The sequence below is a fragment of the Bordetella tumulicola genome, assembly GCF_054779135.1.
The window spans coordinates 1-112074 of sequence record NZ_BAAGYU010000004.1; the positions used below are offsets into that span (position 1 = coordinate 1).

The following is a 112074-nucleotide window of genomic DNA, read 5'->3' on the forward strand; positions in this document are numbered from 1 at the left end:
CCATCCGTGAAGGCGGCCGTACCGTCGGCGCTGGCGTCGTCGCAAAGATCATCGCTTAAGGCGACCCCCAACCAACGAAAGTGGTTGCGTCCCCTCCAACCGCTTTCGTTTTTCGTTCTTTAGGAAACACCATGAAAAACCAGAAGATCCGCATCCGCTTGAAAGCTTTTGACTACAAGCTGATCGATCAGTCTGCTGCCGAGATCGTCGATACCGCCAAGCGCACGGGCGCCGTGGTTCGTGGTCCGGTGCCGCTGCCTACCCGTATCCGCCGCTACGACGTTCTGCGTTCACCTCACGTGAACAAGACGTCGCGCGATCAGTTCGAGATTCGTACCCATCAGCGTTTGATGGACATCGTGGATCCCACCGACAAGACCGTTGACGCCCTGATGCGTCTGGACCTGCCGGCTGGTGTCGACGTCGAAATCGCGCTGCAGTAAGGTATGTCAAGCCCTTCGGGGCTTTGCCGGGCTTTCTGCTTGGCATGAAAAAACGCCACACGCTTCGGAATGTGGCGTTTTTCCATTGTGCACCTAACTACTTGTGCCATCAGGAAAAACTGTGCTAATATGCAAAGCTTGCCATTTTGTGGCAACAGCAACCTGATCGCATGCTAGTGAAAAGCAGTAGCGCCGTAGTAATAGGCGTAAGTAAAGCAAGCGGTTATGGTTACTTGGCCCTGTAGGGTGAAAGCCTTTACCTTTCGCCTGATTAGCCCCGACCAATCGTAGTCGGGAATGGAGAAAACAATGTCGAATTCGACGCCCACGCCCGCCGCTCACCGGCTGGGTCTGGTGGGTCGCAAGGTCGGCATGACCCGCATTTTTACCGAGGAAGGTGAATCCATCCCGGTGACCGTGCTGGACGTGTCGAACAACCGTGTGACCCAGATCAAGTCCCTGGAAGCTGACGGCTATGCTGCAGTCCAGGTGGCTTATGGCACTCGTCGTGCCTCGCGTGTGGCCCAGCCTCAAACTGGTCACTACGCCAAAGCCGGCACTGAAGCCGGCAGCATGCTGAAAGAGTTCCGTCTGGATCCGGCCCGTCTGGCCGAGTTCACGCCGGGCGCCGTCATCGCTGTTGAGTCGGTCTTCGAAGCCGGCCAACAAGTCGACGTGACGGGTACCACCATCGGTAAGGGTTTCGCCGGTACCATCAAGCGTCACCACTTCGGTTCGCAACGCGCGTCGCACGGTAACTCCCGTTCGCACCGCGTACCGGGCTCGATCGGTCAAGCACAAGATCCGGGTCGTATTTTTCCGGGTAAGCGCATGGCGGGTCACCTGGGTGACGTTACCCGTACCGTTCAAAACCTCGACGTCGTGCGTGTGGACGCAGAGCGCGGTCTGCTGTTGGTCAAGGGCGCTGTCCCCGGCCACGCAGGCGGCGATATCGTCGTGCGTCCGGCCATCAAGGCGCCGGCCAAGAAGGGGGCGTAAGCAACATGGATCTCAAGCTCCTGAACGATCAAGGTGAGGCCGCGACTTTTAGCGCGCCCGACACCATTTTCGGTCGTGATTTCAACGAAGCGCTGGTTCACCAAGTCGTCGTGGCCTTTCAGGCCAACGCGCGTAGCGGTGACCGTGCCCAGAAAGATCGTGCCGAAGTCAAGCACAGCACCAAGAAACCCTGGCGCCAAAAGGGTACCGGTCGCGCACGCGCTGGTATGACCTCGTCGCCGTTGTGGCGTGGGGGTGGTCGTGCTTTCCCGAATTCGCCTGAAGAAAACTTCAGCCAAAAGGTCAACAAGAAAATGTATCGCGCGGGTATCCGTTCGATTCTGTCGCAGTTGGCTCGCGAAGACCGCATTGCTGTTGTCGATACGTTCGATCTCGAATCTCCCAAGACCAAGCTGGCAGTTTCCAAGCTAAAGAGTCTGGGCCTGGATTCGGTGTTGATCATTACCGACACCCTCGATGAAAATGTTTACCTCGCCACCCGCAACTTGCCGCATGTTGCCGTGGTCGAGCCCCGTTATGCCGATCCGTTGTCGCTGATCCACTACAAGAAAGTGCTGATCACCAAGCCGGCCATCGCTCAACTCGAGGAGATGCTGGGATGAACGCCGAACGCTTGATGCAAGTCATTCTGGCGCCGGTGGTGACCGAAAAGGCCACCTTCGTCGCCGAGAAAAATCAGCAAGTCGCTTTCCGTGTCGTGGCTGACGCTACCAAACCGGAAATCAAGGCTGCCGTCGAACTGCTGTTCAAGGTGCAGGTCGAGTCCGTGCAGGTCCTCAACCGTAAGGGCAAAGTCAAGCGCTTTGGCCGTTTCATGGGCCGCCGCCGCACTGAGCGCAAGGCTTATGTTGCGCTCAAAGACGGCCAGGAAATCGACTTTGCGGAGGTGAAGTAAATGGCCCTCGTCAAAGTAAAACCGACCTCGGCTGGCCGCCGTGGCATGGTGAAGGTAGTTAGCCCGAACCTGCACAAAGGTGCGCCGCACGCTGCCCTGCTCGAAAAGAAGATCCGTGGTTCTGGCCGTAACAACAACGGTCACATCACGATTCGTCATCGTGGTGGTGGTCACAAGCAGCACTATCGTATCGTCGACTTCCGTCGCAACAAAGATGGCATTCCGGCCACGGTCGAACGCCTCGAGTACGACCCCAACCGTACGGCGCACATTGCTTTGTTGTGCTACGCCGACGGTGAGCGTCGCTACATCATTGCGCCGCGCGGTCTGGCAGTGGGCGCCACGCTGATCTCGGGTATCGAAGCCCCGATTCGCGCTGGTAACACGCTGCCTATCCGTAACATTCCGGTGGGTACCACGATCCACTGCATCGAAATGCTGCCTGGCAAGGGCGCCCAAATGGCGCGTTCGGCTGGTGCATCCGCGGTGCTGCTGGCTCGAGAAGGTACGTACGCTCAGGTGCGTCTGCGTTCGGGCGAAGTCCGTCGCGTTCACATTGAGTGCCGTGCCACCATCGGTGAAGTCGGTAACGAAGAACACAGCCTGCGCCAAATCGGCAAGGCCGGTGCAATGCGTTGGCGCGGTGTGCGTCCGACGGTTCGTGGTGTTGCCATGAACCCGGTGGATCACCCGCACGGTGGCGGCGAAGGCCGTACTGGCGAAGCACGCGAACCGGTCAGCCCGTGGGGCACGCCCTCGAAGGGTTTCAAAACCCGTCGCAACAAGCGGACGAACAATATGATCGTCCAACGGCGCAAGCGCAAGTAAGAGGCGAACACTATGTCACGTTCGATCAAGAAAGGTCCGTTTGTCGACGCCCACCTTATCAACAAGGTGGACGCGGCCGTCGCGGGCAAAGACAAGAAGCCGATCAAAACCTGGTCGCGCCGTTCCACGATCCTGCCCGAGTTTATCGGTCTGACGATCGCTGTGCACAACGGCCGTCAGCATGTTCCCGTGTATATCAACGAGAACATGGTCGGTCACAAGCTCGGCGAGTTTGCACTGACCCGTACGTACAAGGGTCACGCTGCGGACAAGAAGGCGAAGAGGTAAGCGATGGAAACTACTGCCATTATCCGTGGGGTTCACATCTCGGCCCAAAAGACCCGTTTGGTTGCGGATTTGATCCGCGGCAAGTCGGTGTCTCAGGCGCTGAATATCCTCACCTTTTCCCCCAAGAAGGCTGCCGGCATCCTGAAAAAGGCTGTCGAGTCCGCCATCGCGAATGCCGAACACAACGACGGTGCCGATATCGACGAATTGAAAGTCACTACGATTTTCGTCGACAAGGCCCAATCGATGAAGCGTTTCTCGGCTCGTGCCAAGGGCCGCGGTAACCGCATTGAGAAGCAGACCTGCCATATCACGGTCAAGGTCGGAGGCTAAGGAGTCACGATGGGTCAGAAAATTCACCCCACTGGGTTCCGTCTCGCGGTCACCCGTAATTGGTCTTCGCGTTGGTTCGCTGATGACAAAGCTTTCGGCACGATGTTGGCCGAAGACATCCGCGTTCGCGAATACCTCAAGAAAAAGCTCAAGAGCGCTTCTGTTGGCCGCGTCATTATCGAGCGTCCCGCCAAGAACGCACGCATCACCGTTTACTCGGCTCGCCCGGGTGTGGTGATCGGTAAACGCGGCGAAGACATCGAAAACCTGAAGGCTGATCTGCAGCGTCTGATGGGCGTGCCTGTGCACGTCAACATCGAGGAAATCCGCAAGCCGGAAACCGACGCTCAACTGATCGCTGATTCGATTTCGCAGCAGCTCGAAAAGCGCATCATGTTCCGCCGTGCAATGAAGCGTGCTATGCAGAACGCCATGCGTCTGGGTGCTCAAGGCATCAAGATCATGAGCGCAGGCCGTCTGAACGGTATCGAAATCGCACGTACCGAATGGTACCGCGAGGGTCGCGTACCGCTGCACACGCTGAAGGCCAATATCGACTACGGTACTTCCGAAGCCCACACCACCTACGGTGTGATTGGCATCAAGGTCTGGGTCTATAAGGGCGACATGTTGGCCAACGGCGAATTGCCGCCGGAAACCGCTGCTCCGCGTGAAGAAGAGCGTCGTCCGCGTCGCGCACCGCGTGGCGATCGTCCTGGTGGTGATCGTCCGGGTCGTCCGGGTGGTCGTGGTCGTGGTCCCCGCAAGGCGGACGCGGCCCCGGCTCCTGAAGGAGAATAACCATGCTGCAACCCTCTCGCAGAAAGTATCGCAAAGAGCAAAAGGGCCGCAACACCGGTCTCGCGACGCGCGGCACGAACGTGTCGTTCGGCGAGTTCGGCCTGAAGGCCACCGGCCGCGGCCGTCTGACGGCTCGTCAGATCGAAGCTGCTCGTCGCGCCATCAACCGTCACATCAAGCGTGGCGGCCGTATCTGGATTCGCATTTTCCCGGATAAGCCGATCTCGCAAAAGCCAGCCGAAGTCCGGATGGGTAACGGTAAAGGTAACCCGGAGTACTGGGTCGCCGAAATCCAACCCGGCAAGGTGCTCTACGAAATGGAAGGGGTTAGCGAAGAGCTGGCGCGCGAGGCTTTCCGCCTGGCCGCCGCCAAGTTGCCGATCTCGACCACGTTCGTCGCGCGTCATATCGGTGCTTAAGGAGTACACAATGAAAGCTACCGAACTCCGTTCGAAAGACGCCGCCGAGCTCGGCCAAGAGCTCGAGAGCCTGCTGAAGGCACAATTCGGTCTGCGTATGCAGAAGGCCACGCAGCAGCTTGCCAACACCAGCCAGCTGCGCAACGTCCGTCGCGATATCGCGCGTGTGCGTACCTTGCTGACCGAAAAGGCAGGGAAATAAAAATGAGCGAAACTCAAAACACCCAAGTCGCCAAGCGCCAGCGTACGCTGGTTGGCAAAGTTGTTAGCAACAAGATGGACAAGACGATCGTCGTTCTGGTTGAACGTCGCGTCAAGCACCCCATCTATGGCAAGATCATCATGCGCTCCGCAAAGTACAAAGCGCATGACGAGACGAACCAATACAACGAAGGCGATACCGTTGAAATCGCTGAAGGTCGTCCGATCTCGCGCTCGAAGTCCTGGAGCGTGGTTCGTTTGATCGAAGCGGTCCGCATCATCTAATTGATGCGAACCAGATCGACTGGCAATTAACACTTTGTTAAGAGCCGGTCGGTTTGAGGAACGGCGAGGATCCATATCCTTGCCGTTTTCTATTGGCAGGCCTCGTTGACAGCCTTATGGGCGAACCTATTGGTTCAGCCTATATTTGGTAAACCTGCTTGGTAAGATTGATGCGGCCATACCTTTTGTAGTGATACTGCACATTTTTCACACAAAGGGCTTGCGTTCGCATATTAGGTACGCTAGAATTACACGCTTTCCCGAGTTGCCTGTATTGGTTATGTGTTGCAGCCTGATGGCTGCGGTTGGCCGACAAGGGTATCGGGGAAAGTATCCGCAGGATTTCAACCCAGGGTCGTTGTTTTGTTTTGAAGATTGTCTTCGAAATGGGCGGCGGACCTGACGGGACCAAAACTGGCAGGAAATGCGACATCCCCTGGTCGGGAAATCGTAATTCCAGTTAAGTTGGAACAGGAAAAATCATGATCCAAATGCAGACCACGCTGGACGTGGCCGACAACACCGGTGCGCGTGCTGTTATGTGCATCAAGGTGCTCGGTGGCTCCAAGCGCCGTTATGCCGGTATCGGCGACATCATCAAGGTGAGCGTCAAAGATGCGGCTCCGCGCGGGCGCGTCAAAAAAGGCGAAATTTACAACGCCGTGGTGGTTCGTACCGCCAAGGGTGTGCGCCGTAAAGACGGTTCGCTGATCCGCTTCGGTGGCAATGCCGCCGTGTTGCTCAATGCCAAGCTGGAGCCCATCGGCACCCGCATCTTCGGACCCGTTACGCGTGAACTGCGTACCGAGCGTTTCATGAAGATCGTGTCGTTGGCCCCTGAAGTGCTGTAAGGAGCTCACGATGAACAACATTCGTAAAGGCGACGAAGTCGTCGTCCTGACCGGCCGCGACAAAAAGCGTCGTGGCACCGTGCTGGCTCGCGTTGATGCCGATCACGTTCTGGTCGAAGGCGTTAACGTCGTTAAAAAGCACGTCAAGGCCAATCCTATGGCCAACAACCCTGGCGGCATCATCGAAAAGACTTTGCCGATCCACATTTCCAATGTGGCGCTGTTTAACCCGGCCACCGGTAAGGGCGATCGCGTCGGCGTGCAAGAAGTCGATGGCCGCAAGGTCCGCGTGTTCCGTTCCAATGGTGCCGTTGTCGGCGCCAAGGCGTAAGGGGCGACAGACATGTCTCGTTTGCAAGAACTCTACAAGAGCAAAGTTGCTCCTGACCTGAAGGAAAAATTTGGCTACAAGAGCCAAATGGAAGTGCCGCGCATCACCAAGATCACCCTGAACATGGGTGTCTCGGAAGCCGTCGCTGACAAAAAGGTCATCGAGCACGCTGTTTCTGATCTCACCAAGATCGCTGGCCAAAAGCCCGTCATCACCAAGACCCGTAAGGCTATCGCCGGTTTCAAGATCCGCGAAAACTACCCGATCGGTTGCATGGTGACGTTGCGTGGTCAACGTATGTACGAATTCCTGGATCGCCTGGTGGCGGTTGCGTTGCCTCGTGTGCGCGACTTCCGTGGTATTTCCGGTCGTGCATTCGACGGTCGTGGTAACTACAACATCGGGGTGAAAGAGCAGATCATTTTCCCCGAAATCGAATACGACAAGATCGACGCGTTGCGTGGGCTGAACATCAGCATCACTACCACCGCGAAGACCGACGATGAAGCCAAGGCGCTGTTAACGGCCTTCAGCTTCCCGTTCCGTAACTAAGGGGCTGATGACGTGGCTAAACTTTCCCTCATCAATCGCGATATCAAGCGCGCCAAGCTGGCTAACAAGTTCGCGGCTCGCCGTGCTGAACTGAAAGCGATCGTCGACGATCAATCCAAGACCGACGAAGAGCGTTATCAAGCTCGGCTGAAGCTGCAACAACTGCCGCGCAATGCTAACCCGACTCGCCAGCGTAACCGCTGCGTCGTCACGGGTCGTGCGCGCGGTGTCTTCCGCAAGTTTGGGCTGACTCGCCACAAACTGCGTGAAATGGCGATGAAGGGGGAAATCCCCGGCATCACCAAGGCCAGCTGGTAGGAGAAAAAACATGAGCATGAGCGATCCCATCGCCGATATGCTGACTCGCATTCGCAATGCGCAGCAAGTTGACAAAGTTACGGTGAGCATGCCCTCCTCGAAGCTGAAGGCGGCAATTGCCGCTGTGCTCCAGGACGAAGGCTACATCGACAGCTTTGAAGTCAAAGGCACGCAGGCTAAGCCTGAGTTGGAAATCACCCTGAAGTACTACGCTGGCCGTCCGGTTATCGAGCGCATTGAACGCGTTTCGCGCCCTGGCTTGCGTATTTACAAGGGCCGTACCAGCATTCCTCAGGTCATGAACGGCCTGGGCGTGGCTATCGTTTCCACCTCGCGTGGCGTCATGACTGATCGCAAGGCCCGTGCAAGCGGTGTCGGCGGCGAAGTCCTGTGCTACGTGGCCTAAGGAGTAACGATAATGTCACGTATTGCTAAATATCCGGTCGATTTGCCCAAGGGTGTTGAAGCCAACATCCAACAGGACCAAATCACCGTCAAAGGCCCGATGGGCACTTTGAGCCAAGAACTGACGGGTCACGTCAAGGTCGCACTCGACGATGGCAAACTGACGTTTGTTGCTGTTGACGACTCGCGCCATGCTGGCGCTATGTCGGGCACCGTGCGTGCGCTGGTCGCCAACATGGTGACTGGTGTGAGCAAGGGCTTCGAGCGCAAGCTGAACCTGGTGGGTGTGGGTTATCGTGCCCAAATCCAAGGTGATGCCATCAAGCTGCAGTTGGGTTTCTCGCACGATGTTGTGCACAAGCTGCCTGCTGGTATCAAAGCCGAATGCCCGACCCAGACGGAAATCGTCATTAAGGGCTCCAATAAGCAAGTCGTCGGTCAAGTGGCCGCTGAAATCCGCGCCTATCGCGAACCCGAACCCTACAAGGGCAAGGGCGTGCGTTATGCGGACGAACGCGTCGTCATTAAAGAAACCAAGAAGAAATAACGGCGCACGCAAGGACGAATCATGGACAAAAAAGTTTCCCGTTTGCGTCGTGCAGTTACGACCCGTCGGAAGATCTCCGAGTTGCGCGTACACCGCCTCTCGATCTTCCGCTCGAATCTGCACATTTACGCCAACATCATTTCGCCGGAAGGCGATCGCGTGCTGGTCAGCGCTTCGACGCTGGAACCCGAAGTGCGTGCGCAACTGGCCGGTCAAACCGGTCAGGGCGGCAATACTGCCGCTGCCACGCTGGTGGGCAAGCGCGTGGCCGAAAAGGCCAAGGCTGCCGGTATCGAATTGGTCGCTTTCGATCGCTCGGGCTTTCGTTACCATGGCCGCGTGAAAGCGCTGGCCGATGCCGCGCGTGAAGCCGGCCTGAAGTTCTAAGCGAGGATTTGTCAAATGGCTAAAGTACAAGGCAAAGGCGCCGCGGAAAAAGAGAACGACGACGGCTTGCGCGAAAAAATGATCGCGGTAAATCGCGTCAGCAAAGTGGTCAAAGGTGGTCGCACCATGAGCTTCGCCGCGCTGACCGTTGTAGGTGATGGCGATGGCCGTATCGGCATGGGCAAGGGCAAGGCGCGTGAAGTGCCGGTGTCGGTCCAGAAAGCAATGGAACAAGCCCGCCGCGGCATGTTCAAGGTTGCGCTGAAGAACGGCACGTTGCATCACACAGTCGTGGGCAAGCACGGTGCTTCCACCGTCTTGATCTCGCCGGCTGCTGAAGGTACTGGCGTGATTGCCGGTGGCCCGATGCGCGCTATCTTCGACGTGATGGGTGTGCGTAACGTTGTTGCCAAGAGTCTCGGCTCGAGCAATCCCTACAACTTGGTCCGTGCTACGCTGAACGGCCTGCGTGCTTCCCTGACTCCGTCAGAAGTCGCTGCCAAGCGCGGCAAGACCGTCGAAGAGATCCTGGGGTAAATCATGTCTCAGAAGCAGATCAAAGTTACCCTCGTGCGCTCGACGATCGGTACAAAGCAATCCCACCGCGACACCGTCCGCGGTCTGGGTCTGCGCCGTATCAACAGCAGCCGAGTTCTGGTCGACACGCCCGAGGTGCGCGGGATGATCCGTAAAGTGGATTATCTTGTCTCCGTCTCGGAAGCCTAAGGAATTACGATGTCGGATATTCAACTCAATTCGCTGAAGCCCGCTGAGGGTGCCAAGCACGCCAAGCGCCGCGTCGGCCGTGGTATCGGTTCGGGTCTGGGTAAAACCGCCGGTCGTGGCCACAAGGGTCAAAAATCGCGTTCGGGTGGCTTTCACAAAGTCGGCTTCGAAGGCGGTCAAATGCCGCTGCAGCGTCGCCTGCCCAAGCGTGGTTTCACGCCCATGGGTCGACACTTGCATGCCGAGGTTCGCCTGTCGGAACTGCAAGCGCTGCCCATCGACGAGATCGATGTGCAAGCGTTGAAGGCCGCCGGCGTGATCGGTCAACAGGTTCGCTACGCCAAGGTCATCAAGTCCGGTGAACTCTCGCGCAAAGTGACGCTCCAGGGCATCACTGCGACGGCCGGCGCTCGCGCCGCCATCGAAGCCGCGGGCGGCTCGCTTGCTTGATTGCGGGGTAATACGTGGCTAACGCACAGGCACTGGGCAAGACCGGACCGAAGTACGGCGACTTAAAGCGCCGTCTCGTGTTCCTGGTGCTCGCCTTGGTGGTTTACCGGCTGGGTACGCACATTCCCGTACCGGGCATCAATCCGGACGCACTGGCGGACCTGTTCCGTCAAAACCAGGGCGGTATCCTGGGCCTGTTCAACATGTTTTCGGGCGGCGCGTTGTCGCGCTTTTCGATCTTCGCCTTGGGGATCATGCCGTACATCTCTGCATCCATCATTATGCAGTTGATGTCCGTTGTGGTTCCGTCGCTGGAAGCCCTCAAAAAAGAGGGCGAGGCCGGTCGCCGCAAGATCACCCAATACACCCGTTACGGCACTGTGGTGCTGGCGCTGGTGCAGGCGGTGGGTATTTCGGTAGCACTGGAGTCCCAGCCGGGGTTGGTGATTGACCCTGGCATGTTGTTCCGCTTTACGACGGTCGTGACGTTGCTGACCGGCACCATGTTTATCATGTGGCTGGGTGAGCAGATCACCGAGCGTGGTCTGGGTAACGGTATCTCGATTTTGATTTTCGCGGGTATTGTTGCCGGACTGCCTTCGGCGCTGGCTGGATTGCTGGATCTGGTTCGTACCAATGCGATGTCGGTGGTTTCGGCCCTGTTCATCGTGGCGTTGGTGGTGTTGGTCACTGCTTTTGTGGTGTTCGTGGAACGCGGACAGCGCAAGATCACGGTGAACTATGCCAAGCGCCAAGTGGGTAACAAGATCTACGGTGGTCAAAGCTCGCACTTGCCGCTAAAGCTGAACATGGCTGGCGTGATTCCGCCGATCTTTGCGTCGTCGATCATTTTGTTTCCGGCTACGATTACCAGCTGGTTTTCGACGGGTAACAGCATGTTGTGGTTGCGTGACCTGGCAGCGGCTCTTGAGCCTCGTCAGCCGCTCTACATCACGTTGTATTCGGCCGCGATCATTTTCTTCTGCTTCTTCTACACGGCGTTGGTATTCAACAGCCGCGAAACGGCAGATAACCTGAAGAAAAGTGGTGCGTTCGTTCCTGGCATCCGCCCGGGCGAGCAAACAGCGCGCTACATCGACAAGATTCTGATGCGTTTGACGCTGGTGGGTGCGTTGTATATCACCCTGGTGTGTCTACTGCCAGAGTTCTTGGTGATGCGTTGGAATGTACCGTTTTATTTTGGTGGCACGTCCTTGTTGATTATCGTAGTGGTGACGATGGATTTCATGTCCCAGGTTCAGGCCTACATGATGTCGCACCAGTATGATTCGCTACTAAAGAAGGCGAACTTCAAGGGTTCCTCAGGTTTGCCGATGCGGTAGCGAAGAAGAATGTCCAAGGACGACGTCATTCAGATGCAAGGTGAGGTTGTTGAAAATCTCCCCAACGCGACTTTTCGCGTCAAGCTCGAAAACGGCCACGTGGTGTTAGGCCATATTTCCGGCAAGATGCGTATGCATTACATCCGGATTCTGCCGGGCGACAAGGTCACTGTGGAGCTCACGCCCTATGACCTGACAAGGGCAAGAATTGTGTTTCGCTCAAAATGAGTAGATCTGGATTACGGAAAATTAGGAGTCAACCATGAAAGTAATGGCATCGGTTAAGCGGATTTGCCGCCACTGCAAAGTTATTAAACGTCACGGCGTGGTGCGCGTTATCTGCACCGACCCGCGTCACAAGCAGCGTCAAGGCTAACCCCGGTTAGCGACACGCAACGGATTTATTCAAGGAACAGTCATGGCCCGTATTGCTGGCATTAACATTCCGCCGCAACAGCACGCCGAGATCGGCCTGACCGCCATTTTTGGCATCGGTCGTACGCGCGCCCGCAAGATTTGCGAAGCAGCAAATGTACCCCTTTCCAAAAAGGTCAAGGATCTGACCGACGCGGAACTGGAGCGTATTCGCGAACACGTTGGTGTGTTCACGGTCGAGGGTGACCTGCGTCGCGAAGTCCAATTGTCGATCAAGCGTTTGATCGATTTGGGCACTTATCGTGGTATGCGTCACAAGCGCGGTTTGCCCGTGCGCGGCCAGCGCACTCGAACCAACGCCCGCACCCGCAAGGGACCGCGTCGTGCTGCTGCGTCCCTGAAGAAATAATCGAGGAATTAGATTATGGCGAAAGCTTCCACCAGCGGCGCTTCGCGCGTACGCAAAAAGGTCAAGAAGAACGTCTCGGACGGCATTGCGCACGTTCACGCGTCGTTCAACAACACGATCATCACCATTACCGACCGCCAGGGCAATGCTCTGTCGTGGGCGACTTCGGGTGGCGCGGGCTTCAAGGGCTCGCGCAAATCGACGCCGTTCGCCGCTCAGGTGGCTGCCGAAACGGCCGGCCGCGTGGCGCTCGAATATGGCATCAAAACTCTCGAAGTGCGTATCAAGGGCCCTGGTCCTGGTCGCGAATCGTCCGTGCGTGCGCTGAATGCGCTGGGCATCAAGATCTCGAGCATTGCCGATATCACGCCCGTACCGCATAACGGCTGCCGTCCGCCGAAGCGTCGTCGTATCTAAGGGGAATCCACATGGCTCGTTATACTGGACCCAAATGCAAACTCTCGCGCCGCGAGGGTACCGATCTCTTCCTGAAGAGCGCCCGCCGCTCGCTGGATTCCAAGTGCAAGCTGGATTCCAAGCCTGGTCAGCATGGCCGCACTTCGGGATCCCGCACCTCCGACTACGGTCTGCAACTGCGTGAAAAGCAAAAGCTCAAGCGTATGTACGGCGTGCTGGAGAAGCAATTCCGCAAGTACTTCGCTGAAGCCGAGCGTCGCCGTGGCAACACGGGCGAAACACTGATTCAGTTGCTGGAATCGCGCCTGGACAACGTGGTGTACCGCATGGGCTTCGGCTCGACGCGTGCTGAAGCCCGCCAACTGGTTAGCCACCGCGCTGTCGAGTTGAATGGTCACACCGCAGACATCGCTTCGATGATCGTCAAGGCTGGAGACGTGATCACCATCCGCGAAAAGGCCAAGAAGCAAGGTCGTATCCGCGAATCGCTGGATTTGGCCTCGAGCATCGGCATCCCCCAATGGGTGGAGGTCGATACGAACAAAATGGCCGGTACGTTCAAGGCAGCTCCCGATCGTGCTGATGTCGCTCGCGATATCAACGAATCGATGGTCGTCGAACTGTACTCGCGTTAATCGTAGCCAGTGCGATCTTGATGATCGCACTGCTTGCTTCGTTTTTTCGATTGCAAGTCCCGCAGCAACCCGCTTCCGCGATTTCCGCGCAAGCGGGTTTTGCGGTCATAGTGAGCAGCACTTTTTGCTGCGTTTCTTTTGTTTCCATCAGCCTTATCGGTGTAACGAGCCGAGGGTATTGAAAAGGAATACTGTACATGTCCACTCAAGGTTTTCTGAAGCCGCGTTCCATTGATGTTCAACCGGTCGGCACTCACCATGCCAAGATCGTGATGGAACCCTTCGAGCGTGGTTACGGCCACACGCTGGGCAACGCCCTGCGCCGTATTTTGCTGTCTTCGATGACGGGCTACGCGCCCACCGAAGTGCAACTGACCGGCGTCGTGCACGAATACTCGACCATTCCCGGTGTGCGCGAAGATGTCGTCGACATCCTGCTGAACCTGAAGGGCGTGGTTTTCAAGCTGCACAATCGTGACGAAGTCACGCTGGTGCTGCGCAAGAATGGCGTGGGCGCCGTGTTGGCCAGCGATATCGAGCTGCCGCATGACGTCGAGATCATCAATCCCGATCACCTCATCTGCAACCTGACCGACGCCGGCAAGGTGGAAATGCAGATCAAGGTCGAAAAGGGTCGCGGCTATGTGCCGGGTAACGTGCGTGCCCTGTCCGAAGACCGTACCCACACGATTGGTCGTATCGTGCTGGACGCTTCGTTCAGCCCCGTGCGCCGCGTCAGCTACGCTGTTGAAAGCGCTCGCGTTGAGCAGCGTACCGACCTGGACAAGCTGGTTCTGGATATCGAAACCAACGGCGTTATCTCGCCTGAGGAAGCCGTTCGTCAGTCGGCTCGCATTCTGATGGATCAGATTTCGGTGTTTGCGGCCCTGGAAGGCGCAGGCGATTCGTACGAAGCGCCGGTGCGTGGCACGCCGCAAATCGATCCGGTGCTGCTGCGTCCGGTGGACGATCTGGAGTTGACGGTGCGTTCGGCCAACTGCCTGAAGGCCGAAAACATTTACTACATCGGCGACCTGATCCAGCGTACTGAAAACGAGTTGCTCAAGACCCCGAACCTGGGTCGTAAGTCGCTCAACGAAATCAAGGAAGTTCTGGCTGCACGTGGCTTGACCTTGGGCATGAAGCTCGAGAACTGGCCGCCTCTGGGTCTGGAACGCCCCTGATTCGTCCATTAAATTACCCATTTTCTACCGGACCGCAGTCTGGCAACAGGCTGATAGAAGATCCGGATAACCTGGTGGTGCAAGCGCCGCCTTTAGATTCAAAAGGAACTTATCATGCGTCACGGTAATGGTTTGCGTAAACTCAATCGTACTAGCAGCCACCGTCTTGCCATGTTTCGCAACATGGCCGTTTCGTTGTTGACCCACGAAGCGATCAAGACCACGCTGCCCAAGGCGAAAGAACTGCGCCGCGTCGTTGAACCCCTGATTACTCTGGGCAAGGAACCCACTCTGGCGAACAAGCGTCTGGCTTTTGCCCGTCTGCGTGATCGCGATGCTGTGGTGAAGCTGTTTGCCGAAATCGGTCCCCGCTATGCGGCCCGTAACGGCGGCTATACCCGCATTCTGAAGATGGGTTTCCGTCAAGGCGATAACGCTCCCATGGCTTTCATGGAATTGGTGGATCGTCCTGAAGTCGAGGAAACCGAGGCCGACAACGCTGCCGAATAATCCGGTCAGTGAATAAGCGCAAAGGCGAGCTCTCGGGCTCGCCTTTGTTTTAAGGGCCTGCGTTCATTTTCTTAAGGACGGGTTTTTAAGGCTTCCTGCAACTGAGCGGCCGTCGCCGCCAATTGCTCGGCGGGCGGCTGCGGAGGCGTGATGAATTCCAGATCCTGCTGGGCAATGTATTGAGTGGACGTCACGTCTTGCAGCGTGTGCATGGGGATGAGATGCGCGTGTGCATGAGCCACGTGGATGCCGGTAAAGACGAATCCGACGCGTTCGACCTGATATAGGGCCTTCATGGCCTGAGCCAGCGATTGGCCGAGTGCCAGAATCTGATTGGCCCGTCGCTGCGGCAGATCTTCGAAGTACGGGTAGTGCTGCTTGGGAATAATCAGCACATGCCCTGGCCGGACAGGTTGAATGTCCAGAAAGGCCAGTATGTCCTCGTCTTCGTGCACGATGTGCGCGGGAATCTGGCCTTGTGCGATACGGCAGAACAAGCAGGAGTCTGACATGGCGATAGGGTCTCTGTGACGATACACAAAGTAAGATACCGTATAGACACTGCGGTGCAAACCGTTTGCAGGAGCTCTCATGTCGCGCGACGACGATATCGTGCTGGTTATCAGTAACGCCCCAGACCTATTGTTGGCTAAACGTATTGCCCATGTGTTGGTAGAGGATGGTCTGGCAGCCTGCGTGAACCTCGGTGCCCCCATTTTGTCCATTTATCACTGGGAAGGCCAAATCGAAGGGGCAGACGAGGTACCGATGTGGATCAAGACGACCGCTGGCCATCAGCATGCCCTTGTCCAGGCCTTGGCTAAACTGCATCCGTACGAGGTGCCTGAAATCATCGTCGTCCCGGTGATAGGCGGCAGTGCGGCTTATCTGGATTGGGTGCGTAATCAAGCAACGGGCAAGCCCATTGACTAAGAGAATTTGATGCATCAGTTCATGGTTCGTAAACCGTCGCGATGGCGGTATGGCTGGATCGCGCTGACCGCTATCGCGATCTGGCTCATGTTGGCCTGGCGTCCAGTGGCCGCGCTGTCAGAGGATGATTTTTTGCCGCCGGAGCAGGCTTTCGTGTTCAGTGCAACGATGGCCGCGCCCGGCACCGTCGAGCTGCAATATCGCATCGCCCCGGGGTACTACATGTATCGCGAGCGGTTTCAGTTGCAAGCCGATCCAGAGGGCGCAGTGACGTTGGGGCAGCCCGTTTATCCACAGGGTGACGTCAAATACGACCCTACCTTCGAAAAGAATATGGAGGTCTATCACCGTCAGGTGACGATCACGGTACCGGTTGCGGGAACGCAGCCGTTCGTCCTGAAAGTGACCAGTCAAGGCTGTGCCGATGCTGGGCTGTGCTACCCACCTGCAGATCACACGATCAAGCTGACCCCTATTGCTGGGGGGTATGGGTTGGACAGCGCCGATGCGAGCCGCTCAGTGACGGGCTTGGTGGTCGGTGGCTCGGGCGTGGCGAATTCATCTACCAGTTCGGCTTCCACGGGCGGACTGACTTCGCTGTTGTCTGCCGGCGATATGGGGCTGGCCGATGCAATCAGCGGTTTGGGTTGGCTCAAGACCGCAGGTGTGTTCTGGGTATTGGGCCTGTTGTTGGCGTTAACACCATGCGTGTTGCCGATGATTCCCATTTTGTCTTCCATCGTTGTCGGCGGAACACGGGATGTGCGTCCGGGGCGTTGGCGTGGCCTGGGCTTGGCAGCGGCCTATGTATTGGGTATGTCGGTGGTCTACACGGCATTGGGCGTGGCGGCCGGCCTGAGCGGCGCGGGTCTGGCGGCATGGTTACAGACGCCGTGGATTTTGGCCGTATTTGCTGGCGTATTGGTCATACTGGCCGTTGCAACGTTTGGCGCTTTTGATTTTCAGGTCCCGGGCGCCGTGCAGAGCTGGTTGACAGCACGTTCGACGCGCATCCCCGGAGGGCGCGTAACAGGTGCTTTGGCAATGGGCGCGATATCGGCGTTGATCGTGGGCCCCTGCGTCGCGGCCCCGTTGGCCGGCGCCTTGTTGTACATATCCCAGACCGGCGACGTGGTACTGGGCGCTGCAGCGCTGTTTGCGCTGGCTTGGGGCATGGGCGTGCCTTTGCTGATTGTGGGCGCGTCGTCCGGTGCGCTACTGCCTAAAGCTGGGCCGTGGATGGATGGCGTCAAGCGATTGTTCGGCATGCTGTTGCTCGCCACAGCGTGGTGGATGCTCATCCCCATTACACCGACGTGGTTGCAGATGACAGGCTGGGCATTTTTGGCCATCGTGGGTGCCGTGATGTTGCGCGCCTTTGATGGATTGCCCGATTCGGCAGGGGCTCCCCGTATGTTCGCAAAAGGCATCGGATTGCTGCTGGCCTTAGCAGCCGCAGCGTGGTTGGTGGGTGCGGCTAGCGGGGGGCGTGACGTTTTGCAGCCACTGTCGCATTTGGTGCAGCGAGGTGGTGGCAACGAGACGATTGCAGCCACGGGGCATGTGGAATTTACACGCGTGCGCAATACCGCCGAGTTGGATGCTTTGCTGGCGCAGAGCACCCGACCCGTGATGTTGGATTTCTATGCGGATTGGTGTGTATCGTGCCGCGAAATGGAGCGCTTTACGTTTTCTGATCCTGTCGTCGCGAGCAAACTGTCGCGCATGTTGCTGGTACAAGCCGACGTGACACAGAATAATGCGGACGATCGAGAGCTGCTGAAGCGATTTCGATTATTTGGGCCGCCCGGCATTCTATTTTTTGAGCCGGGTGGTACACCTATCGCTGACGCTCGCGTCGTTGGGTTTCAGGATGCGGCCCGTTTCGCGAGTGTATTAGACCGAGTGTTGCGTTAGGAATAAGAAAAGAGGGCCCTCTATGCGGCCCAGGGCGACGCAACTGCGGTATTACCGCTGTTTAAGTAGCTTGGCCGCCTCGATAGCAAAGTACGTCAGGATGCCGTCGGCGCCTGCTCGCTTAAAGCCCAGCAGGGCTTCCATCATGACCTTGTCGTGATCGAGCCAGCCGTTGGCGGCCGCGGCCTTGATCATGGCGTATTCCCCACTGACCTGATAGGCAAAAGTCGGGACACGGAAGGTGTCTTTGACGCGGCGTAGTACGTCCAGATAGGGCATCCCGGGTTTGACCATGACCATGTCGGCGCCTTCTTGAAGATCGGCGGCGACTTCGCGCAGCGCTTCGTCGATATTGCCCGGGTCCATCTGGTAGGCCATTTTGTCGGATTTGCCGAGGTTGCTGGCCGAGCCTACGGCGTCACGGAAGGGGCCGTAGAACGCGCTGGCGTATTTGGCGGAGTACGCCATGATCCGGGTATGGATGTGCTGCTTGGACTCAAGGGCGGCGCGTATGGCGCCGATGCGACCGTCCATCATGTCGCTGGGGGCGACGATGTCGACGCCGGCTTCTGCCTGGACCAGGGCCTGTCGGATCAGAATTTCGACGGTGGGCTCGTTGATCACGTAGCCATGGTCATCGATGATGCCGTCCTGACCATGGCTGGTGTAGGGGTCCAGGGCAACGTCGGTGAGAATGCCCAGTTGTGGGAAACGCTGTTTCAGCGCGGTGACCACACGCGGGATCAGGCCGTCGGGGTTGGCGGCCTCGATGCCGTCTGGCGTCTTGAGCGCCGGGTCGATGGCCGGGAACAGGGACAGGACCGGGATGCCGAGCGCGACACATTCCTCGGCGACGGTCAGCAGTGTGTCGGGCGAATAGCGGACGACGCCGGGTAACGATGGCACGGGCTCGCGCAGACCATTGCCTTCGGCGACGAAAACCGGATAGATCAGATCGTTGACCGTCAACGTGCTTTCGCGAACCAGACGACGGGTAAAGTCGTCGCGGCGCAGGCGGCGTGGGCGCGAGGTCGGAAATGCGGGAGCGATGAGGGTGGGCTTCATGGCACGACCTTTGGGGATATCCAGTTTTCGATGTATTGCGTTGCTTCGGGCAGGCCGATGCGTTCGGTGGCCGAGAACGGTACGGTGTAGAGCGCACCGATGTCAGCAAGTTGTTTGCGCACGGCAAAGACGGCGCGCTGGCGTTGGCCATACGGCAGCTTGTCGGCTTTGGTCAAGAGCGCCAGCACAGGGCGGCCCGTGGGCGCGATGAAATCGGCCAGGCGGCGATCCAGCTCGGTGACGCCGCGGCGAATGTCGATCAGCAAGACGATGCCTGCCAAAGACGGCCGGTCGCGGAGGTAGCCGCCAAGGATGTCAGACCATTTTTCTTTTTCCTTGTAGGCGACGGAGGCATAGCCGTAGCCTGGCAAATCGACCAGAAAACCCAGCGGCTGTTCGGGCTCCAACGGGTCGGGCAGGCCAAACAAGTTAATCAGTCGTGTGCGGCCGGGCGTCTTGCTGGAAAAGGCCAGCCGACGCTGATTACACAGCACGTTGATGGCGGAGGATTTGCCCGCGTTGGAGCGGCCAACAAAGCAGACTTCGGGCGCGCCGGGGTCTGGCAGTTGGTCGAGTTGGGCCGCCGAAATATAGAAGGAGGCGCGATGGAGGAGGGACACGTGGGAAGTCCGATACAGGTGGTTGTGAACCCTATTGTATAATCGTGCGTTTGCAGCAGTGGTACCCCTGCGTTGGCCGGGTCTTTCCGCTTCTTAAAAAGAGGGGAACTCCGGGGCGGATATATGTTCGGTCCGGCATGGCATGGGGCAGGCATGGGGCGCTTTTTGCGCCTTGATCGAGGTCCGGTCGTCGAGGTATTCAATGATGCGTGTGCTGTCCCAGATGTTGGTAGCCAGCGGGCTGATGCTCGGTGTGTCTGTTATGTCTTCAAGTTTTGCCGCCGAAAGCGCAGCAGGGCCTACTAAGCCCGATGCGACGAAAGGCGCGCAACTTTATGATCAGGGTGACGCTTCTCGAGGCATTGTCGCCTGTGCGTCCTGTCACGGCCCAGGGGGCAATAGCAGTATTCCTGCTAATCCCAACCTAGCCGCGCATCCCCACGAGTATTTGGCCAAACAACTGGCCGACTTCCAAACCAAAGAAGGCGCCGAGAAGCCCCTGCGCAACGGTGCGGGTGGCAATCCCACGCCGATGACCGCCATGGCGCAAAGTCTGACGCCGCAAGACATGCAAAACGTGGCGCTGTATCTGGCGCAGCAGCCGCTTGCGCAGCCAGCGACTGCGGGCTACGAAGATCTGGTCGAGCACGGGCGCAAGATCTGGCGTGGCGGTTTGCCGGAGCGCAATGTGCCGGCCTGTGCGTCGTGCCATTCCGCGAACGGCGCTGGCCTGCCCGGTCAGTATCCCCGGTTGGCAGGACAGTTCCCTTCGTATATCGAAGAGCAGTTGAAGCTGTTCCGCAGTAAAGACCGTGCCAACAACGCCGTGATGAATGACATCGCCGACCGTATGTCGGATGCCGATATCAAGGCAGTGTCTGATTACGCAGCGGGACTGCGCTAAAGTAAGCACTAGCCCCATTGCGTGGCTGGTTCGCACAACATGTCTGTATTTCTGGGGGTCGACTCCAGGGATGCTGCCCATAAGGGGGGAGCCGGTCGCGCGACCCCCTTTTTTTCATGAATTCAAGACTCTCCTCACCTCCTCGCTTTCCTCTGCGCAGTCTGCCGCGCGATGTCTTCGAATTAATCGGTTCGATGCGTTTTGCCGTCAGTTTGCTGATGTTTATCTGCGTGGCCAGTGTGCTGGGTACCGTACTGGCACAAAATCGCTCATCGAACGCATATATCGATCAATTTGGGCCTTTCTGGTTCGAAGTATTCGACAAATTTTCGATTTGGCACGTCTATAACAGTTGGTGGTTTCTGGCCATCATGGGTTTTCTGGTCGTCTCTACGTCGATCTGCTTGATCCGCAATACACCGAAGATGCTGCACGAAGCGCGATCGTTCCGCGAACATGTGCGGGCCAGCAGCTTGCGAGCATTTCCGCATCGGGTCGAAATCCACGATGCCGCGCCGGTAGATGGCGCGGTGAGCGGCGTGAAAGGGTTGCTCACTCAGCAAGGTTACGCCATACGCGAGCGTCGCGACGGCGACGGTGTCATGCTGGCCGCCAAAAAAGGCAGTGCCAATCGACTGGGCTATATTTGCGCTCACGCCGCCATGGTCATCATCTGCGTAGGTGGATTGCTGGACAGTGAGTTAGGGGTGCGTTTGCAGGTGTTGATGGCCGGTAAGCAGCCGATTGTGGACAACATGCTGATTTCGCAGGTGCCTGCCAGCGGGCGGCTTTCGGTGGACAATCCCAGCTTTCGGGCGAGCGTGCTGATCCCGGAAGGGGATCAGGTCAGTACGGCGGTGGTGATGGTGGGCGACGGGGCGCTGGTGCAGCCTTTGCCCTTTACCCTGAAACTCAAAAAATTCATCGTGGACTATTACTCGACGGGCATGCCCAGCCGGTTTGCCAGCGATGTCGTGGTTACGGATCCCGATACCGGCAAGACCTTTGAATCCACGATCGAGGTCAACGAGCCCTTGCGCTTCAAGGGTGTGACGGTTTATCAGTCCAGTTTCGATGATGGCGGCAGTACGGTCAGCCTCAAGGGCTATCCGCTGGTCGGTACGAGTACTACGCCGTTTGACGTTTCGGGCACGGTCGGCAAGTCCGCCGAGATCACGGCGCGCGGCAATGACGGCAGCGCCCGGGACATGCAAGTGGATATCACGGCATTGCGCCCGATCAATGTCGAGGATCTGAGCAGCGGTGCACCGCAAGGTGATAACAAGACGCTGGGCGAGCACGTTGCATCGGTGTCCGGAAGTGCGGCGGGCAAAAAGAACGAGCATCTGCGCAATGTAGGCCCGAGTGTTGAGTATCGTTTGCTTGACCAGGCCGGGCAGGCGCATGAGTTCATGAACTATATGCTGCCCGTTGAGTTGGACGGCATAGGGGTATTTTTGGCTGGGGTACGTAATAACCCGTCGGAAAATTACCGCTACTTGCGTATTCCGGCAGATGCCGACAGCTCGTTGACCGAGTTCATGCAACTGCGGGCAGCGTTGGCTGATCCGGCCGCCCGGAGTGAGGCGGCGCGTCGCTTTGCCGAGCGCAATAGCCCTTCGGCCGCCGAGCAAAAATCGTTACAGGGGGCTGCCGAGCGCGGTCTGGAAACCTTCGCAACAGGGGGGTTGCAGGCGATTGCGGGCTTTTTGCAGGCGAACACCCCTCAGGCAGACCTGGAGCGTGCGGCCGACGTGGTGATTCGCCTGATCGGTGCCTCTGTGGCTGAACTCCGTGGGGTGGCTCGTGAACGGGCAGGGTTGCCGGCATTGCCCGAGACAGGGCCCGAGGCCGAGCGCGCCGTACAATGGTCGAGTCTGGCCGTGGCCGCGTTGTCGGATCTGAATATCTATCCCGCACCGGTTTTCCTGACGCTGAGCGACTTTAAACACGTTCAGGCTAGTGTGTTTCAAGTCAGCCGTACCCCTGGCAAAAACGCGGTTTATATTGGTTGCCTGCTGTTGGTGCTGGGAGTTTTCTCGATGTTTTATATCCGTGACCGGCGCGTGTGGGTCTGGGTCAAACCCGCCGCCGATGGCGCGGGTAGCGACGTCCATGCTGCGATGACATCGCAGAAGCGTACACTTGATTTCAACCACGAGTTTGATCGCTTCAAACAGGCGTTGTTGCGCCGGAACAGGCCTTGAGGTTTTTCATGTCCGCCAGTACTACTACCCAGTCAGTTAATGCCTTGTGGCAGCCGGCACTATCGGCTACCGGTGACGCGCGCGCGCAGCGTGGCAAGCCGGGCTGGACTGACGTTGTGTTCTTTTTGTTGCTGGCCGTGGGCGCGGGTTATGCGCTGATGACATACAGCAGCGCCATGGACTATTACGAAAAAATCATCCTGTGCGCGGCGGTGTTCGTCCTCACCTGGCTGGGATGGCTGTGGCGCCCGCTGCGCAGCTTGATGATCGCCTGTGCACTCGCGGCGGGATTTGCGCTGCTGCTGTATGAACAGGACTTGGCGCGTGCCGAGCAGGTATTCTTCCTGAAATACCTGTTTTCATCCCAATCGGCCATCCTATGGATGAGCGCACTGTTTATCCTGGCCACGATCTGCTACTGGATCGGCATTTTCAGCCCCACGGCAGCCTGGTTGGGGACGGCATTGACCTGGGGGGCGGTGTTTGCGGGCGTGACGGGTTTGTTGGTGCGTTGGCGCGAGGGGCATTTGATGGGCCCCGACCTGGGCCATATTCCGGTCAGTAACCTGTACGAAGTCTTCGTACTGTTTTCGCTGATTACGGCCTTGTTTTACCTGTATTACGAACGCAAATACGCCACGCGTGCGCTGGGCGGTTTCGTGTTGCTGGTGATCTCGTCTGCGACCATATTCTTGCTGTGGTATGCGTTTACGCGTGACGCGGGCCAGATACAGCCGCTTGTGCCCGCGTTGAAAAGCTGGTGGATGAAGCTGCATGTGCCGGCCAACTTTATTGGGTACGGGACATTTTCTCTCGCGGCGATGGTGGGCTTTGCCTATTTGATCAAGCAGCATGGCACGACGACGTCGTGGGTCAAGTTGGCGCCGCTGTTTGTCTTGGGTGTGTTGCTGTGTGTGGAGCCCCTGGTGTTTCGTACCGATGGGCTGTCGGCGACCTGGATGATTTATTTTGGCGTCGGGGTCGTGATTGTCGGTGGGATTCTGTTGGGACGGCGTCGCATCGCGCAGGCGCTACCCTCGCTCGAGGTGCTCGACGACATCATGTATCGGGCCATTGCGATCGGCTTTGCGTTCTTTACGGTCGCGACCATTCTGGGCGCATTGTGGGCCGCTGACGCATGGGGAGCCTATTGGCAATGGGATCCGAAAGAAACCTGGGCGTTGATTGTCTGGTTGAACTACGCGGCGTGGCTGCACATGCGCTTGATGAAAGGCCTGCGCGGGCATTTCGCGGCGTACTGGGCGCTGGTTGGGTTGCTGATTACGGGATTCGCCTTTTTAGGGGTGAACATGTTCCTGTCGGGGCTGCACTCCTACGGAGAGCTGTAACCGACGGATCGTGCACCGTGCCGGAATGCAACGTCTGCCCGCCGCCGCCTGAAATCAGCCGGCGACGGGCAAAAGACCTTTAGGGCAGCGTGGATTCGCCACGCAGCAGGTCATCCAGGGTTTCACGTTGGCGCACGATGTAGTGCTGGTCGCCATCGACCATGACTTCTGCGGCCCGGGCCCGGGTGTTGTAGTTGCTGGCCATCACCATGGCATAGGCGCCGGCGGATTCCAGAGCGAGGACGTCGCCAGCCTGCAGGGCGAGAGGCCGTTGGCGGGCGAGCCAGTCAGCGCTTTCACAAACCGGTCCGACGATATCGTATTGCGTGGTGTCGCCGTCGTGGGGCGATACCGGCTGAACCCCATGGTACGCGTCATACAGGGCCGGACGCAGCAGGTCGTTCATGGCGGCATCGACAATCGCGAAATTGCGTGCAGGTGCGTGTTTCAGGTATTGAACCGTGGTCAGCAGCACGCCGGCATTGCCCACTAGCGAACGGCCAGGCTCCAGCACGAGATGCAAGTGCCCCAGGCCGCGCGCTTGCAAGCGTTCGAATACTTGATCCAGCAGCGCCTTGGGCGAGGGCGGGACTTCGTCGGTATAGCGGATCCCCAGACCACCACCGAGATCCAGATGCTGGACCGTGATGCCGACCGTGGCTAGCTGCTGGATTAGATCCAGCAGTTTTTCCAGTGCATCAAAGTACGGGCTGATATCTGTGAGCTGCGAGCCGATATGGCAGTCCACGCCCACGATATCGAGTCCTGGTAGCGACGCCGCCGTGCGATAGGCATCAAGGGCCGATTCGATGGCAATACCAAACTTGTTTTCTTTCAGGCCGGTAGAAATATACGGATGGGTCTGCGCATCCACGTCGGGGTTGACGCGCAGCGATACCGAAGCCCGTTGCCCCATGGATTGCGCAACCTCGGACAAGCGATGCAGTTCAGCCTCGGATTCGACGTTGAAGCATTTGACGCCAGCCTCGAGGGCAGCGCGCATTTCCCAGGCCTGTTTGCCCACACCCGAAAAAACGACCTTGGCAGGATCGCCGCCGGCGGCCAATACGCGCTTGAGCTCTCCGCCCGACACGATGTCGAAACCCGAACCCAATCGGGCGAACTCTTTCAGGACAGCGAGATTGGAGTTGGCCTTCATGCCATAGCAGATCAGGACCGGACGGTCGCCGATCGCGTCGCGATACGACTGCCAGGCTTGGGCCAGCGCGGCACGCGAATAGACATACAGTGGCGTCCCCAACTGGTTGGCCAAACTGTCTAACGCGACCCCTTCGGCGTGCAAAACACCGTTTTTGTAGTGAAAATGTGGGTGCCCGATCAAGCTGGGCTGTGCGGAATGGGAAGTCATGGAATCGGTTCAACAGGGGGGATATTAAGCGGCTCGGGCGGTTTGGGGTCGGGTTGTCCCGGCGCCGGCGGCAGATAAAGCGGACCCTTAAAGCCACAGGCCGCAATCAGGCTGACTGCGGCGAGCGTGGCTACAATGCGTAAGACCATACGGCCATGTGCCATGTGGGACACTAGAAACTCCGTAATTCTTGCAGGCTCAATTATGACTGAAACCGAATTCCTTGCGTTGGTTGACCAAGTACTGACCAGTATCGAAAGCCAGGCGGACGATTGGGCTGCCTCACAGGATGTCGATATCGAGACCAGTCGTAGCGGTAATGTGCTGACGCTGGTCTTCGAAGATGGCACCCATGTTGTTGTGAATAGCCAGGCAGCTATGCAGGAAATCTGGGTGGCTGCTCGTAGTGGTGGGTTTCATTATCGCTACGAAGACGCACAATGGAACAATACGCGAGGTGGGCCCCAGTTGCCCGATGCCTTGTCGCAGATCTGCTCAGAGGCAGCGGGGGTGCCGGTGGCGGTGCGCTTGTAGCGCGTACCGCACCCGTTTTGCCCCCGCTGCCTTGGCCCTGGCGTTTGCCTGGGGTCAGAACGGAATCTGTTGTGCCCAGTCAGGCGTTTGTTGGCCGGAGTTCAGGTTGGGAGAGACACGAATGGCGTCGTTGTTGCCATTGCCACTCCCTCCATTCCCGCGGCCTACCAAATCATTCAGGAAATCGCCCAATTGATCGGTCTCCACGCGGGTGGGCTCAGACAGGCCGAGGCGCGCCACGGACTCGCCGGGCGGAAATTCCGAGAAATAAAACTCGCCGCGTTCGACAATCAGCCCATCAGGACGGGGACGCTCTTTCTGCTCGGGCACGCCCTTGAGCATTTCGCCCATGTATTCGAGCCAGATGGGCATCGCGATGCCGCCACCCGTTTCGCGCGAACCCAGTGATTTGGGCTGGTCAAAGCCCATCCAGGCGGTCGCGACCAACGTCGGTGTGTAACCCGAGAACCAGGCATCGACCGATTCGTTGGTCGTGCCGGTCTTGCCAGCCACATCCGAGCGTTTGAGCGTGGCACGCGCGCGTGCAGCCGTACCGCTGGTGGCGACGCCGCGCAGCATGTTGTCCATGACGTAGGCCGTACGCGGGTCAATCGCCCGGGCGGCTTCGTCGCCAGCAATGATAGGTTTGGACTGCATAAGCACCTTGCCGCTGCTATCCGTTACGCGTTCGATCAAATAGGGGGCGATGCGGTAGCCGCCATTGGCGAATACCGCGAAGGCGCCCGCCAGTTGCAGCGGAGTGACCGAGCCTGCGCCCAGCGCCAACGGCAGCACGGCGGGTTGGCGGGCCTTATCAAAGCCAAAGCGCGTCAGGTACTCTTGTGCGTACTGGGGGCCGATCGCCTGCAGAATACGAATAGAGACCATGTTCTTGGACTTGTACAGGCCCTGTCGCATGGTCAGCATGGGTTCGTATACATTGCCGTAGTTTTTGGGCGTCCACGGCTTGGAACCGGTTTTCGCAGCGCTCAGATGGAACGGCTGATCAGAAATCTGCGTGGCGGGCGTCAAGCCGCGCTCTAGCGAGGCTGCGTAAATGAACGGCTTGATGTTCGACCCCGGCTGGCGCCAGGCCTGGGTGACACGGTTGAACTTGCCCCGATAGAAATCAAAACCGCCGACCATGGCGCGGATCGCGCCGTCCTGCGGAGCCAGGGCTACGAAAGCGGCTTGTACGGCAGGCATGTTGATGACTTCCCAGCCATCGCCAAATTTATGGATATACACCACCGATCCGCGTTTGAGGCGCTTGGATTCTGCCGCTTTGCTGCTCAGCGAGCGGGCCACGACATTCAGGACCTTTTTGTCGGTAATCGAGATGATCTCGCTGGCGCTGCGCATGACCTTGATTTCGGTCGGACTGGCCGACAGCACCACCGCAGTCAGCAGATCACCGCTGTCCGGGTATTTTTCGAAAGCGACATCCAGGAACTCGTCCAGCGTTTCAGCGTCCTTTTCGATGCCCTCAGGCATGTCGAGCTGCTCTTCGGGGCCCGGGTAGACGGCTCGGCGCGTGTATTGCAGGATGCCATCACGCACCGCGTTGTAGGCCGTTTCCTGGTCTTTTGAGCTGACGGTCGTGTAGATATTGATGCCGCGCGAATAAAGCTCGTCTTTGTAGATGCCGTAAAGCAATTGGCGCGCCAGTTCGGCGACATACTCGCCATGGATGGCATAGCCGCCCGCCGGTGTGCCCTGGGCGGCCTTCATCACGATGGGTTGCGCTTTGGCTTGCTGGTATTCCGCGTCAGTCAGGTAACCCAGCGAATGCATGCGGCCCAAAACGTAGTTCTGTCGGATGGTGGCGCGCGGCAGGTTGGCGATGGGGTTAAAACGCGACGGGGCTTTGGGAATCCCCGCGAGCATGGCTGCCTCGGCCGCCGTGACCTCGGACAATACCTTGCCAAAATACGCACGAGACGCCGCAGCAAAACCGTAGGCCCGATGACCCAGGTAGATTTGGTTCATGTAGAGCTCAAGGATTTGGTCCTTGGTGAGCTCGGATTCGATCTTGAACGTCAGCAGCAGCTCGTAAAACTTGCGCGAATACGTTTTTTCGGACGACAGATAGAAGTTACGCGCCACCTGCATGGTGATGGTACTGGCACCCTGCGATTTGGACATATTGACCAGATTGGTCAGGCCTGCGCGGATAACGCCCATCCAGTCGATACCGCCATGCTGATAAAAGCGATCGTCTTCCGCGGCCAGCACGGCCGATTTCATGACATCCGGGATTTCGTTGAAACGCAGCACGTTGCGGCGTTCTTCGCCGAATTCGCCGATCAGTACGTGGTCGCTGGTGTAAACACGTAGCGGTACGCGTGGCCGATAGTCGGTCATGGCATGCAGATCGGGCAGATTTGGCCATGCCAATGCCAGCGCCATCCCGCCCAGCAGGATGCCGCACAGCACCATGCCGCCACAGAAAATGCCCATCTTCACGAAAAACCGCAATATGGGAGATCCGCTTTTTTGGGGGGAGGTTTTTTTGGAGGAGTTTTGCGACTTGCTCATCGCGGCGATTTTACGGGTAACTGTAGATCCGCTTGAGAGCCATTTTCGAGTTTCTGTAACAAATTCGTTCAGTGTCGTAAGCGGGCAACTGGCTGGCAATGGGATAATGCCACCATGAACGTCCATGCCAATATAGCATCCGCAGCCCCGGCGGATCCCACAGAGAGTGTCGATATCGCCACAGAGGCGGGCACGCACGCGAGCCTGCCGCATGATTTGCCCATTTTTTTAGTGGGCATGATGGGGGCGGGAAAGACAACCATCGGGCGCGGTTTGGCCCGTGCGCTGGGACGCGAATTTATTGATCTGGATCACGAGCTTGAGGCGCGTTGCGGTGTACGGGTACCGATTATTTTCGAGATCGAAGGCGAAACCGGCTTTCGCAAGCGCGAAGCCGCCGCATTGGATCACTGTACGAGCCGCCGCGGCATCGTGTTGGCGACTGGCGGTGGCGCAGTGTTGTCCGCTGAAAACCGACAGATGCTGCGCGAGCGCGGCATTGTGTTGTATTTGCGCGCCAGCTTGGATGAGTTATTTCGGCGGACCAGCCGCGACCGCAACCGCCCTTTGCTCGCCAATCCCGATCCGCGCGGTACGCTGCGCGACTTGATGACAAAACGCGCGCCGCTCTACGAAGAAGTGGCTGATCTGGTGGTCGAGACTGGCACGACGCCGGTGTCTCATCTGGTGCGATCATTGCTGCCTCTGTTGCAGGCTTACGAGAAGACCTTATGACCGTCATTGACGTCGACACCCCCGGGGGGCGTTACCCTATCCATATCGGTCCAGGCCGGCTGGACGTGCTGGATCAGTCTATTCCTGCCGATGCCACGACAATCGCCGTCGTGACGAACCCTACAGTGGCTCGCCTGTATGGCGAACGCGTCGAGGCAGCGCTGGCGCGCACCGGTCGCCGCGTGTTGCGCATCGAGTTACCCGACGGCGAGGCTCACAAAGACTGGCAAACGCTGAACCTGATTTTTGATGCATTGTTGACGCATCGTCTGGATCGCCGTGCGGTATTGGTGGCCCTGGGGGGTGGTGTGATCGGCGACATGACCGGCTTTGCGGCCGCCGTCTATATGCGCGGTATCCGGTTCGTTCAGGTCCCCACGACGTTGTTGGCGCAGGTGGATTCCTCGGTGGGGGGCAAGACCGCTGTCAATCATCCACTGGGTAAAAACATGGTCGGCGCGTTTTATCAGCCGATCGCGGTCGAAATCGATACCGACGTGCTGAATACACTGCCGCCGCGCGAAGTCTCGGCGGGTTTGGCCGAGGTCGTCAAATATGGATTGATTCTGGATGCGGACTTTTGGGGCTGGTGCGAAGACAACGCGGCGGCATTGCGCGCGCTCGACCCGGCCGCGTTGGCTTATGCCATTCGCCGTTCTTGCGAGCTGAAGGCGCAAGTCGTGGGAAAAGACGAGCGCGAGTCCGGCCTGCGCGCTATCCTGAACCTGGGTCATACCTTTGGCCATGCAATCGAATCCGGCCTGGGCTATGGCGAATGGCTGCACGGCGAGGCCGTGGGCTGTGGCATGGTGCAGGCCGCTGAGTTGTCCGCCGAGGTCGCGGGCTTCCCCAAGGCAGACGTGTCCCGCGTGCGTGATCTGGTGCAGGCGATTGGTTGCCCCATTGTGGCCCCGGATCTAGGGGCCGACCAGTGGCTGGCGCTGATGCAGGTCGACAAAAAAACCGAGGGTGGCGAGATTCGATTCGTGTTGATGCCACGCATAGGCGAAGCGATCACACAGACCGCGCCGCTTGATGCCATCCACCGCGTACTGGCCCGTACGGTAGCGTAATCAAGCAGGGACGATGCTCATCATGACGGAATTGGCCCGCTACGCATCTGATCCCCAGGCAACCCGCGGTCGGCGACACGCTGAGTCGCCACCGCAAAACCGCACCGAGTTCCAGCGCGATCGCGACCGCATCATTCATTGCACCGCTTTTCGCCGCCTGGAATACAAGACACAGGTTTTCGTCAACCACGAAGGCGACCTGTTTCGTACTCGCCTGACACATAGCCTGGAGGTCGCGCAGATTGCGCGCACACTCGCCCGCAGCCTGCGTCTATCCGAAGACCTGACCGAAGCGATCGCCTTGGCGCACGATTTGGGGCACACGCCGTTTGGGCATGCCGGGCAAGACGAACTGAATGCCTGCATGCGAGAACTCACGCCGGAGGCTGGCGGCTTTGAACACAATCTGCAAAGCCTGCGCGTCGTGGACGAACTCGAAGAACGTTACGCCGAGTTCAGCGGGCTGAACCTGTGTTTCGAAACGCGCGAAGGGATTCTGAAGCATTGTTCAGTCGTGCATGCCCGTCAATTGGGCGACGTGGGCGAGCGCTTTCTGAGCCGGACCCAGCCGTCGCTTGAGGCACAGCTGGCGAACCTGGCTGATGAGATTGCCTACAACAATCACGATATCGACGACGGCTTGCGCTCGGGGTTGATTACCCTGGACCAAATGCAAGACGTGATGCTCTTTGCGCGCCACTATCGGGAGGTCGTGCAACGCTACCCGCAGTTGGCCGAGCGGCGTGCCATTGCCGAGACCGTGCGTCGCATGATCAACTCGTTGATTGTCGACCTGACCGAGACCTCGTCGGCGCGTATTGCCGATGCGAACCCCGTCGACAGCATCGCGGTTCGTCATGCTCCGCCGCTGGCTGGATTTTCAGACGGCGTGCGTCGCGAGGCCGACGAACTCAAGCGCTTTTTGTTCGAGAATCTGTATCGACACTATCGCGTGTTGCGCATGACCTCGAAAGCGCGCCGTATTGTTCGCGAACTGTTCCAGGCATTTTTGTCCGACCCGCGTCTACTGCCGCCGGATCATCGCCGGGACGAGCCGCAACAACCGCGCGCCATTGCGGATTACATCGCCGGGATGACCGATCGCTATGCTATCCGCGAGCATCGGCGGTTGTTCGATATGGGTTAGTTTTTCCCGCGTTGCAGGACGCGCCCCAGATAGTGGCCAGTGTGGCTTTGCGTGTTTGCCGCAACATCTTCGGGTGTGCCCGTGGCGACGACAAAGCCGCCGCCATCGCCACCCTCGGGGCCCATATCGACCAGCCAGTCGGCGGTTTTTATTACATCCAGATTGTGCTCAATGATCAGTACGGTGTTGCCACTGTCGACGAGTTGATTGAGCACCTGCAGCAGCATTTCAATGTCGCGGAAATGCAGACCGGTGGTCGGCTCGTCCAGGATGTACAGCGTGCGCCCGGTACTGCGGCGTGACAGCTCTTGTGACAACTTAACCCGCTGGGCTTCACCGCCCGACAGGGTGGTTGCGCTTTGCCCCAACCGGATATACGACAGTCCGACATCGATCAGCGTGTGCAGTTTGCGGGCGATCGCGGGGACGGACTCAAAGTACTCGAGCGCTTGCGCGACCGTCAGGTCCAGGACCTCGCTGATATTGCGGCCACGATAGCGGATTTCGAGGGTCTCGCGGTTATAGCGTTTGCCGTGGCAGACGTCGCAGGGCACGTACATGTCTGGCAGAAAATGCATTTCGACCTTGACGACGCCGTCGCCCTGACAGGCTTCGCAACGCCCGCCCTTGACGTTAAAACTGAATCGCCCCGGGTCATAGCCACGTGTGCGAGACTCGGGGACACCCGCGAACAATTCGCGAATCGGGGTGAACAGCCCCGTGTAGGTAGCGGGATTGCTGCGCGGCGTGCGACCGATAGGGCTTTGGTCGACGCTGATGATCTTGTCGAAGTGTTCCAGTCCCGTGATGGAGGTATACGGAGCGGGTTCGCTTTGCGCGTGATGCAATTGGCGCGCAATCGCGACGGCCAGCGTGTCGTTGATCAGGGTGGATTTGCCCGAGCCGGACACTCCAGTCACGCACACGAGCCGTCCCGCGGGGACATGCAGGTCGACGTTCTTTAGATTGTTGCCGCTGGCGCCCTCGAGGACCAGCCAGGGCTGCTCATCGTTGATAGGACGTCGATCGGGGATCGCAATGGCGCGCGTGCCGCTCAGATACTGCCCGGTCAACGATGCAGGATCCGCCTGGACGGCCTCGGGCGTGCCCTGTGCCACGACCTGCCCGCCGTGTTCGCCCGCGCCCGGGCCCATGTCGACGACCCAGTCCGCCAGGCGGATCATGTCTTCGTCGTGTTCGACGACGATCACGCTATTACCGAGGTCGCGCAAGTGCTGCAGCGTGCTGATCAGGCGGTCGTTGTCGCGTTGGTGCAGACCGATCGAGGGCTCGTCCAGCACATACATAACCCCCGTCAGGCCGGAGCCGATCTGGCTAGCCAGACGGATACGCTGGGCTTCGCCGCCCGAGATGGTGTCGGCGCTGCGGTCCAGCGACAGATAATTCAGGCCGACGTTGTTCAGAAAACTCAGGCGCGCTTCGATTTCGCGCACGATACGTTGCGCGATCTCTTGCTTGGCGCCCGTTAGCGTCAGGGCTCGAAACCATGCCAGGCAGTCTGACAGCGGCATGGCCTCGACCTCGTAGATGGCCTGGCCACGACGCGCGCCTTCGCGCTGTTCGGTGCCGATCAGCACATGACGGGCTTCTGCCCGCAGACGCGATCCGCCGCAGTCCGGGCAGGTCTTGATATTGCGATACTTGCCCAATTCTTCGCGTACGGTGGTCGAGTCGGTGTCTCGCCAACGGCGTTCCAGGTTGGGGATGATGCCTTCGAACGCATGTCGCTTGACAGTGCTGCGGCCCTTCTCGTTCAGGTACAGAAACGCGATTTCTTCCTCGCCGGATCCGTATAGAACCTTGTGGCGCACGTCCTCCGGTAGTTCTTCGAAGGGTGTTTCAATATCAAACTCGTAGTGTGCGGCCAGACTGGTCAGCAGCGAGTGGGTAAAGGAATTGCGACGATCCCAGCCACGGATTGCGCCCGAGGCCAGACTGAGTTCGGGGAATGCCACCACGCGTCTGGGATCGAAAAAGCCGACTTGGCCAATGCCGTCACAAGCAGGGCAGGCGCCCATGGGGTTGTTGAAACTGAACAGGCGCGGCTCGAGTTCAGGCAAACTGTGACTGCAAACGGGACAGGCGTAGCGGCTGGAGAATACCTGTTCGCGGTCGGAATCCATGTCCAGCGCGACCGTGCGCCCATCGGCCAATTGCATGGCCGTCTCGAAGCTTTCCGCCAGGCGCTGTTTGCTTTCCGCCTTGATGCGCAATCGGTCGATCACGACATCGATGTCGTGCTTTTCGTTCTTCTTCAGTGGCGCCATCTCACTGATTTCCTGCATCTGCCCGTCGACGCGCAATCGCACATAGCCCTGGGCCTGCAGGCTGGCGCATTCGTCTTCAAAACCGCCTTTGCGCCCTCGGGCGATGGGGGCCAACACCGCCAGGCGTGTTTCAGTAGGCCAGGTCAGCACGGCATCGACCATTTGACTGACGCTTTGTGCCTGCAGTGGCTGGCCGTGGTCGGGGCAGTAGGGAGTGCCTACCCGGGCGTACAGCAACCGGAGGTAGTCATGAATCTCTGTGATGGTGCCCACGGTCGAGCGCGGATTGTGGCCCGCCGCCTTTTGTTCGATCGAAATGGCAGGGGACAACCCCTCGATGAGGTCGACATCAGGCTTGTCCATGAGCTGCAGAAACTGCCGTGCATAGGCCGACAGGCTCTCGACATAGCGTCGTTGCCCTTCGGCATACAAGGTGTCAAAGGCGAGCGACGATTTGCCAGAGCCAGACAGGCCCGTGACTACCACCAGCTTGTGGCGAGGCAAGTCCAGCGAGACGTTTTTGAGGTTGTGGGTGCGAGCACCCCGGATGCGTATCGCGTTCATCGGGTCTTTCAGCAGTTTCAAAGGGCAACTTGGTACTATAGCGCGCCGAGGCTTTTTCCATCCCTGTTGCATGCCGGTCGAACCGAAACTGAAGTTAACTCCGTCGGAAAGGCGCGCCAGTGTTGCGCTAGCGGGACTATTTGCCTGCCGGATGCTGGGTCTGTTCCTCCTGCTGCCCGTATTTGCGGTTGCTGCCCGTGGTTTACCCGGGGGGGATGATCCGTTTCGGGTCGGCCTCGCGCTGGGCATGTATGGCCTGACGCAGGCCGTCATGCAGATTCCTTTAGGGTTGGCGTCTGACCGCTGGGGACGTCGCCCGGTCGTTGTGGCCGGCCTCCTGCTGTTTATCGCCGGCAGTGTCGTGTGCGCTTTGGCGCAAGACGTGTTCTGGATCACCATCGGCCGGGCTATTCAGGGTGCGGGGGCGATTTCCGCTGCCATCACGGCCTGGCTGGCTGATGCGACCCGCGACGCCGTGCGCACGCGCGCCATGGCCATGGTGGGTGGATCAATCGGCCTGTCATTTGCCGTGTCGCTGGTGTTGGCGCCCGTATTGGTGGGCTGGTGGGGCTTGCCGGGGCTGTTCTGGACGATCGGCTGTCTGGGCGTAGCCAGTCTGGCTGTGGCCCGCTGGTTCGTGCCCGTGGTCCCCCGTACCGAGGCTCGCAGCATGAACAACGTCGGTCCGCGCCAAGTCCTGGCCCATGCCGATTTGCTGCGCCTGAATTTCGGTGTGTTCGTGCTGCACTGTATTCAGGTGGCGTTGTTTGTGGTGGTGCCGGCGTTATTGGCCAATGCCGGCGGTCTTCCCACGCAGGCGTTATGGAAGGTCTATCTGCCCATCATCCTGGTGTCGTTCGTCTTGATGGTGCCTGTGATTTTCGTGGCCGAACGTCGTCGTGCGCATCGGGGGGCGTTGCGGGCGGCTGTGGCGGGGCTGATCGTCGTGTGCGCGCTGTTACCCGGCGCCAGCGAGGGGTTTTATACCCTGGCGGTGGCGATGACGGCATTCTTTGTGGCCTTCAATATCCTGGAGGCCCTGCAGCCCTCGTTAGTGTCGCGAGTCGCGCCCGCCCAGTACAAGGGACTGGCGCTCGGGTTCTACAACACGGCGCAGGCCGCGGGGCTATTTTGTGGAGGCGCGCTCGGCGGCTGGCTCGCCGCCCAGGCGGGCACACATGCGGTGTTTTGGGCAGCAGCGGGCTTGTCGGCGATTTGGTTGGCCGTGACGTGGGCCTTAAAGCCCTTGTCCTGACGGCTGGCGTCGCCGACGCTCCTCTCGCACCACGATCCAGACGCCCACAAGCAGCATAATCGCCAGCGCATACCAGGTAATCGCATAGCTCAGGTGGCTGTTGGCAAAGGTCACGACCGTTAATCCGCCGACCGGTGCACGAACAGGATCCCGGTTGTTGGCACTGCTGGCCGCATCCGCATCAACGAAATAAGGGGCCACGTCGGTCAAGCCACGTGCCGCGGCGATGGCCTGCAGATCACGCGTATACCAGCGATTGGCACCGGGGTCGTTATTACGCAGAAAGGCTTCGCTGGGCTCGCCCATGCGTAGTAATCCCGTGACCTGCGCGACCAGCGGGGGCGGATTTTCGGCCGCTGCGTTCTTGCGCCATTCGGGCAAGACAAAGCCGCGATTCACCAGAATCGTACTGCCGTCGGCGAGCATCAGGGGCGTCATGACCCAATAGCCGCTACCAAAGTTCGTCACGGCCTGGACCAGTGTCTGGCGATCATATTGATAATGGCCAGAGACGGTGACATGGCGGTACTCGGCGTTGTCCCGGGTCAACGATGGCCATTCGGATCGCGGTGGGGCAGGCGCGGCAGGCAAGTGTATGCGGGCATCGATATTCGCGATGAGGGTTTCTTTCCAGGCCAGACGATGGACTTGCCAGGTGCCGAGCGCGCACAGCGCCACGAAAATGGCGAGCGCAATCACCCCCATAACTACCAGGGACAAGGTGCTGCGCGGACGGGAAGAGGGGGAATCGGGTTCTGCTTTTACTGCGGTCATCAGGGCATATTTCGCATGTCGTGAACGGACATGGGCATCATATTCGAATCCAAGTGATACATGATCCAGAGGGATCCGCTCAGCGTGATGACAACGAGCACCAGCGCAAAGATGAACGCCAGCATATTCCAGCCGCTTTCGGACTTGGTATCCAGGTGCAGAAAGTAGACGATATGCACCACTATCTGTACGGCCGCAAAGGCCAGCAGCACCAGCGCCGTGGTGCGAGAGGAGTCGAATACCTTGTCCATGACCAGCCAGAACGGGATGACGGTCAGAATGGCCGCTAGTACAAATCCGGTGAGGTAGCTCTTGAGTGTCCCGTGGCCAGCCTCGTCGTCTCCGTGGCCGTCATGACCATGATTCGATCCGAGCTCCAGGTTCGACAGATGATCGGTTTGCGTCGTCATGGCAGCACTCCCATCAGATAGACAAAGGTGAACACGCCGATCCAGATCAGATCCAGGAAGTGCCAGAACATCGACAGGCACATCAGGCGCCGACGGTTTTCAGGGATCAGGCCATGCTTGTGCACCTGCACCATCAGTGTTATCAGCCAGAGTGTCCCGAACGTCACGTGCAGGCCATGCGTGCCAACCAGGGTGAAGAACGACGACAGGAAAGCACTGCGCTGCGGCCCCGCACCCTCGGCGATCATATGCGTGAATTCATACACCTCCAGCGACAAGAAGCCAATGCCCAGGACGCCGGTGATGGCCAGCCACAACTGCACCATGCCGGTGCGTTTTTGACGCATCTCCAGCATGGCAAAGCCGTACGTGATGGAGGAGACCAGCAGTAGCGATGTACTTAGCGCCAAGAGCGGCAAGTCGAACAAATCCGCGCCGGATGGGCCCGCCGCATAGTTGCGGCCGAGCACGCCATAGGTGGCGAACAAGCAAGCGAAGATCAGGCAATCGCTCATCAAGTACAGCCAGAACCCAAGCAGTGTGCCGTTCTTGGCATGATGTTCGCCAGGAACGTAAAACACCGGCTCGGTGGGCGGCGTCGCGCTGCCAGGCAACGGGGGGGCCAAAGTATCAGACATGTTGTTCCAGCAACCGGGTGCGTGCAGCCTCTGTTTGCACGACTGTTTCAGCCGGCACGTAGTGGTCGCGCTTGTAGTTGAAGGTATGGGTAATTGCCACGATGATCAGCGCCGCGAAAGACAGCACGGCCAGTGGCCACATGTGCCAGATCAGTGCAAACCCCATGACCATGCTGATGCCCGCCAATACGATGCCCGCCCAAGTGTTTTTAGGCATGTGTATCGGGATAAAGCCGGTCTGCGGCCGCTGATAACCATGTTGCTTCATTTGCCACCACGCGTCCTGGTCATGCACGCGGGGGGTGAATGCAAAGTTGTATGGAGGCGGTGGCGATGACGTAGACCACTCCAGCGTGCGGCCATTCCAGGGGTCGCCAGTGACGTCACGCAGAGACTCGCGTCGACGGTAGCTCACGACCAGCTGAATCAGGAAACTGGCGATACCCAGCGCGATCAGCAGGGCGCCGAACGCGGCGACCTGGAACCAGATTTGCAGCGATGCGTCTTCGAAATGATTCACGCGGCGCGTGACCCCCATCAGCCCCAGCGCATACAGCGGCATAAAGGCGAAATAAAAGCCCACCAGCCAGAACCAGAATGAGCATTTGCCCCAGAAAGGATCGAGCTTGTAGCCGAAGGCCTTGGGAAACCAGTAGGTGATGCCGGCCATCAGGCCGAACAACACGCCGCCGATGATGACGTTATGGAAATGCGCAATCAGGAACAAGCTGTTGTGCAGAATGAAATCCGCTGGCGGCACTGCCAGCAGCACACCTGTCATGCCGCCAATCACAAAGGTCACCATGAAGCCCATGGTCCACAGCATCGGGACGTCAAAATGGATACGCCCACGGTACATCGTGAACAGCCAATTGAATATCTTGGCGCCGGTCGGGATCGATATGATCATCGTCGTGATCCCGAAAAATGAGTTCACGCTCGCGCCTGAACCCATCGTAAAGAAGTGATGTAGCCAGACCAGATACGACAGTACGGTGATCACGACCGTCGCATACACCATGGACGCATAGCCAAACAGGCGCTTGCGGCAGAACGTGGCGACGACCTCGGAGAAAATGCCAAACGCGGGCAGGATCAGGATGTAGACCTCGGGGTGTCCCCAGATCCAGATCAAATTCACGTACATCATCGCGTTGCCGCCGAAATCCGCCGTGAAGAAATTGGTGCCGACGTAGCGATCCATGGCCAGCAACCCCAGCACAGCCGTGAGGACGGGAAAGGCCGCGACGATCAGGACATTGGTGCATAGGGAGGTCCACGTGAAAATGGGCATGCGCATCAACGTCATGCCGGGCGCGCGCATCTTGATGATGGTCACCAGCAAATTCACGCCTGATAGCAGTGTCCCCACCCCTGCTATCTGCAACGCCCACAGGTAGTAATCCACCCCCACATCCGGACTGTGCGCGATCCCTGACAAGGGCGGATACGCCAGCCAGCCTGTCTTCGCAAATTCACCGACAAACAGTGACAGCATGACCAGTATGACGCCACTGACGGTCATCCAGAAGCTGAAGTTGTTGAGAAAGGGAAACGCCACATCGCGCGCACCGATCTGCAAGGGCACGATGTAGTTCATCAATCCCGTGACCAATGGCATGGCCACAAAGAAAATCATGATCACACCATGCGCGGTGAATATCTGATCATAGTGATGCGGTGGCAAATACCCGGTGGATTCTCCGAAAGCGATCGCCTGCTGCGATCGCATCATGATGGCATCCGAGAAGCCGCGCAGCAGCATGATGATGCCCAGAATCACATACATGACCCCGATCTTCTTGTGATCGATACTGGTGAACCATTCGCGCCAGAGGTAACCCCATTTGCCAAAGTAGGTAATGCCGCCCAGCACGAGCATCGCACCGATGGCGACGACGATAAAGGTGACGACCAGAATGGGCTCATGATATGGAATAGAGTCCAGGGTCAGGCGACCGAATATCAGCTTGGTCAGGTCGAATTGATCGGTCATCTCGGTCTCAGGGTAACGATCATAAGTGCGCGCCTGTCAGAGCAGTAATTCCGCCGTCGACGTGCACATGGAGCCTACATACTGGCGCGGGGGCGTTTGCGTCAGGCCAAGGCGCTCGCGTACGGCAGGGCTCAGGCTCGTCACGTTGTACGCGCCAGGGATACCCAGACCGCCCTGAGCATCAATGGCCATAACGTCCTTGATGCACATACGGTTAGGTTCCACGCAGCGGTTGACGATGGCGCTGAACAAGTCCGGCGCCACGCTGTTATAGCGCTGCACCGGATTGCGTTCACTGGGTTGCTCTAGTTGCAGGTATGCGGCGCGACTCAGCGTATCGCTAGAGGCACGCGCATCAGCGACCCACTTGTCGAAACCCGCCTGATCCACGCCGTGGAACGTGAAACGCATGCCGGAGAAGCCCGATCCGCTGTAATTGGCCGACAGGCCCTCGTATTCGCCGGGGTGATTAATGACGGCATGCAGAGTAGTTTGCATGCCCGGCATGGCGTAAATCTGGCCAGCCAGGGCCGGAATAAAAAAGGAGTTCATGACGGCCGACGAGGTGATCTTGAACTGAATCGGACGATCAACGGGAGCAGCCATTTCGTTGACGCTGGCGATGCCTTGCTCGGGATAGAGGAACAGCCACTTCCAGTCCAGCGCGACGACTTCTATGACGAGCGGCTTGGTGTTGGGGGGAACCTCGCGTCCCTCGGATAACCTGGTCAGCGGGCGATAGGGGTCTAGTTTGTGGGTACTGACCCAGGTCAATGCGCCCAGCGCAATGATGATGAGCAGCGGGGCGGCCCAGATCAGTAGCTCGAGCACGGTCGAATGATGCCAATCGGGGTCGTAGTTAGCCGTTTCGTTGCTTTCCCGGTAGCGCCAGGCGAACAGAAATGTCAGCAGGATGACCGGTACGATGATCAATAGCATCAGCCCGGTCGAGATGATGACCAGATCGCGTTGCTGCAGGGCGATATCGCCGGACGGCGATAGCAGAACTGCGTTGCACCCTGCCAGCAATGGCAAAAGGGCAAGTAGGATCAATCCGCGGAACCTTGGGAAAGACGGCATAGCCAAACCCCGAAACGTAACCGTGGGAAGTAAATGCAACACTACCTCGGAAGTTAAGAAAAATCTACCATTACGCGTGTATAAATCTGCATAAAGCGACGTTTTGTGCACAGATTGATGCCAAGATGCTTGCGGCATTCCTTGACATGCGCGTACCCTTCTACCCGTATGTTGCAAGATCGTAGACAAGGTGTATCCAGAACCTCCACTTGCGAGCTAACCCATGTCGAGCACTACGCAATATCCTGGCCATACTGCCCCCGTACCAGGGGCGGGCCTGTCAGGCGGACACGGTAGCCGTGCCAAGGTGGCTCCCGGCGAAATCGCCGTCGGCGTGGTGGTAGGGCGCGCCTCCGAGTATTTCGATTTCTTTGTATTCGGTATCGCCTGCGTATTGGTTTTCCCCAGGGTCTTTTTTCCCTTCGAGGCGCCGCTTGAAGGCACGCTCTGGTCATTCGTGATTTTTTCGTTTGCCTTCATCATGCGGCCCATCGGCACGGCGTTGTCGATGGCTGTGCAGCGCCATTGGGGGCGCGCCACAAAATTGACGGTGGCGTTGTTCCTGCTGGGAACGGCCACGGTGGGGATGGCATTCCTGCCCAGTTACGATGTTATTGGTGCCTATGCCATCGTGTTGCTGTCGATATTTCGGTGCATGCAGGGGCTGGCGTTTGGCGGATCGTGGGATGGGCTCCCGTCGTTGTTGGCGCTCAACGCACCGTCTAATCGTCGCGGTTGGTATTCGATGCTGGGGCAGTTGGGGGCACCCGTTGGCTTTATGGTCGCCAGTGCACTGTTTCTATTTCTGCACGTGACCCTCACCGAAGCCGATTTCCTGTCTTGGGGCTGGCGTTATCCCTTCTTTGTCGCGTTTGCCATCAACGTGGTGGCGCTCTTTGCGCGCTTGCGCCTGGTCGTCACCGAGGAATACACGCAACTCCTCGAAGAAGGCGAGCTCGAGCCCATCAGGGTCAGCGAGATGGTGCGTGAGCAAGGCTATAACCTGTTCATTGGCGCCTTTGCCGCGTTGGCCAGCTATGCCCTGTTCCATCTAGTGACGGTGTTTCCGCTGTCATGGATCGCGATTCGTGCCTCGCAGGAGATTCCCCAAGTCTTGATCGTGCAGATCATCGGGGCCGTGCTTTGCATTCTGGGCATTATTGCCTCGGGCATGTTGGCCGATCGTATCGGGCGCCGGACGACCTTGGGTGCGTTGGCGCTATTAATCGGCGTCTACGCCTTGTTTACGCCCTGGCTGCTGGGCGGCAGTCCAACCGCACAAAACGCTTTCATTCTGATTGGCTTTGTGTTGTTGGGTCTGTCTTACGGTCAAGCTTCTGGCACCGTGACGTCCAATTTCTCACGGCGTTATCGCTATACGGGCGCCGCACTGACGACAGACATGGCCTGGTTGGTCGGCGCGGCATTCGCACCCTTGGTGGCGTTAGGCTTGTCGGTACGTTTCGGCCTGGTGGCTGTCAGCATTTATCTGCTGTCCGGCACGGTGTGCACGCTATTGGCGCTGCGTATCAACAAGGTCCTGGAAACGCGGGATTGATATTTTTGCTGCGTTGACCGCAGTTTTATTTCTATTCTCTTTTTTACGAAAGTTTTCCTGTGCGATGGCGTCGCATAGGAGATCGCGCGTGGTCGCGATGGCGGCGAGAAGCCATTATTACAAATTCAATCTGCTCGCCCAAAAACGTTGACAAAAACGTCGGAATTCCAGCGCTTGCTGTAATCGTTCCGTCTTCGTCCCTCCATAGACTTCCCCGCTCTTCGACAGAAAAGAGCCATGCATAGTCATCGCTGAAAAGCCGTTGGCGTCGCGACTGTGCTTTCAATAATCCTCACGACATAACTCTCAAACTTATGAAGCCAGAATCGACTGAATGGGCGTTCGCCAGATGCGCGCGTCGCGCCCGAGTGTTGCTAGCGCTTATTGGATTCACGTGTGTTCTTGCAGGGTGTGGGAGCGGCGACGACGACTCCAATGACAGCGGTAATCCTGACAACACAGCGCCTGTGTCGCTGCGTTGTGCTCCTTAAGTATTTGATAAGCGTTGCAGACTCAGATGACTATCAATCAATCAAAACGAAATTTTCTGCGCACGGGTGTCGGCGCCACTTTTTCCACGGCGGCCCTCAGCCTGTTTCCGCCCAGCATTCGTCGCGCCCTGGCCATCGAGGCCAATAATGCGACGGGCACGATCAAGGACGTCGAACACGTCGTGATCTTGATGCAGGAGAACCGCTCGTTCGACAACTACTTTGGCACCCTATCGGGGGTCCGTGGATTTGGCGATCGATTCCCCATCCCGATGGCCGATGACCTGAGCGTCTGGCAACAGAAAAATGCCGACGGCGCGCTGGTGCTGCCTTATCACCTGGATCAAAACGCCGGTAATGCGCAGCGCGTGAGCGGTACGCCACACTCATGGGTGGATGCCCGTGATGCATGGGCTTGCGGCCGTATGAACGAATGGCCCAGGTACAAAAATCAGGAATCGATGGGCTACTTTACAAGCCAGGAGATACCGTTCCAGTTCGCGTTGGCCGACGCATTCACGCTGTGCGATTCGTATTTCTGCTCGTTGCATGGGGGTACCAACTCTAATCGCCTCTTTTCCATGACCGGTACGAACGGCGCTACCTCGGATGATGGGAAGGTCGTAGTAAACAACGTGTGGGATTCGCTGAATACGACTACGGATCTGAATACGACGGGCTTTAATTGGAAGACTTATCCCGAGCGCCTCGAGGAGGCGGGTGTCACGTGGATGGTCTACCAAAACATGCCAAGCAACTTTGGCGACAATTCGCTGGTCGGCTTCGATGCTTATCGCCAAGCCAATCTGGACTCTGGCAAACCGGTCTATCACGACGTCGAAAATAACCCCGTCTACGAGGAGAGCGACGACGCTGTGGCACCGCTGTACAAGGGCATTGCAAATACGATGCCCGATGGTGGTTTCCTCGAGACATTCAAGCAAGACGTGTTGAACAATAAGCTGCGCCAAGTGATCTGGATTGTGGCGCCTTCGACATACTCGGAGCATCCTGGGCCCTCAAGCCCCGCGCAAGGGGCTTGGTACACGCAAGAAGTCCTGGATGCGCTGACGGCGAATCCCGAGGTCTGGAGCAAGACGGTGTTGCTCGTGAACTTTGACGAGAACGACGGTTACTTCGATCACGTGCCTCCGCCTTGCGCGCCGTCGATGGATGAAACCGGCGCGAAAATGGGCAAGACGACGCTCAGTGACGAGGATCTTTCTTACGAGTACTACACGCATCCCATCGTCGATGGGGCCAGGATGCCACCGCAGGATGGCGATTGCTATGGTCCGGGTCCCCGCGTGCCGATGTATGTGATTTCACCGTGGAGCAAGGGCGGATGGGTGAACTCGCAGCAGTTCGACCATACCTCGGTCCTGCGCTTTTTGGAGGCGCGCTTTGGGATTGAAGAAACCAACATCAGTCCGTATCGCCGCGCCGTGTGTGGTGACCTGACCAGCGCGTTTAACTTCGCCACGCCGAACGAGGAAGTGCCGACGCTGTCCGGCCGAACGACGAAAGACGCCGCCGATGCGTTGATTTTGTCGCAAGAGGCCTTGGGCGCCGTACCGCTGCCCAACCCTCAGTCAGTGCCGGACCAGGATACCGGTACCCGTGCGTCGCGTGCTTTGCCGTATGAGTTGCACGTCAGCGCCCGCGCCGATGCGGGCGCAGCGACCGTGCAATTGATTTTTGCCAATTCGGGGAAGGAGGCTGCGGTTTTCCACGTCTATGATCGTCTGCATCTGGACCGCATTCCGCGTCGATACATGGTTCAGCCCGACAAGCAATTGGACGATGTGTGGGAAGCGGGTGGCGACAACGGTGAGTACGACTTGTGGGTCTTGGGTCCCAATGGATTTCACCGTGCGTTCACGGGCGATTTGGCCGTCCAGGCCGCACAGACGGCTGCCGCACCGGAGGTGCGTGTGTGCTACGACGTGGCCAATGGTAACGTCTACCTCACGATGATGAACGCCGGAAATGGCAACGCCGACCTGGTCGTGACGGCCAATGCCTACTTCAATGGCGAGACCTGGAGTGAGACGGTAGGGGCGGGGGCGTCGAAAGATCTCCACTGGGACCTCGGCGGCAGCTCACGCTGGTACGACTTCACGGTCACTTGCCCAGCCCTGGCAGGGTGGAGTCGCCGCTTTGCGGGGCGTGTCGAGACCGGTGAGGATGGCATCAGCGATCCCGCGATGGGGTTTGATGGCTTTTAAGGGTTAACACAATACTCTGCTCTTCTGCGTTCTTTGCGGTTTTTGGAGAGTGATGCAGGAGGAGGTGGTGGAGTGTATTGACTGATGTTCTGCGATTGGACCCAACCGGGAGCGCTGTTCCAGGTTGGGCCAAAACCTATATCTGTTTTATTAATCGCGGGATAGGCGTGAAACACCGCGTCTAGTCGCGAGGCCCAATCATTTAGAAAGCCAATGTTGTCCAAAAAGTAATTGATGATCGTCGCTAACGGATAAAAACTGCGGTCACCGCTCGCCCCGATCTGCTTACGTCGGTATTCCATCGGTACTACGTCAACGCGCATGCGCCACAGGCGGCCATGATGCGCAACCGTATTTCGCAGCACTGTGAGCGTGTGAAGCCACGAACCAAACACATTGATTGTGTCCACGTTGAAGAATTTCGCGATGTTTTCTTTGAGAGTCTTATCGGCGAGGAGGCTGAATGTCTTGGACCATGCGCCGAAGCTAAGGCATTCACAGGTAGTCCAGCTGGGTGGCACAGGAGGATAGGTGTACTGTTTCCGATAGTGCGCGACGTAAGCACGCTTATGCGCGCGGTCTACCTCTTTTTTTTTTGACGTTGGGGTAGACGGGATTGGGTGTTTGAGCAAAGAGACAATCCTCCATGAACCAATGTGGATTCACTGCCTCGCTTAAATAACTGGCTATGCGTGCGTGAACAGCAACCTCGATTTGGTCGAGCGATTGCCAAGTTATTAATCGCAAGGCGCGATCAAATTCGTATCTGGCGATCACATCATCAAACGTTGTTCCGGCAGGGAATGCTCCGTTTGAGTCTCTAAGATGAAACCAATAGCCTTTGAGGCGATAGCCGCCCACCATATGCATATACGGTAAGGCTGTTGAACGGTTAATGGCCATGCCCGCTGTCTCGAGCTTTGCGAGAAGTGCTTCAGCTGAGAGGTGCTGGGAGTTCAACCAGGCAATCGGTCGAATCAGACCAATCCTATAGCCTTTTGGCGGCGCCCCTTTCTGCCCCGGCATGAATGTCGGGTTTCCGGAACGCCCAATGAAAAACCCACCTTTTGCACTGCCTTTTTCAAGGCACGTGTGGTGGGTGCGTTACCGAAATTAAAGCACGGCTGTTAACCGAGGTCAACGTTGCGCGAACAGGCCGGAATGCAATTATTTTATATAAACGAGAAAAATTCTCATTTGTGTTTGTTGCAAGCGTGATGTGAGACGTTTCGGCGCGCAGCCTCGTAGAATCATGACAACGTGCGGTAAGCTTACGATATTGCCTCATTGGGGACAGCCGTACGTTCTGTACGACTGGATACGTTCATCCCCCGGCACTATAAGAACCAGAGCTTGAAACCATTTCAGGTTAGCTCTGGCAAGTTCGGAAAATTCTGCAAATTTATGTCCATTGGGCAACGTTAGTTGTTCGTGGGCACCAGAGGAAAATCGTCATGGCATCGGTTAATAAAGTCATTCTCGTCGGCAACCTGGGGCGCGACCCCGAAGTGCGTTACAGCCCGGATGGCGCGGCGATTTGCAACGTCTCCATCGCGACGACCTCGCAGTGGAAAGACAAGGCCAGCGGCGAGCGTCGCGAGGAAACCGAGTGGCACCGCGTCGTCATGTACAACCGCTTGGCTGAAATCGCGGGCGAATACCTGAAGAAAGGCCGCCCGGTCTACATTGAAGGTCGTCTGAAAACCCGTAAATGGCAAGATAAGGACACCGGCGCTGATCGCTACAGTACGGAAATCGTTGCTGATCAAATGCAAATGCTGGGTGGCCGTGAAGGCGGCGGCGAGGGCGGTTACGGTGGCGGTGGCTACGACGAAAGCGCACCGCGTCAGCAGCGCGCCCCGGCTCAACGCCCGCCCGCCCAGCGTCCGGCCTCGGCAGCTGCCGCGCCGGCGGCGGGCGCGGCGGCGAACCTCGCGGATATGGATGACGATATTCCGTTCTGAATCGCACCTCAGCGGTCCACGTAAAAGAACCCAGACAGGCAAATAACCTGTCTGGGTTTTTCTTTTAGAGCTTGAGTCATGCGCATGTAAAGTTGCGCCCCTAGATTCCTTGCATCGTTCCATTCGCGTCGCGGAACTCCATAACAAGGAAGGCACTCATGTTTGGTCGTCGATTAGTCCTGAGCAGCGGTTTACTGAGCTTGGCGCTGCTGGCAGCCTGCGGTAGCGATGGTGATGATGATGACAATCTGCCGCCGCAGGCCACCAACTACTCGTTGCAGATTTTGCACACCAACGACCATCACTCGCATCTGGACGGCAGCGCGTACGACCTGCAGTTGGGGAACGCCATGGCGCGCGTACAGATGGGCGGCTTTTCACGTTTGGCCGGCGTGATTGATCGCCTGCGTACGCCAGACACACTGGTACTGAACAGTGGCGAACTGAATGGCACGTTGTACTTCAGCCTGTTTAAGGGCGAACCCGACTTCAAACTGTTCAATGCGCTGGGGCTGGATGCTTACCAGTTGGGTAATCACGAATTTGACGAAGGCGAGGCCGTGCTGCGCGGCCTGGTCGACATAGCCACGTTCCCGATTCTCGGTGCCAACGTGAAACCGACATCGCGTAGCCCTCTGTATGGCGCGCCGATCAAGCCCTATGTCATTCGGGAAATGAACGGCCAGAAGGTAGGCGTGATCGGCATCTTGAAAGTGGAAAAAACCGTGAACTCATCGATGGTGACCGATGCGGTGGAATTCACGGAAGAGATCTCGACAGTGCGCGAGAACGTTGCCGAGCTGGCGGCGCAAGGGATTAACAAGATCGTTGTGCTCAGCCACCTGGGTTATGACGGCGATATCGCGCTGGGCCAGCAGGTGGACGATATCGACGTGGTCATTGGTGGTGATACGCATGAACTGCTGGATTCGACAGGTGAATTAGCGGCGATGGGGCTGGAAGTCGATGGTGCTTACCCGACCGTCGTGTCGGCGCCGGACGGCAAACCGGTCTATATCGCTCAGGCTTGGGAGATGGCGCATGGTCTGGGGGTGCTGAATGTCGAGTTCGACCCGCAGGGTAACGTGCTGGTCGCCGAGGGCAGCATCGTGCTGCCCCTGGACAAGCCGTTTCTCGAAGCCAATGCACAAGGCGAGTTTGTCGCCGTGAGCGCCGGGCGCGAAGCCGAGATCGCCGCATTGATCGACACGTCGCAAACGCTCACGCTGCAGGAGCCAGATCCCGCTGTTGAGGCTATTCTCGCCCCATACGCCAAGGAGCTCGAAGATTTCCGTCAGCAGACGCTGGGCTCGGTGGCGCAGACACTGCCGTTCGATCGCATTCCAGCGGCTTTCGCGGCCGGCAGTACGCCTACCGGCAGCTATGCCGCCTACTATGTGGCCGATGCGTTCCTGAAATATATGCCGCGCGCGGATATCGCGATCCAGAATGCTGGCGGGGTGCGTACGCAGTTCCTGCAAGGTCCATTTTCTGTGGCCGACGCATACACCATGCTGCCGTTCTCAAACACTGTGGCTACCGTCACCCTGCGCGGCGATGGTGTGATCGCAGTTCTGGAAGACGCCGCGCAATATGCGTTGACCTCGGGCTCGACGGGCGCATTCCCGTATGCGTCGCATCTGCGTTTCGACGTGTACAAGAGTCAGCCTCGGGGCAGCCGCATCCAGGGTGTGGAAGTCAAGGATCGCACTACGGGCACCTGGGGGCCCATTGATAAGAACGCCAACTATCGTGTCGTGACCAACTCGTTCACCGCCCTGGGCAAGGATGGCTACGACACGTTCGCCCAAGCTATCGCGGCAGATCCTGGCGTGCATGAAGACAGTTCGGTGGCCTATGCGGTACCACTGGTCGAATACTTTCAGAAGCACTTACCTGGCAATGAACTGCCGGTGTTAGATCCCGCCGAGTACAGTCTGAAATCGGTCGTTGACTGATCCCATGTAGGCACACAGGGCCGGCAAACATCCCAGAACTCGCCGCCGTCATCGGCAAAAAATTCATTGCACGCGCTGATTCAGCACGTGCACGGTCTTGAGCAGACCGGGCAGCATGCGGGCGGCGAATTTTTCAGGCTCCCATTCGTGTAGCGACGCGGCGATATGCACCGCTCCCGCCGGTCTGCCGTCTTCGTCTAGTACCGCGGCTCCCAGAGTGAGTTCGCCCACGATCGATTCCTGCACCGCCATCGCATAGCCGTCTTTCCTGGCTGCGGCGATCTTGGCCATGATCGCGTCCACATCCGTGATTGAGTGGGGGGTGAGGGGCGTACGCGTGCTAGCCAAGACGATCTGCAGTGCTTCCTCCTCGGGCAGTTTTGCCAGCATGGCGCGTCCACCCGCGCTGCAAAAAACGGGCATACGCCGACCTACGAGTGTGGTGTAAAACTTTTCTCGCTTGCTTTGCAGGCGAATGACATAGACCAGCGTTGTCCTGTCGAACAGGCTCAGATCGACGCGCTCTTCGCACTCGCGGCGTAACTCGATAAGGTGTGGGGTGGCCACTTCGACCAGCGGGTTGGTGCGCACATACTGGAACGAAAAATCCAGCAACTGGCGGCCCAGCGCATAGCGACGCGTGTCTGCACATTTTTCCAGATAGCCCAGTTGATGCATCGTATGAGACATGCGTTGGGCCGTGCTTTTGTCCAGTCCACTGCGCGTGGCGATTTCTGTGAGACTCAGGTAACGGCCCGCGCCTGTGAACGCCCGCAATACTTCCATGCCCTTAGCTAAAGCGTTTACAAACAACGGGTTATCCCTAGGGGGTGTAGCGGGGCTTTGCATTGACGGTTCTCTTTCTAGTGCCTAATATTATTGTATGAAAATACCAGGTATTGCATTGCAATACAATAACTGGCGCTACTAAGTAGTGCCTTACAAAGGGAATACTCATGGCAGCCGGTACCACATCCCCATCTATGCCTGATGTTTCGACGGCCCAGTCCCGTAAAGCCATCTATGCCGCCTCCATCGGCAATATGTTGGAGTGGTACGACTTTGGCGTCTACGCCTATCTGGCGACGATGATCGCTGCCAAGTTTTTTCCCGGCACTGATCCCACGGCATCGTTATTGGCTGCTTTTGCCGCCTACGGTGTCGGTTTTCTGGCCCGGCCGTTCGGCGGCATCGTCATCGGACGCATGGGTGATGTACGCGGCCGCAAGGTTGCCTTGGTGCTTACGATCTTCATGATGGCATTCGGCACTATCGGCATCGGGCTGCTGCCATCCTACGAAACGATCGGTATTTGGGCGCCTATCTTGCTAGTGGCCTTGCGTATCATCCAGGGCATCGCCGCGGGCGGCGAGTGGGGGACGTCCACCGCGTTCATCATCGAGTGGGCCCCCCCGGAGCGGCGTGGTTTCTTCGGCAGCTTTCAGCAAGTCAGCACGGCAGGCGGATCGTTGCTGGGTTCGGCTATTGCGGCCTTGATCACCACCGTTCTCACCAATGAACAAATGCTGGCCTGGGGTTGGCGTGTGCCGTTTATCCTGGGTGTGGTGCTGGTGATAGTTGGGGTTTACATTCGCCGCAACGTCGACGAGACGCCGTCGTTCCAGGCCACGCGTAAAGCCCCCGTCAATGAGCCGGTGGTCTCCGGTTTGGGACTTGGCGTGTTGGCATTCGGGTTCACGATATTCTGGACGGTCGCTTACTACGCACTGCTCGCGTGGATGCCCACGTTCACACAGCGGTACGCCGGCCTCACGCCTTCGCAGGCGTTATGGTGCAACACCGTCGGTCTCATTGCCATGGTCATCGCCATTCCCCTGTGGGGGGCGTTGTCCGATCGCGTGGGGCGTCGGCCGTTGTTGCTTGCCAGCGCGATTGGTATTGGCGTGCTGGCCTGGCCTCTGTTTTCGTTGATGGCCAACATCGGCGGCATCGCGGTGGTGATGCCGATCCAGATTCTGCTGGGTGTATTACTGGCGCTTTATTCCGGCCCCGGTCCTGCCGCCATCTCGGAAATTTTCCCGACACATCTGCGCTCGACGTGGATGTCTGCCGGCTACACGGTTGCGGCTGCTGTGTTCGGCGGCTTCGCACCCTTCATGGCGACATGGCTCATTGACGCAACGGGTTCACCGGTGGCACCCACCTATCTGTACCTCATGCCCGCCGCGCTCATCTCAGTGATCGTCGTGCTGCGCCTGAAAGAAACCAGCGGTCGCCCCTTGCGCTGATCGCTCACACGGAGAACGCTCATGTCTGAACACACGTCCCTCGAACCCTGGCAATGGCCCGATGCGCACTGGCAGAAGCTGGTGGATCGTGTACGCGCAGGACGTTCGCTGCATCCCACGCATTGGCCCGATGGCGCACGCTGTGCCGTCGCGCTCTCATTCGATTCCGATCACGATTCAAACGAATTGCGCGATGGCGGCAAGTCGATAGGTCGTCTGTCGTGGGGGCAGTATGGCTCTCGTGTGGCCGTGCCGCGCATTCAGAAGCTCCTTGCCCGCTTCGATGTGCGCGCCAGTTTTTATGTGCCGGCGGTCGTGGCTAAACTGTATCCGGACGAGCAGCGCAGCCTGACTGCCGATGGCCACGAAATCGGCATTCACGGCTGGATCCATGAACTCAACTCGGTCCTGCCGGCCAAGGACGAGCGCGACCTGATGATGCGTGCGGCCGATGTGTTGGAGGCCGTCACGGGCAAGCGACCCGTCGGCTTGCGCACGCCGTCATGGGACTTCAGCGACTCGACGCTGGCGATAGAAAAAGAGATGGAATTGTTGTATGACTCGTCTTTGATGGCCGACGAGAACTGCTATGAACTGATGCTCGAGGGCGAACCCTCGGGTGTGGTGGAAGTGCCGGTAGAGTGGGTGCGCGATGATGCCGTGTATTTCATGATGAACCGCTTTCAGTCGCTTAGGCCCTACACCGCGCCTACCGATGTACTGGATATTTTTGTGCGCGAGTTTGAAGCAGCCTATGAAGATGGTGGCTTGTTTCAGCTCACCATGCATCCGCACATCATCGGCTATCGTTCGCGTATCTGGATCCTCGAAGAAGTGATCCGGCGCGCTCAGGCCAAAGGCGATGTCTGGTTCGCGACGCATGCCGAGGTTGCTGCATGGTCGCTCAAACACGCCGCGCCATGACCCTGTCCGGCAAACGCATCATCGTCACCGGCGCGGCCTCCGGCATCGGGCTTGGAACGACCCAATACCTATTGGCGATTGGCGCGCGAGTCGGCTTGCTCGATCGCGATGAGGCCGGCTTGCAGCGCGTTGTGGCGCATTTCGAAGGGCGGGCGGCGCCCGTCATCGCGAGCGCCGACGTGGCAGACGTCTCGCAGGTCCGGCGCGGGGTCGATCAACTCGTCGCAGGGCTCGATGGCCTGGACGGCCTGGTGAACTGCGCGGGCGTCGATCTGCTGCGTGATTTCGAGCAGATGACGGCTGAAGATTGGCAACGGTTGCTGGGCGTGAACCTCATGGGGCCCGTCAACGTGTGCCATGCCGCGTTGCCGGCATTGAAACGCGGGGTCAATCCGGCCATTGTGAACGTGGCGTCGGCCGCGGGGTTGCGTCCGCTTGCGCAGCGCACCGCCTACTGCAGCAGCAAGGCCGCACTGGTGATGTTTGGAAAGGCGCTGGCGATGGATCTGGCCGCCGACGGCATTCGCGTCAATACCGTATGTCCGGGCATTGTCGATACGCCCATGCTGCAGGATTCGGTGCGCACCGCGGTTGATCCGGGGGCGGCGATGGCGGAGATTTCCGATCGCTACTTGATCAAGCGCGCGGGCACAGTTCAAGAGATCGCGACCGCCATTGGCTTCATGCTTGACGACGCCGCGGGCTATATCACCGGAACCTCGCTTGCCGTGGATGGTGGAAGAAGTTTTCACTAAGTCCGTTCGACATTCACTCATTTCACTTAGGCCATTATGAGTCTGGAACAACAGCTCGCCGCTTTACCCCTCGACACCGAATCCATGGTGACGCGCCTACGATCATGGATCGAGTGCGAAAGCCCCAGCTATGACGCGTCAGCGGTCAATCGCATGATGACGATCGCCGCCGAAGAGATGGTTGCCATGGGAGGGCGGGTCGAACGCATTCCTGGTATGGCGGGCATGGCCGATTGCATCCGGGCGACTTTCTCGCAGAGTGGGGAGCCGGGCATTCTGGCCATGGGGCATCTCGATACGGTGCACCCCGTGGACACGGTGCAGCAATTGCCATGGCGTCGCGAAGGCGGCCGGTGCTATGGGCCGGGTATTCTTGACATGAAGGGTGGCAACTTCATCGTGCTCGAAGCGCTGCGCCAACTGAAGGCGGCGGGTATTCCGACCGGACTGCCTGTGACCGTGCTTTTTACCAGCGACGAAGAAATTGGCAGCCCGTCTACGCGCGCCCTGATCGAGACCGAAGCCGCACGCCACAAATACGTGCTGATTCCGGAGCCGGCGCGCCCAAATGGGGGCGTGGTGACCGGTCGTTATGCCATTGCGCGCATGAGCCTGCGAGCGACTGGCACACCCAGTCACGCGGGTGGGCATCTGAGCCAGGGTCGATCTGCCATCCGTGTCATGGCGGAAAAATTGATCGAGCTCGAACAAATGACCTGTGAGGATTTCACGTTTAGCGTCGGCGTCATCAACGGCGGGAAATGGGTGAACTGCGTCGCCCGTGAATGTACGGGCGAGGCTTTGTCGATGGCCAAAACACAAGCCGATCTGGACATGGCGATCAGCCGCGCCAAAACGCTGGTATTTGAAAACGCGGGTGCGAGTTTCAGCGTCGAAGTCACTGCGACTCGCCCGATCTGGGATACGACCGACGGCACGATGCAGCTGTACGAGGTGGCAAAAGAAGAGGCGGGTCGCATTGGATTTTCACTGCCGCATCAGTTGTCCGGCGGTGGTTCAGACGGCAATTTTACGGGCGCGCTGGGCATGAATACGCTCGACGGTTTGGGCCTGCGAGGCGCGGGCATGCACACCTTGAATGAATACATTGAAGAAGACAGCCTGGTTGAGCGTGCTCGCCTGATGGCGGGTTTGCTGGCACGGCTGAATTAGGAGTAAGCGATGCGATTTTCCGGGAAAACGGCATTGGTGACGGGGGCGGCGCGCGGTATTGGCGCTGCGATCGCCGCGCGACTGGCAAGTGAAGGCGCCCATGTCGTGGGCCTGGATATGCGAGCATTCGACTCGGTAGAAAGCGCGGGTGGAGGAAAGATTGACGCCATACAGGCCGATCTGTCCGACCCCGCCGTGTCGCTTCGTATGGCCGAGCACTTTCAAGGCACGTCGCTGGACTTTCTGATCAACAACGCAGGTATCGGAAACGCCAAGCCGATCGATCAGACGAGCGATGCGGATTGGTCGCGTTATATGGACATCAATCTGAGCGCGTCTTTTCGGATGTGCCGCGATCTTCTGCCTGTGCTCACGCCGGGTGACGCAGTCATCATCAATATGACCTCGGTGTTCGGGTTAGTGGGATTTCCTGGCTCGCTACCTTACTCGGTGAGCAAGGCGGGGCTGGCTCAGATGACACGACAGCTCGCTGCCGACCTGGGACCGCGCGGCATTCGTGTCAATGGCATCGCCCCGGGAGTGATCGAGACCGACCTTACGCGAGAGCGCATCGAGCAGAATACGTGGTACCAGCGCATCATGTGCGACGCAACGGCCTTGCGTCGCAATGGCACACCGCAGGATGTGGCCGGCGCCGCCGCGTTTCTGTGTTCGCCGGATGCCTCGTTTATCACAGGACAGATTTTGGTTGTAGATGGGGGCTGGCTTGGGGCGCGTTACCTGGCGCCTGACTCGTAGCCCTCTTGGTGGGAGACGCCCGTCTGTTGTGTACAGATGGGTTTTCTTTACCCAGACTTTATGGGCTTGCTTTCGCTGTCGACCGCATTAATGTTGCTGTCGAATCCGTACTCTTGCATCAATTGCTTGAAGTGCTGAAGATCATGCACTGCGACGGGGCCTAGCTTCTGTGCCAAACGCACCATCAAAATCTCAATGATAATGAGATGGGCGAGGTGCGTTTCGGTCCCCACAGGGCGAAGCGGATCCTGAGGCCCTGAGATGGCGAGCACCAAATCCGCCACCTCGGCCAAAGGACTGCCGGACTGCGTCAAGGCGATGACGGTTGCACCGTGAGTACGTGCATAACGCGCTGCGTCGAGCGTGTACGGCATGCGACCGACATGCGAGATAATGAATGCAATTCCTCTGGGGCCGAGCGTGCTGGCCGAGACCAGTTGTTGGTGAGCATCAAAAATCGCGTTGGACTGCACGCGCAATCGAAAGAGTCGACTTTGTAATTCGTTGGCGATGAAAGTCGAGGCTGCGCCGACGCAATAGCAGTCGATACGTTCTGCGATAGCCATACGATCAGTGATATCGTCGATCACTTTCGCGTCGATACTCTGAATCAATTCTCGAAATGACGAAATTGCGCCGTGAATCACTTTGCTAGCGACATCCGCAGTGCTATCGGTTGCGAGTACGCTGCGATGCAAATGCGATCCATTGGCGGCATAGCTTTGCGCAAGGGCAACCATAAAATCGCGCACGGAAATATAGCCAAAACTTCGGCAGGTCCGGACGATCGTGGGCATGGATACTCCTGCCCTTTTGGCCAGCTCTTCGACAGTGGCGACGGCCGCCGCCTGCGGGTCAGAAAGGATCACTCGGGCCACCAGGCCCTGCGACGGAGACAGGCTCGGCAAGCGTTCCTGAAGCTCTTGGAGTAGATTGTTCGCGCTGATAGGCATTATGAATGGGCGCCGGCCATACCTGCCTCATTTAGTTCGGCTGGGGTAGTCAGGTACTCCAGCCTCCGCGCATGCGGCATGGCGTAAATGCCCAACTATAGCAGGCACATCGTTGTTGATTTGGCCATTATCGCCACGTCCTAAAACACATTAATCAAGTTTTGGAATTTTGGCGGATTCAATGAGATTTCGATATTTTATCTGCTCGCTATTGATGAGTGTACGGAAGTCCTCAGGCGATCCGGGAACGGCAACAGCCCCAAGCTTGCTCATGGGATCCTGCACGGCATTCGTACGCAGTGCCTTATTCATTGAGGTATTGAGTTTATCGACAATACTTTGCGGGGTCCCCTTGGGTACGACGATCCCTCCCCAGGACACATTCTCATAACCCTTGATGCCGGATTCATCGAAGGTGGGCAGATCCGGGTATAGCGGAACCCGCTTCAGAGAGGTTATTGCCAGCGCCCTCAGCTTGCCACTATCAACTAACGGCATCACGACCGATGAGTTGCTGATGCTGTATTCGATCCGGCCTCCGATCAGATCCTGTAAAGATTGGGGATCGCCCTGGTAAGGCACAAATTGCACATCGAGGTTTGCCATGCTTCGGAGCAATTCTCCACCAATGTGACCACTGGTGCCGATACCCGAGGCACCGTAAGAGAGTTTCCCAGGATTTTCTTTCGCGTAGCTAAATAAATCCGGTGCTGTTTTTGCCGGATGATCGGCGCGCACGGCCAGTACGTTGTAAAGATTGAACATCAGGCCGACAGGCTCGAAATCTTTATTGGCGTCATATGGCAGGTGCTTGAACAGTGATGGATTCACGCTCAACGTATTGACGTTCGCATAGCCTAATGTGTAGCCGTCCGGCTTTTGGCGTTTGATGGCTGACATGGCAATAGTTCCACCCGCGCCTGGCCGATTCTCGATCACAAATGAAGTATTCAGCTCTTTGGCCAACTCGTTGAAGACGATGCGGGTAAGCACATCGGCAGACCCACCTGCCGCTGAGTTCACGATCACGGTGATTGGCTTGTTAGGCCATGAGTCGGCGGGATCGGTCGCGTGGACCGGCGAGGTAATAAAACCAATAAGAGGGGCGACGAACAGCAAGAGTTTTTTCATGATGGATTTCAACCTGATACGGAGCGGTAAGGATCATCCGAGACATGTAATTAATTTACATTCAAGACATGAGTGGCGGCCCTGATATAAAAATTAATCCGGTGATTTGGGTGTTTTGCATCTAATTCACAATATTGCGTGTAATATTATTACCAATTTACAGGAGACTTTCATGCTCGTACAAACCCTAGGACATGCACCTCTCTCTTCTGATGGTGAAGCCCGCCCGCTTTCACCTGCAACGCGCGCTGGTGATTTCGTGTTCGTATCAGGGCAAGTTCCTCTGAGCGATGCAGGCACGATTGTGGAAGGTGGAATCGCAGGTCAGACACGGCAAGTCTTTCGGCGTGTCGAGGCTGCGCTGGCCTTGGCGGATTGCTCGCTCCAGGACGTTGCCAAGATCACGGTCTGGCTGGCTGATGCTGGGGATTTTGCCGCGTTCAACCAAATCTACATGGAGTGTTTCGGGGCTCACCGACCTGCTCGCTCGACGGTGCAGGCGAGATTGATGGTGGATGCTCTCGTGGAGATCGAAGTGACCGCGTACAAGCCCGCTGTCTGAGACGAAGACACCATTCCCAACGAGATTTCACGAGATGACTACGACCTTCTCTTGTCTACATAGAACGGATGCGTTGGAACCGCATGACTGCCCGCCAGCGGACATCGCTACGCCTTGTCTAGTTGTCTTCGAGGATGCGCTTCTGCATAATCTTCGAGCCATGGTCGAGCGCTGCGGCGACATCGGACGGCTGATGCCGCATGTCAAGACGCATCGGGCCAGTTGGATCGTGACCCGACTGGTCGAGGCCGGTGTCACAGCCTTCAAAGTCGCCACCGTCGCGGAAGCGCGGATGGCCTTAGATGCAGGTGCCACCAGAGTGTTATGGGCTTACCCCACTGTGAATGCGCAGCACCTGGCCGCCTATTTTTCGTTAGCCGGGTCGTATCCGCAAGCGTCGCTCGGTGCTCTCGTAGACTCCCCCCAGGGCCTTGAGGCCTGGCGGCAATCGGTGCAACCAAATCGCTGGCCACTCAACCTGCACCTACACGTCGACCTGGATCCTGGCATGGGGCGCACGGGTACTGCCATCGACGTCGGGGCGCTGGAGCTGGCGGTTGCAGCACGCGCGCTGGGCTCCTTCGGTGGATGGCACGTCTACGACGGCCATATCCAGGACCGTGACATCGAACTGCGTCGTAGCAAAGTAGGTGCGATCGCCGATCAGATCCGCACGCTTGTTGCGCAGGGCCGCGACGCTGGGCTTGCCATCGAGGTGGTCGCTGGTGCCAGCTATAGTTTTGACCTTTGGCCGCATGACTTGGCGACCTATGTCGGACCCGGTAGTTGGGTTTACTCCAGTTCACAGCACGACGCCGATCTACCGCATCTGCGGTGCAAGCCTGCGGCGTTCGTGCTCGCAACTGTAGTGTCGCGGCATGGCTCGCGCGTGACGCTTGATGCGGGTTCGAAGGCGATCTCTCCAGACAAGCCAATGGCCGACCGTTTTCGTTGGGACAGCCCGATCCTGATGATGAATGAGGAGCACGTCGTGGTGGACGGCGCTGGTTTGGACGTCGGTGACCGTGTGATGCTGCTACCGCGACATGCCTGCACAACGGCTTATCTCTACAGCCAGGCGCTCGTGCGGACAGAGGACGGTCGCTGGGAGACCCGGGTACAACTGGGCAACTTGCGCTGAGATCGGGGCTGGCTGATGTTCGACTTGATATTCAAACACGGGACCGTCATCGACGGAACCGGTGCACCACGCCGCGATGCGGATGTTGGCATCGTAGGCCGCTACATTGAGGCGATCGGCGACTTGTCGGGCGAACCCGCTCGCCAAATCGTCGACGTCGCGGGTTTGATTGTCGCGCCCGGCTTCATCGATTCGCACGCCCATGATGACCGCATGTTGCTGTCCAGCCCTGATATGACGCCCAAGCTTTCGCAGGGCGTGACGACGGTGGTGGTTGGCAACTGCGGCATCTCTTTGGCTCCCATGCCGCGAACGGTGCCACAACCTGTCACGCCGCCGCTGGATTTGCTTGATCGTAGCGGCGATTGGTTTCGTTACTCGTCATTTGACAGATATCTCGACGCGTTGTGCCGGCGACCACCGGCGGTGAATTTCGCCGCGCTTGTCGGGCACACCACCTTACGCGTGGCAGCGATGGAAGATCTAGGCGCGGCAGCGTCGGATACCGAGATCGCGCACATGCGCACGCTTGCTGTGCAGGCGCTCAAGGCCGGGGCTATCGGCATCTCGACGGGTTTGGCTTACACCACGGCCATGTCGGCCACTATAGATGAAGTAGTCCGAGTATGTGAGGACCTGCGCGCATACGATGGTATTTATTGCACCCACATGCGCGACGAGTCGGACGGCATCATGGAGGCCCTGGCCGAGACGTTCGAGATTGGCCGTCGACTTGATGTGCCAGTCGTGATTTCGCATCACAAGCTGAGCGGCGCACGCAATTTCGGCCGTTCCCACGAGACGCTGCCATACATCGAGCGTGCCATGCGTATGCAGCCCGTTTGCTTGGACTGCTACCCTTATCACGCGGGCTCGACCGTGTTGGAGGTCTGGCGCACGCGCCGCTGTGATCGCGTCATTGTCACGTGGTCTACCCCTCACCCGGAATTAGCTGGACAAGATCTCGACGACATCGCTGCAATTCTGGGAGTCGGTCGCGACGAGGCCACACAACGTCTGATGCCGGGTGGAGCGATCTATTTCTCCATGGACGAACAAGACGTGGAGCGCATTCTGACATTCCCTTGCACCATGATCGGCTCGGACGGCCTGCCGCATGACAACCAGCCGCATCCGCGGCTGTGGGGAGCATTTCCCCGAGTGCTAGGCCATTATGCACGAGGCAGAGGCCTGTTCTCGCTGGAAGTCGCCGTGCATAAAATGACTGGGTTGTCGGCGGCCAAGTTTGGCTTCAGCGGTCGCGGGGTGATTGAGCCGGGGGCGTGCGCCGATATCACGGTCTTCGATGCACGCACTGTTGATGCCGGTTTTGGATACGGTGAACCGATACGGCCAGCGTGCGGCATAGCGCATGTCGCGGTCAATGGTGTGCTGGCTTGGGCGGATGGCATGACGACCGGTGCGCATAGCGGCCAGCAACTGCGGCGATGCGTCACGTAGCTGATCGCGTTATATGGACATCAATCTGAGTGCGTCTTTTCGGATGTGCGGGGATCTTCTGCCTCTGCATTCAACGCTCCTATACTCAGTGCATCCCTAGAAAGAGATATCTGTATCAATCCAGCCTATTGCACGATCACGATTGGGGCAACTCGGTATTGCTTCCCTTGTGTCGTCGCGAGCTCGATGCGTCTGCGGTGCGTATTCGGCAAGTGTGAGTGGAATTTCCCAATTCATGGGTCATTTGAATAGTGCGGTCGTAGAGACCTCTATTTGCAAACTCGCATTTCAGTCTGATGGCCCGGTGCGGTCACGATGCGCGTTTTGATCCACGTTCTTAGCTGCATTATCAGACCAATTCCCCTTGTGGGCCATGGCAGTAATTTCTCATAATTGCTGCGGAAATTTTAATGTCGTGCATCGCTGTTTGTTCAAGCCCTTACCGTCGCATAGACGGTATTTCTAGAGTCTGGTTATCGCAGAATAGGTTGTATCGCAATGAAAATCATCAAAGCTACGGCTCTGCTCTTACTGCTAGGAACGCTTAGTACTTCTGTTCGCGCATTTTCGAGTACGGAAAGTTGCACTGCTGGCTGGACATCTCATCCTGCATTCTTCGAAAGCGCAATGCAGTACGACGATATGCAGAGTAAGGCCAATCCTACCGTTCACGTGTTGGTTAACGGCAAGGCCATCAAGATGATGTTGGATACAGGCTCTCAAACAAGTGTGCTCTGGGATGCGTTCTTGTTCGATGAGGTTCCAGACCACGATTCACAGCGGATCAATGCTCGTGTGGCTTCGGCCGATGCGGGAAAGGTGAGTGCGACACTGGAAGACGGGCATGGCGATTCCCGTGGAACTCAGCGGGGGAAAGATCCCGTTTCAATATCGCTTGCGAGCGCGAGGTGAATGCTGAGGTAAGGTCATTGCGAATGACGCGGATCATCATTGCGCATCGGCCTGAAACGATAGCGAGTGGGGATCGTGTCCTGCACCTTGAGCACGGTAGGATGGTGGGAGCGTATTGAGGAAAACACGATCTTGACCATCGCTCGGGATTCGTTTAAACCTGAAGCGAATGCAGCGGATCAGACGCCTCGTTGATGCTGCTTTCCTTTGCCGAATGCCGAGTACCCTGCAAAATTCACGTCAACCGATACTGACCTGCCGGGAGGACTGCAAGGCCATGGAAATCTTCGTCCAAACCCTGGTGACAGGCCTTCTCATCGGCGGGTTGTATGTGGCAATCAGCATGGGTTTCGCGCTGTCGTTCGGCGTGCTGGATGTCGTCGATCTCGCGATAGGGATGTGGGTCGTGTTGGGTGCCTACGCGGCTGTCATCGGTCGAGAGGTATTCGGCATTGAGCCGCTGCTCATGTTACCCATCGTCTTGGTGGTTTTTGGGCTGATGGGTTGGCTGATCGGCCCCTTCATCTATAGGGTTCGAACCAGCAACTACGCGTTGCCGGCATTGATGGCGCTGGCATTTACCTTCGGGATCGAAACGGCGATACGTGGAGGCCTGCTCGCTACGTTTGGCTATACCCCCAAGGCAGTGCAAACAGAGTTTCTCCAGGGGGTGTGGCACGTAATGGGTATATCGATACCCATCGTTCGGGCGGCCGGATTCGTTTTTGCGCTTGTGCTGGCGATGGCGCTGCTCGTCTTCCTGTATTTCACCCGATTGGGCCTCGCCATCCGAGCCATGGCGCAGAACAAAGACTCTGCCGGCTTGATGGGTGTCAACGTCAAACGCATGAGCACGTTCGTCTACGCTTTGTACGTCGGTGTCACCGGCATGGCAGGCGTGCTGGTGGGGGCCGTGTATTCCACGACGCCCCAAGTCGGCCTGCGCTATACGCTATTCGCATTTTTTGTCGTGGTGCTTGCGGGCTTGGGCTCGGTGATGGGGGTGCTGGTATCGGGACTTGCCCTCGGTATGTTGCAGGCATTCGTCACCGTCTATGTGGGAGCCGACTACACCCTGATGACGGTATTCCTGGTGTTGTTCTTGATACTGCTATTGCTGCCCAACGGTCTGGCCAGGAGAACCGTGTGATATCGAAACGATTCGCTGACCGGCGAGGTCCGGGTGTAGGCGGTAAGGTAGCGGTTATCGTTCTAGCGGCTATCTGCGTGTCAGTGCCGTTTTGGGCGGGACCGTATTGGATACGGATTGGCACAGGCATCATCATGTGGGCAGGGTTGGCGCTGTCCTGGAATGTCATTTGTGGGTATGCCGGATACATCAGTTTCGGTCATGTCGCTTTTTTTGGCATTGGCGCCTACAGCACGGCCATTCTGATGCAACCGGATTACAACTGGAATTTCTTTGCTACGCTGCCGGTGGGTGCGGTCATTGCCGGCGGGTTGGCGGCAATCGTGGGTTGGCCGGTACTCAAGCTGCGGGGCGCCTATTTTGCGATCGGCACGTGGGCGCTTGGTGAAGCTATCCGAGAGTTCGCCACGGTCGTGCCGTTCACAGGGGGCAGCTATGGGCTGTCGCTACCCCCCAATACCAGTTCTGCATTTTTCTATTTCACGATGCTCGGGGCCACGGTGGTGGCCTATGTCGTTTGCTATGTCTTGCTTGAGCGTTCGCGGTTCGGCTATCGGGTCAAAGCCGTGCGTGATAGTGAGATCGCGGCGCGTATGCAGGGCATCAATGCCGACCGCGTCAAAATCCAGGCATTTGTGCTCAGTGCTGTCATCCCGGCTGTGCTGGGAGGCATCAATGCTTACTGGATTACGTTCATTAATCCCGACAGCGTGCTGAACACCATTCTTACAGATCAAATGGTCGTCATGGTGCTGCTGGGCGGGCTCGGCACCTTGTGGGGGCCGGCAGTAGGAGCGGCGGTACTGTATTTTCTCAGCGAGCAGTTTTCGGCGCATTTCGGCGGCAACACGTGGTATCTGGTGTTCATCGGCGTACTGGTAATGGGCGTGGTACTCGTGCTGCCCAATGGTTTGGTCAGTCTATTGCCAGGGGCTCGAAAACGAGGCGTTCTCAACCAAGTCATTGGCGGTGTGGTGGGGGATATGCACCACAAAGCGCCGCGCGCCGATGCCGCGACGCCGAAGGAGGCCCGCCATGACAGTCATTGACGTGAGCGCATTGCGTCGCACATTCGGCGGCCTAGTGGCAGTACACGGCATCGACTTCACCATCAATGCGGGAGAAGTCATCGGTTTTATCGGACCGAATGGCAGCGGAAAGAGCACGTTGTTCAATCTGTTGACTGGCGTGCTCAAACCCGACAGCGGAAAAATCCGATTGTTTGGTGAAGACATCGTAGGGCGTCCTACACATCTGATTGCCAGAGCGGGCGTCGCGCGCACGTTCCAGATACCCATGCTGTTCTGGAACATGACGCTCTTTGAAAACCTGTTGGCCGCCACGGTGGAGGAAAACTGGGCTACCGCACCATCGCGTGCGGAGCAGGTGCTGGAGCTGCTCGAACTACAGCACATGGCGCATCATCAAGCGCGGGATCTGTCTGGCGGGCAGCAGCGTCTACTGGAAATGGGGCGAATCCTGATGCGTGATCCGAAGGTCGTGTTTCTAGATGAGGTCGCCGCCGGTGTGCATCCGCGATTGCGAGAGATCATTCTGGCCGCAATACGCAGGCTACGCGAGCGAGGTGTCAGTATTTGCGTCATCGAACACGACATGGAACTGACCCAGTCGATCTGTGATCGGATGATCGTCATGGACGCGGGCAAGGTGATCGCCGAAGGCAATTTCGATGCGGTGACATCCGATCCCACTGTCATGAAAGCCTATCTGGGAGATGTGACGTTATGACATCCCTTCAGGTCAAAGACCTCGATTCCGGTTACGGGCGTATCCAGATACTGTCCGGTGTGTCACTCGAGGCAAAGGCCGGCGCGGTCACGTGTGTTTTTGGACCCAACGGCTGTGGAAAAAGCACGCTACTGCGAGCCATCGCGGGCGCCGTCGATACGTGGAGCGGCTCAGTGCGGCTGGGCGATCAGGATCTTACGGGTTTGCCTTCGCATCGCGTCCTGCAGCACGGGGTGACCTTAATGCCACAGGGAGGTGGAGTCTTTCCCGGATTGTCCACCAAGGAGAACCTGCTCATGGGCGTGTATCTCTTGCATGACAGGGCGCAAAGGCGTCACGCCGTTGAGCAGCAACTCGAGAATTTTCCTCGGCTGCGCGAACGGCTGTCTACCAAGGCGGGACAGCTCAGCGGTGGCGAACAAATGATGTTGTCGATCGCGCGATCGCTCATGCTGAATCCTAAATTCATCCTGTTCGACGAGCCTTCCGCAGGGCTATCGCCGAAATTGGTGAGCGAGGCCTTGCAGCGGGTATCGACACTGGCAAAGCAGGGCGTCGGCGTGTTGATGGTCGAGCAGAATATCCAACAGGCGCTGCAAGTGGCCGACTATATCCACATACTCGCCAATGGCACCAATCGTTTCTCGGGCACACCAGCGGAGATTCCGAGTCAGAAAGATTTTATGCAGCTGTATTTAGGAGTGAAGGATTCATTCAATCAAGACAAGGAGTTGCATCATGGCTAGAAAAATGTCGCGCAGGGACTTTGTTGTTCGATCCAGCGTGTTGGCCGGCGGGGCGATCATGGCGCCACGCGTGTTTGCCGCCAGCGCCGATACCTTCAAGGTGGGTGCAGTTCTTGAGCTATCCGGCTCGGCCGCCTCCGGGGGGCAGGTTGCCAAGCGCGGCTATGAGCTATGGGTGAACACGGTCAACGCCGCGGGCGGCATCAAAGTCGGCGACAAAACTTATAAAGTCGAACTGATCATTCAGGATTGCCAGAGTCAGCCCGCGCAAGGCGCCAACGCCTGCGAGCGGCTTATCACAGAGGAAAATGTCGACGCGTTGTTTGGGGCCTATACCAGTGGCGTGCAAATCGCCATGAATCCCATTGCGGCGAAGTACCAAACGCCATGTATTGCCGGCTCCGCCGAGTCTCCGGGCAACTGGACGTCGCAACCCGCGTTTACGTACGGCATTATTCCTGCCGTTGACAAGACGGCAGGCAAGTCCATTGCCGAAGTCATCAGCGTTTCCAATCCCAAGGCCAAGACGATCGCCGTGGTGGGGGTGAACGAGCCGTTCTCCAAGGATACGGCCGTGGGTTTTCGTGAAGGCGCGGAAAGCGCGGGCTTGGAGGTGGTGTACTACACCCTGTTCCCTAAAGATGCGGACTTGACGCCTATCGCGACAACGATCGCGTCGAAAAAGCCGGATATCGTTGCGGTAGGCGGGCATGACGTATTGTTGTCGGACATGGTCAAGGCCTTGAAAGGCGCAGCCTTTACGCCTGGCGCGCTGATCCAGCACTATGGCATTACCGATGCGGCATTTGTGGACGAGCTGAAGAAGGACGCCGATGGTGTAATGGGCATCAGTGTCTGGCTACCTAATGCACCGTACAAGGACGAGCTCTTTGGCAGTGCGGCGGACTACGCCGCAGCATTCAACAAGGCCTATGGCTCGGATCCGGACTACACGGCTGCCGGTTGCAGCGCCGCGGGTGTCGTGTTGATGAAAGCGCTGCAGCAACTCGGTGCGGCGCCGGGTTTGGATGCCGATGCGAAAAGCAAGCTCAACGAGACCATTGCGAAAACCGATATCACCGCGTTTTACGGCCCGATCAAGTTTGAATCCAGCGGCGATCATTTTCACGATAATCTGGCGCCTAAACCGTTCCTGGTCCAGATCCAGGGCGGCAAGGTCGTAGCCGTGGCGCCGACCGACGCGGCACAGGCCAAGGTGGTATATCCGATGGTGGCGTGGAAGGATCGTTGACGGGAATCAAACAAGAGGCAGGTTTTAGCAGTGCGCGGGCAGCGGCACACACTCCTCGACCGTCTCGACGGCCTACCGGCCCGTAGTTACAGGCAGGCAAAAACGGCGCATACGGCTGCAGTAAGCGCTGTTTTCAGGCGGGGTCGGGTGGCCACAAGCACGGCTAGGGGCGCTGACGGCCGCAGGCACACTCTTTGCTGGCGACGGTGATGCCATTCATATCAGGAGATCACTATGTCCGTATCGAATCATCGCGAACCCGCTGGGCCGCCCGACGATCCCGCGTGGCCCACCGATCCCAGACCCGAGGAACCTGTGCCAGATCCCGATCGGCCACCCTTCGACCCGGATGAGGTGCCTGGTACACCGCAAGGCCCCACACCGTCCTCGCCGACAAGCCTGGATCTGGCGTAAGGCCCCGATGCCGAGCTATCTCGATTCAATTCTGCGCCGCGCCTGACGCCTGCAGATTTCCTTCCATTTTTTGATTCACTATCCAGAAAGCCTGCCAGTTGCTGCGTCGACATTTCCATCGGCACGAGCCCCAGCGAGTTAAGGCGGTCACGGACGTCAGGCATTTCAGTTTTTTATGCGGCGCGACTCGGACCCGGTCCTCATCTCCCTGGCACCTGTTCTGACTCGGTGCGCCGACCCGAGCCCTGGCTGTCGGCGCCGAACGCCAGCATCCTGGTCATCAGGTCAAGAGCTGACCACGATGTTGCCGGCTGCCGGGTCGTTGAACTATCAACTATCGGTTATCGTCATCGTTTCGGACCAGCAACAAGGACGCATCGACGATGACAAGCTCTACGCCTGAAGCACACGCTGAACCCATTCTGGAAGTCTTGCCGCGCGATCTGTCCGCATATCGGGAAGGCAATGTGGGCATTCCCTATGTTCATCGGTTTGAGTCCGGCAAGCCCGGCCCGCACGTGTTGATCAACGCCATTACGCACGGCAACGAGATCTGTGGCATGGTGGCCGCGACGCATTTGCTGGATACGGGTGTGCGCCCCAACATCGGGACGCTGACGATCAGCTTTGCGCATATCGAGGCATACGAGGCGTTCGACATCGAGCACCCTTACAACAACCGGCAGCTTGTCCATAACCTGAACCGTATCTGGACGTCCGGCATGTTGGACAGTGATGACGGCAGTCCGGAAGTCCGTCGGGCGCGCGTGTTGCGTCCTGTGCTGGATGCGGCGGACTACGTGTTGGACATTCATTCCACCCGGGCGCCGGTGCAACCGTTTTGGGTTTACAACGAATCGGACCGCAATACGGCGCTGGCATCCGCGGTCGGCGTGCCTGTGGTTCATCTAGTGATGTCGCCGGACAAATTTCCCGGCACGCCGATTATCGGCTACGGTCGTCATGGCGATCCCACCGCGCAGAAGGGCGGTTCGGTGGTCGTGGAGTGCGGTCAACATTTTGCCCGATCCGCTTCGGATCTTGCCACCGATGTCACGTTGCGGTTTCTCGCACATCTTGGGTTGATCGACGCACTAGAGGGTGCAGATGCGCCACCGGTACCGCAGCGTTATCGTCTGCTGGAGACACACGTCATCAAGTCAGAGAATTTTGCCTTTACCCGTCCTGTCGTGGGTTTCGAGACCTTTGACAAGGACGAGTTGATCGCAATGAACGGCACCGAAGAAATTCGTTCGCCTTGCGATGACTGCACGATCTTTATGCCGGCACGCGAGCCGATCGTCGGGCGGGAAGCAGTGTATCTGACGGCGCGGATCTGAGTTTGATCGTACGGGGCAGGGCAAACATAGGTGGCGGTTATTGTTTCGCCATCTTGCTGGCTTGCGCAAAGGCTTTGGTATCGAGATATTCCGAGCGGATTTTTTCGGCAAAGGCGTTGCCTTCGACGTCCGCGATCGGTACCATGCCGGCGGTTTTAAACTGCTCGCGCAATTTCGGGCTCTCCATTGCCGTGTGCACCGCAGCCATGAGTTTCTGGGTGATTTCGGGCGAGAGCCCTTTTGGGCCGACCAGTCCATACCAAGGACGCATGTTTAATTCTTTATAGCCCAGCTCCGCAAACGTCGGGACGTTTGGAAGTGTGCTCAGGCGCTCCGGCCACATCACAGCAAACGGCTTAGCCCTTCCGGACAAGACGAGTGGTTGTACTAAATAGTCCACGTCGAGCATCAAATCCAGGTTCTGCCCCATGAAGTCATTCATTGCCGGAGCCGAGCCCTGATACGGAATGCTTTCAATATTGATGCCGAGGCGATGGTTGATTTTGGCGATGATCATATGTCCGAGTGAACACATGCCCGGGGTACCTTGGGTCAGTTTTCCAGGGGAATTTTTAGCGGTTTGAATGATTTCTTTGAAATCCTTTTCCGGCATCTTGGGTTGCATGACCCATATCATGGGCATATCCGCAACAAGAGAGATGGGCGTAAAGTCGTTGACGGGGTCGTATCCCGTATTCGAATTACAGACTGGGTTAACAACGTGTGTGGATACGGCAGCAACGCCGAGTGTGTAGCCGTCTGGTTTTGCACGCACGACTTGTGCCGTACCAATGCCGCCGCCCGCCCCGGGCTTGTTCTCCACGATGATAGTGTTATCCATCACCTTTGAGAGGGCATCCGCCAGGCTACGCGCGACGATATCCGTAGGTCCGCCGGGCGCAAAAGGAACGATCAGCTTTATGGGTTTGTCGGGGTAGGCCGCATGAACTGACGCGGCAAACGTCATTGCCGCGATTGCGGTGAGGGCGTTTTTATATGTTTTCATTGTGTCTCCTACTGATGGATTACTTCTGGCAGAATTCATTGACGCTATACGAGCAGATATCTAGCTGCGCTTCAAACTCGGATCCTCGCCATGTAGGCAAGAAGTAGCTGCCGCAGGTTTTTTCTTCTTTCTTGATTTGAGCGATCGCGGACGCCAGGCCTCTCTGCCAAACATTCACGTTTCTCCAGTCGTCCACTTTTGATTCTTTTGCCAGATCAACCAGCCCGAAGTGAAATCCCCTGATATGCGGTAGTGAGGATAGTTGAGGTGCCGACTCGAGCTCTTGTGCTGATTCAATCATCACGTAAATATTCGCGGATGGTTCACCACTTTCCGCGAGCTTCGTCGAGATACCCTCGATAAACTGATATGTATATCCTCCAGAAAGTAGGAATTGCGTTCCACCAAATTTCAGCACCTTGTCGAATAAGTACTCGCCATGGGGAGGAATCCGAAAGATCGGCGTGAGTACTCCCGCTTTCTGCAGAAGCACCATGGCAAAGAGGTGACGCTCATCAACAAAACCTCCCTCACAGTCGACTTGAATATGGCTCCATCCTGCTTTGAGCAATTGGTGGGTGAGATTTAAATCCCATGCGATCGGATTGATCCAGGCCTGTGTCATCAGTGATTCTTTGTCGAGTATTTGGCCAAGCCTGCGGGACGGTTTTTTTGCGGATCTATACCCTGACGTCCTTGAGGGTTCTGGTAGACAAGCATCTCTTTGGCCATGGGGCGAGAGGGAAAATCTTGCAACCACAGTCGATAAAGCAGTCGTCCATGGGCTAGATCGTCGGGGTTTACGAACGAACGACGGGCGTGAAGAATCTGGTAATTATTCATCCATGCGATATCACCAGGTTCCAATTGGAAATCGAAGGCAATTTCGGGACGATTGGCGACCTCATCGAAGTAGTCCAATGCTTCTTGCTCAAGGCCGGCCAAGTCTCGACCTAAGTCCCGATATGCCACTTCGATGATTTCTCGAACGTATCGGCAACTGATGACACCGTTTTTCTCTGAAAAAACCGGGATTTTGTAAGGGGTAATGGGCTCTGATTCTGGATGTTCTTCGCCTCGACGATGATAGGGATACCCGGCTTCTAGGACCTGCAGCAGGTCGGGCCTTTCTCGGGCGATCACATCCCGAATTTTCAAGGAACTCGCAAAAACGCTTTCGCCGCCACTCAGGCTTTTTCGTACACACATCAAGCAGATAATCTCGGCCGAGTCGGTGTGTAGGTCCAATTGCCGGTCGCTGGTGTAGCCTCTCGAGCTATTTTTGTCGCGTACGGCGACATGGCCAAGAATGTCGCCGAACGAGCTTTGGGAAACCGCATTTCCAAGGTGCAAGCCTAGGCCCATGTAGATGATTTCCATGTCCTCAGGTGTGTATGCCGTGGCATCGATTCCGCGGCTGATGATGAGCCCGGAACCCCTGCGTAATTCTCGTAATAGCCCTTGCATCGTGGCGTCAATCGCGGGCGTAGAGAAGTCTTCTCGGGTGATGGTTTCCGTCGTGAGATCGCGTGCTTTCGCGCTTTTGATGCAGGAACTCAGATCATTCAAGAACTCTCTTGAAAATGGCTGTACTAGTTTTTTGTCGCCGCGCATTTCAGCGCCCCAGCCTGTGGGGAACTGCCCTTGTGACCACGCAATATCCGGGTTCTTGCTGTCTGTCTTCAACATTTCATCTCCTTCGTGATGATGGAGGCAATGTTGAATTCAATACATACGGCAATCAATCAGTAATTTTTAATGCCCTATGCGAATTTGTTGAGATCGCAGTACAGAAACCGCTTGCCGAACCTCGGCAAACTCCTCTACTGTTTTCGTACGTCAATACAACAAAAAAAGTAATGAGATGAAGCTCACCAGAAACCGGGGCCTGCCGCCCATCGCCAATATTGAATCGTTCATCAAGGTGGTTGAACTGGGTAGCGTGAGTGCCGCGGCAGACGAACTGGCGCTGACGCAAAGCGCAGTTAGTCGACATGTCATCGACCTTGAGCGATTTCTGAATAAAACGCTACTGACGCGAGGCACTACCGGGCTCGGTGTGACGACGGAAGCCAAAGATTTGGCGGCCAAACTCTCGATGCTATTGGGGGATATGAACTCGGTACTGTATGGTGTCGAATCGGGCACGTCCGGGAGAACGGTGCGTATATCCGCGCCTCCGATATTCTGCATACACTTGCTGGGCAAGCATTGCCATCATATTCAGACATTATTTGAAGCGAATATTGAGATCACATCTAGGATCGGTACGCCGGATTTATTGGCGGATGGCATTGATATAGCGCTGGTAAATACGCCGATTCCTCCGCCCCACTATACGACCGAGTTGCTGCTCGCCACAGAGTATTTCCCCTATATCTCCGCGGGGCTATTGGGTGCGCGATCTCCTGACGATCCTAGCTTATTTCGAGCCGAAGCTTTGATTGATCAGCTTTCGCTTAAAGATGCGTGGTCTGTATTTTTTCGTGAAAAGGCGTTGGGGCGTCCACCTGGCTTGCGAACCACTTTCTCTATCATTGATGCCTCACTGTCCGCAGTCTTGTACGGACAGGGTATCGCTTTCTTGCCAGAGTTTGCCGTAGAGGATTACGTCAAAGAGGGCCGAATGGTGCGTTTGGGCGCCACCTCATTTGCCTCGGCCCGCAGTCGGTATTATCTGTTGATGGCTAATACATTCGCCGATGATGCCCGGGCAAAACGCTTCAGTGAGTGGGTGCGAACCGTTTTGCCATCCCTGGACAAGAACAACAGGAAACGTCTGTCAGAGGCAGGCTCATGTCTATACCACCCGACCGCTTGAGTTGCCGATAACTCCATCGTTTACTGATGGCCTACCAACGATACCGCAGCGTCGCCATCACGGTCCGTTCGCCACCCCAGTAGCAGCTGACGGCTGTGCCCAGGCAATTGGCCACGTAGCGCTTGTCGAACAGATTGGACACGTTCAGCGCGACTTGTGCGCCTGCCAGCACCGGGCTGGCTCGGCCCAGATCGTAGCGGATGGCGGCATCGACCAGCGTGACGGCGGGGATGGCGTATTGATTGTTCAGATCGCCGTAGAAACTTCCTCGGTATGTGACACCGGCGCCCAAGCCCACGCCTTGGAGCGGGCCGTCGCGCAGCGTGTAGTCCGCCCACAGTGAGGCCTGGTGACGCGGCACGAAGTTGAGTTCGTTGCCGCGTTGCGATGCGGTGTTGGTCTTGGTGATTTCGCTGTCGCTGAGCGCGTAAGACATCGTCAGATCCAAGCCATTGTCAAAGCTGGCCTTGCCTTCCAGTTCGATGCCCTGCACCTGGGCCTGGCCTGTTTGTACGACAAAGCTGGTATTGACAGGGTCGGGCGTACTGACATTTTCTTGCGTGATCTGAAAAGCCGACAGTGTGACGAAGCTGGCGACGCCATCGGGTTGGAATTTCACGCCGGCCTCATATTGTTCTCCCGTGGTTGGCTTGAGTGCGGCGCCGCTGCGCGTGACGCCCGTCATCGGCTGGAACGATGTCGAGTAGCTCAGGTACGGTGCCAGGCCGTTGTCAAAGCGATAGATCACACCGACGCGGCCGGTGAAGCGATCGGCGTCGGCATCGCGCGACGCCCAATTCCACTGGCCGTCACCGCCGAGCGTGCCATTGTCGGTGGTACCGTCGGTCCAGTCGTAGCGACCGGCGAAGGTGAAGCGTAAGCGGTCCAGTTCGATCTGATCCTGGGCATATATCCCCAGTTGACTGCGTGTCATGTTGATCTTGGTGGCCGTAGGCGGACGTGTCACCGGAGTGCCGTATTGCGGGTCGAACACGTCGAAGAGCGGCGAGGCCGGAGGCAGCAACAGGCCTAGACTGCTTTCGTTGTAGCGAGATTTCTCCCGCAGGTAGTCCAAGCCGAACGTGACATCATGGTGTGTGGGGCCCGCCTGAAACTTGGCGTTGAGCTGATTGTCGATCTGGAATATGCGCGAGGTCTCAGGAAACGCCCATGCGTAGCGGATAGCCTCGGATTCCGACACCATGGCGCCGATCTGGACGCGGCGAGTGTTGGTGTCGACATTGGTGTACCGGGTGCTTTGGCGCAGGCTCCATGTGTCGTTGATACGATGGTCCAAGGTATAGCCGACCATGGTTTGTTCGTTGGTGAAGATGTCGTAACCAGGCTCGCCCACGAACCTGTCGCGCGGGATGTAGCCGTCGCTGCCTTTCTCCAGCGTGCCGATGACGGGCAGCACGGGAGCACCGCCGCCGCCATGGCTGGTGATTTTCTGGTACTGCGCTGTCAGGTTCAGGCTGGTGTCCGACGAGGGGCGCCATGTGAAGCTGGGGGCGATGAAACCACGATTGTCGTCGACATGTTGATATTGGGTGTCGCTATCGCGCAGAGTACCCGTCAGGCGATACAGGAATTTCCCCTCTTCGTCCGCCGGGCCCGAGAAGTCGAACGATCCTTGATAGCGATTGAAGTTGCCGACTTGCAGTACCACTTCATTAAAGGGTTCCGCGGTTGGCCGCTTGCTGGTCATGTTGACTAATCCACCCGGCGCGCTCTGACCGTACAGACCGGAGGACGGGCCCTTCAGGATCTCTACGCGCTCCAGGCCATAGGTGTCGATACGCGGTTGCGAATACCCACGCGAGCCGAACGGCAGTAGCAGGCCGTCCAGATAGCGCGATGGGGTGAAGCCGCGCACCGTCAGCCAGTCATAGCGCACGTCGTTGTCGCCGTATTGCGCGAACACACCTGGCGTATAGCGCACGGCCTGGGCCAGCGACGTGACGCCGCGCTCGTTCATTTCACGGCGGGTGATGATGTTGACGGTCTGGGGGGTGTCGATCAGGGCGGCGTCGGACTTGGTGCTGGACCGACTGCGCGTGGCGACGTAGTCGTCTCCGGATGTCGGCGAGGCATCCTGAGCGCTTTGCACCACGATCGGGGCCAGTGTCGTGACATCGACTGGCGTAGATGTTTGCGCTACGGCCGTGGCCGAGGTGGCAAGGGCAGCCAGCAGCGCCAACGGCGGCGGCTTGATGGAAAAGACCACGGTGCGTTCCCCAGATCAATTTATAATTAACAAGAATCATTCCTATGCGTCGGCATCATTCCAGAAGTCCAGGCTTCTGTCTGACGGTTTCCCGGCGAGAATTAGCGGTTTTGCCGCTCGTCCGCGCTTTTGCACACACTTCTTATGCCTGTCAGCGCCGCCACTTCCCCGATCATTCCACCTCAGCCCGAGCTGTACTCCGCGCCGATCAAGCCGCACGAATGGTGGCGTGGCACTTTGCCGACGGTGCCGGCAACCGACGATTGGGAAGCCGTCATCGATTGCGTGCTGCGGGTGGAAGAGGGGGTCAGCCTAGTCGTGCTGGATGGCAGTCCGCCGCGCGCGCTGACGATTCCCGCACCGGGTGCCCCGGTGTTTGGCATGCAGGTCTGGCTGGAAGGCAGCGCCACGCTGGCGCTGGACGGTGGCGAACCTTTGAGGTTGAACGCCGGGGCGGGGCTTTTGTTCAATCACGAAAAGCCGATGCGTTGGGCAATGCAGTTGCATGCGAAACAGCGGGTGCGGATGGTGGATGTGCGCTTCACACCCGAAGCGCTGGCGCGGGCGGGCGATACAACGCTGGTGGCATTACTACGCGAGCGATTCCGCCATGATGCCAGCGTGCCAGCGCACGGCTCATTGGTCGCCACCGTGGATGCGCCGTCAAGTTTGAGGGCGCTGGCCAACGCGTTATCTGGTGACGCGCCGTCCTCTCCCGGGGCGCGACGCCTCTGGTATCGCGCCAAATCACTAGAAATGCTGTCGGCGTTTGTGCAAGTACTGTCTCTGCCCCAGGCGCTATGCAGCCCTACGGAGCGTGAGCTGCAGCAATTGCACGATGCTTGCCAATTATTGCGCGAGCGTTACGCGGAGCGGTGGCCACCCGCACGTCTGGCGCGGGCAGTTGGGCTTTCGGAGAAACGGCTGCAGCAAATCATGCGTGACCGCCTGGGCCGGTCGGTACATGCCCAATTGAGCGAGGTCCGTCTGGAGCGGGCCTCGGGCCTATTGCACGCGGGGGCCAGCGTGACAGAGGTGGCTTGGGATGTGGGATTTTCCAGCCTGAGCCACTTCAGCAAGATCTTTAAAGCGCGGTACGGCATTTCGCCGCGCGCCAGATAGTGAAATGGTGCGCACACATCTCCCCGGAGACGCGCCCGAGATCCATGACCAAGCTGGCGGACAGTCTGCATCGAGGGGGTGTCTGCTTCGGCGAGTCGCTCGGTCGACAGGCCTTGGTGGCCACAGCGTGCCGAGCCGCTTTGGACAGTTGCTGAAGTGGAATTTCTAATCCAGACTGATTTTTGCGTTCCCGATCAACCCCTTGTACGTGTCTGATTTTTCATCAAGTCGCTTGCGCAGTTCGCTTAATGGCCAGGTCAGCGGCTCGAAGGCAAACGTATCGAAGCGTTTGCGAATGGCCGGATCGGCGAGAATCTTGGTGACGTCGGTGTAGATCTTGTCGCGCACCTCGTCGGGGATGCCTTTGGGCGCGAGCAGAGACACGATGGAGTTGACGTCTAATTCTGCGGGGCCGCCGGCTTCGGCGACGGTGGGGACGTTGGGGTATTGGACGCTGCGTTGGGGGGCGGCGATGGCCAGGTAGCGCAGCTTGCCGCTGTCATAGACCGGGCGCGTGGAGGGGATGGTGCCAAAGGCCCAATCGACCTCGCCGTTGGCGACGGCGGTGTAGAGCTGGCTGACCTCTTTATAGGGCACGTGGACCATTTTGGTGTCGGTCAATGTGCTGAGCCATTCACCACCGAGATGCCCGGGGCTGCCGACAAACCAGGAGCCGTAGGTAACGGTATCGGGCTTGGCTCTCGCCGCGCTGACCAGATCGGTGATGTTTTTCCAGGGCGATTTGTCGCCGACGGCGATCATGAACGGAGTGTAGAAAAGCGGCGCGACCAGGTCGAACTTTTCCAGTGTGACGTAGTTGCGTGACTTGTACAGATGCGGCAACGCGGAGACGTGCTCGCTGTCGAGTTGCAGCAGGGCATAACCATCGGCAGGTAATTTACCGACAGCGGATAGGGCGATGAAACCGCCACCGCCGGGGCGATTTTCGACGACAACGGACTGCTTCCAGACTTTGCTGAGCTCTTGGCTCAAGATACGCAGCACGACGTCGGGGCCGCTGCCCACGGAAAACGCGGTGTACAGCGTCACGGTTTTGGTTGGGAAAGGGGTGGTTTGTGTGTTGGCGGCGTGTGCTGCGCTGCCTGCCACGAGCGCCGAAGCGAGGGCACCCGCAAGGAATAGGCGGCGAGAAGGGGATAGCATGAGTTGTCTCCGTTATCTGTCGTTATGGTGTGCCGCGGGGTTAATGCTTCACGGATGCTTCCGGTGTGTGGGGCAGTGTTCGGTTAGCGTGATGCAGGCGCCTGGTGTTTGATGCCTTGCATGCAGTTCTGGGCATTCCAGCCATACAACCACTGCAAGCCGTCGTAAAAGCGCGTTTGGGTGGCATCTTTCCACAAGGCGTTGCGCACGGTGCGTTCGACGCCTTTGGCGTGATAGATGCGACCCATCTCGCGCGTCGACCACACGACGCGCGCGCTGCGCGGGATACGCAGGGATTCGTACAGTTTGAAAGCGGCAGGAAGGTCGCCTTGGCACTGGGCGACGGCCTGCCCCAGCGTGACGGCATCTTCGAGCGCCATGCACGCGCCCTGTGCCATGTATTGCGACATGGGGTGTGCCGCGTCGCCTAGCAAGGTCGCGCGCCCGAAGCTCCATTGCTCGACAGGCTCGCGGTCGGCCGTGGCCCATCGGCGCCACGATGTGGGACGATCCAGCAGTTGTGCGGGTCGGGAGTGTATGCCTTGAAAGTACGACAGCACTTCTTCTTTGCTGCCGTCGCGAACACCCCACTCTTCTTGTTCGCGGCTATGAAAGGTGACGACGAGATTGTACTGTTGGCCGCCGCGCAGGGGATAGTGCACCAGATGACAGCGTGGGCCGGCCCAGAGCACGGGAGCGTTGATACGCAGGTCTTCGGGCATGTTGTCGCGTTCGACGACTGCGCGATACACCACATGGCCGGTCACACGTGGTTCGTCGCCGATCAGGTGCTGGCGCACGACCGACTTGACGCCATCACAGCCAATCACGACATCGGCACGGTAGCTGTTGCCTTGGGTATCGATCACCTCGGCATGCGCGTCGGTCTGTACAAAACGGTCGATTTGCGTGGAGGTGTGGAACGATATCAGCGGATCATTGCGCACGCCCTCGAGAATCGAACCGTGAATGTCGGCGCGATGGATGACGGCGTAGGGTCCATTGAACCGGTCGCGAAACGCCGTACCGGTCTCGATGCGCACGATTTCGGTGTTGTCCACCGCATCCATCATGATGATGTGATCGGTAAAAACGGCGCGTTGTCGGGCAATGTCGCCCACGCCCAACGCATCCAGTGCCGCGAAAGCATTGGGACCGAGTTGTATGCCCGCGCCAATCTCGCCGATCTCTGCGGCCTGCTCTAGCAGTTGGACTTGGATGCCTTGTCGTGTCAGCGCCAGCGCGGCGGCCAGGCCGCCGATACCGCCGCCCACCACGATGGCGCTTTGGGGCCTTGTGGTTGTCATGGGGGTCTCCTGCCGTGAGTCGCGATTAGGCGAAATCGGGTTGCGCGCTGGGCGCAGCCTGGACAAATGCGGGCTGTTGCTGGCAATGCGCGTGCACGGCCAGGGCGCGAGGAAAGGCGGAGAGATCGCAACCCATTCGCTGTGCATTGGCGATTTGCGGTACCAGACAGCAATCGGCCACGGTGGGGGCGTCGCCAAAGCAGTACGGGCCGCCGCCGTGTTGCGCGAGCAGGTCCTCGACCATCATCATGCCTTCGTGTATCCAGTGCTTGTACCAGGTGTCTTTTTGCGCCGCACTGACACCCAGCTCGTCTTGCAGGTAGCGCAGGATGCGCAGGTTGTTCACGGGATGAATGTCGTTGGCGATGGCGTTGCTGAGTTCAAGTACGCGGGCGCGTAAAGGTTGTTCGAGGGGAATCAACCGGGTTTCGGGATACTGAGTATCCAGGTAATCGATGATGGCCATGGACTGTCCCAGCGTTAGTTCGCCATCACGCAGCAGCGGTACGCCGCGCGACGGATTCAGCGCTTCGTAGTCGGCGTTGCGGTGCTCGCGTGCGCGAATATTGACCCCGGTGTAATCGTGCGGCAGTCCCTTGAGTGCCAGGGCAATGCGTACCCGATACGAGGTCGAGCTATTGAAGAAGCTATACAGTTGCATCACGACGTCACCTTGACCTGAAGCGTGCCGAGTCCGTCGATGCCGCCTTGCATCAGATCGCCGGTGACGACGGGGCCGACGCCTTCGGGCGTGCCGGTATAGATCAAATCACCCGCTTCCAGGCGGAAGTAGCGTGACAGGTAGGCGATCGTTTCCGCGACGGACCAGATCAGTTTGTCGACATTGCTTTCTTGTTTGGTTTGGTCATTGACCTTGAGCCAGATGTTGGCATGATGAACGTCATCGACCTGTGAAGCGGGATAGAGGGGAGCGATGGGGCCGCTCTGGTCGAAGGCTTTGCCCAGCTCCCAGGGACGGCCGGCCTCGCGCATTTTCATTTGCAGATCGCGACGCGTCATGTCCAGGCCGACGGCATAGCCCCAGACGTGCTCCAGAGCCTGCTCTGCCGAGATATTGGCACCGCCTTTGCCGATGGCCGCGACCAGTTCGATTTCGTAGTGATAGTTGGCGGTTTCGCCGGGATAGGCCAGCTCTAGTGTGTTGCCTTCTGCGACGGGCACGATGGCGTCGGCGGGCTTGCAGAAAAAGAACGGGGGTTCGCGGTCCGGATCAAAACCCATTTCGCGGGCATGCGCAGCGTAGTTACGGCCCACGCAGTACACACGGCGTACGGGAAATAAATCTTGGCTGCCGACCACGGGAATACCGACCGGCGATTGCGGGGTGATGACGTAAGACATGCGTGTTTCCTTGGAAAGAAAGTGTCGTTATTCGCGCGACTCGCGCCATAGGCCGAGCACGGCCTGTACGGGGCGGTCCGAGTAGCTAAAGAGCACGGCGTCGTTCAAGGCTGCGAGTTGCACGGGCACCCATGAGGGCACGACAAAGACGTCGCGGGGTCCAAACGGAAATTCCTGATCGCCGATGCGTGCGGTGCCGCGCCCTTCAACCACGCTATAGATGGTCGAGTCGGTGCTGCGATAGGTGCGGCCCTGAAAACCCGCGGGCAAGAACTGCATGAAGGTCGCCATGGTGGGCATGGGATAGCCCCCCGTGGCCGGATTGACGTAGCGCAGCTTGACGCCGTCCCACGCGTCGAGTTCGCCGTGGCGGTACAACTGATCCAGGGCTTCCCGAGTGCGGGCATAGGGATAATTGAAGATGGGCGACGTGCTGGCCTGAGGGGCTTCGTGGCGTACGGGCAGCATGTTGTAGCCGTAGCGCGCTGTGCTGTCGCCTTCGGGTCGCGTCACGGGCTGTGCCGCCTCCGGATAGTTCTCTGCAAAGCCAGCATCCAGCGATCGGATGAGCGGGATGTCCAGGCCATCGAGCCAGACCACGGGTTCGCCGCCGTCGACGACCTCGGCGTTACCATGATCGTGCCAAGTCCACGACGGCGTGATGATGAAGTCGCCGGGGCGCATGGTGGTGCGCTCACCGTTGACCGCGGTATACGCGCCGCTGCCTTCCACAATAAAACGCAGGGCGGATTGAGTATGGCGGTGGCTGGGGGCGATTTCCCCGGGCAGGATCAGTTGCCAGCCGGCATACAGCGTTTTTGTGATACTGGACTCGCCAGGCAGGCCGGGGTTTTCCAGTATCAATACGCGTCGCACGGCTTCTTCGGCGGTGATGAGTTCACCGGAGGCCATGATATCGGCGCGCATGTCGTCGTATTTCCAAAGGTGCGGCACACACTGGGGTGTGGGTGCTTTAGGAACGAGCGTGTGCAGGGATTCCCAGAGTGGGCTGAGATGTTTGGTCGCAATACGCGCGTAGTAATCCGCGCGTGCGTCGCTAGACGAAGTTCCGTCGGCCATAATTGTCTCCCACCGGTAAGTCGGCTGTATTCGGTATGGAAACTATTATGGCCATCAAGATATGTTAAAAAAAATGATATTTTTATATTATCTATACGAAAAAACATATATATGGAGGGGGCATGGACTGGACACACCGGCTGCGGCTGCGTCACGTAAAAATGCTGCTAAGTTTGGCGCAGACCCGAAATATCAGTCATTCGGCGGTCATTCTTAATACGACTCAGCCTGGCCTGTCGAAGTGGCTGAAGGACCTTGAGGAAGACATCGGCCTACCGCTGTTTGAACGCCACGCGCGGGGGCTGCAACCGACACCTTATGGCGAGGTCTTGATTGCCCATGCGCAGCGCATCAACGCGCAACTGGATCGGGCCAGTAGTGATATGACCGCGTTGCGAGAGGGGGGGAGCGGCAGGGTCGTCATTGGAATGAGCGGCGTCGCCGCATCGGATACTGCACCGTTGGCGATCACCCGGTTGCTCGCACGTATGCCCCGGGCCAAGGTAAGCCTGGTCGAAGGCACGACAGATCATTTGACGGGGCAGTTGGTGCAGGGGGAGCTGGATGTCGTGCTCGGACGTGCCGCGCCGGAGTTTGGCGATTCGGCGCTGGAGATGGAGTCCTTGTTTTTCGACACGATCGATCTGGTGGTTCGACCGCGCCATCCCTTGCTGGATGTGAAGAAGCTGGATTGGCCAGACTTGCATGCCTATCGTTGGATTGTGTGGCCCAAGGGGGCACCTATTCGCAACGCCATGGACCGTGCGTTGGCCGAGGCCGGTCAGGCGCTGCCGCGTGACACGCTCGAGACCAATTCGGTCACCGCCAATCTGACGTTGCTGAACAATAGCGACATGATCGGCGCGGCGTCTCATCGGTCTGCTTTACGTCTGGCACAGATGAATGCGATCAGGATCCTGCCCATACGTCTGTCGGGCTTTGGCGCGGTGGCGATGTATTGGCGCAAGGACGGTTTTATGCCGCAGGCGGTGCAATGGGCCATGGAGTGCTTGCGAGAGGTCGTCGCCGAGTACAGTGCTACACGCGTGGACAAACGATAACGGGCATCCGTGAGTAGCTGCGCTTGCCGGTCATCAAGGTTTTGCGATACCGGCTGACCCTAGGCCTTGGATGCGGGTCGTGAGGGTTTTGGCATGGGCGGCCACACGAGCGCCGCCAGTATGCCGGCTGCCGCGCCGGCCGGCACGTACCAGGCTCCCGGTACCAGTTTGTTGGTGAGTGCGGCCACGAGCAGGCTGACCAGCCAAGGCCAGGCACGCCCCAATCCGCGCCACATGCCACGCAGCATGACAAGGAACACGGCTGGGAACGCCATGTCGAGTCCGTAGAGTTCCGGCTGGCCCAACAGCGGGCCCAGAATGGCGCCCAGGGTCGTACAACTGACCCAAGCCACGTAGAACACGAGCGATGAGCCCATGTAATAGGCCAGACTGAATGCGGGTCCGATACCCTGTTCGGTGCGTCGCCGGATATCGGCCATGGACAGGGCCCAAGAGGCGTCGGTCATCAGGAACAGCGCCGGCAACACTTTGCGTTTGGGCAGGTGGTGCAGAAAGGGGGTGAGCGCGGCGCTCATGACCAGCATCCGGCTATTGACCAGAAAGGTTACTGCCATGATCAGCAGGAAGTGTGGGGGGAAAGTCCACAGGCCCAGGGCGGCGAACTCTGAGCCGCCGGCGAAGTTCAGGCCAGTCATGAGGGGCACTTCGAAGGGGGTGAGCCCTGTGTGTGCAGCCTGTGCGCCCAGTACCAGGCCGAAGGGGATGATGCCGAACAGCATCGGTAGGCTAGCCGTGGCGCCGGCACAGCATTGCGTCCAGGTGGTGGACCGGCCGAGTGTTTGCGCGTTGGCGCGATGGAGGTTTGGGACGTTCATTCGTGGGTGGTGGCTGAGGTCGGGGGCATCAAGCTAACAAGTGGCGCAGCAGCGCGGCACTACCCACGCCGATGACGACGGTGGCCAGCAGTGGCAAGCGCATGGCGGCGGCCACGGTACACGCGAGCGCGATTAGATCGGCAGGCTGATCGGACACGAAGACCGGCGCGATGACGGAGATCAGGACGCAACCAGGGGCCGCCTCCAGCACCGCCATCGCGCGCGGGCTGAGGCTGCGGTTACGCAGCAGGATGTAGCCACCGATGCGAGCTAGGTAGGTGACGCTGGCCATCAAGAGGATGGCCAGCAAGTTGGCGGGGTCGATCATTAAGGGCCTGTCAGCAAAACGAGGATCAACGCTCAGTGTAACGACAGATGGAGGCAGTCAGGTGCCGGTCTTTGACAAGCAGCTTGCCTCTTTTTCCGAAAGATTGTTGGCCTTCAGCCACGCTTTCGTTTCATCATCGCCGGCCTGTTTCAGGGACTTCATGATGGAATCAGAGGGGGTGGTGTTGAGCGTCATCTTATGTTCGCGCATACGGGCGTAGTTAGCCTCGATGCGTTGCTCCACACCCGCCCACGAGGCTGCGGAGACTTTCTCTGCTGCTTGCGTGAGAATGGCCTGTTGATCGGAACTGAGTTGATCCCAGGCATCACGATTGATGATGGTGTAGCTCAGAGGGATGGAATAACTGACTGCGGTGAAGTTGGGCAGATGATCCCAGAGTTTTCGGCCCGCACCGCCATCGCCGGAAGTGAGGACAGCGTTAACCTCGCCGGCAGCCAGTTTTTCGGCCAGGGCGGAATAGGGCAACGCGACGCTTTGTGCACCCAGACGTTCGAATACAGTTTTGCTGGTGGTGTCGTAGGTCCTGATTTTCAGGGCCTTGACGTCGGTGTCGTTGGCCAAGGGGGTGACCGACCAGATCCCCGAGGGTGGCCACGGGGTGACATAGAGCAGATGCGCCCCTAGCGCCTTGACGCGTTCTTGCAGGGCGGGCTCGGCGCAGCTGTACAGGGCATGGGCCTGCTTGAAGTCTTTGGCCGCAAAGGGCAGCGACGACAGCAGGAACAGCGAATCCTTATTGCCCAGAACCCCCCCGAATAGTGTGCCCATCAGGTCCTTTTCCTTGATGACGGCATTGACCTGCTCAGCGCCTTTGTAGGGGTTTTGTTTTTCCTGCAGAGTTTCGACCTTGATCGTGCCCTTTGATTGCTCATTGACGGCAGCGGCGAACTGAAGGTCGGCAGCGGCCGTAATGGACGTCGCGGGGTATTCGTTGATCAATTTCAGGGTCGTTTGTGCCCAGGCACAGGGCGATATGGCGACGGACGATATCAAGATGGCACGGATCAGCGTGTTGCAACGATGGTGGCACGTCATGGTTGTTCCCCTTGTTTTGATTGATTAGGTTGTGTGGAGCTTTGCTTGTAGCACCGGGCGGACGACAACGGGTAGTATGTTCACACTAAAAAATAATCATACGGAGATATCTATGGATCGCAGAAATTTCTTGCAGGTCGCAGCAGCAGGTGTCGCAGGCGCTACGCTGTCCGGGTGGGTCCACGCGCAGGCGGTTCATTGGCCGAATGGGCCGATAAAGCTGGTCGTGCCCTTTCCGCCTGGCGGGGGCACTGATACGGTATCGCGCTTGGTAGCCGAAAAGCTGAGCGCATTGAAACAGTGGCAGATAATCGTTGACAACCGTCCTGGCGCGGCAGGCAATATTGGCCTGGATCAGGCCGCCAAAGCCAAGCCTGATGGCTATACCCTGGCGATGGCGCAAACGTCCAACATGGCAATTAACCCGTGGCTGTATTCGAAGCTGCCGTTTGACCCCTTGACGGATCTGACGCCGATCGTTGAGGTTTGCGCGCAGCCTGTGGTGTTGGCGGTGCGCAGCGAGTCGCCCTTTCAAAACCTGGTGGACTTTATCGAGGCGGCCAAGAAAGAACCCGGCAAGTACACCATGGCGCAAGCCGGGATGGGTACCGTAGGCCATTTGGCGGGGGAAATGTTGGCGCGCGCTGCGGGCATCGAGGTCGTGCAGGTGCCATACAAGGGGGCGGGAACAGGGATGACCAATTTGGTCGGCGGACAGATCGATACCTATTTTGGCAGTGCGTCATCGGTGATGTCGCAATTGCAGGCAGGCAAGGTGCGGGGCATCGCAACGACGTCCGCCAAGCGTTTGGCGGCACTGCCGAATGTGCTGACCGTGGCCGAACAAGGCTACCCGGGTTTTGAGGCGACGACGTGGCTGGGATTGGTGGGGCCGGCCGGATTGCCCGACGATATTGTCAAGGTGGTCAATGCGGCTGTCGTGGACGCCATGGCGGACAAATCGGTGCAAGAGCGACTCGAGGCCGAAGGCAATGAGCCGCAGGCGGGAACGACACAGGCGTTTGCACAGTTTATTCGCAGCGAACACGAAAAGTGGGGCAAGGTCGTTCGCGACGCCAAAATCAAGATCAGCTAGTGGGCCCTGCAGCTACGCATCATGAAAGGTGGTGAATTCGTCGACCGGTACACGGGTGGTGCGGTATTGGTTGACGGGTTCGTTTAGGTCTTGATAGCCCATCGATATGCCGCAAACGACGATCTCGTCATCGGGAATGCTTAAGTGTTGTTTGACGATGTCTGGATAGTTGGCCAGCGCTGCCTGTGGGCAGGTGTCCAGGCCACAGCCACGTGCCATGATCATGACGTTCTGTAAGAACATCCCGTAATCCAGCCAACTGCCTTTATCCATGTCATTGTCGATGGTGAAAAGCAGTACGCAGGGCGCGTCAAAGAATTCAAAATTGCGAGCATGCTGGCGCATCGAAGCGTCGCGGTCGCCTTTTTGGATGCCCAGCAGGCTGTACAGGCCCCAGCCGGTTTTGCGTCGCCGTTCCAGGTAAGGGTCGCGCCAGGTGACGGGGTAATACTGGTACTCGCGACGGTCGGGTTCGCCGCGAACATGAGCCTGCACGAGCGCCTGGGATAGGGCGTCGCGACGTGCGCCTGTGACGACGTGCACTTTCCAAGGTTGAATGTTGCTGCCGCTGGGTGCACGCGAGGCTGCCTCTAGGATGCGGCGAATCAGATCGGTGGGTACGGGCTTGGGTAGAAAGCCACGTATGCTTTGGCGCGAGACGATAGCCTGTTCGACGGCGTGCTGTACATCGTTCATCACATGCTCCGAGAAACCTCGGCCTTTATGCCGGGGAAGAAAGGGGCACAGCCGTTAGGCTGCAGGATTGGTCGTAATTAGATGACGGTTGCGGGCGTCTCTGCGGTCAGGCGAGGGCCGCCGTATTTGAATGAGCCCTGTGCCGAGGCCAGAATGCGACCATCGGGGGCGGTGACTTCGGCGCGCGAAAAGTAAATCTTGCGGCCCCGGCCGGTTACGGTACCCGTGGCGAGGACTTCGCCGCTCTTGATCGAGCCGATGAAGTTGATGGCCAGCGAGATGGTGACGGAGTGGTTCTGTTCGGTACTGTCCGGATCAATACCCGCGTAGCCACAGGCGGCATCCAACAAGGCACAGACCACGCCGCCTTGCAGCGCGCCCTGGCGGTTGAGATGGCTGGGTTGTAGCGCCATGCGGATGGCGACTTGGCCGTCGCCCCAGCTTTCAATCGTGGCGCCCAGTGAATGCAGAAAAGGATTGTCTTCGAAACGGCTCATGTGACGGTAGCGACTCGCAACGGTAGTGAAAGAGAACTTTGGTGTGTCGTTGCTGATAATAACGTTGACTGGCAGTTCTTGCCGGAGATGTCTCCATCTCCGGCAAGTATTCAAAACGCGATGCTGGCGCTCAGGCTATAGGTACGAGGGTCGCCCGCCTTGACGTAGTTTTCGGATTGAAACAGCCAATAGCGCTTGTTGGTCAGGTTGTTGATCCCCGCGCGAAAGGTGGTGTTGTAGCCGTAGATGCGCGTGTCGTACGTGGCGCCGATATTGACGATGGTGTAGTCATCCACGTTGATGTTGTTCGACGCATCCAGCATGGTCGCACCGGTGTACTTGGCATCCGCGCGTAGTTTCAAACCCGGCAATTGCGGTACGTCATAGACGATTTGTGTCGCAGCGATGAATTTGGGTGCGCCCGCGACGCGGTTGCCGGTATGGGCCACGCCCTTTTTGTACTCGGTATCGAGCAGCATGATGCTGCCGCCAACGTTCCAGTTTCTGGCGACGCGGGCCGATGCGCCGAGTTCCAGGCCTTGGTAAATGGACTCACCGTCTTGGACGAGCTCGTTGTTGGTGTTGGTGTATTCGGATTTTTTTTCGATCCGGAATAATGCGGCCGTCGCGGCCCAGTCTGTGTTTTCTGTCTTGATGCCGAGTTCGTACTGTTTGCTCTTGAGCGGACTGAGCAGGGCGCCGCGGTTTTCGTAGATGTTGCCGACGACGGAGCCGGGTTCCAGGGATTCGATGTAGCTCGCGTACGCCATGGTTTGTGGCGTGAAGTTGTACATCAATGCCACGGTCGGGGTCAGTACGCCGTCTTTCGTATAGCGCGAAGTCTGCGTACCCGCCGGGTCATAACTGCGTTGTTCATAATCTGTGTAACGCAGCCCACCCAGTATCGACCAGCCGCCGGTCAAGTCGATGGTATCGCTCGCAAACACCGCCTTTTGCGTGATGTCCGCGGCGCGGTACAGATCTAGTTGGCCTTGACTGTAGTAAGTGTTGGTGTTCTGTTCGTACAGGTTGCCGGTCCCCTCTAGCTGGTACACGCCGTTAGAGCTGTAGTCGTTCTTTTGCTTTTGCCACGAGGCGCCGAATACGACTTGATGCTTGAGCGGGCCGGTGTTGAACTTGCCCTCGACCATGGCCTCCCATTGGTTATAGGAATAGGCCTCGCCGTAGTCCGAACGAAAATCGTCGTAGTCGCCGTCACCATTGGTCAGCGCCAGCACGCCTTCGTTGCGGCGAGTGCGGGTAGAGTTATAGGTGTAGTGTGTGCTGACGTTCCAGTTGTCGTTCAACTGATATTTTAGACCGGTGGAATAAAAGCGGAACGCGTTGTCGACATAGAGCCCCGGGCCTTCCAGATTATTGTTGTCGGCGCGGATGGGCGAGGGCAGCGACGTGCCAGACATACCGGCCGCCGTAATGGTGGCGTCTTGACCGATGGATTTACGGTCTTGGTAGATCGACTGAAAATCCCAGGTCAGTTTGTCTGTCAGGCGGGCATCCAGCGCCAGCGAGACCGAGTCACGATAGAGTGAACCATCGTTATACGTGGTGCCTTCTTCGTGCGTGGCATTGAGCCGGTAGCCAAACCGGCCATCGTCGCCGACTCGCCCGCCGAGGTCTGCGGACTCGCGCAGCAGGCCCTTGGAGATATAGCCGAGGGTAATGCTGCGCACGGGTTCGTCGGTCGGTTTCTTGGTCACGTAATTCAGCAGCCCGCCGGGCGCGCCGAATCCATACATGAAACCCGATGCGCCTTTTAGCAGGTCGATGCGCTCGAATTGCTCGTAGGGCAAGGTCGTGACATAGCTGACAAAGGGCTTGCCGTCGATACGGAAGGAATTTTGCCAATCTAGTGGCAGGCCGCGCACTGTCAGGTAGCTGGCCCAGGCGCCGCTGGATGAACTGTTGTCCGATACCGAGGCATCCAGGGCAAACACGTCCCCGAGTTTGGAAACCTGGCGATTTTCGATTTCTGTCGCGGTGATGACAGCGCTGGAGAAGGGTGTCTCTAGTTGGCTGCGGCTGCCCAATGCGCCGGCATTGACCGGGGTCTGCAGGTGTTCCAGATCATCGAATGCGTCCGCTGCAATGGTGACGGTCGGCAACTGCGCCACATCCTGCGTACCGGATGGGGTGGATTGGGCATGGGCGCAGGTCGTGTACATGCCGGCCAGGGCAAGTGCGAGGACGGAGGGAAGAACGGTAAATTGCGCACCAGACAGTGCGGGGCATATCCGAGAGGAATTTGAGCAAGCCACGTGGACGGTTCCAGAGGAAAGGAGCAAATCCGCAGTTGTATTACAAATACAACTGATTCTCAATGGCTTTTAACTATTGAAACGATCTTTGCTTTTTCTGAACGCGTCGTCCAGCAGCGCGGTACCTGAATTTGACAGGGTACCAATGCCGTTGCTCGGCCTTGCGCGGTGTGTTGGCGGGGATGACCGCAGTACGACTGCGGTCATCCCCGCTATGGCCAGATTTCTTAGTGTGCGGCCGATTGGGCCTTGTACGTTTGGCGATAACGATGCAACAACGGCTCCGTGTAGCCGTTAGGCTGCGTCAGCCCTTCGAAGACCAACGCGCTGGCAGCCTGGAAAGCGATGGAGGTATCGAAGTGGCCCGCCATCGGCTGATACAAGGGGTCGTTGGCGTTTTGTTGATCGACGACCTTGGCCATGCGCTGCAGCGTTTCTTCGACCTGCTCGCGCGTGGCGATTCCGTGGTGCAACCAGTTGGCGATGTGCTGGCTGGAAATCCGTAGCGTGGCGCGGTCTTCCATGAGGCCGACGTTGTTGATGTCGGGGACTTTGGAGCAACCGACGCCTTGATCGATCCAACGGACGACGTAGCCCAGGATGCCTTGTGCGTTGTTTTCCAGCTCGCGACGGATGTCGTCGGCAGTCCAGTCGGCGGGATTGCCGACCGGTACGCTCAGCAGCCCGTCGAGCAACTCGTCATGCACGCTAGCGAGTTTGGTGCCTTCAAGATGCTGTTGCACGGCGGCGACGTCGACTTGGTGGTAATGCAAAGCATGCAGTGTGGCGGCGGTTGGCGAAGGTACCCAGGCGGTATTTGCGCCGGCTTTGGGGTGACCGATTTTCTGTTCGAGCATGGCGGCCATCAGATCAGGCATGGCCCACATGCCTTTGCCGATCTGCGCACGGCCACGCAGGCCGCAATCCAGGCCCACGAGCACATTGCTGCGCTCATAAGCCGCGATCCAGGCACTGGCCTTCATATCGCCCTTGCGCATCATGGGGCCGGCTTGCATCGTGGAGTGCATTTCATCGCCAGTGCGATCCAGGAATCCGGTGTTGATGAAGGCAACACGTCCAGCCGCGGCGGCAATGCAGGCCTTGAGGTTGAGGCTGGTGCGTCGCTCTTCGTCCATGATGCCCATCTTGATCGTATGGCGCGGCAGGCTGAGCAGGTCTTCGACGCGATCAAACAGTTCATTGGCAAAGGCGGCTTCGGCCGGACCGTGCATTTTTGGTTTGACGATGTAGATGGAGCCCTTGCGCGAATTCCGCTTGTGAGTGCGATCGGGTAGCGCCGTCAATGTGGTGAGCACGGCATCCAGAATGCCTTCGGGAATCTCGTGGCCGTTGGCGTCCAGGATGGCCGGGTTGGTCATCAGATGACCCACGTTGCGCACGAACAGCAGTGAGCGGCCGTGTAATGTCAGTGTGCCGCCGTCAGGCTTGCGGTATTCGCGGTCGGCATTCATGCGCCGGGTAAAGGTCTTGCCGTTTTTGGTGACTTGTTCGGTCAGGTCGCCTTTCATCAGGCCAAGCCAGTTGCGGTAGATCTGTACCTTGTCGTCCGCGTCGACGGCGGCGACGGAGTCTTCGCAGTCCATGATAGTGGTGAGTGCGGCTTCGACGACGACGTCTTTGACGCCCGCCGCATCGGTAGCGCCGATCGTGTGCGTGCGGTCGATCTGGATCTCGACATGCAGGCCATTGTTCTTGAGCAAGATGGCCTCAGGGGCTGCGTCTTCGCCCACGACACCCGCGAATTGGGCGGGGTTTTTCAGGCCGGTTTCGCCTTGCGGCAGCGTGGCGGCCAGTTGGCCGTTTTTGACGAGATAGGCCGTGGCGTCAGCGTGTGAGCCCTGTGCCAGTGGCGCTGCTTCGTCGAGAAATGCACGGGCGCGGGCGATGACGGCCTGCCCGCGTTGCGGGTGATATCCATTGCCCGTATCGCCAGGCGTGGCGGCAATGGCATCGGTACCATACAGCGCGTCGTACAGGCTGCCCCAGCGCGCGTTGGCGGCGTTTAACGCATAACGGGCGTTGGACATCGGCACCACCAGTTGCGGACCGGCTTGCTCGGCGATTTCGGCATCGACATTGGATGTCGTGGCCTGCACGCTATCCGGCGTGGGCAGCAGATAGCCGATTTTTTCCAGAAAAGCGCGATAGGCGCGCAGGTCGCGAACGGGGCCGGGGTTAGCGCCATGCCAGGTGTCGAGCTCGACTTGCAGGCGGTCGCGCTCGGCCAGCAGCGCGCGGTTGCGGGGCGCCAAGTCGCGCACGAGGGCGGCAAAGGCGGGCCAGAAATCCCCGGAGGCAATGCCGCTGGCGGGCAGGGCTTCGTTTTCGATGAATTGGTGCAGGACGGTGGCCACTTGCAGGCCGTCTTGTTCAATACGTTCAGTCATGCGGATCTCGGCAAAAAATCAGAGGCGGGCGCAACCAGCGCGGTAAGGCTACATCATCGGGGCTGCGGACTAAGCTGTCTATAACTTGGCCCGCTGGTCATACCAGTTTATTTTGTGTGAATTTGCGGAGTTATCTATTTTTATGGTTTTATTTCAATTGCTTGACCGAGATAGGCATACAGAAGGTCTGCCTGTTCTTCATCCGGTCATACCAGTGGATCCAGATATGGAAATAGAAACTGCGGCGAGCCGCCAAGTCGCCGACGTCGTGGCCGAACGCATTGAACGCTTGATTATGGATGGGGTGCTCAAGGCGGGGCAGGCATTGCCGTCTGAACGCCGTTTAACGGAAAAGCTGGGGGCATCGCGCACGGCGTTGCGCGAAGGACTGAAACTCTTGCGCGCGCGCGGCATCATTCGTACCGAGCAAGGCAAGGGTTCGTTCGTGGCGCCGATTTCACAGGTGAATGCGGGGCCGTTGCTGCACCTGTTTCATTCTCAGCCACGTACGCTGTATGACTTGCTGGAAGTCCGCGCGCTGCTTGAGGGCGAGTCGGCGCGCCTGGCGGCGATCCGAGGGACGGAGGCGGACTTCATTATGATCCGGCGCCGCTATGAGGCCATGATTGATGCACACGGCCAGGATACGGATATCGCCACCCATGCTCATCTGGATCATGCGTTTCATCTGGCGGTGTGCGAGGCCTCGCATAATCCGGTGCTGACACATACCTTGCAGTCGCTGACGGATCTGATGTTGGGATCGGTGTTCGCCTGCGTGAATAATCTCTATCACCGTCAACCCCACAAGCAGCAGATCGATCAGCAGCATGCGGCCGTGTTCACCGCCGTGACGGCACGTTTGCCAGACCAGGCACATCAGGCAGCGACTGATCACGTTAATCGCGTGCGGCAAAGCCTGGGTGAGATCGAGCAGGAAGAACAGCGTCTGGTACGGGCGACCTTACGCCTGGAGGGGTGGACGTAAGCGTTTCCGACTGTTCGCTGCATCGGGCGTAGAAGCACAAAAGCCTCCCGAAGGAGGCCTCTGTGCCGGGGGAGGAGAGGGGTTCCCCCGATCGGGATGATCAGCTATGGGACGGCGGATAGTCCAGGTCACCGGACGAGTATTGGCCTGATGCCTTGGCTTGTGCCAGTTCGGCTCGCACTTGGGCGTGGGTCAGTTCGCTAGTTTGGCCCGAGATCTGGACGGGGTAATCTTGTTCGCCGTAGGTCACGATGCCGGCGGCTTTGGCTTGTGCCAGTTCTTCCTGGACTTGGCTGCGGCTGACGTTCGTGGTGTCTGCCGTGACCGTTGGGGGATAGTCCAAGTCACCAAAGCTGTATTGGCCAGAGGCCTTGGCCTGGGCCAATTCGGCTTGTACTTGTGCGCGAGTCAGCGATTGCGAACTCGTATCCGCGGCTTGGGCTCCGGTGATGACACCCAAGGATAGCAAGAGGGTAGTAGCGAGGGTCTTCATGGCAGATCTCCAGTTTTGTCTTGGGATCTCGACCCCTGCGTTTAATTTCGAGGGGGTCGATTGTTTCCCGTTGAAGACATTCTGTGCCTGTTGGAGATTAGGATAAACCCTTATTTTTGGAAAAAATAATTCCAAATAAACAAATAATCCGTCTGTTTCCGTGACAACGGGTTGGTTTTTACCCCTAATAGAGGGTCGGCGCAGGGGCCGTGCGCCTAGCCGTGCTTAGCGCTGTAGCGCGTCTTCGGCGTCCTGCAAGTCGGCTTGTGCTTCTTCGAGTTTGCGTTGAGCTTTGGTGATTTTGTCTTGTTTGCCCTTGCTGCGTGCCTCGGCGAGCTCTTCTTCGCGTTCCTGGACTTCTTCTTTGCGCTCGTCGATGGCTTGCAGCCGATCTTTGCGCAGGGACTCATCCGTGCAGGAGTCGCGGGCTTCGGACAGGGCGCGACGCAGACCGGCTTCGCGTCGAGTATTGCCATTGGCCTGCGCGGCCGCAATGTCGTTTTCGATGTGGCAGAATTTTGCCGCGCAACTACGCAATGTGCTGCATTCTTGAATGGCGGGAGGTGCCGCTTGGACGGTCAGGGTCGGCGTAATCAGGATAGCCGCAGCGAGCAATTGATGGCGTAGGGGTAGGGCGAGCATGGCGACTCCTGAAGGTGGGTGCCCTCTCCCAGGGCGTTAAATCAGTGTACCGGCTAACGCAGCTGCGATGAGCAGGGCACCGGTCCAGAGATTGGCGCGAAACAGCATCAGGCTGCGGGCTGGTCGTTGCAGATCAAAGATATACAGCTGCCAGGCCAAGTGAGCCGCGACGACGGCGATACCGACTTGGTAGGCCCAGCCCAGGCCGATGTCATAGCCGCCCCAGGCCCACAAGGCAATCGTTGCGATATAAAAGCCGCTGACCCATTCCTTGCCACGATCGCCAAACCGCAATGCCGTGGAGCGCAGTCCAAGTTGCCGGTCGTCTCGCACGTCGATATAGGCGTAGATGCTGTCGTAGCCGACCTGCCACAGGACAGCGCCCAGCCACATCGCGATGCCGCCCCAGGGCAAGGTGTTTTGCGTATCCGACCAGGCCATCAGCATGCCCCAGTTAAAGCAGATGCCCAGCACGACTTGCGGCCAGTAGGTGACGCGTTTGCACAAAGGATAGATGAAGACAAACGGCAGCACCGCGACGGCCAGCCAGCGGCTCATGTCGTTGATGAAAAACAGCAGCGAGCCGCAGACGAGCAATTGGCCCAGTAAGAACCAGACCGCCTGGCGCATGCTGAGTTGCCCGCTGGTCAGCGGCCGGAAACGCGTGCGTTCGACGTGCTTGTCGATGTCGCGGTCGCACATATCGTTGACCGTGCAACCGATCCCGCGCATCAGTAGCGCACCGAGCGAAAACACGATCAATCGGCCCAGATCGGGCAAGCCACCCGCGGCCTGGATCAGGGCCGCGATGCAGGGCAGCAGTGTCAGCCAGGTGCCGATGGGTCGATCCAGGCGGCACAGGCGCGCATACGGGCGCCATGACCGCGGCAGCCAGTGTTCGACCCAGTCGTTGAAGACGATGTCGTTGAGATCGGGGGAGGAGGGTTGCGGCGCGCTCACCATAATGACAGTACGACGGGTAGGCGTGGATGTGAAAGGGGGATTGGGCGGCGGATCGTCCGCCACCCAGAAGAGGTCAAGCGTGCTGCTTTATCAGCTTGCCCAGGATGGCCATGCCTGATTTGATGCTGGCTTCGGGGACGGTGACAAAGCTCAGACGCAGGGTGTTGGTCTGGGGTGTGCCCGCGTAGAAAGGTTTGCCGGGGACAAAGGCCACGTTTTGTTCAATGGCCTGGGCCAGTAGCTGGGTGCTGTCGATGTGCTCGGGCAGGGTGACCCACAAGAACATGCCGCCTTCGGGTTTGGTCCAACTGACCGTGTCGGGGAATTCGTGCGCAAGGGCATCGAGCATGCAGCGGCCTTGTACGCGATAGATTTCGCGCACGATGGGCAGGTGTGCTTCGAGGAAACCGTCTTTCACTGCCTCGTAGACCGCCATTTGGGTCAGCGTGGGCGTGTGCAGGTCGGTGGCTTGCTTGGCTTGTACGAGCTTGTCGATGATGCTGCGGTGTGCCGCGATATAGCCCAGGCGCAGGCCCGGGGCCAGCACTTTCGAGAACGTACCCAGACGAATCACATTCGCGCCGCATGCGCTACCTAAGGCCAGCAGGCCGGGTTGCGGCTCGCCCGCGTAGCGCAGCTCACCGTAGGGGTCGTCCTCGACGATAGGCAGGCCGAATTCGGCAGCCTTTTGAACCAGCGCCATGCGGCGTTCCAGGCTCAGGGTGCGGCCCGTGGGATTCTGGAAATTGGGTAGCGCGTACAGAAACCGCGCGTCTGCGGCCAGTTCGGGGGTGATGGCCTCGGGAATCAGCCCACCCTCGTCAGTCGCGATCGGCACGTAGGTGGGTTGGTAAAGGCTGAAGGATTGCAGTGCGCCCAGATAGCTGGGGTCTTCGACCAGCACCTTGCTGCCTTCGTCGATCAGGACTTTGCCCAGCAGGTCCAGGGCCTGTTGCGAACCCGAGACGATCAAGATTTGATCGGGGGTGACGTCGGCGCCGTTACGATTCAGGTCTTCGGCGACCCATTTGCGCAGCGGTGCGTAGCCTTCGGTCGGCCCGTATTGCAAGGCAGACCGGCCATTTTCAACCAATACCTTGTCGAACGCCGCTCGTACGACTTCTACCGGAAAACCGCTGGGGGCCGGTAGGCCTCCTGCAAAAGAAATCACTTCGGGCCGTTCGGTGACCTTGAGGATTTCGCGGATGGCAGAGCTGGTGAGCTGTTGGGCGCGTTGGGAGAACGTGCACACGGGTTTGAAAGGCTGGTCCATGGGAAGCTTTGGCTGAAAGAACGGAAACAAGAATAAATATTGTCCCACAACGCCAGGGGAGAGACCCTGGTGCGGGGTGGTGGCTCTAAAATCAGTTCGTTAGAAAGTCACCTGTACAGTTACATTCATGTTCACCTCTACCGATTTGCCTACCCACGACAAGCCCCGCTTCTATGCCGAGTTGGCCGGCCAGGCTCGCGCGTTGTTGACCGATGAAACCGATCGCATCGCGAATGCTGCCAATTTCGCCGCGTTGGCCTACCAGGCCTTGCCACGCATTAATTGGGCGGGCTTTTATTTCTATAACGGCGAAGAGCTGGTGCTAGGGCCTTTCCAGGGCAAGCCAGCTTGCGTGCGTATCGCCCTGAACCGCGGTGTGTGCGGGTTGGCGGCCAGTCAGCGCCAGACTCAGGTCGTGGCCGATGTGCAGGCTTTCCCGGGGCATATCGCTTGCGATGCGGCGTCGCGCTCCGAAGTCGTGGTGCCGCTTGTGCTCAATGGTGAGTTGCTGGGCGTGTGGGACGTGGATAGTCCCGAGCCGGGACGTTTCGATGACGAAGACCGCCAAGGCATGGAGTCGCTATGCGCTGTTTTCCTGGAGAGTCTGGGTTGACGCGGGTGGGATGCGTCGGTTGAAGGCCGTGCCGGTCGGATGTTCCAGAGGGTGTGGCGACAGTCGGTGGCCCGACGTACGTGCGCGAATTCGTCACTGCACGCACAGGTTTATCATATTGCTATGATGCGGCCATCCCGAATGTCCCCGGAGCGGACTGCTAAATGGCGCATACTTTTGAATCGCTGACGGCGTGGCAGGTGATGCTGGCAGGCCTAGTGTTTTTCGGCGGCATTTATCTGTTGTTTGGCATAGCGACCTGGTTGCTGACACGCTATGTATTGCCGGCGTTGGGGTGGGGCGGTGTGCTGGATACACGCCCTCTGGTGCCAGGGCAGTTGCGCCGCGAGTTGACGCAATCGAGCGTGTCGATCCTGATCTTTGGTTTGGGCATGATCTTTCCCTGGGGCTTGTTGCAACTGGGGTGGGCGCATCTGGATCCCGATGCGGGCGGCTGGCAGATATTTCTGGAGATCCTGGTCCTCGTGGCCTGGAACGATGTGCACTTCTGGGTTAACCACCGGTTGCTGCACACCCGGTTGCTGCGACGCTTTCATTTGCCGCACCATCGTTCGGTGGTGACGACTCCGTTTTCGACTTATAGCTTTCATCCACTTGAAGCGCTGATGCTGGGCAATGTGATTTTGCTGCCCATGGTGTTGCACGATTTCAGCTTCTGGTCGCTGTTTTCGGTGCCGTTGTTCAGCTTGTTTTTTAACTGTGTGGGACACGCCAACTACGATTTTTTCCCACGCGTGTCATATGCGCACTGGTTTGCCGCCAGCCGCCGGCATCATCTGCATCATGCTTGCTACAACGGCAATTATGGATTCCAGTTCACGTTCATGGATCGGCTGTTTCGTACGCGTTTGCCGGCGGATGCGGCATCGGCCCAGTTAGCGATGGCGGGGCGACGCGGTGGTGTCGAGCGTAGCGTCTAACGCGATGTCGAGACCGACAGCGCGACGAGGGTGGCTCGCTTTGCGCAATGCGCGCGATGTGCAAAGCCTGGTTTATATGGCGGCATTGCCCGCGTTAGCCGCCTGGCAGTGGGTCTATGGCCTGAATGGGTTTTTATACGGCCTGATGTTGTTCCTGACATTGGGTATTGGCGTCGTCCATCACAACCATACGCACTTGCGCATGTGGCGCGGTCGCTGGACGAACCGCGCCACCGATATGACGCTGACGCTGCTGCAAGGCCATCCCACATTTGTGTTTTTTCCTGCCCATGCGGGAAATCATCATCGCTATCAGCATGGGCCGCGTGATCTGGCGCGTACTTATCGCTATGGTGGCGATACGAATCATCTTGCTGGCTATTTGCTGCACCCGTTTCAGGCGGCATGGACGTTGTATCCCTTGTTCTGGCGCTGGCTGGGTCGTTTGCGCCGATACCATCCCGGGGCCTTGCGGTATTGTCTGTGGCAGTACGCGGCGTGGCTGAGCTTGTGGGGGGGATTGTTGGTGCTCAATCCGGTCAAGGCGCTGGTGTTCGTGATCGTGCCTCAATTGCACGGGCTGCATTGGTTGCTGGCGACGAATTATCTGCAGCATGCCCACACCGATGGGGGGCCACAGCGTCTTGCGGCGTTAAGCTATGCACGCAATTTCGAGGGTTTGGTGAATCCATTGCTGTTCAACATTGGATTGCACACGGCGCATCATGAACATGGCCGGGCGCATTGGTCGGCACTGACGCAGTTGCACAAACAGCATTATCGTCACCGCGTAGATCGGAGGTTGATCGAGCGTGGGTTGGTGCCGTATATGTTGCGCGTCTTTGGGATGGCGTTGATTTGGCCGCGCTATCGCAGTCGTTCGCTGATGCAGCCAGAACATATTCACTAAAAATTGGGGATTTCCTTTATGCCTGTCGCCTTTGATCGCGTTTTCCTGGAAAGCGCCGGCTATTTCATGCCGGGCGAGCCCGTGACCAACGAGGAGATGGATCGGTATATCGCGCCGTTGAATCGCATATCGGGCCGTATCAAACAGCGCATCCTGGCTGAAAACGGCATTAAGCAGCGCTACTACGCCATTGACGACGCGGGCAATACGCGTTGGACGAACGCGGCCCAGGCGGCGCAGGCGATCAGTGATTGCTTGCGTCGACAAGACCGTGGCTTGGCGGAGGTATCGCTGCTGACTTGCGGTTCGTCCGGGGGCGATGCTTTGATGCCCGGCTTTGCCAACATGATTCAAGGTGAGTTGGCGGCGCCGCCGATGGAAACGTTGTCGGTACACGGCATCTGCGCGGCCGGCGTATCCGCGATCCAGGCGGCGGCGCAAGGAATTGAGCTGGGTGCGCATCATCGGGCGCTGGCCGTGGCCAGTGAGATGCCTTCGCGCTTATTCAAGCGTTCACGCTTTGCGGCACGTGATTATGACGCGGATTTTGATTCGCACTTTCTGCGGTGGATGTTGTCCGACGGCGCTGGCGCCGTGTTGCTGGGTAATAGCGGCGCTGCCTTGCCGGGCGCTTCGTCCGGTGTGCGATTGCGCCTGAAGTGGGTACATCAGCGCGCGTTCTCGGGAGACTATCCTGTCTGCATGCAGCTGGGCTTGCCGGCCGAGGGCGGGCAGGGGCATTTGGATTACGCGTCGTGGACCGAAGCCGAGGCGGCCGGGGCGCTGTCGTTACGGCAGAACATCCGTTTGTTGCCACATTTGTTCGACATCGGTATTCACGAGTACGTGACCCTGGTGCGCGATGGCTGGGTGGATCCTGAGCGCGTGGATCATTTCCTGTGCCATTACTCGTCAGAGAAATTTATACCCGTCGTTGCGGACTTGATGGAAAAGGCCGGGCTCGAGATTCCTCGCGAGCGCTGGTTCAGCAATCTGGCCTGGCGTGGAAATACGGGGGCAGCCTCGATCCTGATCATGCTGGCGGAGTTTCTCGAAACCCACACGTTGACCCCCGGACAGCAGGTGTTTTGCTATATCCCGGAATCGGGCCGCTTCATGACGGCGTATATGTTGTTGGAGGCAGAGGCGGTGGATACGCCATTGTCCGCCTGCGCGTCAACGGTGAGTCTTGGGGCAGTGAGTCCGGCATCGACGGCGTACGCCGCCGCGCGATTTAGCGATGACGCGCAGACCATTGCGCCGCCGCATGATCCCGACCAAGCGCCGCAGGGGCTGGGGCCGTTGCTGACCGAGCTGGCATCGATTTGGCATGACTACCGCTCGCGTGTCTGGCGCACGCCGGTAGTGCGACGCTTGCGCGACCGCCGCTTTGTGACGGCGGACTATCTGAACTGGATGGAGCACTGGATTCCCCAGGTGCGCGAGGGCAGCAAATGGATGCGTGAAGGCGCTGCGTCGCTTGGCGAGACCTATCAGACGTTGGCGGATTTGATTAGCGTGCATGCCGGCGAAGAACAGGACGATTTTCAGATTCTGTTTCGGGACTATCGCAATGCGGGCGGGTCGGTATCCAATATTGATGCGCTGCGCCGTAACCCCGGCGGTGAGGCGCTGAACGCGTATCTGCATGCGTTGGCGGCGACGAAGGACCCCGTTGGTTTGCTCGGCGCCATCTACATTATCGAGGGCACGGGGCAGCGCATCGTGCCGGCCTTGTTGCCGCTCTTGAAGGATAGCCTGGACTTGCCTCCCGATCGATTCCGGTTCCTCGAGTATCACGGGCATAATGACGAGCACCATTTGGCGCGATGGCTGATGGCCGTCGAGCTCGTACTGGACGCAGATGATCGCGGATTGGCCGAGCGCCGTATTGTCGATACTGCACGCCGTACCGCAGCCCTATATCTGATGCAATTCCATCACGTGATGGAGGTTGAGTAATCGTGAATCCTCGCACCCCCGAGTTTTTGACGCGCGAGCATGATCCGGCAGACCCCAGCCCTTGGCTGGCCTTGTATCTGGATCGCAGTACGCCGCTGCCCGATGCGGTGAAAGAGGCGTGGTTGGCGGATTCCAGCTGCAAGTCGCGACAGTACTTGCTGCCTTTTTTACGGCCCCTGGCGCGTGCGTTCATTATCCTGATCCAGGTCATCAAGACGTTTTTGCCGCGCAGATGGTCGCATTCGAAATTGCTGCATCGGGTCCTGGCATGGGGGTTGGAGCACTTTGTTTCGCCCGAGGCGAATTGGCTGATCTTGCGTCATTTTCATTTGGGTGCACAGGTGTTGTCGTTCATCGCGCGTAACGCGCCGGTGCCGGTATCGACGACGCCGCTCGAGCCGATGAGGATTTCGGATCTGAGGGACGAAATGTTCGTCAAACATGATCTGAATTTATTCAATTTCGTGATTCGTCTGAATAGTGCGTTGCGAGAAGCGGGCGTCGAAATGCACGCACCGGAGACAGTCGATTTTTCGATGATCCGTGATCCCGGCCTGAGCCTGGCGGATATGCCGCAGCGCAAACGTAATTTTCTGGATTTGCAAAGCGCGATCGAGTTGTTCACGCCGCTGTATCAGTTGATGTTGACCGACAATGATTTTTGGCGTGCTGCCAATTCGCTGCAGCTCGATGAAACGGTTGGGATCTATACCGCCCAGATTCTAGAGGCGCCACAACATCTGATTCTGGTGAACAACAAACACCCATTGGTGCCGCTGTCGACGCTGCGAGCCGGCTATCGTCTGGTGTTGCATGGCTTGTCGACCGAGATGCTGCACAGCCTCTTGATGCAATTCAAAAGCGAATCGATGGCGGCGTCGAAAACCCCAACGCAAACACAACCGGCCACACCACCCGAGACGACCGAACCGCCCCCGCCACCCTCGGTCTGATCGGCCCTGTGCGTGATAGGATAGCCAAGCCCATTTGCTGCCACCTCCCCAAGTTTCCCCTATGCCTGAAACCCTTGAACTTCTCGCCACGATTTTGTTCGCGGTGGCGGTTATCCATACTTTTTCGGTGCCGATTTTTGCGCGTCTGGCGCATCGCAATGGGCCGCATGCGGGGATATGGCATCTGTTGTCCGAGGTCGAGGCGGTATTCGGCGTCTGGGCGTTTGTACTGATCGTCTGTATGGCGCTGGTCAGTGGCAATGCGACGGCCATGCAGTACATGGATACGCGCAATTTCACTGAACCGCTTTTCGTGTTCGCGATCATGGTGGTGGCGGCCAGTCGACCCATTTTGGAACTGGTGGGCTTGATTGTGCGAGGGATGGCTCGCTTGTTGCCTCTGCAGCGCGAAGTCGCGACCTTTTTTGTCGTGATGGCGGCGGTGCCGCTGATGGGCTCGTTTATCACCGAGCCGGCAGCCATGACGCTGGCGGCCATCTTGTTGCGAGATGGTTATTTTCGGCGCGGCGGGAATACGGGCTTCAAGTATCTGACGCTGGGCGTGTTGTTTGTCAATGTGTCGATCGGTGGGGTCTTGACGGCCTACGCGGCGCCGCCCGTGTTGATGGTGGCGTCCACCTTTGGCTGGGATTCGGCCTACATGGCGATGCATTTTGGCTGGCGTGCGGCAATTGCTGTTGTCATCAATGCGGCGGCACTGACCTGGATTTGCCGCCACGCGTTGGCTGGGCACATCGTTGGCACGGGCGATGGGGTAAATGCCGACGAGGACGAACCCCCCAGACGCGGGCCCGTCCCCTGTCTGATTATCCTGGTGCATTTGGCGTGCCTGGTCGGTGTCGTGATGGCGGCGCATCACCCCGCCGTCTTTCTGGGCCTGATGATGATGTTCATCGGCTTTGTGCATGCTTATCGACGCCATCAAGATCGTCTGTTGATTCGCGAAGGCTTGATGGTGGGCTTTTTCCTGGCGGGCCTGGTGGTGTTGGGCGGCTTGCAGAAATGGTGGCTGCAAGATCTGCTGGGAGGCCTGGAGCCCAATGTGTTGTTCTGGGGCGCGACCGCCCTGACGGCGGTGACCGACAATGCGGCGCTGACCTATCTGGGGTCGCTGGTCGAGGGGTCGACCCCCGCATGGCATTACATGCTGGTGGCAGGCGCGGTGACGGGCGGCGGTTTGACGGTGATTGCCAATGCGCCTAATCCGGCGGGTTATGCGATTTTGCGGCCGTTTTTCCCCGACGAAGCGATATCGGCGGGCAGGTTGTTTTTGTCCGCCCTGGTGCCTACCCTGGTGGCCGCCGGCATGTTCCTGCTGCCCCTGGGACGGTAGTCAGGCAGCGAGCTCCAGCGCCCGGCACTGCCTGAGCAGGAAAAAAAGCTAAAATTCAAGACTTTCCCGTATTGGATCCGGCGCCGCCTGGTCGCTGCCCGCTCGTTTGGGTGGTGAAACGGCGGTTTTTGATGCGCCGGTTACCTGGAAACTCCCGATCATGCCTATCTACGCTTACAAATGCAGTGCTTGTGGCCATGCCCAAGACGTGTTGCAAAAAATGTCCGATGCCCCGCTGTCGGTTTGTCCCGAGTGCGGCCAGAGCACGTATTCCAAGCAGGTCACTGCGGCTGGCTTTCAATTGAAGGGATCCGGCTGGTACGTTACCGATTTTCGCAATAATGGGTCGAGTGGCACCGCCAAGTCCGACGGTGGCTCGTCGGCGTCCAGCCCGGACACGGCGAAGACCGCCACGCCCGCGGCGAGCGATAGCTCGGCCAAATCGGCCACACCGGCCGCCGCGCCCCCCCCGGCGCCTGCCGTTTCGTCCTGATATCCAAAAAGGCAGACGGCATGCGCGTCATCAAGAAGTATTTCGTCACCGGGTTGCTGATCTGGACTCCCCTGGCTATTACTCTCTGGGTGCTGGGGCTGCTGATCGCGACGCTTGAGGGCCTGGTACCGAGCTTCTTGTCGTCGCAATCCTTATTTGGTATCTATATCCCGGGTTTCCGGTTTGCGCTGGTGATCGCGGTCGTGTTGTTGACCGGAGTATTTGCTGCCAATCTGCTGGGACGTACGTTGCTCGTACAGTGGGAGTCGCTGCTGGGGCGTATCCCGCTGGTGCGTTCCATCTACAATTCGGTCAAGCAGGTCAGCGATACGGTGCTGGCGCCCAATGGCCAGGCATTTCGCCAGGCGGTGCTGGTGCAGTATCCGCGGGCCGGCTCCTGGACCATCGCATTCCTGACGGGCGTGCCCAGTGGTGAGGTCGCGAGCTACCTGCCGGGAGATCACGTCAGTGTGTACGTCCCGACCACACCGAATCCCACGTCGGGGTTCTTTTTAATGATGCCTCGCGACCACGTCATCGAACTGCAGATGAGCGTGGACGCTGCCCTGAAGTACATCGTTTCCATGGGCGTTGTGGCGCCGCCGGGCCAGCCGGCCCCGGCAGTCACCCCCGTTCCGACGGCTCCGGCCGCCGATTCGTAACATTTTACGCTGACACACAGCACCTAGGAGTCATCCCGCAATGCGTACCTGCTACACCGGCGAGGTTTGCCGTGACCATCTCGGCCAGACTGTCACCCTCTTCGGCTGGGTGAACCGCCGCCGCGATCACGGTGGGGTCATCTTTATCGACCTGCGCGACCGCGCGGGGCTGGCCCAGATCGTTTTCGATCCGGATAATGCCGCCTTTGCCACCGCCGAGCGCCTGCGTAACGAATTCTGCATCCGCGTGACTGGCCTGGTGCGCCTGCGTCCCGAAGGCACGACCAATGAGGGTCTGGCTTCGGGCGAGATCGAGGTGCTGTGCCAGGATCTCGAGATCCTGAATGCGTCGGTCACGCCGCCGTTCCAGCTCGACGACGACAATCTGTCCGAGACGACCCGTTTGACGCATCGCGTGCTGGATCTGCGTCGTCCGCAGATGCAGCGCAACCTGATGCTGCGTTACCGCGTGTCGATCGAGGTGCGCAAGTTCCTGGACCAGTTGGGCTTTATCGATATCGAAACTCCCATGCTGACCAAGAGCACGCCTGAAGGCGCGCGCGATTATCTGGTGCCCTCGCGTGTGAACGCCGGCCACTTCTTTGCGTTGCCGCAGTCGCCGCAGCTGTTCAAGCAGATGCTGATGGTGTCGGGGTTTGATCGCTACTACCAGATCACCAAATGCTTCCGCGACGAAGACCTACGTGCTGATCGTCAGCCCGAGTTCACCCAGATCGATTGCGAAACGTCGTTTCTGAACGAACTCGAAATCCGCGAGATCTTTGAAAACATGATCCGTCATGTATTCAAGACGGTGCAAGACGTCGAACTGCCGTCGCCGTTCCCGATCATGAGCTGGACCGAGGCCATGCAGCGTTACGGTTCGGACAAACCCGATCTGCGCGTGAATCTCGAGTTCACCGATGTGACCGATGTCATGCGTGATGTCGAGTTCAAGGTTTTTGCCGCCGCGACCGCGCCGGGCAACCGCGTGGTGGCTTTGCGCGTGCCCGGTGGCGCTGAGTTGTCCCGTAGCGAAATCGATGCATACACGAAGTTCGTGGGCATCTATGGCGCCAAGGGCCTGGCCTATATCAAGGTCAACGCTACCGCCAAGGGCCGTGACGGCCTGCAGTCGCCCATCGTTAAAAACCTGCATGATGCCGCCTTGACCGAGCTGGTCAAGCGCACCAATGCGCAAGACGGCGACATTATTTTCTTTGGCGCTGACACCGTCAAAGTGGTCAACGATGCGATCGGTGCCTTGCGCGTGAAGATCGGCCACAGCGAGTTCGGTAAAAAGACGGGGCTGGTATCTCCCGGCTGGAAGCCCCTGTGGGTGGTCGATTTTCCGATGTTCGAATACGACGAGGAAGACGGCCGTTACACCGCTGCTCACCACCCGTTCACCAGCCCCAAGGACGGTCACGAGGACTTTCTTGAGTCTGATCCCAGCAAGGCGTTCGCCAAGGCCTACGACATGGTGCTCAACGGCTGGGAAATCGGGGGTGGTTCTGTCCGTATTCACCGCGAAGAAGTCCAGAGCAAGGTCTTCCGTGCGCTGAAAATCGGCGCCGAAGAGGCCCGCGAGAAGTTCGGTTTCTTGCTCGATGCGCTGCAATATGGCGCGCCGCCACATGGGGGTATCGCCTTTGGCCTGGATCGTATTGTCACGATGATGACTGGTGCGGAGTCCATTCGCGATGTGATCGCTTTCCCTAAGACTCAACGTGCGCAATGCCTGCTGACGCAAGCCCCGTCCGAGGTCGATGAAAAGCAATTGCGCGAGTTGCATATCCGCCTGCGCAATGTCGAAGTGAAATGAAGTAATCTGCGGGCAGAGGGCGGCGCGGGTCTGTTGCAGACTGGTGCGTCGCCTACCCGCTACCCAGGATAACAAGGGCAGCTTCGGCTGCCCTTGTCCGCCGCATAAAAAGGCGCCATTCGGTTCATGTCGCTTATCCGCATTGTCAGCTACAACATCCACAAGGGACGCTCGTCCCTCGGTCGTCGTGCATCTCTGAATGAATTGCGCCTTGGGCTGTATGGTTTGCGCCCCGATCTGGTGTTCCTGCAAGAGGTCCAGGGCCGCAATGAGCAGCGTTCGATGCTGGATGCTCAGCACGAGTCTCTGGCCGCGGCACTCCATCTCAATGTCGCTTATGGCTGCAACGCCATCCGCGATCATACCGATCACGGCAATGCCTTGCTGTCGCGCTATCCGATTGTGGAGCACGAGAATCAGGACATTTCCGATCATCGACTCGAGCAGCGTGGCCTGCTGCATGCGCGCGTTCGGATTGAGGATCATGATGTGCACTGCTTTGTGGTCCACCTGGGTCTGTTTGCTGTCAGTCGTGGCCGACAGATTTCCGCACTGATCGAACGCATCGCCCGATCAGTGCCGGACGGACAACCCATGTTGATTGCGGGTGACTTTAATGATTGGGGTGATCGCCTGGCGCCGTTGTTTGTGCAACAGTTGGGCCTGAGCGAGGTCTTTGCCAATGCGCCGCGCAGCCATGGCGGGGAATTACCTCGCTTGCGCGATTCGGTGCGACGGCTTGGCAACGCGTTGCGTGGTCTGCCGAATGGCCTGTCGGTACAGGAGCGCGTCAACCAGTTGGGTATGGATGGCGCCTATTGCCCCTTGCCTCCACCGCGTACGTTTCCCGCTGTATTTCCCTGGTTCCGGCTGGATCGGATCTACCAGCGCGGGTTTGCGGTGCGCAGCGCGCGCGTATTGCGGGGCCGCGAGTGGGCGCGCTTATCCGACCATGCTCCCTTGCTGACGGAGCTTGAGTTGCCGTGAAGGCCGATATCGTCAGGCTCGACTGGACCGATGACAACGCCGTCGAGCTCCTGCAGAATGGCGCTGATTTCTTTCCCGCGCTTTGCCAGGGGATCGATGACGCGCGCGTGAGCGTGCACCTGGAAACGTATATTTTTCAGCCTGATCGCACGGGCGAACAGGTATTGCAGAGCCTGGAGCGCGCCGCGCGCCGTGATGTGAAAGTCCGCGTGGTGATCGACGGCTTTGGAAGCGCGGATACGGCAAATGGCGTGCGTGATCGTATCGTGGCCGCGGGCGGATATTGTCGGGTCTACCGTCCCGAGCCGCCTTGGTATGGGCGCCTGGCGCTGTCGCGGAATCGGCTACGTCGCCTGCATCGCAAGGTGGTGGTAGTCGATGGAGACGTCGCTTTTGTTGGCGGCATCAACGTGGTGGATGATTATGATGATCTGGATCCTAAGGACGACATCCCGGCACCGCGCTTTGATTTTGCGGTAAAGGTACGCGGGCCGTTGGTGGCGTATGCGGTGCATGCACAAGACTTACTATGGGTGCGTCTGAGTTGGGCCAAGCTACGACGCCATCCGCGCGATTGGCGGCGTATGCAGTTAAGTCTGCCGAGGCGCCCCCCTAGCGAGCGGGCCGGGACCCAGCGTGCCGCGCTGGTGCTGCGCGATAACCTGCGTTATCGGCAGACGATCGAGCGGGCGTACTTGTACGGTATCGAGCATGCGCAGCGCGACATCCTGATTGCCAATGCGTATTTCTTTCCGGGGCGCCAGCTTCGCAAAGCATTGTGGCGTGCGGCAGCACGTGGCGTGAGGGTGCGTTTGCTGCTGCAAGGCAAGATCGAATATCACATGCAGTACTGCGCGACGCGTTCGCTCTATAACCGGCTACTGTTGGGCGGTATCGAGATTTACGAGTACGTGCCCAGCTATTTGCATGCCAAGGTCGCGGTGATCGATGGCATTGCGACCGTGGGCTCGTCCAACCTGGATCCGTTTAGCCTGTTGCTCGCGCGTGAGGCAAACGTGGTGGTCGATGACGTGTCCTTTGCCCATGAGTTGCAGCAGCGACTGGAGACCGCCATCGACGAGGGGGGACGATTGGTGTGCGCCGAGGATTACCAGCGGCGCGGTTGGTGGAACCGCTGTATCGATGCGGTGGCGTATGCCTTGCTGCGCATCGGTGTGGCCCTGACGGGACGTTCGAGCGAATACTGAATGGGGCTCTGGTGGCAGCGCTGCTACGTGGCTAGGGGGTCGACTTTTGAGTCGCTGGCCGGCGACGAATCAATCCCAGTGCCAGTGCAGTACCGATCAGAATAACCGTGGCGCCCGCCAGGATTTGCGGAGTGAGCGTTTCGTCGAGGAACCAGGCACCCCACAGAACGCCAAAAAGCGGCACCAGAAAGGTGACGCTGACCGCTCCGGTGGGGCCAACGCTGGCAATCAAACGAAAGAGCATCAGATAGGCGAGGCCGGTGCAGGCGATGGCCAGCGTGATAGTGGCCGACCACGCCTGCCAGGAAACAGCCTGGCTTGGCCAGGTGGCGATGGCCAGCGGCGCCAGGACCAGGGCGGCGCTGATCATGCTGCCCGTGGTCGCGGATAACGGGTCGATTGTGCTCAGAAAACGTTTGGTCCAGTTGGCAGCGATGCCGTAGAACATCGGGGCGGCGATGAGCGCCAGCACGGCGGGGCCGTCTCCGCCGCTGCTAAAGTCCAGCTTGTCCCACGACAGTACAAAGATGCCCAGAAAGGCGATGGCCAGTCCGATGGTGCGCATGAGGGGCAAGCGGTCTTTGAGCCATAGCCAGCCGATGATGGCGCCCCATACAGGCGTGACGGCATTGGATACCGACATGAACCCCGCACCCAGCGACTGAGCGGCGTAAGCGTACAACAAGAAGGGGATAGCGGAATTCAGCGCGCCGACGACGAAGATGGCTTTCCAGTGGCGCGCGATGACGGGGAGCTTGCCGCGCAGCAGCGCGACGGGCAGCAACATAAGGGCAGCCAGCCCGACGCGCAGCTCCATGAGCGGCCCCGGTCCGAACTCGGGTACGGCTATGCGCATGAACAGAAAAGATCCGCCCCATACCGCCGCCAATAGCAGGAGGTCCATCAAGTCGCGACGGGGCATGAGGCAGGTTTCCGGTTAGGCTTTGCGTGGCGTGGCGCGGGAAATGACGTTCTTCATTTTGACGCGGTGCGCCAGGTAAGCGCAGCACAGCGCCAATAGTGTACAGATGATCAGACCAATCCGCACGCCTTCGAGGACGGAGCTGCGTGCAATGGCGATACCCACTAACGCGGTGCCCGTCGCGCTGCCGATGGCGCGGGTAGTCTGGACCAGCGCCGAGGCGACACCGACGTCGCGGCGCTCGCTGAGCATTTGCATGAAGAGCGTCAAATTAGTCAGCAGAAAACCCAGCGCGCAGCCCGTGACGAAGAACGCCAGCAAGATCCATATGGTTGAGGTTCCTTTGCCGAACGTCAATATCATTAATGACCCTACGGCCAGCAGGAGGCCACCGAACACCATCAGGCGCTGCGGCTCGTTTTGCCTGGGAAACAAGTGTCCGTTGATAATGCTGCCGATAGGAATCGCGGCCACCAAGGGTGTCAACAGCAGGCCGGCTTCGCTGGGGGTGTAGCCCATTTCTGTTTGCAGCAGCAGGGGGCTATAGAAAATCAGCACGAACATCACTGCACCCACCGCCAAGGCCGCTACGTTGAGCAACTGGGGTTCGCGCTTGGCGATCACGCGCAGCGGAAAAATGGGCGACGCGATGCGACGTTCGTACGGCACCAGCAGCGCAATGGCGGCGATGCCCGCCAATGCCAGGCATATGGCGATCACCGGATGGGCGTGTTCGCCGGGGGCAAAACCGAGTTCCATCGCGGCCAAGGGGGCACTGACGGCGATGATCAACAGCAGGCTGCCGAGCCAGTCGATGCGTTGTTTGTCCGTTGAGGCATGGAGCGGCCGGATATGCGGGAAATAGCGCGCCAACATGAACAGGGCGACGATTGCCGCGACCGGGGCAATGAAGAAGGCGGCACGCCAGCCGAAAGCCTGGGTGGCAGCACCACCGAGCAAGGGCCCGACTCCGCTAGCCATTGCAAAGGCTGCCGAAACCAGTGCCAACCAGCGCACGCGCTCTTTGGCGTCGGGAAAGAGATCCGCTGGGGCCGCAAAGGCCGTGGCGATCATCATCCCGCCTCCAATCCCTTGTAGCGTCCGGAAAACGATCAGTTGCAACATCGATTGCGACAAGCCACAGGCGATGGATCCCAGGGCGATGATGGAGACCGACAATAGCATTAGCGGCTTGCGTCCGAACATGTCGCCCAACCGGCCAAAGATCAGAATCGACGCCGCCGTCGCCAATAAGTAACCGGTACCGACCCAGGCATAAAGCGCCATGCCGTTCAGGGCTTCGGCCACACGGGGTAATGTCGTACTGACAATCGTGGAATCAAAGGCGGCCAGCACGACGGTGGCGGCGACACCCAGCATCGCTTTCAGGAGGTCACGCTTACTGCGGAGAGGTTCGGCGGGAATGTCGGTGGGGGGTTCGGGAACGGCCGTAGCGGGCGTATTCATGGCGCCGAGGATATTGTTGATCGATCAATCATTGATTGTAACCCGCGCATATTTCGACCAAGGTCAAGCACTGTCAAATTCGGCTTGATCACGAGACAGGAGGGGCCCTGGGGTTATTTGAATAGGGCGTGATATCCCACAATGACGATCACGACAGCGGCCACTGCGAGCCACGACCAGCGCGACGAGGTTAGACCCCGGGAGGGCTCTTCGGGCTCAGGGGGCGGGGCCACGCGCGGCACCTTTGCCATCTGGTCGATAAAGGCGGTAAAGAATTTTTCTACGAGTTTTCCACCCGCCTTGATCAAGGCTTGCTCACCGACCTTGCCGAGTGTGCCACCCGCCATCGCGGCAACGGTATAGGCGAGCCGGGTGCCATCGTCTTTGGGGGATAACGTGATCTGGGCGGTGCCGATGGCCAGGCTGGAGGTTTGGCTCTTGCCCTCGAAGGCCAGCGAGAAGCTATGCGGCGGCTTTAGCTCGGAAAGCAAAATCTCCCCTTCGTACTGGGCTTGCACGCCCCCTACGTTGGCACGCATGGATAATGCGTACTCTGTTGGGGACTGGCGCTCGAGCTTGATACACCCGGGCAAGCATTTCTGCAGCACTTCAGGATCCATCAGGGCGTCCCAAGTTTGGTGCTGCGTAGACGGAATCCATTGAGCATCGGCTAGGCGCATGGCTGTCTCCTTGGTCTGCTTTGGAATTCATTGTGGACCAGCATGTCCGGCTTGTCATCTATTACGCGACCAATACGTCCCACGAGGCCACTGTGTAACCACTTTATAATTTAATTATATGTATCGTACGCGTACATTTAGATACTTTTCAAGGGGCTTAAACCCAATATAACCAACGGCTAGCATTGGGCGTGGCCTGCATGCATGGAGTTTTCTTAGGTGTTTTTACGCATGAGTTGGGCCAAAATTTTGCCGCTCTTGATCGCGGTGTCCCCGTCGTTGCTAATGATCTCGTCGCGCTCGGCGTCAGCCGGGCCGCTGCTTTTCCCCCAGTCTCTGGCGGGTACACGGCCCCACACCGCGGCGTACACCCCTTACAACACCGTGACCTTTGGCAACCTGACGTTGCCGTTCGCCGTCCTTGCCTGGTTGTCCGTCGGTCGACAATTGACGCGCCGGCGACGTACCGAGACAGTATCGAAACTTGTGGCGCAGGCGTATCCCCGTCATCGCGAGTCTTATTAATTCCGGGCCATACTGCCGCCTTATGTCTTTTTCCCAGCATTCCAACGAATACCGTCCTCATATCGACGGCCTGCGTGCTTTGGCGATATTGCCCGTCGTGTTGTTCCATGCAGGCGTGGCCGGGTTCGGTGGCGGCTATGTCGGCGTAGACATTTTCTTTGTTATCTCCGGCTATTTAATTACCGGACATATTTTGTCCAGTTTGTACCAGGGCAGTTTTTCTTTCTGCGATTTCTACGGACGACGTGCCAGGCGGATATTGCCCGCCCTGATTGCCGCGGTCATCGTTACGCTGGTCGCAAGTTTTTATTTGCTAATGCCCGGCGAGTTGGCGGAAGCGGGCAAGGCGGTCCGGCATGTGGTCTATTTCTTTTCGAACCACTATTTCTGGGGGCAGGAGAATGACTTCTGGGACCAGAATGCCCTGAGCACGCAGCCGCTGTTGCACACCTGGTCGCTAGCCGTCGGAGCGCAGTTCTATATCGTGCTGCCTTGCTTGCTGGTGCTGGTTTTTCGCTTTGGTCGACGTGCTTATCTCGCGGCACCTACGCCGATGTGGGTGGTGCGCAGTGTGCTGGTCGGGTTGGCGATGGTGTCGTTCGCGGTGAGTGGCGCCCTGCTGCAGGTAGATCAAGCCGCGGCGTTTTATCTGCTGCCCTCGCGGGCCTGGGAATTGCTGTTCGGTAGCATCATCGCGTCGCTGGCTGGCACGCGTTTGAGTCGACCGCCTTTATGGTTTGCGGAAATTTGCTCGATCGTCGGGTTGATTTGCATTCTGTGGGGTGTGCTGACGTATACGCAGGCAACCCCGTTTCCCGCGACCCATGCATTGGTGCCGGTGGCGGGGGCCGGTCTGATTCTCTATTCAGGCTATTCACACATTCCCACCTGGATGACGCGCTTGCTCTCGCTACGGGTGTTGGTGTTTGTGGGGCTGATTTCTTATTCTTTGTACTTGTGGCATTGGCCCTTGTTGGTGCTGTTTCGCTCGACGGTGTGGTCGGTAAAAGGTCTGCCACAGATTCCGGTGCTGGGATATCTGGCCATCGCGCTGGTCGTGTCGTGGGTGTCGTGGGCCCTGATTGAGCGGCCTTTTCGGACAGGGTTTCTCGCCGCGGCAAGGTCAAAGACAATATTGGGTGTGGCGTTGGTCGCATCGTTGACCTGTTTTGGGGCTGGCGTGTGGGCCATTCAAGCGAGTCGCACGGATCAGCAAGACTTGCCGCCTGTATTGACCCAATTGGACCAGGACATGGACATGGCGCCGGGTATTGCATGCGAGGGCAAGCCCGAGTTGGATGTGATCCGCGCGGGGCAGTCGGGGTGCGTATTAGGTGACCCGGCGGTCGCAGCACCCACGCCTGACTTTATCTTGCTGGGGGACTCGCATGCGCGCATGTGGGTGAGCGCATTTGACACGTTGGCGCGTGAGCTGGATCTGCATGGCGTGGCCATGGCGTACGCTAACTGCGTGCCGTTGAAAGGAGCAGTGCCTCCGACGCGCCCGGCTTGCACGGGCATTACCGATGCGGCGCTGGAGTATGTGGCCCGCTCTCCTGTCCAGCAGGTCATTCTGGCAGGCTATTGGATCGAGGCGGCGGAAACGGCCTTTGCTAAACCGTCGATGGCAAATGGCGTGCAAATGTCTACCCAGAATTTCAATACATCATTGCGCGACACGATTCGCTATTTGCAGCAAGCCGGCAAGGCGGTGACGCTGATCCTGGATGTACCGCAGTTGGAAAACGATGACGTCCCGCGTGATCTGGCCCTGCTCAGTGTGAGTCAACAAGGCGCCAACACGTATGGGCCTAGCCTGGCGGAGCACGTGACGCGTCAGAAACCTATGTTGGAGGGCCTCGAAGAGGTATGGCCAGACGTGAAGCCCTTTGGCGTTGTCGATCCGACCGTCGGTTTGTGCGCCGCGGGGCAATGCCTGGTGGCCCGTGAGGGGCGCACGTGGTATCACGATAAGCAACATTTGACGGACGATGCCGCCCGGGAGCTGCGTGCGGTATTCTTGCCTCTGCTGAGATCCGTTTCCGCGCCGCGATGACGCTTTTCGACGGCTCTAACAGGATTTTGGGAGATGCGGCCGCAGCCTACTTTGACAAGGCGGATTTTTAGGTCGCTGACAGAGGTAGACATCATAAATTTGAGGTTTGTTGTAAATTGCCAGGATTCTGTGTCGTGACCCGACCCGAGTTGGGTCGGAAATTTCAACAAAATGCCGTGAAGACCGATAGGGTTTTTGCATGAATACACCCGAAGGTTCCCGCTAGTAATCGATGGCAACCCGCATTCTCATTGTTCGTACCTCGTCGCTCGGCGATCTGGTGCACATGCTGCCCGCGATTTCCGACATTGCGCGTCACGTCCCCGATGCCGTCATCGACTGGGTCGCGGAGGAGGCGTTTGCGGAGATCCCGAGCTGGCATCCGGCTGTCCACGACGTGATAAAAGTGGCACACCGGCGCTGGCGTAAAGCATGGTGGTCAGCATCTGTAAAGGACGAACGGCGTGCGCTGGCGGCGCGTTTGCGCTCGGTGAAGTACGACGTCGTGCTGGATATGCAAGCGTTGATGAAGTCAGCCTGGTTGGTACGCCAGACGCGTGGCGTGCGCCATGGCCTGGACTGGCGATCGGCCCGG

Annotated in this window: 118 protein-coding genes (1 of these 118 only partly in view); 78 read left to right on the top strand and 40 right to left on the bottom strand. The window is 58.4% G+C overall.

The features are described 5' to 3' along the window. Positions 1-131 precede the first annotated feature (131 nt). The 29 genes from rpsJ to rplQ all read left to right on the top strand — a co-directional run bounded on the left by rpsJ (position 132) and on the right by rplQ (position 14953). Positions 132-443 carry a 30S ribosomal protein S10 gene (gene rpsJ, locus ACYVDM_RS02095; protein WP_003806903.1) on the top strand — a complete coding sequence of 104 codons (312 nt, stop codon included), beginning with the start codon at positions 132-134 and terminating at the stop codon, positions 441-443. 309 nt (positions 444-752) lie between these two features. After that, entirely contained in the window at positions 753-1442 is a 690-nt protein-coding gene (rplC, locus tag ACYVDM_RS02100) for a 50S ribosomal protein L3 (protein ID WP_415791290.1), read from the top strand. A 5-nt stretch (positions 1443-1447) separates the two neighbouring features. Then, complete coding sequence (gene rplD / locus ACYVDM_RS02105) at positions 1448-2065, top strand: 50S ribosomal protein L4 (protein ID WP_415791288.1); 618 nt, start codon at positions 1448-1450, stop codon at positions 2063-2065. Further along, positions 2062-2358 carry a 50S ribosomal protein L23 gene (gene rplW, locus ACYVDM_RS02110; protein ID WP_415791286.1) on the top strand — a complete coding sequence of 99 codons (297 nt, stop codon included), beginning with the start codon at positions 2062-2064 and terminating at the stop codon, positions 2356-2358. The genes rplD and rplW overlap by 4 nt, the downstream gene beginning before the upstream one ends. Further along, on the top strand, positions 2359-3186 hold the full coding sequence (gene rplB, locus ACYVDM_RS02115; RefSeq protein ID WP_415791284.1) for a 50S ribosomal protein L2: 828 nt from the start codon (positions 2359-2361) through the stop codon (positions 3184-3186). It begins immediately after the preceding gene. A 12-nt stretch (positions 3187-3198) separates the two neighbouring features. After that, complete coding sequence (gene rpsS / locus ACYVDM_RS02120) at positions 3199-3474, top strand: 30S ribosomal protein S19 (RefSeq protein WP_415791282.1); 276 nt, start codon at positions 3199-3201, stop codon at positions 3472-3474. A 3-nt stretch (positions 3475-3477) separates the two neighbouring features. After that, positions 3478-3807, top strand: a complete 330-nt coding sequence (rplV, locus tag ACYVDM_RS02125) for a 50S ribosomal protein L22 (RefSeq protein ID WP_415791280.1) — start codon at positions 3478-3480, stop codon at positions 3805-3807. A 9-nt stretch (positions 3808-3816) separates the two neighbouring features. Further along, positions 3817-4608 carry a 30S ribosomal protein S3 gene (gene rpsC, locus ACYVDM_RS02130; RefSeq protein ID WP_415791278.1) on the top strand — a complete coding sequence of 264 codons (792 nt, stop codon included), beginning with the start codon at positions 3817-3819 and terminating at the stop codon, positions 4606-4608. Positions 4609-4610: 2 nt separating this feature from the next. Beyond that, positions 4611-5027 carry a 50S ribosomal protein L16 gene (gene rplP, locus ACYVDM_RS02135; protein ID WP_029579982.1) on the top strand — a complete coding sequence of 139 codons (417 nt, stop codon included), beginning with the start codon at positions 4611-4613 and terminating at the stop codon, positions 5025-5027. Between the two features lie 10 nt (positions 5028-5037). Beyond that, entirely contained in the window at positions 5038-5229 is a 192-nt protein-coding gene (gene rpmC / locus ACYVDM_RS02140) for a 50S ribosomal protein L29 (protein ID WP_415791276.1), read from the top strand. A gap of 2 nt (positions 5230-5231) precedes the next feature. Further along, the gene (gene rpsQ / locus ACYVDM_RS02145; RefSeq protein WP_415791274.1) at positions 5232-5513 is read left to right on the top strand and encodes a 30S ribosomal protein S17; all 282 of its coding nucleotides are present in this window, start codon (positions 5232-5234) and stop codon (positions 5511-5513) included. 482 nt (positions 5514-5995) lie between these two features. Continuing rightward, positions 5996-6364 carry a 50S ribosomal protein L14 gene (gene rplN, locus ACYVDM_RS02150; RefSeq protein WP_003806916.1) on the top strand — a complete coding sequence of 123 codons (369 nt, stop codon included), beginning with the start codon at positions 5996-5998 and terminating at the stop codon, positions 6362-6364. Between the two features lie 10 nt (positions 6365-6374). Then, positions 6375-6695, top strand: a complete 321-nt coding sequence (rplX, locus tag ACYVDM_RS02155) for a 50S ribosomal protein L24 (protein ID WP_415791270.1) — start codon at positions 6375-6377, stop codon at positions 6693-6695. Between the two features lie 12 nt (positions 6696-6707). Next, positions 6708-7247, top strand: coding sequence for a 50S ribosomal protein L5 (gene rplE, locus ACYVDM_RS02160; protein ID WP_415791268.1), 540 nt, complete (start codon positions 6708-6710; stop codon positions 7245-7247). A 12-nt stretch (positions 7248-7259) separates the two neighbouring features. Continuing rightward, the gene (gene rpsN / locus ACYVDM_RS02165) at positions 7260-7565 is read left to right on the top strand and encodes a 30S ribosomal protein S14 (RefSeq protein ID WP_415791266.1); all 306 of its coding nucleotides are present in this window, start codon (positions 7260-7262) and stop codon (positions 7563-7565) included. A 10-nt stretch (positions 7566-7575) separates the two neighbouring features. Beyond that, positions 7576-7971, top strand: a complete 396-nt coding sequence (gene rpsH, locus ACYVDM_RS02170) for a 30S ribosomal protein S8 (RefSeq protein ID WP_415791264.1) — start codon at positions 7576-7578, stop codon at positions 7969-7971. Between the two features lie 12 nt (positions 7972-7983). Then, positions 7984-8517 (top strand): 50S ribosomal protein L6, encoded by a 534-nt coding sequence (rplF, locus tag ACYVDM_RS02175; protein WP_415791262.1) that lies wholly within the window; start codon positions 7984-7986, stop codon positions 8515-8517. Between the two features lie 21 nt (positions 8518-8538). After that, positions 8539-8904: a 50S ribosomal protein L18 gene (gene rplR / locus ACYVDM_RS02180; RefSeq protein ID WP_415791260.1), complete on the top strand. Its 366-nt coding sequence runs from the start codon at positions 8539-8541 to the stop codon at positions 8902-8904. A 15-nt stretch (positions 8905-8919) separates the two neighbouring features. Continuing rightward, a complete protein-coding gene (gene rpsE, locus ACYVDM_RS02185; protein ID WP_415791258.1) occupies positions 8920-9441 on the top strand; it encodes a 30S ribosomal protein S5 in 522 nt (173 codons plus the stop codon). Positions 9442-9444: 3 nt separating this feature from the next. Continuing rightward, the gene (gene rpmD / locus ACYVDM_RS02190; protein WP_415791256.1) at positions 9445-9630 is read left to right on the top strand and encodes a 50S ribosomal protein L30; all 186 of its coding nucleotides are present in this window, start codon (positions 9445-9447) and stop codon (positions 9628-9630) included. Between the two features lie 9 nt (positions 9631-9639). Then, positions 9640-10080 carry a 50S ribosomal protein L15 gene (rplO, locus tag ACYVDM_RS02195; RefSeq protein WP_415791254.1) on the top strand — a complete coding sequence of 147 codons (441 nt, stop codon included), beginning with the start codon at positions 9640-9642 and terminating at the stop codon, positions 10078-10080. 14 nt (positions 10081-10094) lie between these two features. After that, positions 10095-11423: a preprotein translocase subunit SecY gene (gene secY, locus ACYVDM_RS02200; protein WP_415791252.1), complete on the top strand. Its 1329-nt coding sequence runs from the start codon at positions 10095-10097 to the stop codon at positions 11421-11423. Positions 11424-11432: 9 nt separating this feature from the next. Then, positions 11433-11651, top strand: coding sequence for a translation initiation factor IF-1 (gene infA, locus ACYVDM_RS02205; RefSeq protein ID WP_160351891.1), 219 nt, complete (start codon positions 11433-11435; stop codon positions 11649-11651). Positions 11652-11685: 34 nt separating this feature from the next. Beyond that, complete coding sequence (gene rpmJ / locus ACYVDM_RS02210; protein WP_114419073.1) at positions 11686-11799, top strand: 50S ribosomal protein L36; 114 nt, start codon at positions 11686-11688, stop codon at positions 11797-11799. Positions 11800-11841: 42 nt separating this feature from the next. Next, positions 11842-12207 carry a 30S ribosomal protein S13 gene (gene rpsM / locus ACYVDM_RS02215; RefSeq protein ID WP_012251748.1) on the top strand — a complete coding sequence of 122 codons (366 nt, stop codon included), beginning with the start codon at positions 11842-11844 and terminating at the stop codon, positions 12205-12207. A gap of 15 nt (positions 12208-12222) precedes the next feature. Beyond that, positions 12223-12624: a 30S ribosomal protein S11 gene (gene rpsK / locus ACYVDM_RS02220; protein ID WP_006216516.1), complete on the top strand. Its 402-nt coding sequence runs from the start codon at positions 12223-12225 to the stop codon at positions 12622-12624. An 11-nt stretch (positions 12625-12635) separates the two neighbouring features. Further along, a complete protein-coding gene (gene rpsD / locus ACYVDM_RS02225) occupies positions 12636-13259 on the top strand; it encodes a 30S ribosomal protein S4 (protein ID WP_415791248.1) in 624 nt (207 codons plus the stop codon). 197 nt (positions 13260-13456) lie between these two features. Continuing rightward, positions 13457-14443, top strand: a complete 987-nt coding sequence (locus tag ACYVDM_RS02230) for a DNA-directed RNA polymerase subunit alpha (RefSeq protein ID WP_415791246.1) — start codon at positions 13457-13459, stop codon at positions 14441-14443. A gap of 114 nt (positions 14444-14557) precedes the next feature. After that, the gene (gene rplQ, locus ACYVDM_RS02235) at positions 14558-14953 is read left to right on the top strand and encodes a 50S ribosomal protein L17 (protein WP_415791244.1); all 396 of its coding nucleotides are present in this window, start codon (positions 14558-14560) and stop codon (positions 14951-14953) included. Between the two features lie 71 nt (positions 14954-15024). Here the strand turns inward: rplQ and ACYVDM_RS02240 are convergent, their stop codons facing one another. Further along, positions 15025-15465 (bottom strand): HIT family protein, encoded by a 441-nt coding sequence (locus tag ACYVDM_RS02240; RefSeq protein ID WP_415791242.1) that lies wholly within the window; start codon positions 15463-15465, stop codon positions 15025-15027. A gap of 79 nt (positions 15466-15544) precedes the next feature. Between ACYVDM_RS02240 and cutA the strand changes: the two genes are divergently transcribed. Together cutA and dsbD are read left to right on the top strand one after the other, a co-directional pair. Further along, complete coding sequence (cutA, locus tag ACYVDM_RS02245; protein ID WP_415791240.1) at positions 15545-15886, top strand: divalent-cation tolerance protein CutA; 342 nt, start codon at positions 15545-15547, stop codon at positions 15884-15886. Between the two features lie 9 nt (positions 15887-15895). Further along, positions 15896-17803 (top strand): protein-disulfide reductase DsbD, encoded by a 1908-nt coding sequence (gene dsbD, locus ACYVDM_RS02250; protein WP_415791238.1) that lies wholly within the window; start codon positions 15896-15898, stop codon positions 17801-17803. Positions 17804-17854: 51 nt separating this feature from the next. On the opposite strand, the gene hemB is transcribed toward dsbD, so the two are convergent. Both hemB and yihA read right to left on the bottom strand, forming a co-directional pair. Then, positions 17855-18868 (bottom strand): porphobilinogen synthase, encoded by a 1014-nt coding sequence (gene hemB / locus ACYVDM_RS02255; protein ID WP_415791236.1) that lies wholly within the window; start codon positions 18866-18868, stop codon positions 17855-17857. Then, the gene (gene yihA, locus ACYVDM_RS02260; RefSeq protein WP_415791234.1) at positions 18865-19488 is read right to left on the bottom strand and encodes a ribosome biogenesis GTP-binding protein YihA/YsxC; all 624 of its coding nucleotides are present in this window, start codon (positions 19486-19488) and stop codon (positions 18865-18867) included. The genes hemB and yihA overlap by 4 nt, the downstream gene beginning before the upstream one ends. A 202-nt stretch (positions 19489-19690) precedes the next feature. Between yihA and ACYVDM_RS02265 the strand changes: the two genes are divergently transcribed. The 3 genes from ACYVDM_RS02265 (at position 19691) to ccsB (ending at position 23948) form a co-directional block, all read left to right on the top strand. Next, complete coding sequence (locus ACYVDM_RS02265; protein WP_415791232.1) at positions 19691-20392, top strand: c-type cytochrome; 702 nt, start codon at positions 19691-19693, stop codon at positions 20390-20392. A 194-nt stretch (positions 20393-20586) separates the two neighbouring features. Then, entirely contained in the window at positions 20587-22599 is a 2013-nt protein-coding gene (locus tag ACYVDM_RS02270; RefSeq protein ID WP_415791462.1) for a cytochrome c biogenesis protein ResB, read from the top strand. 8 nt (positions 22600-22607) lie between these two features. Further along, positions 22608-23948: a c-type cytochrome biogenesis protein CcsB gene (gene ccsB, locus ACYVDM_RS02275; protein WP_415791230.1), complete on the top strand. Its 1341-nt coding sequence runs from the start codon at positions 22608-22610 to the stop codon at positions 23946-23948. A gap of 79 nt (positions 23949-24027) precedes the next feature. Here the strand turns inward: ccsB and lysA are convergent, their stop codons facing one another. After that, positions 24028-25317: a diaminopimelate decarboxylase gene (gene lysA, locus ACYVDM_RS02280; RefSeq protein WP_415791228.1), complete on the bottom strand. Its 1290-nt coding sequence runs from the start codon at positions 25315-25317 to the stop codon at positions 24028-24030. After that, positions 25314-25481, bottom strand: a complete 168-nt coding sequence (lptM, locus tag ACYVDM_RS02285; RefSeq protein WP_460475299.1) for an LPS translocon maturation chaperone LptM — start codon at positions 25479-25481, stop codon at positions 25314-25316. The genes lysA and lptM overlap by 4 nt, the downstream gene beginning before the upstream one ends. Before the next feature lie 40 nt (positions 25482-25521). Here lptM and cyaY point away from each other — a divergent pair, with 40 nt between their 5' ends. After that, positions 25522-25851 (top strand): iron donor protein CyaY, encoded by a 330-nt coding sequence (cyaY, locus tag ACYVDM_RS02290; RefSeq protein WP_415791226.1) that lies wholly within the window; start codon positions 25522-25524, stop codon positions 25849-25851. A 54-nt stretch (positions 25852-25905) separates the two neighbouring features. Here cyaY and ACYVDM_RS02295 read toward each other — a convergent pair whose 3' ends face one another. Continuing rightward, entirely contained in the window at positions 25906-28389 is a 2484-nt protein-coding gene (locus ACYVDM_RS02295; RefSeq protein WP_415791224.1) for a penicillin-binding protein 1A, read from the bottom strand. Positions 28390-28503: 114 nt separating this feature from the next. Here ACYVDM_RS02295 and ACYVDM_RS02300 point away from each other — a divergent pair, with 114 nt between their 5' ends. Genes ACYVDM_RS02300 through ACYVDM_RS02310 form a run of 3 tightly spaced genes read left to right on the top strand, consistent with a single transcriptional unit; the run spans position 28504 to position 31344 of the window. Continuing rightward, positions 28504-29124 (top strand): shikimate kinase, encoded by a 621-nt coding sequence (locus ACYVDM_RS02300; protein ID WP_415791222.1) that lies wholly within the window; start codon positions 28504-28506, stop codon positions 29122-29124. Continuing rightward, entirely contained in the window at positions 29121-30197 is a 1077-nt protein-coding gene (gene aroB, locus ACYVDM_RS02305) for a 3-dehydroquinate synthase (protein WP_415791220.1), read from the top strand. Before ACYVDM_RS02300 ends, aroB begins: the two co-directional genes overlap by 4 nt. A 22-nt stretch (positions 30198-30219) precedes the next feature. Beyond that, on the top strand, positions 30220-31344 hold the full coding sequence (locus ACYVDM_RS02310) for a deoxyguanosinetriphosphate triphosphohydrolase (protein WP_415791218.1): 1125 nt from the start codon (positions 30220-30222) through the stop codon (positions 31342-31344). On the opposite strand, the gene uvrA is transcribed toward ACYVDM_RS02310, so the two are convergent. Further along, positions 31341-34196 (bottom strand): excinuclease ABC subunit UvrA, encoded by a 2856-nt coding sequence (uvrA, locus tag ACYVDM_RS02315; protein ID WP_415791216.1) that lies wholly within the window; start codon positions 34194-34196, stop codon positions 31341-31343. The two genes, ACYVDM_RS02310 and uvrA, sit on opposite strands and share 4 nt — an antisense overlap. Before the next feature lie 70 nt (positions 34197-34266). Here uvrA and ACYVDM_RS02320 point away from each other — a divergent pair, with 70 nt between their 5' ends. Continuing rightward, complete coding sequence (locus ACYVDM_RS02320) at positions 34267-35451, top strand: MFS transporter (RefSeq protein WP_415791214.1); 1185 nt, start codon at positions 34267-34269, stop codon at positions 35449-35451. Here the strand turns inward: ACYVDM_RS02320 and ACYVDM_RS02325 are convergent. The 5 genes from ACYVDM_RS02325 to cyoA are packed head-to-tail and all read right to left on the bottom strand — an operon-like array spanning position 35434 to position 40349. Next, on the bottom strand, positions 35434-36225 hold the full coding sequence (locus ACYVDM_RS02325) for an SURF1 family protein (RefSeq protein WP_415791212.1): 792 nt from the start codon (positions 36223-36225) through the stop codon (positions 35434-35436). The genes ACYVDM_RS02320 and ACYVDM_RS02325 overlap by 18 nt on opposite strands. After that, positions 36225-36635 carry a cytochrome o ubiquinol oxidase subunit IV gene (cyoD, locus tag ACYVDM_RS02330; RefSeq protein WP_415791210.1) on the bottom strand — a complete coding sequence of 137 codons (411 nt, stop codon included), beginning with the start codon at positions 36633-36635 and terminating at the stop codon, positions 36225-36227. Before cyoD ends, ACYVDM_RS02325 begins: the two co-directional genes overlap by 1 nt. After that, entirely contained in the window at positions 36632-37273 is a 642-nt protein-coding gene (gene cyoC, locus ACYVDM_RS02335) for a cytochrome o ubiquinol oxidase subunit III (protein WP_415791208.1), read from the bottom strand. The genes cyoD and cyoC overlap by 4 nt, the downstream gene beginning before the upstream one ends. After that, positions 37266-39269 (bottom strand): cytochrome o ubiquinol oxidase subunit I, encoded by a 2004-nt coding sequence (cyoB, locus tag ACYVDM_RS02340; protein ID WP_415791206.1) that lies wholly within the window; start codon positions 39267-39269, stop codon positions 37266-37268. The genes cyoC and cyoB overlap by 8 nt, the downstream gene beginning before the upstream one ends. A gap of 36 nt (positions 39270-39305) precedes the next feature. Further along, on the bottom strand, positions 39306-40349 hold the full coding sequence (gene cyoA, locus ACYVDM_RS02345; RefSeq protein WP_415791204.1) for a ubiquinol oxidase subunit II: 1044 nt from the start codon (positions 40347-40349) through the stop codon (positions 39306-39308). A gap of 223 nt (positions 40350-40572) precedes the next feature. Between cyoA and ACYVDM_RS02350 the strand changes: the two genes are divergently transcribed. Then, positions 40573-41907: an MFS transporter gene (locus tag ACYVDM_RS02350; RefSeq protein ID WP_415791202.1), complete on the top strand. Its 1335-nt coding sequence runs from the start codon at positions 40573-40575 to the stop codon at positions 41905-41907. Positions 41908-42424: 517 nt separating this feature from the next. Beyond that, on the top strand, positions 42425-44626 hold the full coding sequence (locus tag ACYVDM_RS02355; RefSeq protein WP_415791200.1) for a phosphocholine-specific phospholipase C: 2202 nt from the start codon (positions 42425-42427) through the stop codon (positions 44624-44626). Here ACYVDM_RS02355 and ACYVDM_RS02360 read toward each other — a convergent pair. Next, the gene (locus tag ACYVDM_RS02360; RefSeq protein ID WP_415791198.1) at positions 44623-45258 is read right to left on the bottom strand and encodes an Abi family protein; all 636 of its coding nucleotides are present in this window, start codon (positions 45256-45258) and stop codon (positions 44623-44625) included. The two genes, ACYVDM_RS02355 and ACYVDM_RS02360, sit on opposite strands and share 4 nt — an antisense overlap. Further along, entirely contained in the window at positions 45194-45652 is a 459-nt protein-coding gene (locus ACYVDM_RS02365) for an Abi family protein (protein WP_460475300.1), read from the bottom strand. Before ACYVDM_RS02365 ends, ACYVDM_RS02360 begins: the two co-directional genes overlap by 65 nt. A gap of 428 nt (positions 45653-46080) precedes the next feature. Here ACYVDM_RS02365 and ssb point away from each other — a divergent pair, with 428 nt between their 5' ends. Beyond that, positions 46081-46590, top strand: a complete 510-nt coding sequence (gene ssb, locus ACYVDM_RS02370; RefSeq protein ID WP_415791194.1) for a single-stranded DNA-binding protein — start codon at positions 46081-46083, stop codon at positions 46588-46590. A 158-nt stretch (positions 46591-46748) separates the two neighbouring features. Continuing rightward, positions 46749-48548: a 5'-nucleotidase C-terminal domain-containing protein gene (locus ACYVDM_RS02375; protein WP_415791192.1), complete on the top strand. Its 1800-nt coding sequence runs from the start codon at positions 46749-46751 to the stop codon at positions 48546-48548. 63 nt (positions 48549-48611) lie between these two features. Here the strand turns inward: ACYVDM_RS02375 and ACYVDM_RS02380 are convergent, their stop codons facing one another. Continuing rightward, positions 48612-49397 (bottom strand): IclR family transcriptional regulator, encoded by a 786-nt coding sequence (locus ACYVDM_RS02380; protein ID WP_415791190.1) that lies wholly within the window; start codon positions 49395-49397, stop codon positions 48612-48614. Positions 49398-49504: 107 nt separating this feature from the next. On the opposite strand from ACYVDM_RS02380, the gene ACYVDM_RS02385 reads away from it, so the two are divergent. The 5 genes from ACYVDM_RS02385 to ACYVDM_RS02405 are packed head-to-tail and all read left to right on the top strand — an operon-like array spanning position 49505 to position 54408. After that, on the top strand, positions 49505-50797 hold the full coding sequence (locus tag ACYVDM_RS02385) for an MFS transporter (RefSeq protein ID WP_415791188.1): 1293 nt from the start codon (positions 49505-49507) through the stop codon (positions 50795-50797). A 21-nt stretch (positions 50798-50818) separates the two neighbouring features. Next, on the top strand, positions 50819-51721 hold the full coding sequence (locus tag ACYVDM_RS02390; RefSeq protein ID WP_415791186.1) for a polysaccharide deacetylase family protein: 903 nt from the start codon (positions 50819-50821) through the stop codon (positions 51719-51721). Further along, the gene (locus tag ACYVDM_RS02395) at positions 51694-52476 is read left to right on the top strand and encodes an SDR family NAD(P)-dependent oxidoreductase (RefSeq protein WP_415791184.1); all 783 of its coding nucleotides are present in this window, start codon (positions 51694-51696) and stop codon (positions 52474-52476) included. Before ACYVDM_RS02390 ends, ACYVDM_RS02395 begins: the two co-directional genes overlap by 28 nt. 36 nt (positions 52477-52512) lie before the next feature. Beyond that, positions 52513-53649 carry a M20/M25/M40 family metallo-hydrolase gene (locus ACYVDM_RS02400; protein ID WP_415791182.1) on the top strand — a complete coding sequence of 379 codons (1137 nt, stop codon included), beginning with the start codon at positions 52513-52515 and terminating at the stop codon, positions 53647-53649. 9 nt (positions 53650-53658) lie between these two features. Beyond that, complete coding sequence (locus ACYVDM_RS02405) at positions 53659-54408, top strand: SDR family NAD(P)-dependent oxidoreductase (protein WP_415791180.1); 750 nt, start codon at positions 53659-53661, stop codon at positions 54406-54408. 47 nt (positions 54409-54455) lie between these two features. Here ACYVDM_RS02405 and ACYVDM_RS02410 read toward each other — a convergent pair whose 3' ends face one another. Beyond that, a complete protein-coding gene (locus tag ACYVDM_RS02410; protein ID WP_415791178.1) occupies positions 54456-55361 on the bottom strand; it encodes a MurR/RpiR family transcriptional regulator in 906 nt (301 codons plus the stop codon). Between the two features lie 150 nt (positions 55362-55511). Further along, a complete protein-coding gene (locus ACYVDM_RS02415) occupies positions 55512-56492 on the bottom strand; it encodes a Bug family tripartite tricarboxylate transporter substrate binding protein (RefSeq protein ID WP_415791176.1) in 981 nt (326 codons plus the stop codon). A 172-nt stretch (positions 56493-56664) separates the two neighbouring features. On the opposite strand from ACYVDM_RS02415, the gene ACYVDM_RS02420 reads away from it, so the two are divergent. The 11 genes from ACYVDM_RS02420 to ACYVDM_RS02470 all read left to right on the top strand — a co-directional run bounded on the left by ACYVDM_RS02420 (position 56665) and on the right by ACYVDM_RS02470 (position 67219). Next, complete coding sequence (locus tag ACYVDM_RS02420) at positions 56665-57054, top strand: RidA family protein (RefSeq protein WP_415791174.1); 390 nt, start codon at positions 56665-56667, stop codon at positions 57052-57054. Between the two features lie 34 nt (positions 57055-57088). Then, positions 57089-58195 (top strand): alanine racemase, encoded by a 1107-nt coding sequence (locus tag ACYVDM_RS02425; RefSeq protein WP_415791172.1) that lies wholly within the window; start codon positions 57089-57091, stop codon positions 58193-58195. 15 nt (positions 58196-58210) lie between these two features. After that, complete coding sequence (locus ACYVDM_RS02430) at positions 58211-59656, top strand: N-acyl-D-amino-acid deacylase family protein (protein WP_415791170.1); 1446 nt, start codon at positions 58211-58213, stop codon at positions 59654-59656. A 498-nt stretch (positions 59657-60154) separates the two neighbouring features. Then, positions 60155-60568: a hypothetical protein gene (locus ACYVDM_RS02435; RefSeq protein ID WP_415791168.1), complete on the top strand. Its 414-nt coding sequence runs from the start codon at positions 60155-60157 to the stop codon at positions 60566-60568. A gap of 277 nt (positions 60569-60845) precedes the next feature. Beyond that, a complete protein-coding gene (locus tag ACYVDM_RS02440) occupies positions 60846-61718 on the top strand; it encodes a branched-chain amino acid ABC transporter permease (protein WP_415791166.1) in 873 nt (290 codons plus the stop codon). Beyond that, on the top strand, positions 61715-62767 hold the full coding sequence (locus ACYVDM_RS02445) for a branched-chain amino acid ABC transporter permease (protein ID WP_415791164.1): 1053 nt from the start codon (positions 61715-61717) through the stop codon (positions 62765-62767). Before ACYVDM_RS02440 ends, ACYVDM_RS02445 begins: the two co-directional genes overlap by 4 nt. Further along, positions 62754-63467: an ABC transporter ATP-binding protein gene (locus tag ACYVDM_RS02450; protein ID WP_415791162.1), complete on the top strand. Its 714-nt coding sequence runs from the start codon at positions 62754-62756 to the stop codon at positions 63465-63467. The genes ACYVDM_RS02445 and ACYVDM_RS02450 overlap by 14 nt, the downstream gene beginning before the upstream one ends. Next, complete coding sequence (locus ACYVDM_RS02455; protein WP_415791160.1) at positions 63464-64213, top strand: ABC transporter ATP-binding protein; 750 nt, start codon at positions 63464-63466, stop codon at positions 64211-64213. The genes ACYVDM_RS02450 and ACYVDM_RS02455 overlap by 4 nt, the downstream gene beginning before the upstream one ends. Then, positions 64206-65465: an amino acid ABC transporter substrate-binding protein gene (locus ACYVDM_RS02460; RefSeq protein ID WP_415791158.1), complete on the top strand. Its 1260-nt coding sequence runs from the start codon at positions 64206-64208 to the stop codon at positions 65463-65465. The genes ACYVDM_RS02455 and ACYVDM_RS02460 overlap by 8 nt, the downstream gene beginning before the upstream one ends. Before the next feature lie 234 nt (positions 65466-65699). Continuing rightward, on the top strand, positions 65700-65879 hold the full coding sequence (locus ACYVDM_RS02465; RefSeq protein WP_415791156.1) for a hypothetical protein: 180 nt from the start codon (positions 65700-65702) through the stop codon (positions 65877-65879). Positions 65880-66262: 383 nt separating this feature from the next. After that, entirely contained in the window at positions 66263-67219 is a 957-nt protein-coding gene (locus ACYVDM_RS02470; protein ID WP_415791154.1) for a M14 family metallopeptidase, read from the top strand. A 37-nt stretch (positions 67220-67256) separates the two neighbouring features. On the opposite strand, the gene ACYVDM_RS02475 is transcribed toward ACYVDM_RS02470, so the two are convergent. From ACYVDM_RS02475 to ACYVDM_RS02485, 3 genes are read right to left on the bottom strand one after another with little or no spacing between them, the layout of a single operon-like run. After that, on the bottom strand, positions 67257-68225 hold the full coding sequence (locus tag ACYVDM_RS02475; protein ID WP_415791152.1) for a Bug family tripartite tricarboxylate transporter substrate binding protein: 969 nt from the start codon (positions 68223-68225) through the stop codon (positions 67257-67259). Positions 68226-68244: 19 nt separating this feature from the next. After that, positions 68245-68850 (bottom strand): hypothetical protein, encoded by a 606-nt coding sequence (locus ACYVDM_RS02480; RefSeq protein WP_415791150.1) that lies wholly within the window; start codon positions 68848-68850, stop codon positions 68245-68247. After that, positions 68850-69914: a TauD/TfdA family dioxygenase gene (locus ACYVDM_RS02485; RefSeq protein ID WP_415791148.1), complete on the bottom strand. Its 1065-nt coding sequence runs from the start codon at positions 69912-69914 to the stop codon at positions 68850-68852. Before ACYVDM_RS02485 ends, ACYVDM_RS02480 begins: the two co-directional genes overlap by 1 nt. A gap of 175 nt (positions 69915-70089) precedes the next feature. Here ACYVDM_RS02485 and ACYVDM_RS02490 point away from each other — a divergent pair, with 175 nt between their 5' ends. Continuing rightward, a complete protein-coding gene (locus ACYVDM_RS02490) occupies positions 70090-71046 on the top strand; it encodes a LysR family transcriptional regulator (RefSeq protein WP_415791146.1) in 957 nt (318 codons plus the stop codon). Positions 71047-71077: 31 nt separating this feature from the next. Here the strand turns inward: ACYVDM_RS02490 and ACYVDM_RS02495 are convergent, their stop codons facing one another. Next, positions 71078-73273, bottom strand: coding sequence for a TonB-dependent siderophore receptor (locus tag ACYVDM_RS02495; RefSeq protein ID WP_415791144.1), 2196 nt, complete (start codon positions 73271-73273; stop codon positions 71078-71080). Between the two features lie 144 nt (positions 73274-73417). Here ACYVDM_RS02495 and ACYVDM_RS02500 point away from each other — a divergent pair, with 144 nt between their 5' ends. Beyond that, positions 73418-74395 carry a helix-turn-helix transcriptional regulator gene (locus ACYVDM_RS02500; RefSeq protein ID WP_415791142.1) on the top strand — a complete coding sequence of 326 codons (978 nt, stop codon included), beginning with the start codon at positions 73418-73420 and terminating at the stop codon, positions 74393-74395. Between the two features lie 165 nt (positions 74396-74560). On the opposite strand, the gene ACYVDM_RS02505 is transcribed toward ACYVDM_RS02500, so the two are convergent. The 5 genes from ACYVDM_RS02505 to gtdA form a co-directional block, all read right to left on the bottom strand. After that, positions 74561-75559, bottom strand: a complete 999-nt coding sequence (locus tag ACYVDM_RS02505; RefSeq protein WP_415791140.1) for a Bug family tripartite tricarboxylate transporter substrate binding protein — start codon at positions 75557-75559, stop codon at positions 74561-74563. An 83-nt stretch (positions 75560-75642) separates the two neighbouring features. Next, positions 75643-76866: a 3-hydroxybenzoate 6-monooxygenase gene (locus tag ACYVDM_RS02510; RefSeq protein WP_415791138.1), complete on the bottom strand. Its 1224-nt coding sequence runs from the start codon at positions 76864-76866 to the stop codon at positions 75643-75645. A gap of 25 nt (positions 76867-76891) precedes the next feature. Continuing rightward, complete coding sequence (gene maiA, locus ACYVDM_RS02515; RefSeq protein WP_415791458.1) at positions 76892-77527, bottom strand: maleylacetoacetate isomerase; 636 nt, start codon at positions 77525-77527, stop codon at positions 76892-76894. Beyond that, the gene (locus ACYVDM_RS02520; protein ID WP_415791136.1) at positions 77527-78228 is read right to left on the bottom strand and encodes a fumarylacetoacetate hydrolase family protein; all 702 of its coding nucleotides are present in this window, start codon (positions 78226-78228) and stop codon (positions 77527-77529) included. Before ACYVDM_RS02520 ends, maiA begins: the two co-directional genes overlap by 1 nt. 27 nt (positions 78229-78255) lie before the next feature. Then, positions 78256-79308 carry a gentisate 1,2-dioxygenase gene (gtdA, locus tag ACYVDM_RS02525; RefSeq protein ID WP_415791134.1) on the bottom strand — a complete coding sequence of 351 codons (1053 nt, stop codon included), beginning with the start codon at positions 79306-79308 and terminating at the stop codon, positions 78256-78258. Positions 79309-79430: 122 nt separating this feature from the next. Here gtdA and ACYVDM_RS02530 point away from each other — a divergent pair, with 122 nt between their 5' ends. Next, the gene (locus ACYVDM_RS02530) at positions 79431-80369 is read left to right on the top strand and encodes a LysR substrate-binding domain-containing protein (RefSeq protein WP_415791132.1); all 939 of its coding nucleotides are present in this window, start codon (positions 79431-79433) and stop codon (positions 80367-80369) included. A 59-nt stretch (positions 80370-80428) separates the two neighbouring features. On the opposite strand, the gene ACYVDM_RS02535 is transcribed toward ACYVDM_RS02530, so the two are convergent. Genes ACYVDM_RS02535 through ACYVDM_RS02545 form a run of 3 tightly spaced genes read right to left on the bottom strand, consistent with a single transcriptional unit; the run spans position 80429 to position 82589 of the window. Then, positions 80429-81205, bottom strand: coding sequence for an AzlC family ABC transporter permease (locus ACYVDM_RS02535; protein WP_460475301.1), 777 nt, complete (start codon positions 81203-81205; stop codon positions 80429-80431). Positions 81206-81233: 28 nt separating this feature from the next. Then, positions 81234-81533 carry an AzlD family protein gene (locus ACYVDM_RS02540; protein WP_415791130.1) on the bottom strand — a complete coding sequence of 100 codons (300 nt, stop codon included), beginning with the start codon at positions 81531-81533 and terminating at the stop codon, positions 81234-81236. 57 nt (positions 81534-81590) lie between these two features. Then, positions 81591-82589 carry a TRAP transporter substrate-binding protein gene (locus ACYVDM_RS02545; RefSeq protein WP_415791128.1) on the bottom strand — a complete coding sequence of 333 codons (999 nt, stop codon included), beginning with the start codon at positions 82587-82589 and terminating at the stop codon, positions 81591-81593. A gap of 112 nt (positions 82590-82701) precedes the next feature. Here ACYVDM_RS02545 and ACYVDM_RS02550 point away from each other — a divergent pair, with 112 nt between their 5' ends. Continuing rightward, positions 82702-83685 (top strand): Bug family tripartite tricarboxylate transporter substrate binding protein, encoded by a 984-nt coding sequence (locus ACYVDM_RS02550; RefSeq protein WP_415791126.1) that lies wholly within the window; start codon positions 82702-82704, stop codon positions 83683-83685. 12 nt (positions 83686-83697) lie between these two features. Here ACYVDM_RS02550 and ACYVDM_RS02555 read toward each other — a convergent pair whose 3' ends face one another. The 4 genes from ACYVDM_RS02555 to ACYVDM_RS02570 all read right to left on the bottom strand — a co-directional run bounded on the left by ACYVDM_RS02555 (position 83698) and on the right by ACYVDM_RS02570 (position 89562). Continuing rightward, on the bottom strand, positions 83698-84381 hold the full coding sequence (locus tag ACYVDM_RS02555) for a nitroreductase (protein ID WP_415791124.1): 684 nt from the start codon (positions 84379-84381) through the stop codon (positions 83698-83700). 77 nt (positions 84382-84458) lie between these two features. Continuing rightward, a complete protein-coding gene (locus ACYVDM_RS02560; protein WP_415791122.1) occupies positions 84459-84878 on the bottom strand; it encodes a PaaI family thioesterase in 420 nt (139 codons plus the stop codon). Positions 84879-84988: 110 nt separating this feature from the next. Continuing rightward, the gene (locus ACYVDM_RS02565) at positions 84989-87061 is read right to left on the bottom strand and encodes a TonB-dependent siderophore receptor (protein ID WP_415791454.1); all 2073 of its coding nucleotides are present in this window, start codon (positions 87059-87061) and stop codon (positions 84989-84991) included. Positions 87062-87381: 320 nt separating this feature from the next. Further along, positions 87382-89562: a malate synthase G gene (locus ACYVDM_RS02570; protein WP_415791120.1), complete on the bottom strand. Its 2181-nt coding sequence runs from the start codon at positions 89560-89562 to the stop codon at positions 87382-87384. A gap of 226 nt (positions 89563-89788) precedes the next feature. Between ACYVDM_RS02570 and glcC the strand changes: the two genes are divergently transcribed. Continuing rightward, positions 89789-90550 carry a transcriptional regulator GlcC gene (gene glcC, locus ACYVDM_RS02575; protein WP_415791118.1) on the top strand — a complete coding sequence of 254 codons (762 nt, stop codon included), beginning with the start codon at positions 89789-89791 and terminating at the stop codon, positions 90548-90550. Positions 90551-90650: 100 nt separating this feature from the next. Here the strand turns inward: glcC and ACYVDM_RS02580 are convergent, their stop codons facing one another. The 4 genes from ACYVDM_RS02580 to ACYVDM_RS02595 form a co-directional block, all read right to left on the bottom strand. After that, a complete protein-coding gene (locus ACYVDM_RS02580; protein WP_415791116.1) occupies positions 90651-91043 on the bottom strand; it encodes a DUF4148 domain-containing protein in 393 nt (130 codons plus the stop codon). A 225-nt stretch (positions 91044-91268) separates the two neighbouring features. Then, positions 91269-91685, bottom strand: coding sequence for a DUF1090 domain-containing protein (locus ACYVDM_RS02585; RefSeq protein WP_415791115.1), 417 nt, complete (start codon positions 91683-91685; stop codon positions 91269-91271). Positions 91686-91721: 36 nt separating this feature from the next. After that, positions 91722-92645 carry a 4-hydroxybenzoate octaprenyltransferase gene (ubiA, locus tag ACYVDM_RS02590; protein WP_415791452.1) on the bottom strand — a complete coding sequence of 308 codons (924 nt, stop codon included), beginning with the start codon at positions 92643-92645 and terminating at the stop codon, positions 91722-91724. 76 nt (positions 92646-92721) lie between these two features. Further along, on the bottom strand, positions 92722-93921 hold the full coding sequence (locus tag ACYVDM_RS02595) for an aminotransferase-like domain-containing protein (protein ID WP_415791113.1): 1200 nt from the start codon (positions 93919-93921) through the stop codon (positions 92722-92724). A gap of 127 nt (positions 93922-94048) precedes the next feature. Here ACYVDM_RS02595 and ACYVDM_RS02600 point away from each other — a divergent pair, with 127 nt between their 5' ends. The 11 genes from ACYVDM_RS02600 (at position 94049) to clsB (ending at position 105829) form a co-directional block, all read left to right on the top strand. Continuing rightward, positions 94049-94534 carry a GAF domain-containing protein gene (locus tag ACYVDM_RS02600; protein WP_415791111.1) on the top strand — a complete coding sequence of 162 codons (486 nt, stop codon included), beginning with the start codon at positions 94049-94051 and terminating at the stop codon, positions 94532-94534. A gap of 164 nt (positions 94535-94698) precedes the next feature. Next, on the top strand, positions 94699-95475 hold the full coding sequence (locus tag ACYVDM_RS02605) for a sterol desaturase family protein (RefSeq protein WP_415791109.1): 777 nt from the start codon (positions 94699-94701) through the stop codon (positions 95473-95475). A gap of 4 nt (positions 95476-95479) precedes the next feature. After that, complete coding sequence (locus ACYVDM_RS02610; protein WP_415791108.1) at positions 95480-96385, top strand: fatty acid desaturase; 906 nt, start codon at positions 95480-95482, stop codon at positions 96383-96385. A gap of 18 nt (positions 96386-96403) precedes the next feature. Further along, on the top strand, positions 96404-98347 hold the full coding sequence (locus ACYVDM_RS02615) for an iron-containing redox enzyme family protein (protein ID WP_415791107.1): 1944 nt from the start codon (positions 96404-96406) through the stop codon (positions 98345-98347). A 2-nt stretch (positions 98348-98349) separates the two neighbouring features. Next, a complete protein-coding gene (locus tag ACYVDM_RS02620) occupies positions 98350-99300 on the top strand; it encodes a DUF6999 family protein (RefSeq protein WP_415791105.1) in 951 nt (316 codons plus the stop codon). 61 nt (positions 99301-99361) lie between these two features. Next, a complete protein-coding gene (locus ACYVDM_RS02625; RefSeq protein ID WP_415791103.1) occupies positions 99362-100654 on the top strand; it encodes a putative Na+/H+ antiporter in 1293 nt (430 codons plus the stop codon). Between the two features lie 160 nt (positions 100655-100814). Next, positions 100815-101147, top strand: coding sequence for an FmdB family zinc ribbon protein (locus ACYVDM_RS02630; RefSeq protein WP_415791101.1), 333 nt, complete (start codon positions 100815-100817; stop codon positions 101145-101147). Between the two features lie 20 nt (positions 101148-101167). Then, the gene (locus ACYVDM_RS02635; RefSeq protein WP_415791099.1) at positions 101168-101809 is read left to right on the top strand and encodes a DUF502 domain-containing protein; all 642 of its coding nucleotides are present in this window, start codon (positions 101168-101170) and stop codon (positions 101807-101809) included. Between the two features lie 40 nt (positions 101810-101849). After that, positions 101850-103634, top strand: coding sequence for an aspartate--tRNA ligase (gene aspS / locus ACYVDM_RS02640; protein WP_415791097.1), 1785 nt, complete (start codon positions 101850-101852; stop codon positions 103632-103634). 126 nt (positions 103635-103760) lie between these two features. After that, positions 103761-104621 (top strand): endonuclease/exonuclease/phosphatase family protein, encoded by an 861-nt coding sequence (locus tag ACYVDM_RS02645; protein ID WP_415791095.1) that lies wholly within the window; start codon positions 103761-103763, stop codon positions 104619-104621. Beyond that, positions 104618-105829 (top strand): cardiolipin synthase ClsB, encoded by a 1212-nt coding sequence (gene clsB / locus ACYVDM_RS02650; protein WP_415791093.1) that lies wholly within the window; start codon positions 104618-104620, stop codon positions 105827-105829. The genes ACYVDM_RS02645 and clsB overlap by 4 nt, the downstream gene beginning before the upstream one ends. 31 nt (positions 105830-105860) lie before the next feature. On the opposite strand, the gene ACYVDM_RS02655 is transcribed toward clsB, so the two are convergent. The 3 genes from ACYVDM_RS02655 to ACYVDM_RS02665 all read right to left on the bottom strand — a co-directional run bounded on the left by ACYVDM_RS02655 (position 105861) and on the right by ACYVDM_RS02665 (position 108898). Beyond that, positions 105861-106751 carry a DMT family transporter gene (locus ACYVDM_RS02655; protein ID WP_415791091.1) on the bottom strand — a complete coding sequence of 297 codons (891 nt, stop codon included), beginning with the start codon at positions 106749-106751 and terminating at the stop codon, positions 105861-105863. A 15-nt stretch (positions 106752-106766) separates the two neighbouring features. Next, positions 106767-108218 (bottom strand): MFS transporter, encoded by a 1452-nt coding sequence (locus tag ACYVDM_RS02660; RefSeq protein ID WP_415791089.1) that lies wholly within the window; start codon positions 108216-108218, stop codon positions 106767-106769. 113 nt (positions 108219-108331) lie between these two features. After that, positions 108332-108898, bottom strand: coding sequence for an SRPBCC family protein (locus tag ACYVDM_RS02665; protein ID WP_415791087.1), 567 nt, complete (start codon positions 108896-108898; stop codon positions 108332-108334). Between the two features lie 231 nt (positions 108899-109129). Between ACYVDM_RS02665 and ACYVDM_RS02670 the strand changes: the two genes are divergently transcribed. From ACYVDM_RS02670 to waaC, 3 genes are all read left to right on the top strand, one after another. Next, positions 109130-109423 (top strand): hypothetical protein, encoded by a 294-nt coding sequence (locus tag ACYVDM_RS02670; protein ID WP_415791085.1) that lies wholly within the window; start codon positions 109130-109132, stop codon positions 109421-109423. A gap of 22 nt (positions 109424-109445) precedes the next feature. Further along, positions 109446-111479 (top strand): acyltransferase family protein, encoded by a 2034-nt coding sequence (locus ACYVDM_RS02675; RefSeq protein ID WP_415791083.1) that lies wholly within the window; start codon positions 109446-109448, stop codon positions 111477-111479. Positions 111480-111711: 232 nt separating this feature from the next. Continuing rightward, on the top strand, positions 111712-112074 hold the start of the coding sequence (waaC, locus tag ACYVDM_RS02680) for a lipopolysaccharide heptosyltransferase I (RefSeq protein WP_415791081.1). Its footprint extends 660 nt past the window's final position; the window shows 363 of its 1023 coding nt (coding positions 1-363); it begins with the start codon at positions 111712-111714; its stop codon lies off the right edge, out of view.

Coding starts and splice junctions, on each gene's coding strand:
- rpsJ (WP_003806903.1), top strand. CDS start 132: ATGAAAAACCAGAAGATCCGCATCCGCTTGAAAGCTTTTGACTACAAG.
- rplC (WP_415791290.1), top strand. CDS start 753: ATGTCGAATTCGACGCCCACGCCCGCCGCTCACCGGCTGGGTCTGGTG.
- rplD (WP_415791288.1), top strand. CDS start 1,448: ATGGATCTCAAGCTCCTGAACGATCAAGGTGAGGCCGCGACTTTTAGC.
- rplW (WP_415791286.1), top strand. CDS start 2,062: ATGAACGCCGAACGCTTGATGCAAGTCATTCTGGCGCCGGTGGTGACC.
- rplB (WP_415791284.1), top strand. CDS start 2,359: ATGGCCCTCGTCAAAGTAAAACCGACCTCGGCTGGCCGCCGTGGCATG.
- rpsS (WP_415791282.1), top strand. CDS start 3,199: ATGTCACGTTCGATCAAGAAAGGTCCGTTTGTCGACGCCCACCTTATC.
- rplV (WP_415791280.1), top strand. CDS start 3,478: ATGGAAACTACTGCCATTATCCGTGGGGTTCACATCTCGGCCCAAAAG.
- rpsC (WP_415791278.1), top strand. CDS start 3,817: ATGGGTCAGAAAATTCACCCCACTGGGTTCCGTCTCGCGGTCACCCGT.
- rplP (WP_029579982.1), top strand. CDS start 4,611: ATGCTGCAACCCTCTCGCAGAAAGTATCGCAAAGAGCAAAAGGGCCGC.
- rpmC (WP_415791276.1), top strand. CDS start 5,038: ATGAAAGCTACCGAACTCCGTTCGAAAGACGCCGCCGAGCTCGGCCAA.
- rpsQ (WP_415791274.1), top strand. CDS start 5,232: ATGAGCGAAACTCAAAACACCCAAGTCGCCAAGCGCCAGCGTACGCTG.
- rplN (WP_003806916.1), top strand. CDS start 5,996: ATGATCCAAATGCAGACCACGCTGGACGTGGCCGACAACACCGGTGCG.
- rplX (WP_415791270.1), top strand. CDS start 6,375: ATGAACAACATTCGTAAAGGCGACGAAGTCGTCGTCCTGACCGGCCGC.
- rplE (WP_415791268.1), top strand. CDS start 6,708: ATGTCTCGTTTGCAAGAACTCTACAAGAGCAAAGTTGCTCCTGACCTG.
- rpsH (WP_415791264.1), top strand. CDS start 7,576: ATGAGCATGAGCGATCCCATCGCCGATATGCTGACTCGCATTCGCAAT.
- rplF (WP_415791262.1), top strand. CDS start 7,984: ATGTCACGTATTGCTAAATATCCGGTCGATTTGCCCAAGGGTGTTGAA.
- rplR (WP_415791260.1), top strand. CDS start 8,539: ATGGACAAAAAAGTTTCCCGTTTGCGTCGTGCAGTTACGACCCGTCGG.
- rpsE (WP_415791258.1), top strand. CDS start 8,920: ATGGCTAAAGTACAAGGCAAAGGCGCCGCGGAAAAAGAGAACGACGAC.
- rpmD (WP_415791256.1), top strand. CDS start 9,445: ATGTCTCAGAAGCAGATCAAAGTTACCCTCGTGCGCTCGACGATCGGT.
- rplO (WP_415791254.1), top strand. CDS start 9,640: ATGTCGGATATTCAACTCAATTCGCTGAAGCCCGCTGAGGGTGCCAAG.
- infA (WP_160351891.1), top strand. CDS start 11,433: ATGTCCAAGGACGACGTCATTCAGATGCAAGGTGAGGTTGTTGAAAAT.
- rpmJ (WP_114419073.1), top strand. CDS start 11,686: ATGAAAGTAATGGCATCGGTTAAGCGGATTTGCCGCCACTGCAAAGTT.
- rpsM (WP_012251748.1), top strand. CDS start 11,842: ATGGCCCGTATTGCTGGCATTAACATTCCGCCGCAACAGCACGCCGAG.
- rpsK (WP_006216516.1), top strand. CDS start 12,223: ATGGCGAAAGCTTCCACCAGCGGCGCTTCGCGCGTACGCAAAAAGGTC.
- rpsD (WP_415791248.1), top strand. CDS start 12,636: ATGGCTCGTTATACTGGACCCAAATGCAAACTCTCGCGCCGCGAGGGT.
- ACYVDM_RS02230 (WP_415791246.1), top strand. CDS start 13,457: ATGTCCACTCAAGGTTTTCTGAAGCCGCGTTCCATTGATGTTCAACCG.
- rplQ (WP_415791244.1), top strand. CDS start 14,558: ATGCGTCACGGTAATGGTTTGCGTAAACTCAATCGTACTAGCAGCCAC.
- ACYVDM_RS02240 (WP_415791242.1), bottom strand. CDS start 15,465: ATGTCAGACTCCTGCTTGTTCTGCCGTATCGCACAAGGCCAGATTCCC.
- cutA (WP_415791240.1), top strand. CDS start 15,545: ATGTCGCGCGACGACGATATCGTGCTGGTTATCAGTAACGCCCCAGAC.
- dsbD (WP_415791238.1), top strand. CDS start 15,896: ATGCATCAGTTCATGGTTCGTAAACCGTCGCGATGGCGGTATGGCTGG.
- hemB (WP_415791236.1), bottom strand. CDS start 18,868: ATGAAGCCCACCCTCATCGCTCCCGCATTTCCGACCTCGCGCCCACGC.
- ACYVDM_RS02265 (WP_415791232.1), top strand. CDS start 19,691: ATGATGCGTGTGCTGTCCCAGATGTTGGTAGCCAGCGGGCTGATGCTC.
- ACYVDM_RS02270 (WP_415791462.1), top strand. CDS start 20,587: ATGCGTTTTGCCGTCAGTTTGCTGATGTTTATCTGCGTGGCCAGTGTG.
- ccsB (WP_415791230.1), top strand. CDS start 22,608: ATGTCCGCCAGTACTACTACCCAGTCAGTTAATGCCTTGTGGCAGCCG.
- lysA (WP_415791228.1), bottom strand. CDS start 25,317: ATGACTTCCCATTCCGCACAGCCCAGCTTGATCGGGCACCCACATTTT.
- lptM (WP_460475299.1), bottom strand. CDS start 25,481: ATGGCACATGGCCGTATGGTCTTACGCATTGTAGCCACGCTCGCCGCA.
- cyaY (WP_415791226.1), top strand. CDS start 25,522: ATGACTGAAACCGAATTCCTTGCGTTGGTTGACCAAGTACTGACCAGT.
- ACYVDM_RS02295 (WP_415791224.1), bottom strand. CDS start 28,389: ATGAGCAAGTCGCAAAACTCCTCCAAAAAAACCTCCCCCCAAAAAAGC.
- ACYVDM_RS02300 (WP_415791222.1), top strand. CDS start 28,504: ATGAACGTCCATGCCAATATAGCATCCGCAGCCCCGGCGGATCCCACA.
- aroB (WP_415791220.1), top strand. CDS start 29,121: ATGACCGTCATTGACGTCGACACCCCCGGGGGGCGTTACCCTATCCAT.
- ACYVDM_RS02310 (WP_415791218.1), top strand. CDS start 30,220: ATGACGGAATTGGCCCGCTACGCATCTGATCCCCAGGCAACCCGCGGT.
- uvrA (WP_415791216.1), bottom strand. CDS start 34,196: ATGAACGCGATACGCATCCGGGGTGCTCGCACCCACAACCTCAAAAAC.
- ACYVDM_RS02320 (WP_415791214.1), top strand. CDS start 34,267: ATGCCGGTCGAACCGAAACTGAAGTTAACTCCGTCGGAAAGGCGCGCC.
- ACYVDM_RS02325 (WP_415791212.1), bottom strand. CDS start 36,225: ATGACCGCAGTAAAAGCAGAACCCGATTCCCCCTCTTCCCGTCCGCGC.
- cyoD (WP_415791210.1), bottom strand. CDS start 36,635: ATGACGACGCAAACCGATCATCTGTCGAACCTGGAGCTCGGATCGAAT.
- cyoC (WP_415791208.1), bottom strand. CDS start 37,273: ATGTCTGATACTTTGGCCCCCCCGTTGCCTGGCAGCGCGACGCCGCCC.
- cyoB (WP_415791206.1), bottom strand. CDS start 39,269: ATGACCGATCAATTCGACCTGACCAAGCTGATATTCGGTCGCCTGACC.
- cyoA (WP_415791204.1), bottom strand. CDS start 40,349: ATGCCGTCTTTCCCAAGGTTCCGCGGATTGATCCTACTTGCCCTTTTG.
- ACYVDM_RS02350 (WP_415791202.1), top strand. CDS start 40,573: ATGTCGAGCACTACGCAATATCCTGGCCATACTGCCCCCGTACCAGGG.
- ACYVDM_RS02355 (WP_415791200.1), top strand. CDS start 42,425: ATGACTATCAATCAATCAAAACGAAATTTTCTGCGCACGGGTGTCGGC.
- ACYVDM_RS02365 (WP_460475300.1), bottom strand. CDS start 45,652: ATGCCGGGGCAGAAAGGGGCGCCGCCAAAAGGCTATAGGATTGGTCTG.
- ssb (WP_415791194.1), top strand. CDS start 46,081: ATGGCATCGGTTAATAAAGTCATTCTCGTCGGCAACCTGGGGCGCGAC.
- ACYVDM_RS02375 (WP_415791192.1), top strand. CDS start 46,749: ATGTTTGGTCGTCGATTAGTCCTGAGCAGCGGTTTACTGAGCTTGGCG.
- ACYVDM_RS02380 (WP_415791190.1), bottom strand. CDS start 49,397: ATGCAAAGCCCCGCTACACCCCCTAGGGATAACCCGTTGTTTGTAAAC.
- ACYVDM_RS02385 (WP_415791188.1), top strand. CDS start 49,505: ATGGCAGCCGGTACCACATCCCCATCTATGCCTGATGTTTCGACGGCC.
- ACYVDM_RS02390 (WP_415791186.1), top strand. CDS start 50,819: ATGTCTGAACACACGTCCCTCGAACCCTGGCAATGGCCCGATGCGCAC.
- ACYVDM_RS02395 (WP_415791184.1), top strand. CDS start 51,694: ATGGTCGCTCAAACACGCCGCGCCATGACCCTGTCCGGCAAACGCATC.
- ACYVDM_RS02400 (WP_415791182.1), top strand. CDS start 52,513: ATGAGTCTGGAACAACAGCTCGCCGCTTTACCCCTCGACACCGAATCC.
- ACYVDM_RS02405 (WP_415791180.1), top strand. CDS start 53,659: ATGCGATTTTCCGGGAAAACGGCATTGGTGACGGGGGCGGCGCGCGGT.
- ACYVDM_RS02410 (WP_415791178.1), bottom strand. CDS start 55,361: ATGCCTATCAGCGCGAACAATCTACTCCAAGAGCTTCAGGAACGCTTG.
- ACYVDM_RS02415 (WP_415791176.1), bottom strand. CDS start 56,492: ATGAAAAAACTCTTGCTGTTCGTCGCCCCTCTTATTGGTTTTATTACC.
- ACYVDM_RS02420 (WP_415791174.1), top strand. CDS start 56,665: ATGCTCGTACAAACCCTAGGACATGCACCTCTCTCTTCTGATGGTGAA.
- ACYVDM_RS02425 (WP_415791172.1), top strand. CDS start 57,089: ATGACTACGACCTTCTCTTGTCTACATAGAACGGATGCGTTGGAACCG.
- ACYVDM_RS02430 (WP_415791170.1), top strand. CDS start 58,211: ATGTTCGACTTGATATTCAAACACGGGACCGTCATCGACGGAACCGGT.
- ACYVDM_RS02435 (WP_415791168.1), top strand. CDS start 60,155: ATGAAAATCATCAAAGCTACGGCTCTGCTCTTACTGCTAGGAACGCTT.
- ACYVDM_RS02440 (WP_415791166.1), top strand. CDS start 60,846: ATGGAAATCTTCGTCCAAACCCTGGTGACAGGCCTTCTCATCGGCGGG.
- ACYVDM_RS02450 (WP_415791162.1), top strand. CDS start 62,754: ATGACAGTCATTGACGTGAGCGCATTGCGTCGCACATTCGGCGGCCTA.
- ACYVDM_RS02455 (WP_415791160.1), top strand. CDS start 63,464: ATGACATCCCTTCAGGTCAAAGACCTCGATTCCGGTTACGGGCGTATC.
- ACYVDM_RS02460 (WP_415791158.1), top strand. CDS start 64,206: ATGGCTAGAAAAATGTCGCGCAGGGACTTTGTTGTTCGATCCAGCGTG.
- ACYVDM_RS02465 (WP_415791156.1), top strand. CDS start 65,700: ATGTCCGTATCGAATCATCGCGAACCCGCTGGGCCGCCCGACGATCCC.
- ACYVDM_RS02470 (WP_415791154.1), top strand. CDS start 66,263: ATGACAAGCTCTACGCCTGAAGCACACGCTGAACCCATTCTGGAAGTC.
- ACYVDM_RS02475 (WP_415791152.1), bottom strand. CDS start 68,225: ATGAAAACATATAAAAACGCCCTCACCGCAATCGCGGCAATGACGTTT.
- ACYVDM_RS02480 (WP_415791150.1), bottom strand. CDS start 68,850: ATGACACAGGCCTGGATCAATCCGATCGCATGGGATTTAAATCTCACC.
- ACYVDM_RS02485 (WP_415791148.1), bottom strand. CDS start 69,914: ATGTTGAAGACAGACAGCAAGAACCCGGATATTGCGTGGTCACAAGGG.
- ACYVDM_RS02490 (WP_415791146.1), top strand. CDS start 70,090: ATGAAGCTCACCAGAAACCGGGGCCTGCCGCCCATCGCCAATATTGAA.
- ACYVDM_RS02500 (WP_415791142.1), top strand. CDS start 73,418: ATGCCTGTCAGCGCCGCCACTTCCCCGATCATTCCACCTCAGCCCGAG.
- ACYVDM_RS02505 (WP_415791140.1), bottom strand. CDS start 75,559: ATGCTATCCCCTTCTCGCCGCCTATTCCTTGCGGGTGCCCTCGCTTCG.
- ACYVDM_RS02510 (WP_415791138.1), bottom strand. CDS start 76,866: ATGACAACCACAAGGCCCCAAAGCGCCATCGTGGTGGGCGGCGGTATC.
- maiA (WP_415791458.1), bottom strand. CDS start 77,527: ATGCAACTGTATAGCTTCTTCAATAGCTCGACCTCGTATCGGGTACGC.
- ACYVDM_RS02520 (WP_415791136.1), bottom strand. CDS start 78,228: ATGTCTTACGTCATCACCCCGCAATCGCCGGTCGGTATTCCCGTGGTC.
- gtdA (WP_415791134.1), bottom strand. CDS start 79,308: ATGGCCGACGGAACTTCGTCTAGCGACGCACGCGCGGATTACTACGCG.
- ACYVDM_RS02530 (WP_415791132.1), top strand. CDS start 79,431: ATGGACTGGACACACCGGCTGCGGCTGCGTCACGTAAAAATGCTGCTA.
- ACYVDM_RS02535 (WP_460475301.1), bottom strand. CDS start 81,205: ATGAACGTCCCAAACCTCCATCGCGCCAACGCGCAAACACTCGGCCGG.
- ACYVDM_RS02540 (WP_415791130.1), bottom strand. CDS start 81,533: ATGATCGACCCCGCCAACTTGCTGGCCATCCTCTTGATGGCCAGCGTC.
- ACYVDM_RS02545 (WP_415791128.1), bottom strand. CDS start 82,589: ATGACGTGCCACCATCGTTGCAACACGCTGATCCGTGCCATCTTGATA.
- ACYVDM_RS02550 (WP_415791126.1), top strand. CDS start 82,702: ATGGATCGCAGAAATTTCTTGCAGGTCGCAGCAGCAGGTGTCGCAGGC.
- ACYVDM_RS02555 (WP_415791124.1), bottom strand. CDS start 84,381: ATGAACGATGTACAGCACGCCGTCGAACAGGCTATCGTCTCGCGCCAA.
- ACYVDM_RS02560 (WP_415791122.1), bottom strand. CDS start 84,878: ATGAGCCGTTTCGAAGACAATCCTTTTCTGCATTCACTGGGCGCCACG.
- ACYVDM_RS02565 (WP_415791454.1), bottom strand. CDS start 87,061: ATGTACACGACCTGCGCCCATGCCCAATCCACCCCATCCGGTACGCAG.
- ACYVDM_RS02570 (WP_415791120.1), bottom strand. CDS start 89,562: ATGACTGAACGTATTGAACAAGACGGCCTGCAAGTGGCCACCGTCCTG.
- glcC (WP_415791118.1), top strand. CDS start 89,789: ATGGAAATAGAAACTGCGGCGAGCCGCCAAGTCGCCGACGTCGTGGCC.
- ACYVDM_RS02580 (WP_415791116.1), bottom strand. CDS start 91,043: ATGAAGACCCTCGCTACTACCCTCTTGCTATCCTTGGGTGTCATCACC.
- ACYVDM_RS02585 (WP_415791115.1), bottom strand. CDS start 91,685: ATGCTCGCCCTACCCCTACGCCATCAATTGCTCGCTGCGGCTATCCTG.
- ACYVDM_RS02595 (WP_415791113.1), bottom strand. CDS start 93,921: ATGGACCAGCCTTTCAAACCCGTGTGCACGTTCTCCCAACGCGCCCAA.
- ACYVDM_RS02600 (WP_415791111.1), top strand. CDS start 94,049: ATGTTCACCTCTACCGATTTGCCTACCCACGACAAGCCCCGCTTCTAT.
- ACYVDM_RS02605 (WP_415791109.1), top strand. CDS start 94,699: ATGGCGCATACTTTTGAATCGCTGACGGCGTGGCAGGTGATGCTGGCA.
- ACYVDM_RS02610 (WP_415791108.1), top strand. CDS start 95,480: ATGTCGAGACCGACAGCGCGACGAGGGTGGCTCGCTTTGCGCAATGCG.
- ACYVDM_RS02615 (WP_415791107.1), top strand. CDS start 96,404: ATGCCTGTCGCCTTTGATCGCGTTTTCCTGGAAAGCGCCGGCTATTTC.
- ACYVDM_RS02625 (WP_415791103.1), top strand. CDS start 99,362: ATGCCTGAAACCCTTGAACTTCTCGCCACGATTTTGTTCGCGGTGGCG.
- ACYVDM_RS02630 (WP_415791101.1), top strand. CDS start 100,815: ATGCCTATCTACGCTTACAAATGCAGTGCTTGTGGCCATGCCCAAGAC.
- ACYVDM_RS02635 (WP_415791099.1), top strand. CDS start 101,168: ATGCGCGTCATCAAGAAGTATTTCGTCACCGGGTTGCTGATCTGGACT.
- aspS (WP_415791097.1), top strand. CDS start 101,850: ATGCGTACCTGCTACACCGGCGAGGTTTGCCGTGACCATCTCGGCCAG.
- ACYVDM_RS02645 (WP_415791095.1), top strand. CDS start 103,761: ATGTCGCTTATCCGCATTGTCAGCTACAACATCCACAAGGGACGCTCG.
- ACYVDM_RS02655 (WP_415791091.1), bottom strand. CDS start 106,751: ATGCCCCGTCGCGACTTGATGGACCTCCTGCTATTGGCGGCGGTATGG.
- ACYVDM_RS02660 (WP_415791089.1), bottom strand. CDS start 108,218: ATGAATACGCCCGCTACGGCCGTTCCCGAACCCCCCACCGACATTCCC.
- ACYVDM_RS02665 (WP_415791087.1), bottom strand. CDS start 108,898: ATGCGCCTAGCCGATGCTCAATGGATTCCGTCTACGCAGCACCAAACT.
- ACYVDM_RS02670 (WP_415791085.1), top strand. CDS start 109,130: ATGAGTTGGGCCAAAATTTTGCCGCTCTTGATCGCGGTGTCCCCGTCG.
- ACYVDM_RS02675 (WP_415791083.1), top strand. CDS start 109,446: ATGTCTTTTTCCCAGCATTCCAACGAATACCGTCCTCATATCGACGGC.